This window comes from Pirellulales bacterium, assembly GCA_036499395.1.
Lineage (GTDB): Bacteria > Planctomycetota > Planctomycetia > Pirellulales > JACPPG01 > JACPPG01.
In genome coordinates this window covers 1-115,343 of the sequence record DASYDW010000068.1, presented here as the reverse complement: position 1 = coordinate 115,343, position 115,343 = coordinate 1, and the positions used below count along the sequence as shown (strand labels likewise).

Sequence of the window (115,343 nt, the reverse complement as noted above, 5' to 3'; positions counted from 1 at the left end):
GCGGTCAAAAGCGGCAGACCACCCTCGCCTGGCCGCGCACGACCGGAGGCTATTTCGCCATTGAGGAAAGCCTTCGCGATCAGCCCATGCAGCCGGGCGAGACGCGCGCGATTTCGACGTTGATGCCGATCTTCAATCAAATCGCAAAGACCGAACTGCGCGCCGTACGGCTCGAAGCAACCGAGCTGCTCAAGGAAAAGCGCGAGTTGCTGCGAATCGAAACCAAAACCACGCTCCCGGGTGCCGCGCCGATCGAGGGTATTCAATGGACCGACACCACGGGGCAGACGCTAAAATCATCCACACCGTCGATGAATCAGACGTCCTATCGCACGACCAAAGCAATCGCGTTGCGCGGCACGTCAGCACAGGCTCTCGATCTTGGGAAACAATCCCTCGTAAAGCTCTCGCACCCGCCTGCCGACGCGCACGGCGCCAAGCAGATCCGCTATCGCGTGCACCTGGATGACGCGGATCCTGCCGAAATCTTCGTCAATGATGAGAGTCAGTCGGTCCATCGAATCAACGACCGCGACTCCGAGGTCACGGTCCGCGCGATTCGTCCCGACGACGCGCCGCACAACGCGATCTCAGCCGGCAAACCATCGGACGACGACCGGCGCGCGAGCAGTATTGTCCAAAGTGATGATCCCCGCATCATCGCCATGGCCAAGGAAGCTATGAAAAATGTGCAAGGCGCAGGCCCCAGCGCCGTGGCTCTCGAGCGCTACGTTCACGGACACGTGACTGAAAAGAACTATTCGCAAACGTTCGCCACCGCCTCGGAAGTGGCCAAGACTCTGGAGGGGGATTGCACCGAGCACGCCGTCCTGCTCGCGGCGCTCTTGCGGGCCCAAGGCATACCGGCACGCGTCGCGATCGGCATGGTTTACGTGTCGAGCGTTCAGGCCTTCGCGTTCCACATGTGGACCGAAGCCTTCGTCGACGGCCATTGGATCGGCCTGGATGGCACGCTGGGCCGGGGAGGCGTCAGCGCAGGGCATTTGAAGTTGGCCACCAGCAGCCTGCAGGACGAAACCGCGTTTGCGACGTTCCTGCCCGTCATGCAGGTACTGGGGAAGCTGAAGATCGACGTCGTCGACGAACAACGCTAGCGCAACCGGCTGTGAACCGCCGAGCCCCGGTACGTGCTGCCGAACCTAGGTGTTACTCGGGAAGCTTGAAATCCCCGATGAATAGCTGGCTCGCATGATCGGGCGTTCGATTCGACGTCCACATCAATTGTTTCGCATCCGGCGAAAAGACCGGCAGCACGTCCGCCGTCGGATTGTCGGTCACCCGAGTAATTGGACCGGGCTGAATCTTACCGTCGCGCTTTCCGAAGTGCATCAACCACAGGTCATAGTTCGGTCGGGCCTCGGGATCGCTATGGTCGGCGCCGGTCCAGATGATATACGGCTGCGTCGGGTGCCAATAGGGAGCCCAATTGACGCTGTTCGGATTCGAGGTCAGCGGCGTTTCGTTCGCGCCATCAGCGCCGATCACGTAGATCTGCAAGAAACCTTCCTTGTCGCGGTCGCTGCGAAACACAACCCATTTCCCATCTGGCGAAAAGAACGGCCCACCGTCGTAGCCGGGCGTATTGGGCAACTGGCGGACGTTAGCACCGTCGGCATCCATCACGTAAATATCGGGATCGCCGTCGCGCGTGCTGCAAAACACAATCTGCTTGCCATCCGGTGAGTAAGCCCCCTCGGCATCGTAGCCAGGCGAGTCGGTCGACTGCTGCAAGTGCCCACCGTCAGTGTCGGCAGTAAAGATGTCCATGTACGGGTCGAAATTCCACTCATAACGTCGGCGCCGGCCAGCCTTGGCGTCTTCGGCCTGCTGGCGGCGTTCGTCCTTTTCGGTCTTGTCGAGTTGCGGGTCGAGATGGCTCGACGCGTAAATCAGCTTTTTGCCATCCGGCCGAAAATTGGCGCATGTCGTACGGCCGCGCCCCGTGCTCACACGATGCGGCACGTCGCCAGAGAGCTTTTGCCGGTAGATTTGATAAAAGGGATAGTCCTTCGGCACGGCTTGATAGATGATCTCATTGCCGTCGGGCGAAAAGTATCCCTCGCCCGCCTTCACGAAGCCGTCGGTCACTTGCCGCACGTTGCTCAGGAACTTGCTCTCGATCGATTCCTGTGCCACGGCGCTTCGGGCTGCGGCAAATCCACAAGCGGCGCCAACCACGAGCAAGCACAGGAATTGCAACGAACGGTAAAGATTGCGAATCATCAACTTCGGCTCCTCCAGAAATACAACGAGCGTTCACCGCCCGGGCGCAGCGTGAATTTGGTACGCTTGATTCGAAGATTATAGTCGCAGGTCGTCCCTCTAGCACGCCGACGCCGCCCACGCCAATTTGCCTCCGCAGGTGCCTTTGATGAAGATCTACACAAAGACCGGAGACGCAGGCGAGACCGGACTTTTCGGCGGTCCGCGTGTGCCGAAGGATGCGCCTCGGATCGAAGCCTACGGCACGGTCGACGAGCTCAACGCGCTGTTGGGACTCGTGCGCTGTGAAACGCTGGCCCCAGACATCGACGCGCTGCTGGCCCGCATCCAAAATGAACTCTTTGACGTGGGGGCCGAACTGGCGACGCCAAACCCGCAGGCGAAGAACACCGCGACCCTGGGTCCCAAGAACATCGCGGCGTTGGAAGAGGCCATCGACCAGCACGAGGCTCATCTCGCCCCGTTGCGCCAGTTCATCCTGCCTGGCGGCACCCGTCCCGCGGCATTAATGCACCTGGCACGCACTGTGTGCCGCCGCGCCGAACGCCGCTTAGTCACCCTCGCCACGACCGAGACGATATCACCGACGCTCGTTATTTACTTGAATCGCTTAAGCGACCTCCTTTTTGTCCTGGCGCGGTCGACCAATCAATCGCAAGGGTGCAACGACGTCCCTTGGCAAAAGTCTTCGCCTTAGTACAAACGCAACGACCTACATAATCGGCTCGGCAGAAGGAAGTGTTTGAGCAGCCAGAGTTGGGCCAATGCGCTGAAATCGCAACAAAAGCGAATTGCGACCGATGCAACTGATCCTGATCCCTCTACTCGGCATCGCCGTGACTTATTTCGGCTATGTCCCGCTATCGCGGCACCGGAACCCTGCACAACGTGCCACCGTTGCTCTTTTGGGCTTCCTACTTCGGCTGGCAGGGCCGCTCCTCCTGGTTTGGGCGGCCTCGCTCTGGCTTTTCGTATTCTCAATGACGAGACCGCCGCATTGGCGTTAACGACAGACTTTCTTTTTTAGACATGCTCCGGCTCAGATACCGCTTTACTATTCCGCCAGTCGCCGGGTAACTTGTGTGCCATAGAGATGCGGACTGGGCTGGCCGCGCGGTGTACCCGAGGGAGGGGCGATTTCGAGTATCCCTCCGCGCCGTGCAGGACTTATGCGGATCAATCGCTCGTGGCGGACGCGATCTGTAGCAATTCAACCTGGCAATGCAGAGTTGCTTGGTGACTCAGGGGCATGCTCCGTTCCGGCAACTGTGCCGTGACGTCGGATACGTTCCTTTTCGCGGGGAGGGCTTTGCATGTCGGCGACCAGATACTTCGCGGCATTCGTATGCGCGTGTTGGCTCGTAACGATCGGCATCGCCACAATCCATGCGCAAGAGCCCGAAAACGCCCCGGCCGCCGCCGGCGCTCCCGCGGTAACGAATGAAACGCCCGAAAGCTCGCACGTCGAACCAGGGCCACAGCCGATCGACAAGGGGGATCACGCCTGGATGCTCGTTTCCTCGGCGCTGGTGCTGATGATGACGGCGCCGGGGCTGGCCCTCTTTTACTGCGGCCTGGTGCGAAAAAAGAACGTCCTCAGCGTCATGATGCAGTGCGTCTTTCTGATGGCAATGATGACCGTTATTTGGGCCTTGTGGGGATATTCGCTAGCCTTCGGCGGTTCGCCGGGCGACGCAACGTACAGCCGCTGGATCGGCAACGCTGATTACCTGTTCATGCGAAACGTGCAGCCGTTCGAGAATGCAGACGGCGTCGTCGTCTATCCCATCGAAGGGACGATCCCGCGTCTCACCCACATGCTGTTCCAGGGCATGTTCTTCATCATCACGCCGGCGCTGATCTGCGGCGCCTTTGCCGAGCGCATGAAGTTCAGCACGATGGTCGTCTTCATGATCCTGTGGGGGACGTTGATCTACTGTCCCTTGTGTCATTGGGTCTGGGACGGCGGTCTGCTGGCCTGGGATATCCCCGGCGGCAAAAAGGCTGACGGCGCCTGGGTCGGCGCTTTGGATTTTGCCGGAGGTACCGTCGTACACATCAGCTCCGGCATCTCAGCATTGGTGTGCGCACTGGTTATGGGCCGCCGCCTCGGATTCCGCTCCGAGCCGATGCCACCCCACAATTTGACTTACACCACGACCGGAGCCGCGCTGTTATGGGTCGGCTGGTTCGGTTTCAACGCCGGCAGCGCCCTGGCCGCTACGGAACAGGCTGCCGCCGCTTTCACCGCTACGCACTTTGCCGCCGCAGCCGGAGGGCTGGCCTGGGCTATTATGGAATGGCTCACCCGCGGCAAGCCCAGCGTGCTGGGAACCTGCTCCGGCGTCGTGGCAGGATTGGTTTGCATTACACCCGCCTCGGGCTTCGTACAGCCGATGGCGGCACTGGTGATGGGAGCCACGGCCGGCGTCGTCTGCTTCGTCGCCTGCACAACTTTGAAGACAAAATTGGGCTACGACGATTCGCTCGACGCCTTTGGTGTCCACGGTGTGGGCGGCACGCTGGGCGCGATTCTGACCGGGGTCTTTGCCACGAAAATCGTCGGCGGTGGCGCCGTCCCACTGGGCCTGCTGGAAGAATTGAAAACCGGCGCCGCCACCACGGCTCTCGATCAGCCAGGAATCCTGACCCAAACCGTGGCGGCCCTCATCACCTGGGGCGTGGCGGCCATCGGCACGTTCGTCCTGCTCAAGGTGCTGGACGTCGCGATGGGGCTGCGAGTTTCGCAACGCGAGGAAATCCAGGGCCTGGACCTCAGCCAGCACGGCGAAGAAGGCTACATATTCATTTGATTTCGCGCGACGTAATTCCATACTTTAGGGAGATCGCAAGCGGCTGCTGAAAAAAGCTCCCGGCTTGCGAGCCTTGCAGGAGATATGCGATGAAGAAGATCGAAGCCATCATTCGCCACTTCAAGCTGGAGGACGTCAAAAACGCCCTCGCGGCCGAAGGCATTCAGGGCATGACGATTTCCGAGGTCCGCGGATTCGGCCGCCAGAAGGGGCACACCGAGATGTACCGCGGCCAGGAATACACGGTCGACTTCGTCCCCAAGGTCAAAGTCGAAATCGTGGTCCCCAGCGAAGGGGCTCGCCGCGCGATCGATACCATTATGCGGGCCGCACAGACCGGGCAGATCGGCGATGGAAAAATTTTCGTCGTCAGCCTCGACGAAACGATCCGCATCCGCACCGGAGAAACCGGCGAAGAAGCCGTTTAGCAGCCCGTTGAAGAAGTCCACCGGCTGCGCGATCGCACTGGGCGAGATTGAAGATTGTCACCAGGGCATTCTTCAACAGTGTTCTAGACATCAGCGACGAGCGACACGACATTGCGACCGAATATTCTTGCCAATAAGCAGCGGCTCGCCGACGGCCGCGAAAAGCTGCATCAGCGACATGCGCGGGGCGCCTTCGGATCGCAAATCTGCGCCGCCATGACCGACCTGTTCGACTCGATCGTCCTCGACCTCTACGAGGCGGCGCTCGTTGACATCGGCGAAGCCGGCCCCCATGGGCTGGCCACGCAGGTCGCGCTCGTGCCCCATGGCGGTTACGGCCGCCGGGACGTCGCGCCGTTTTCCGATGTCGACTTGATGATTTTGCACACGCAGTCGGCCACGCGCCGCGTCGCCCCCTTGGCCGAGCGCATGGTGCGCGACCTGTTCGACGTCGGGCTGCACCTGGGGCAAGCCGTTCGCACGGTGCGCGACGCCTGTGCGCTTGCGCGGCAGGATGCCACGATCTGCACCTCGCTGATCGAGTCACGCTACCTGGCAGGCAGCGTCGGGCTGTACACCCATTACGCGCACCGCTTCGAGCGGCAGACTCGCCGCCGTGCCCGCCGCTTGATCGGCGAAATCGACGATGCACGCCGCGAGGAACGTGGGCAATACGGCGAGACGGTCTATCTGCTCGAACCAAACATCAAGCGTTCGCAAGGAGGCCTGCGAGATATTCAGCTTTTACGCTGGGTCGGCTTTGCCGGGCACAGCGTGACCGAGCCCGACGGACTGCGCCTGGCGGGCGCCCTGTCGCGATCGGATCACGACCATATTCGTCGCGCTATCGAATTCCTGCTGCGATTGCGCAACGAGATGCACTTTCAGGCCGGCAAGTCGAGCGATGTACTCGACCGTGCCGAACAGATGCGGTTGGCCAAGGTTTACGGTTACGAGGGCTCGGCCGGCCTGCTCCCCGTCGAGCAGTTCATGCAGGAATATTTCCGCATGACCAATGGCGTCAGCAATATCGTCTCGCGTTTCGTGACGTCGGCGCGCTCGGGGCCCAGTTGGCTGGACATCTTCAGCCCGCTTTACAGTCATCGCTTCGAGCGTGATTTCCGCGTCAGCCGTAATTTTGTCTCCGTCAATCCGCGCAGCCTCGAGCAGATGCGCTCCGATCTGGCGCAAATCCTGCGGTTGGCCGACGTGGCTAATCGTTACGACAAGCAGATTGCGCACGCCACGAGTGAAGCGATCCGCGCCACGATCCCCAACTTGCCCGATGAAGTGACCCCGGACGTGACGCAGCGTTTCCTGTCGCTGATGGACCATCCGGCCCGGCTGGGTGAGCTGCTGCGTAACCTGCACGAAATGGGCGCGCTCGAAATCATTATTCCCGCGTTCACGCACGCGCGATCGTTATTGCAATTCAACGACTATCACAAGTACACGGTTGACGAACATTGCCTGCGCGCGGTCGAAGCGGCCGCAAACTTTGGGCAAGACAAGGGTCCGCTGGGGCGCGTCTATCGCCGGATCAAACGCAAGTGGCTGCTGCACCTGGCCCTGTTGATACACGATCTGGGGAAAGGGTTTCCTGAAGACCACAGCGACGTGGGGCGCGATATCGCCGAAAAGACCGCGCACCGCTTGAACCTCAACGAGGCCGACACCGAAACCCTGAAGTTCCTCGTCCACAAGCATCTGCAAATGGCCCACCTGGCCTTTCGTCGCGACACCAGCGATCAGCAATTGATCGTCCGGTTCGCCGTCGAGGTCGGGTCGCCCGAAACCTTGCAAATGCTGTTCGTCCTCACGGCTGCCGACTTTGTCGCCGTGGGGCCAGGAGTCCTGAACGGCTGGAAGGTGCAAGTGCTGACCGACGTTTATCGGTCCGCCATGGTACACCTGGCTGGCGATGCCCCGGCCCTGCGCAATGAAGACTCACTGCGCCTGCGCCGCGAGGATGTGCTGGGTCGTCTCAAAGACACGGTCGATCGCCCCTGGTGGGAGCGGCAGTTGGCCGCGGCGCCGGCCCCCTATCTCGAAACGACCAGCATCGATGAAATACTCGAAGAATTCGACCGCTTGCACCGGCTCGCTCCTGGCGACGTGGCCGTTCAGGCCCGCTATCTGCAAGACGCGCATACCGTCGAGTTCAAAGTCGGCACGCACGAAGCCGTTACGCCCGGCGTATTTCACAAGCTGTGCGGAGCGTTGGCCAGCCAGGGATTGCAAATCCTCTCGGCCGAAATCAATACCCTGGCCGATGGATTGATCTTCGATCGTTTCTGGGTCACAGATCCCGACTTCCCGCACGAGCCCCCGGCCGGCCGCCTGGCCGACATCGAGCGCGCGATCGAAAGCTCGCTGAAGGGTCCCGCGGACAGCCGCCCCACGTTCCGCCGCGTCTGGCGCTCCGGAGGCCAACGCAGCACTCTTAGCCTTAGCCCGTTGCCTACGCAGGTGCGCTTCGACAACAGCACCTCGGATCGCTATACCGTCGTCGAGTTCTTTGCCGCCGACCGCATGGGCCTGCTGTACACAATCACGCGGGCGTTGTTCGAACTCGGCCTGTCAATTTCCGTGGCCAAGATCGGCACCTATCTCGATCAGGTCGTTGACGTCTTCTATGTCACCGATCAGTCGGGCAAGAAAGTCACCGCCGAGGACCGCATGGACGAGGTGCGGGTCCGAGTGCTCAGTGCCGTCGAAGAGCTCGAAAAAATCGAAGCCGACCACGCCAAGACGGTCTAATCCGCCGGGGCGGGTTCCGGGTCATTTCCGTCGCGCGGTCTTCGGCTGGCACGTCGGACAAAAGAATGTCGAGCGCTGTGCTTGCACGATGCGCACGATCTCGCCACGGCATGTCCGGCACGGCTTACCGGCCCGATCGTACACCCGGTGATGATTCTGATAGCTCCCCTGCTCGTTCAGGGCATTGCGATAGGTCCCGTCTGAAAGCGTGGAACCTTCGTAGCGGATCGCGGTTTCGAGAACGCGGCGCATGCACGTGTGCAAGAGCTGCCAATCCTCGGCCCGCAAGCGATGGCACGGCCTCGCCGGGTGGATCGCCGCCAGGTGTAGCATCTCGGACGCGTACAAGTTTCCGATCCCTGCTACGGCGCGCTGATCCAGTAGCGCTACCTTGATCGGGCGACGGCTTTTGACGAATTGCTCGCGCAGCCCTTCGACCGTAATCGCAAGCGCATCCGGCCCCAATCGCTCGGGACCAAACAGCTTTTCCAACTCGGCCGGATCGACCGCGCGAACCAACCCCAGCCCGCGCTGGTCCCAGTACATGAGTTCGTGGCGGGTTTTACGACCGTTCTCCAGATGGATGCGCAACCGCAAGTGCTCGCGCGTGGGAGGATCTGCCAGCAACACCAACCCCGTCATCCGCGGCTCGAAAACGACCGAGGTCTCATCATCCAACCGCACGATGACCCGTTTGCCCAGCCGGTCGATGGCCGTAACGCGCCGGCCGATCAACCGACCGTCGAAGCGTGCCCCGGCCGGCGTTATTTGAATGGGCCTTGCACGCAGCTTGCAGCGTTCGACCGCCACAATCTGGCTCCCCACAATCGGCACGATGCCGCGACGCATGGTCTCTACTTCGGGTAACTCGGGCATGAATGCTCCTCGATGTCGCAGAATCGCAAATTGTAGCGCTCCCGCCTGCGGCCGAGCAAGGAGCGCGGATGCCAACCGTGTCGCGGCCAGCCCCACCCTTGACCCCCTGCCCTGTGCGGCTGACAATCGCTTTTTCCGCGCTTGCCAACCGTTTGTTTCAGGGCGCCGCGCGATCTAGAGAAGGACCTGGAATGCCCGCCTCCACGCCTGCCACGAATAAATCCGCAACCGGTTCGGTCGCCAGCAGCCACGTCCCCGACGCCGCTGGACGCTTTGGCTCATTCGGTGGTCGGTATGTGCCCGAGACGCTGATGCGGGCCTTGGAAGAACTGGTCGTGGCCTACGAAGAGGCGAAGCGCGACCCGAAGTTCAACGCCGAGCTGGATGACCTGTTCAAGAACTACGTCGGCCGCCCTTCGCCGCTCTATCACGCGGGCCGGCTTAGCCAGCAACTCGGCGGCGCGCAGATTTATCTCAAGCGCGAAGATCTGAATCACACCGGCGCCCACAAGATTAACAACACGCTCGGCCAGACTCTGCTCACGATGCGGATGGGCAAGCGCCGCGTCATTGCCGAAACGGGGGCCGGGCAGCATGGCGTCGCTACGGCCACGGCCTGCGCCCACTTTGGTCTCGACTGCGTCGTCTACATGGGCGAGGAGGACATTCGCCGGCAGAAGCTCAATGTCTTCAACATGCGAATGATGGGGGCCGAGGTCCGCCCCGTCAGCAGTGGCTCGCGCACGCTGCGCGACGCGATCAACGAGGCTATGCGCGACTGGATGAGCTCGGTCGAGACGACCCATTACATCCTGGGTTCGGTCGTGGGCCCCCATCCGTTTCCCGTGATCGTGCGCGACTTTCAATCGGTCATCGGTCGCGAGACGATCGAGCAAGCCAAGGCACAAATCGGCCGTCTGCCCGACGTGGTCGTGGCCTGCGTCGGCGGCGGCAGCAATTCGGCCGGCATGTTCTATCCCTTCGTCGAACACCCGGAAGTCGAACTCCTGGGGGTCGAGGCCGGGGGCCGCTCGGTAAAGCCGGGCGATCATGCCGCGCCCCTGTCGTTCGGCTCGCCCGGCGTCTTGCACGGCAGCTACAGCTACGTGATGCAGGACGAGGACGGCCAGACCAGCGACGTGCATTCGATCTCGGCCGGGCTCGACTATCCCGGCGTCGGACCGGAACACAGCTATTGGAAAGAATCAGGCCGGGTCCGCTACACCTTCGCCCAGGATGACGAAGCGTTGTCCGCATTCGACACTTTGGCACGCAGCGAAGGAATTCTGCCGGCGCTTGAAAGTTCGCACGCCATCGCCAAGGCGATCGCCGAGGCGCGCCGCCGTCCAAAAGATCAAATCGTGGTGGCCTGCCTGTCAGGCCGTGGCGACAAAGATGCGTTTGAAATTGCCCGACTACGTGGCGAATCGATCGCATAACATCACACCATTGCCCGCCGAGCTAAATAGGCCCCGCCGTATTCCGGAGTTTCGATGTCCGCCATTGACGACGTTTTCCGCCAGTTGCGCGCCGAAAAGCGCAAGGCCTTCATGCCTTTCGTGACGGCCGGCGATCCCGATCTGGAATTCACGGCGCTGGCGCTCGCGGAAATGATCGGCCGGGGCGCGAATCTGTGCGAGCTGGGCATCCCTTACAGCGACCCGATTGCCGATGGCCCTGTGATTCAGGCCTCTTACACGCGGGCTTTGGATCGCAAGCTGAAGTTGGCGCAAATCTTCAAGACCATCGAGCAGGCCAAGCCCAAGCTTCCCGCGCCAATTGTCAGCATGGTCAGCTATGCGATCGTCTTACGGCATGGACCCGCGAAGTATGTGCGCGACGCCCGCGCGGCCGGCATGGCCGGCATGATCGTTCCCGACTTGCCCACCGACGAATCGGAAGAGCTTTCGCGCATCTGCCGCGGCGAAGATTTCAGCCTCGTCCAACTGGTCGCGCCGACGACCCCGCGCGAACGCGTGCTGCGTATCGCCCAGACCTCGACCGGCTTTCTCTATTACGTATCGGTGACCGGAATCACGGGCGAGCGCACCGAACTGCCGCAAGAATTGCTCGATAACCTCCGCTGGCTGCGCGGCGAGACCGATCTGCCCGTCTGTGTCGGCTTCGGGATCAGCAAGCCAGAACATGTGCGCACGCTGGCCCCCGTGGCCGATGGCCTGATCGTGGGTTCGGCCGTGGTTCGACGCATGGCCGAGGCCGCCACCCGCCCGCGCGACCAGGTGCTCAAAGAGTTGGGCGATTACGTCGCCAGCCTCGTCGCAGCGCTGAATTAGGCGCATCGTCTCGGCACCCACCGGCCCCTGTCGCGTTCATCGCTTCCCAACGAATCGCATTTTTTGCGCGCATTTTTTGCGTTTTTTGTGGCCAATGATTCCCCTTTTTGGCTCACGCCCGGCCGCGACTTCGTCTTGACGATTCTTTGCCCTCACGCATAAATTCCGGTGGATTCTGGCAGAGCTTGGAGAATAATTGAAATGATGACCGCGCGGCTCGCAACGAGTCGCGCCCGACAAGGTGGCTCGCCAGCGGCGGACAATTCGGCGAGCAGGGAGAGCCGAGGTATGGACCGAAGCCGCTCGAATGCGTCCTTGTATCAGTTCTTCTCGGGCATGACCGAGTATGTCTTTCAGACACGACTCGGGGTGGCCGACCCGCCATTGGTCGAGTACATCTCGGCCATGCTAACCCGCTTTATTCACACCGACGCGATCTACAAAGTTCGCAATCTTTCCGGCCGGCGGCTCGAAGAAGTGGCCTCGATGGTGGCCGAGGCCGAAGCCCGGGCCGGTGACGCCCGTCGCGAGGTCCATCGGCACATCGGCGACTTCGCCCTGTTCTGGACTGGCGTCTATCCCGAATTCCTCCGCCGTATGGAGCGCGAGGGACGCAGCGACCAACTGCTGGACTATCGCCAGCAAGGAAAGCGCGCGTACTACATTGCCAGCACGATCCAGAACGACGAAAACCGCGGCGAAAACGAGCTGCTCGAACGTTTGAGCCACGAGTTCGAGTTGTGCGCCTACGGCCTGGGCGAATTGCGTCGCGAGTGGGAACGGCGCGAGCCGGCCGAAGGGGACGACCACGCCGGTCCCTGGATCATCAATTAACGGCCTTCGCATGGGTCACTTGCGGGGACTAGTTCTCGCAATCGATGGCCCGTGCGTGAGGCCCTCGGCCACCCGCTAGCGACTGCTCTTGGTGAATTCCGCCAGGCTGGGCTAGGATCGCTGATGCTCGCACGCGACCTCTGGGAAGTGGGCGCCCGGCCCAAGCGCTGGGCAGCCGTAACCCCTGCCTCGGTCAGAAATGGATTTCGATCATGAACAATCGCCTGCGCCTCGTTCTGGTGCTGCATCAACATCAACCGGTCGGCAATCTCGATACGGTGAATGAAGAGATCCACCGCACTTGCTACGCACCACTTCTCGAGACGATTGCCGGCAGCCCGATTCTGCCGATTAATCTGCACACCAGCGGGTCGCTGCTCGATTGGCTAGCCGCGCTTCACCCGGAATATGTCCAACGCCTGCGAGAGCTGGCCACGGCCGGACGGATCGAACTGTTGGGGGGCGCCTATCACGACCCAATTCTGCCGATGCTGTCGCATGCGGATCGGCAAGGTCAGATCAATTCCTTCGGTCGGCGTCTGGGACAACTCTTCGGACAGCGGCCGCGCGGTATGTGGATGCCGGAACGCATCTGGGAGCCATCGATCGCCGCCGATATGGCCGCTTGCGATATCGAACACACGGTCCTCGACGATTTTCATTTCCAGGCGGCCGGCCTGACGAGTGACCAACTGCGCGGTTATTACCTTTCCGAGGCCGACGGTCAGTTGATCGCGCTGTTTGCCGGCGACGAGCAACTGCGCTATTTGATTCCCTTTGCCGAACCCGAGGAAACGATCGCTTATCTGCGCGGCATCGCGAAGAAGCATCCCGGCGGCGTGATGGTCTATGCCGACGATGCGGAGAAGTTCGGCGCGTGGCCCGGCATGCACGAGCGCATGCAAGAAGGACAATGGCTACGACGCTTCCTGACCACGCTGGCGGCGAATGCCGATTGGTTGCAGGTCACGACGTTGGGCGAATGCATCGATCACGTGGCGCCGCTGGGCAAGATCTACGTGCCCGAGGGAAGTTATCGCGAGATGGGCTCGTGGTCGACTCTGGCGCGATACCGTCCTTCGACTGACGGTGTGCCGGCGCTCGAAAGCTCTCCGCTCGCCGTTTCCGGTGCCAGCGAATCTCCGGCCGTCCATACAGCAGCATCGCTCGGCACGTGGCGCAATTTCCGCGTGCGCTATCCGGAAGTCGACGAAATGTACTGCCGCATGTTGGCCGTCAGTCGGCGCTGCGCGGCCGCCGCCAACGAGACCGAAGAAGACGACGAGCAACTCCCCGTTATTCAAGAGGCGCAGCAGGCCCTCCATCGGGCGCAATGTGGTTGCGCGTACTGGCACGGCATCTTTGGTGGCGTTTACTTTCCTCATCTACGGCAAGCCGTTTACGGAAATCTCATCGCGGCCGAGAAGCTGCTCGACGAGGCTGCCGGTCGTGACGAGCCGTGGTTAACGGCCACGATCGAGGATTTCAATCTCGACGTTCACAAAGAGCTGCAACTGGCGAATAGCAAGCTGGCGCTTTTTCTGGCGCCCGAGGCCGGTGGCCGTCTGTACGAACTGGACGTGCGCGAGCTGGACGTCAACTTGCTGGCCACCTTGGCTCGCAAGCCCGAGCCTTATCATCGGACGGCTCCCACGCCCGGAACCGGCGCCGACCAAACTCCCGATCGGCCGACGTTCGACAGCTATGCGCGGAAAAGTCTGCTCGATCATTTTTTTGATCCACAAACGACGTTGGAAGACGTCGCTCAGGGGCGCGCCGCCGAGCGTGGGGATTTCGTCAACGGTCGCTACAAGGCCCGCCTGCGTCGCATCGGCGAAGGCGTATGCGCTCGCCTGGCGCGCACCGGCAACGCCTGGGGACGCAGCATCACGGTCACAAAGCAAGTAACGCTGTGGGCCGAGCGCTCGGCGATCGACATCCGCTACGAACTCGACGGCCTTCCGCCAGGCCGGCCGCTCCGCTTCGCTGTCGAATTCAATTTCGCCGGCCTGCCTCCCGATTGCCCCGACCGGTATTTCATCGACGCGAATAACCAGGTGCTGGTCGACTTCGGTCGCAAGCTCGATCTGCCGTCGTCCCCATCGCTGCGCCTGGTCGATCGCTGGCAAGGGCTCGACGTCGCGATCTCGGCCTCCGAGCCGGCCGGCTTTTGGGCCTTTCCCATTACGAGCCTCAGCCGATCGCAACGAGGGCTGGAATCGATTCAACAATCGGTCGCCGTCATGCCCCATTGGCTGGCCGTCGGCGACGCCGCTGGGCGTTTCGCCGTCGAGCTACGGCTTTCGATCGTTACCGCGTCCTCAGGCGTTCACGAAGCCCTCGCGCCGGACGACTGGCTGCCGGCCAGCTCGCAGAAAACGGCCCTGCACGGGATGAACTACGTCGTCGATCCGCCCCACGGCGTGCTTGGCCCCAAATCTCTGGGCGCCTCGAAAGCTCGCCGCGGTCAGGGACGCTAGTGCTTTCGCTATGCAAGGCGCCCCAAAGCCCTGCGGCGGTAACGCCCGCCCCGCTCAATGCCTTATGTGGGAGCAATTTAGAAAAATACCCACTCCCCCGGTGAAACCCTGCCGCCACAGCGGGGTTTAATCCTTGCACCATTCGGCAGATCGTACGTGCCGATGACTGCTCTTCTTGATAAAAACCAGGGCGGCAGGCGAGCTACTCTTACGATTTCGAAAATGCCTTCTCGTCACCTGTCACTGATGCCCTAATCCTTGGGCCTGACTTTCACTATGCCGATTTCGCACGCGCAAAAAAGGAGCCCGTCTATGTCGTCCTCGCGATGGATTGTTGTTGCCGCTTTAGCGGTCGTTGTTGGTGTCAGCTCGATCACGGTTGCATCCGCGCAGCAGCGCGGACGTGGCGGAGCCGGTGGCCGCGGTATGGGCATGGCCCCGGGCGCTGATGTCCTGATGATGCTCACGCTCGAACCCGTTCAAAAAGAGTTGAAACTCACTGATGCCCAAACGACCACCGTGCGCGAGGCGGGGGAACAAATGCAATCCGAGATGCGGGAAACTTTTTCCGGCTTGCAGGACCTGTCGCAGGAAGAACGCCGCGAGAAGATGCAAGAACTGCGCGGCGAAATCGAAAAGAAGGTCAAGGAGCTGCGTGCCAAGGTTGACACGACGCTCGATGCCTCCCAGAAGGATCGCTTGAAGCAGCTCGTCCTGCAGCGTCGCGGTGTGTTGCAATCGCTGCAAGACGCCGAGGTCGCCACGTCGCTGAAGCTGACCGACGAGCAAAAGAAGAAGGTTGAAACCCTGGTCGCAGAATCCCGTCCCGGGCGTGGGCAAGGGGGCGCAGCCGCTGCTGGCGACGGTGATCGTGCCGCCATGCGTGAACGCTTCGCCGCGATGCAAAAAGAGCGCAATGAAAAGGCGCTCGGCATCCTCACGGCAGAGCAGAAAAGTGAGTTCGAGAAGTTGCAGGGGGCCAAGTTCGACTTCCCGGCCGGACGTGGCGGTGGATTCCTGCCCGGCGCCTGAGGCGCACTTAATCTTGGTGAATTTGTCCGGGGTCGGCACAGAGAAGAGGCCCCGGACAATGAAGCAGGCGAAGCCGTGGCGCATCGTTGCCACGGCTTCGCCTTTGTTTTTGAAAAATCGGCTGGCAATTCGACATATCCGATGATCCAATGGGGCACGATCGGCCCCCAACTGTCGCCCACCATAGCGTCCGCCAAACGATCAAGCCGTCTGAATCGAACGTTTCTCTGAATGTCCCCTATCCGAGGTGTTCCATGCGTCGCTTTCCGCTCGCCATGATTTCGAGCCTGACGGTGGCCGTTATTTTTGCGTCTACTGCGGCGCAACGACTCGCGGCCACGGAATCGACAGCAACGCCCCTCGGAAAAACGATCGCATCGTTTTCTCTGCCCGACCATCACGGTCGCGACGTACCGCTCGCCGAGTTCAAAGACAAGAAAGCTGTCGTGCTCGTGTTCCTGGGCACCGAATGCCCACTGGCTAAGATCTACGCCCCGCGTCTGAACGAGTTGGCCAAGGAATACGCGGCGCATGACGTGGCGTTCCTGGGCATCGACGCAAATCTACAAGACTCGCTTTCCGACATCGCCGAATTCGCGAAAAGCCACAACCTCGCCTTCCCGCTGCTGAAGGATCTTGGCAACAAGCTGGCAGATACCGTGGGCGCGCAGCGCACGCCCGAGGCCTTCGTGCTCGATGCCGATCACGTCATCCGCTACTGGGGACGCGTCGACGATCAATACGGTTTCAAGACCGGAGCCGGATACGTGAAGCCGATCCTCAACGATCGCTCGCTCGCCCTGGCGCTCGACGATGTTTTAGCCGGCAAATCGGTCGCCAACCCGATTACCAAGGCCGACGGTTGCTTGATCGGTCGCGTCAAGCACGAGCCTCACGGCGACGTCACTTACTCGAACCAAGTGGCGCGAATCTTCAACGATCGTTGTGTTAGTTGTCATCGGCCAGGTGAGATCGCGCCGTTCGCGATGACTTCCTATGACGAAGTGCAGGGCTGGGCCGAGATGATCGGCGAAGTGATCTCCGATGGTCGCATGCCCCCGTGGTTCGCCGATCCGCGCTTTGGTCATTTCAGCAATGACACCCGCATGACCGAGGACGAGAAGAAGGTCGTCAAAACCTGGATCGCCAACGGCTGCCCCGAGGGAGACAAAAGCCAATTGCCCACGCCGCGACAATTTGCCGAGGGGTGGCAAATCGGTCAGCCCGACCAGGTCGTCTACATGAGCGACAACGCGTTCGACGTGCCAGCCGAAGGAACCGTCGAATACCAGTTCTTCACCGTCGACCCGGGCTGGAACGAGGACAAATGGGTGCAAGCCAGCGAATGCCGACCAAGCAATCGCGGCGTCGTGCATCACATCATCGTCTTCGTCAAGCGCGACAACGAGGACGAGTTCTCCGGCAATCGTGGCGGGCTGGCCGGCTACGCTCCCGGCACGCCGCCGCACGTGAACCCGGCCGGTACCGCCGTATTCGTCCCGGCCGGCTCGAAGCTGGTATTCCAATTGCATTACACACCGAACGGAATCGCGCAAGCGGACCGCAGCTCGGTCGGCTTCAAATTCGCGGATCCGCAGACGGTCAAGAAAACGTTGCGCGACGGTATGGTCGGCGATCTGGCCTTCAAGATTCCCCCCGGCGACAGCAACTTCCAGGTGCAGGCGCGTCATCGCTTTTTGAAGGACACGCTGCTGCTGAGCCTGATGCCGCACATGCACCTGCGGGGCAAGAACTTCAAATTTGAAGCGCAATACCCGGACGGCACCAAGGAAGTTCTGCTAGACGTCCCCAACTACGACTTCAACTGGCAGTTGCGCTATTATCTGGCCGAGCCGAAGTTGATGCCTAAGGGGACGCGGCTGGAATGCACGGCGTACTTCGATAACTCTGCCGAAAACCTGGCCAATCCCGACCCGGCCGCCACGGTAACGTTCGGTGAGCAGACGTGGGAAGAAATGATGTTCGGGTTCTACACCTCGGTCGACCCGAAGGAAGATCGCACAGCGAATAAGGTCGCCACAATCCCCGGCGATGCGAAACCATCAACGAGCGCCCCAGCAACGACAACCGGCACGGACGCCGGGCGCGAGTAGTGCTTGTCGCGAATGTCACGAGTCTTTGTGCGGGCTAGACTTTTCAACTTTGGTCAACCAAAGTTCATAAACAAGGACCGCTTTCGGCGGAATCTTCCCCACGACTCCTTGGTCTCGATAGCCAAGATGTGGGCTGATTTTTACCTTGCGATACCCGCCCACCTTCATTCCGATGAGTGCATATTCGATTCCCGCAATGATGCGTCTGCTGCCGAGCTGGGTTGCGTACGACATTAGCTCCTGGATTCGCTCGCCACGGCTTAAACACCCTTGCGAATCGAACTCGACCAGATCGCCACGTTCGGCGGCCGGGCCGGCTCCTTCGGATTCTGCGATGACTCTTATTCCAGGAACCACGCGATCACGAAACTCCTGAATCGCTGTGCGAACGAACACTGAACCTGCGGCCGTGGATCGGCGATGCGGGCAGGCTAAACGTTGGATTCTACCCGTGTGTCACGCTTTCGCTCATCAAATCTTAATACTCAGCCGCTATCGTGTCGGTTTCCGAAGCGCGGCAGAGTTGTCAGTCGTGTGCGAAACAGCTTGGAAGCCCCGGGCGCACTTCTCGACTGACGAGAATCAAGCATCAAACGGCAAGCTACGGTTTGCCGCAGGCGGATATTTTGGTTTCCGGAGGAAACATGTCTCAGGCGTCTCCCCGAAAAGCCGCGATGCCGGCCCTGTTGCGTACCGGACTGTACCTGCTGCTGGCGGGCACGCTTGGCATGACGGCGCTCGGCACCTTTCACGTGATGCAGGATCGGGCGAATCTGCGTGCCACCGAAGATCGTCTGGTTGCTTGGCACGGGCTGAACAAAACCGTCAACAAGCGGCTAGCTGCCACTTACAAGGACGCCGACGGTGGACTGCTCGCCGATCCACCCAGCGATCCACAACAATGGCTCGATCCTGACACGCTTGTGCTCGCCCATTACATCGACGCCGATGCCGATGCACAGATCGTCGCTTGGGAAGATCTCCAGTCGCACCTGGCCCAGGCCACGGGCAAGACGATCGTCCTGCAAGAATACCGCAACACGGCTGACGACGTGGCCGAGATCAAAGCCGGCACCATCCAATTGGTCGCCCTGCACGCAGCCGATACGCCGTACGTCGTGAACAACGCCGGCTTCGTCCCCGTGGCCGTGCTGGGAACCGCCACGGGCGCGCACGGCAATCGGCTGGATATCGCCGTGCCTACCGACAGCGCGATCAAAACACTCGCCGACTTGCGTACCCGCACGCTGACCTGCACGGCCCCCGATTCGATCACCGGCTATCGGGCCGCGATCGCGGTGCTGGCCCAGGATACCGCCATGCGTCCCGACGTCGACTACTCGCTGAACTTCTCGCATGGACAGAAGCGCTCGATCCAAGGACTGGTCAAAGGCGACTTCGAAGTCGCGGCCCTCTCGGACGACAAAGTGCAGAGCATGCTCAAGAAAGGGACGCTGGAAGAATCGCAATATCGCGTCATCTTTCAGTCCGAGGTGATTCCCCGGCTGACGATTGGCAATGTCTACAACCTGGCGCCCGAGACGGCGGCCAAGGTGACCGCGGCCATCCTGAGCTTCACGAACGAAAAGGGGGCCAGCGAAGACGATTCGCCCGAGCCGATGCGCTTTTACCCGGTCGACTATCCCAAGGACTTCGAGTTCGTTCGCCGCATCGACGATTCGTTCGACCCGCGCTTCAGCAAGAATCTGAAACCGGTGATCTCGGTCCCCGACGAAACAGCCGCGGCAAGCCCACCCGCGGAATCGTCCAATAAACCCGCTGACGCGAGCGCCCCGGACGAACACGCGGGGGCCCAATAGCCGTCTGCGTGATTATCAAACGCTAGTTCGCACGGGTTGCTTGGCCCGCACACCAGCCAGCCAGGCAAGCAAGTCGCGCGTGACCTCGTCGCGGTTAATCTCGTTCAACACTTCGTGCCGCGCTTCGGGGTATACCTTCGAGGTCACGTTGCGCAGGCCGGCCACGCGATAGGCGTCCAGCAGTTGCGGCACGTTCGTCGCCACCGGATCAAGGCTGCCGTAAAAGATGTAGATCGGCAGCGACTTCGGAATTCTCGCTTGCCGGCGTGGGCTCGACATTTCCTTCAGCCCTCGCAGGACGTCGATATACATTTGCACCTGCGACGCGAATCCGCACAGCGGGTCGGCGACGTACTTATCGACTTCGCTCGCATCCCGCGACAGCCAGTCGAACGGCGTCCGCGCCGGCTCGAACGACTTGTTCAATACCTCGAACGTCAGATGATGCAGCAACTTGCTTTTGCCATGCGCCCCCACGCGCAGCCGTTCGAAATACGCCAGCGCAATTCCCAGCGGTGTGATCGCTGGCGGCTTGCCATTGGTGGCCGACAACGCCACGCCAGTCAGCGCTTCGCCATGCTCGCTGATGTACTGCTGCATCATGAACGAGCCGAGCGAGTGCCCCAGCCCGAAAATCGGCGTGTCGGGATGTTCCGCGGCAACGTGCTGCGTGACTCGCCACAGATCGTCGATGCATTTCTGCCAACCGTCGCGATCGGCGAGAAATCCCAATTGCGCGCTGGTACGTGCCGTGTGACCGTGGCCGCGATGGTCATGGGCGTACACGCCGTAACCGTGGCCGCATAACACTTCGGCCAGCCGTGCGTACCGCGCAGCATGCTCGGCCCAGCCATGTGCAATCTGCACAACGCCCTGCGGCGCACCCTCGGGCAGCCAACGATAGACGCGTAGCGGTACTCCGTCAGCGGCATTCAGGGTGAAGGTGGTGGTTTGCATGGTGCGAGAATTCAAATCCCCAGCGTCGCCGCATCGACAAACTGTACTCCCGCGCAGCCGGAGCAAGTCAAACGAAGCATACGAACCAAGCCGGGCCCGGTGGCCATCAGGCTCCCAGCGTTCGAGGGATCGGTCGATCGCATCACGGCGACGATGTCACGTTTCCACGTTCCGCCGCCACACAAGCTGCACTTCGGCACGAGCTTGTGATCCGTAAACCACTTATCGATGGCGTCTTTCTGTTGCACCGAAAGGGACATGACTGTTCATCCCCGAGGTTGGCAGGCCGTGGCGAAACGCCGGACATTCAAGCCTAGCTCAATCGCGCGCCATCAAAACGAACTTCTTGACGACAGTCTTCGCGATTCGTGTCCACTTAATCCTATTCCGGTGCCGCCAGGTGCGTCAGAAAATACTCCGCGATCCGCGTATACAGACTGCGCGTCACCACGGGGTCAGGCACCATGTGGGTCAGCCCCGACAATGGCAAGAAATCGAACTCGCGCCGCGCCCGAAACAGCGCATCCGCCAGCCGCACGCTATGTAAAAAGTAAACATTGTCGTCCGCCGTGCCGTGAATCACGAGCAGTGGGCGGCGCAGATCTTTCGCGTAAGTCAGCACGGAACTGGCTTCGTAGCCTTGTCGGTTTTGTTCGGGCAATCCCAGATAACGTTCGGTGTAATGCGTGTCGTAATCGAGCCAATCTGTTACCGGCGCGCCAGCCACGCCTGCGCGAAACAAGTCCGGCTCGCGCATGACCGCCAACGCCGAAAAATAGCCGCCGAACGACCAGCCGTAGATTCCCGCGCGTTCCAGATCGAGCTGCGGGTATTTCGCTGCCAAGGCTCGCAGCCCCGCAACCTGGTCCGCCAGTGGCACGTCAATCAGGTTTCCCTTGATGGCTCGCTCCCAGTCACGGCCTCGGGCCGGCGTGCCACGTCCGTCGAGTGACACGACGATAAAACATTGTTCAGCCAGCCAAGCATCGAGCAGGTACTTCCCCCGCGCGGCCACCACGGTTTGCGAATGCGGTCCGCCGTAAACGCTGACGATCACCGGATACTTCCGGTCCGCCTGAAAATTGGTCGGCCGGACGACCGCGGCCCGCATCGACGGCGCGTCGCCAACGGTACACAATTCCACGCGCGGCGGCAGCGGCGTCGTCTCGGCGACGCTTTTCAATCGCCCAACCTCTTTTCCGTCGCCGTTAAAGACAGTGAACTGCGGATCGTCGGCCAACGTCTGCGACGTCAACACATACGCGCCGTTGTCGGCCGCGACGATCGCCGTATGCACGCCTGGCACGGACGTCAGCCGCTCAGGCGACGCGATTGTCTCGGGTGCCGATTCCTTGCTCGGCTGCCCGGGAAGAGGAATGCGATACACATGGCTCTCGGTCGGCTCCGCACCGGCGGTAATCAGCACCGCATTTCGCTTCTCGTCGATTCCCAGCACATGGCGATAATTCAACTCCGCGGCCGTAAGCGGCCCCCACCGAGAACCGTCACGCAATCGCAGTTCGAGTTGCCATTGCCCCGAGCGCTCGCTCGACCAGAGAAACCCGTCGCCCGCTGGCAACGCCTCGGGCAAGCCGACATCCAGATTCAACCAAGCCGAGTCTTCTTCGTGCCACAGCTCGCGCGTCGCGCCGGTCGCGATATCGATCGCGAGGAGCCGCTCCTTGGTCTGCTCGCGATTCTGCACCAACATGACTGGCGGCGCATTCTTGTCCCACGCCACCGCCGCGAGATAGGGAAACGCGTCGCGATCCCACTCGATCGGTCGTGGCTCGCCACCAACCGTCGGGACAAGAAACAGCTTCACGCTGGCATTCTTCTTCCCCGGCCGCGGATAGCGCCAGCTTTGCGCCGGGCGCTCGGGATGCGCCGGGTCGGCGATGAACAGCGTCTCGACTTCACTGGTATCGGCCTCCTGATAGATGATCGCTTCGCTGTCTGGCGACCACCAATAGCCGTGCATCCGACCCATTTCTTCTTGCGCCACGAACTCGGCCAGACCGTACGACAGTGTCTCACTCGCGCCGTGCGTCAACTGCCGCTCTTCGCCCGATTCGATATCGAGCACAAACAAATTGCTGCCGCGCACGCAGCAGAGATGACGTCCGTCGGGCGAAAAGCGAGGATCGATCGCCGCACCCGCCGAGCTCGAAAGCTCTTTCGTCTTGCCGGTGGCACGCTCGATCACGAACAAGCGTCCCGACAACGGCACCAGCACCCGCCGGCCATCGCGCGACAATTCGAACGACGCGATACCGCGTGCCGCCAGGCGCATCCGCTCGCGACGCGCTTTCTCTTCTTCGGTAAGTTCTTCTTGTGAGCCGGCCAACAATTGCTCGGCCGACGCCAATACCCGCTCGGCCCCCGTCGCCACGTCATATTCATACAGATCGCGAACGAAACTGCGCGGGCCCGAGCGCAGGAACAACACCGTGTCCCCGGCGCGCGCGATCTGAATGCCGGCCGGTCGTCCAAGGCTGAACCGGTACGTCGCGCCGTATTGCTCGAGGAATTCGGGATGCCGCACGGCAGGCTCGGCGCTTGCTCCCTCCCTCTCAAGCACGCCCATCAACAGTAACGTCGATATCGCGGTAAGCAGGGTTCCGAACGTCTCCGCACTTGGGCTCGCGATCATCCGATTCTTGCCTCGCTTGGGGAACAGTAACCACCGCTACGCCGGGCACGGCACGCCCAGCCGTTCGGCTAGCTTCGCCAGGGCCTGCCAGTTCCCGTCGTCAAAAGGGATGCCGCTCGCCGTCCGCGCCGCGAACATGCGGCGCTCCGGATCACCTGGCAATTGGATCTCGTCGACGTCGGCGACGCGCGGACAGCTACGCACGAATTCGACGAGTCCACCTACCTCGAGAGCGAAAAAGTCGTCACCGCACAGCCGATCCGGAGACATCACCATTATGAATACGCAGTTCCCCAGTTGATTGGCAGGCTTCTCGCGAATCGTCACGCCACCGGACAGGGCACCGGCCAGCACTTCGATCACCAGCGCCAACCCAAAGCCTTTATACGCCTGATCGCCCCCCATCGGCCGAATCGTGCCGGGAGGTTCACCGTACAGCGTGTTGGGATCATTCGTCGGTTGCCCGTTCGAGTCGAGCAGCCATCCATCCGGGCATGTTTGACCGGCGATCTTCTTCACGCGTACTTTGCCTTCGGCCGTGGCGCTGGTGCCGAAATCAAGTACGAGCGGCCCCCCGTCATGCGGCACGCCAAAGGCCAGCGGATTCGTCCCCAACCGCGGCGCCGTTCCGCCGACCGGAGCCACGCGCCGCGCAGCGCCGTGCGTATTGACCATCACCAGCGACACCATGCCGGCCGCGGCGGCCTGCTCGCAATACTCCCCCAGCCGGCCGATGTGCCCACTGTGGATCAACGTTCCAATGCAGACACCGCCGTCGCGCGCTTTGGCAATCAATCGATCTGTTAACTCTCGCGCCAGCACCTGCCCAAATCCCCAATGGCCGTCCGCCATCAGATAAGCAGCGTCCTCCCGGGTAACGGTCATCGCGGCGCCGGGCTTAAGCTCTCCCTTAGCGACCTGATCGAGGTAGTACGGCACGCGCATCACACCGTGCGAATCATGGCCACGTAGATTCGCGCCGACCAGGCTGCGAGCGACGAGACCGGCTTCATCGCGTCCCAGCCCACCAGCGGCCAGCAGTGCAGCGGCAAAATCGGTGAGCTTCTCAGTAGCGATATTGGGCATCGAAATATTTTCCGAAAGAGTTTTCGTGGTGAATCGTATGCCCTTCGCGGCACTAATCGCCGACTTCGCCGGGCAGCGCGCGATCGCCGGATTGCTCCCACTGGCGGCGCGCTTCGAACGTCACGATCGCCACCGAGTTCGACAGGTTCAGGCTGCGGGCCGCCGGCCGAATTGGAATCCGCAAGGCGGTCTCACGGTTCGGTTCCAGAATCGCGGCCGGTAAGCCTTGCGATTCGCTGCCAAAGACCGCCACATCCCCCGGCTGGTAACTCACCGTCGTATAACTGCGAGTGGCCGTCTTCGTAAAGTAGTAGAACCGCTGCGAAGGCAAATTCGCCACCAGCGCGGCCCAATCATCGACCGCCTCCCATTCCAGGTGAGGCCAGTAATCGAGCCCCGCGCGCCGCAGGTAATAGTCATCCAGACGAAAGCCCAGCGGCCGGACCAGCCACAGCTTCGCCCCCGCGGCCACGCACGTGCGACCGACGCTTCCCGTGTTATGGGGAATCTCAGGCTGGAAGAGAACGATATTCAGTAGCGGTTCGTATTTCACGCCACGTGAGATAACACGCACCGCCGAAAGGGTCAAGCCGCCAGCGTTCGCCGCTCGGCAGAACTGCAAAACTGAGAATCTGCGCCTCGTCTTCTGTAGCTGGCCTCTTCGAGGCCGGGACCTCATCGTGGCGGTTCGGGGTCGCCGGCCCCAGCCACAGGCTTTGCAGTTCTCCTGTATGTTCCGCTGCAGATCGCGGGCATGCTTTCGAAACCGTATGATTCGGCCCTCGTCGGAAGTAGCCCTTATGAACTTCCTTGCGCCTCCCCCCGCGTGACTTTCCATGAGTTGACCATAATCTCTTGAAATTGGGCATACGCCTAATAGACTGCTCAAGAGTGGGCAATCGCCGTTCGAAGCTTCTCGAAGGAAACGCCAATGATTCGAACTCGACATTGCACCACCGCGACGCTGCTGTGCGTCTTTCTCTGTGCGCCCTCGATCGCCCGCGCCGACGCGCTGCAGTTCTCAATCGACTCCACGCGAAGTTACCTCACGCTGACCATTCCGAATTTTTCTGTCGAAGGGATCGCGGTATCGATCACTGGCCAGAATCGCACGAACGGCGCGCCGATTAGCACTCTTTGGAGTGCCTCGACGAACACTGGCAACACCGCCTTCGTCTCCGGCACACTCTCTACGACGGTCGGCGGCAGCTTGTCAGGCAAGACCCTGAGCGCCATCCAGTTTATCAGCGGCGCCAACAGCTTAAGCGCGCTCAATTCGGGCAACTATCGTCCGAATCCAGCGGCCTATAACACGGCCACCTCGGCTTACGTCAACAACAGTGCCGCTGCGGCCAACTACGGGATGACCATTCACATCAGCCTGGGCAACCAGGCACTCGTATCGTTCGATAACGTGGCCTACGACATTGGCTCCAATCCGTTGGCTGCCAGCAATACGGTCGGATCAGGTTCCTTCTCCACGGCGGGCATCGATGCAGGAATTCTCAATTCGCAACTTGTCCTGCAGGGCTTGTCCACCATCTTGGAATCGGCATTTCCTAACGCTATATACTCACTCAGCAATACGGGACCAAACTCGGCAGGCTCCGGCTCTTATTCCTATAGTGCTGACGACTCAAAACTGAGCCTCGTCGTGCCACTGAACGTTCCCCTAGAATTCAATTTCGCCGGCGGCTTCGTCTTCGACGGAACATTGTCTGGGCAATTCGTAGCGACGGCCGCCGTCCCTGAGCCCGCGACGTTGATCCTCGCCGGCCTCGGCATGACCTTGCTCGCAGCTGTCGCGCGGCGTCGCCGAGAGTCGCCCACGCTTGGCAGTTGCTAATCGTCTAACGTCGCTATGCCCTTCCACAGACGGGCAACCGCATAGAAAGCGGTCAGGCGTATCATTTTATTCTGTATCCCCGCTCTCTTTCGCGCGCAACCTAACAGCACGGCTGTCGCGCCCAGCCACCGTCTGCATGGTCGCTCAGATGCGGCCGAGGTGCAGAATTGCGCAGAGAATTTCTTGCGTTCACAGTCGACCGGTCTTACGATCTGGCTAACTATTCACAGTTCGTAATAAAGGGCACTTCCTCACCTTCCTTCCAATTTGGAGCGCAGCCAATGGGCAGGGCCGCACGCGCAGTCACCTTAGTTTTCATGGCAATCGTCGCTCGGCCGGCGAGCGGAATCACGTTCACAACCGTTGATAATCCGCTGGCTGCTCACGGCACCCAGATCACCGGAATCTCGGGAAATAACCTGGTCGGGACTTACTTCGACAGCATAGACGGCTATAGCGGTTTCCTCTACGACGGTTCCACTTTCACGTCGATTAATCATCCGCTCGCCTACAACGATCACGATTCCGGCACCTACGTGACGGGCATCTCAGGGAATACCATCCTGGGCACGTACCATAACCTTACGGGCGGATACGGAGACTACGGGTTCACTTACGATGGGTCGACTTTTAGTCCCGTCGGCAATCCGGCGCCTGAAATCTTGGCATACGGAATCGATGGCAACCGCATTGTTGGTTACTACGCCGGCGGACCAGGCTTTCTCTTCAACGGCACGACCTTCACGCAGATTATCGATCCATTTGCGCAAGACGGCACCTTTCCACACGGCGTGTCTGGAAACACCGTGGTCGGCTATTACCTAACAGTGAACACCTCGCACGGCTTCCTTTACAACGGTTCCACGTTCACGAATTTAGACGACCCTCTCGCCACAGCGTCATTCGGAGGGACCAGGGCGATGGGGATTTCGGGAAACAACGTGGTCGGTTACTACTTTGACAACACGCGCACGGCTCACGGATTCTTCTACAATGGTTCAACATTCACGACGATCGACGATCCATTAGCCGCGACGGGCCAAAGCAAAGGCACCTTCGCCCAAGGGATCTCAGGCAACAAGATCGTCGGCTACTACGTGGCCAGCGATGGCTACGACCATGGCTTTGTCGCCACGATCCCCGAACCGAGTACGTTCGTCCTCGCCGCGCTCGGAGGATTGGCGTTACTCGTAATTCGCCGGCGCCATAAATAGGTCGCGTCCCCCCTGCCCTCGCCCGCCGTGACAGGCCGCGGCCTCGCGATAGAATCGGGGCATGAGCAGCCCGATTTCTAGCAACCGTCAGTTCCCTGCCACTGCCCAACGCTTCATCGCCATCTGTGCGCTGGCGTTCTGGCAGGGGGGCCTGACCTTTCACGCCGTCGTCGTGGTGCCCGTCGCCAACAGCATTTTGACCGGCGGAGAACAAGGCTTCGTCACCCAGGAAGTAACCAACTGGATGAACCGCCTGGGCGTGCCCGTCGTTGCCATCCTGGCGATCTATGCGAGACAACTCCGCAGCCGCATCTTCTGGCTGGCATGCGCTGTCCTCGGCCTGACGCTCGCCGCACTATTCGTGATTCACGCCCGCATGGACGCACAGCTTGACCCCGCGTCCTTTGCAATCATCGACCGTGCGAAGTTCTCGCTGCTGCATGACCTGTACCTGGTTGTCATCACCATACAATGGTGCGCGGGCCTCGCTGCCGGATGGTTGCTGTTGAGCCGACAAACAGTTTCCGAAGCCGCCTCCATGACATAGCATTTCGTTAGTGGGCATGAAATAGCTCGCATCAGAACCGCGAACTCTGTAGCCAGGGCCTGCGATCCCGGAACACCATGGTGAAGCTCCGGCCTCGAAGAGGCCAGCTACAGAAGACGAGCCGCAAGTTCTCAACTTTGCTGTTCGCCCAGGAACGCCCGGCGGCGATTTGGCTGACAAGCGTGCCGATGTTAGCATGGGCGTTTGGCCCGCTCGGGCCGGATCCGCTCGTACGCACTGCCCCCAGCCGTCCCGCGCCCGCATGACCGATCGTTCTGCGCTGTTATCGATGCACGGCATCACCAAGAGTTTCGGCGCGACGCGCGCTCTGGCCGGTGTGTCGCTGTCGGTTCGCGCCGGCGAGGTCATGGCGCTGATCGGTGAAAACGGCGCCGGCAAGAGCACGCTGATGAAGGTCCTGGCCGGCGCCCACCGTCCGGACGCCGGGGAGATGTATCTCGACGGTCGCACCTACGCCCCCACCGGCCCGCAGCAGGCGCGCCGGGCAGGCGTCGCCATGATCTATCAAGAGTTGAATCTGGCGCCTGATCTGAGCGTCGAAGACAACATCATGCTCGGCCAGGAAGTCCATCAATTCGGCTGGCTGCGCCGCAGCAGGCAGCGCAGTCGCGTGCGACAGGCGCTCGAAACACTCGGCCACCGTGAGTTGCGCCCCGAGACACCCGTCCGAAATCTGTCCGTCGGCGCACGCCAATTGGTCGAGATCGCCCGGGCCCTGGTGCTTGATCCCAAGGTGATCGTCTTCGACGAGCCAACCAGTTCGCTTACGGCGCACGACGTCGAGCATCTGTTTCGCGTGATCAGTAAACTGCGCGAGTCTGGCCTCGGCATCATCTACATCAGTCATTTTCTCGAAGAGATCCGCCGCGTGGCACAGCGTTATACGGTGCTGCGCGACGGGCAGACCGTGGGCGACGGGCAACTGGCCGGCGCCAGCGAGGCAGATATCGTGGCCTTGATGGTCGGGCGAAACGTCAAGGACCTGTTCCCGACCGTTCCGCATACGCCCGGCGAGCCGATCCTTTCACTCAATAATCTCAGCGGCGTGAAATCGCCGCGCGATGTCGCGCTCGAAGTGCGGCGAGGCGAAATTCTGGGCATTGCTGGCCTGGTGGGCGCAGGACGAACCGAATTACTACGCTGCATCTTTGGGCTCGATCCCGTGCGTCGCGGCACGGTGCGCGTGGCCGCGTATGCGCCGCGAGCGAATCCTCGCGCCCGCATCCGCTCAGGATTGGGCCTGGTTTCCGAAGATCGCAAGGGCGAAGGTCTCGCGCAAGAGCGCTCAATCGCCGACAATCTCACCCTGAGCCGCCTCGCCCCTTACAGCCGCTGGGGCTGGCTCAACCTCGGCCGGCGTGACGTGGCCGTGCAAAATTGGATCGGCCAGTTGGAAATCAAGGCGGCCGGCACCAATCAACTGGTCAAAGAACTCTCGGGCGGTAACCAGCAGAAGGTCGCCATCGCACGCGTCCTGCACCAAGGGGCGGACGTGCTATTGCTTGACGAACCGACGCGCGGCATCGACGTAGGCACCAAAGCCGAAATCTATCGCCGCATGGGCGACCTGGCTGCCCAAGGAAAGTCCGTGATCTTCGTCAGTTCGTACCTGCCCGAGCTATTGGCCGTGTGTGATCGCGTGGGCGTAATGGCGCGCGGCCGACTGCGCGAAGTCCGAGCGGCGAAATCGTGGACCGAAGAGGCCGTGATGGCCTGCGCTATCGGAGGAGACGAATCGTGAGCGACATTTCCTCCACCTCCGAAAAATCCTCCGCCCCCCTCTCGGCGCGGCGCCGTTTGGCTTCGCTGGTCGGTTCGCTCGGTCCGTTATTGGTGCTATTCGTCGTCATTGGCATGTTCGGCGAGGCCGACCGCGTCAAAGAGGGCACGGACGTCTTTTTCACGCACCAAAACGCACGCACGATCGCCGTGCAAGCATCGCCGGTCATCGTCGCCGCGCTCGGTATGACCGTGATCATTATCGGCGGAGGCATCGACCTGGCGGCAGGCACAGCACTGGCGCTCTCGGCCACGGTGCTGGCCTGGTTTCTCAACAAGGGGTATTCCCCCGCGATGTCCGTCGCTGCCGCGATCGGCACCGGCTGCCTGACGGGATTTATCAATGGTGTGCTGGTGAGCGCGCTGCGCGTCGTGCCGTTTATCGTCACGCTCGGGACGATGACGATCTACCTCGGCACGGCCAAATACCTGGCCAATGAAACCACAATCCGCCCGCCCCTCGCGGACATTCCCCACGCGTTCGAATCGATGGTCACGCCCCGGCCCGATCCGGCCTGGCTCGTCGAATCATTGAACATCCCCAATTTCGCCTGGGGAGTCTGGCTGGCCTTGGCGCTGGCTGGCGTCCTGGCCGTGGTCCTCCGCTACACGGTTTTTGGACGCTATGTCTTCGCGCTGGGGTCCAACGAACAAACGGCCCGCCTGTGCGGTATCAATGTCCCGCTGGTGAAAATCGCCGTTTACACACTGGGCGGGCTATTCGTCGGCATCGCTGGCACCTACCAGTTCGCCCGGCTTTCGAGTGGCAACCCCATGTCCGGGATCGGCATGGAGCTGAAATTCATTGCCGCCGTGGTGATCGGCGGCGGCAGCCTGACCGGCGGACGTGGCTCGGTCCTGGGCACGGTGACCGGGGCCGTGATGATGGCCGTCATTGCCAGCGGTTGCACGCTGCTGGGGTGGCGAAACCCGATCCAGGATATCGTCATCGGGGCTATCATTATCGCCGCCGTGACGCTGGATCAGATACGGCAGCGCTTCTGGTCCAATTGATTTTCATCTCTTCCTGGCGAGCGATTCACGATACAATCGGCAGTGGTAATTCGTCTGCCGCGCGAAGAATCTGCACGGAGTAAAAACATGGTCGACAAATCGTCTCCGCACGACGCCAATCCGCTTGCCAGTCTCGACGAATGGGAAGACGACTTGAAGCGTCGCTACCCCGAGCCGGAAGTCGAAGCCGTGCCCGAGGGGGTCGTGCATGCCGAGGGGACGAAAAAGTCGGCCAAGGAGTTTCGCAACCATCGCGAATCGGCCCGCCCCAGCGTGCGCGAGTTTTACCGACTCAACCACCGCTACCAGACCCTCGACTTCGTGCGTCAGAAGCGCGACGAGTATTTCGCCCTCAAAAAGCGCGAGATGAGCATCTGGGAAGCGCTCGAATATCTCAACACGCTCGTTGACGATAGCGATCCCGATACCGACTTCTCGCAAATCGAGCACTGCCTGCAAACCGCCGAGGCCGTGCGTCGTGACGGGCATCCGCGCTGGTTCATCCTGGCGGCACTGATCCATGACCTGGGCAAGATCCTCTGCCTGTACGGCGAGCCGCAATGGGCCGTCGTCGGCGATACGTTCCCCGTCGGCTGCGCCTATTCGGACGAGATCGTGTTTGCCGAATTCTTCGCCGATAATCCCGATCGCGATGTGGCCGAGTACCGGACCAAGACCGGCATCTATAGCGAACGCTGCGGTCTGGACAACGTCATGATGTCGTGGGGGCACGACGAGTACATGTACCATGTCGCCAAGAATTACCTGCCCGAAGAAGGGCTGTACATGCTGCGTTATCACTCGTGCTATCCAATTCATCGCGAGAAGCAGTACGGCCACCTGATGAACGAGCACGACGAAAAGATATTCCGCTGGGTGCGCAAGTTCAGCCCCTACGATCTGTACACCAAGAGCGCCGAACGCCCCGACGTCGAAAAGCTGCGTCCCTTTTACGAAGACCTGGCGGCCGAGTTCTTCCCCGACAAGGTGCGCTGGTAAACAAGATTCGCTGATAGACACCGTGCGCTGGTAATCCACGCGCACGCTCTAACCACGACCGTCGCGTCTTCGCCGGGTTCCTTTGGCGCGCCCCCGCATGCCCCCTCGCTATCGCGAATTACTCGACCGATTGCGGCGCGAATTTCCGCAGCCCGTCTCGGACCCCGTCCACGACGCGTACGTAGCCTTCTCGGTATTGCGTGCGCTGGACCGTGTCGACGCGTTAAAGACGCAGGCGCCGATCCTCGGCTCGCCGGTCGAGCCCGATTTCGAAGCGGCGCTCGCCGCGCGCATGGATCAGCAAGGCGAGCCGCTCGAGCAGGTCATCTCGGACCTCGTTAAGCATCTCGAAGGGATGTTCCTGTGGGGGCATCCGCGCAGCCAGATCAACGTCATCTCGCATCCGTCGATCGCCAGCCTGATCGGCGTGATGCTGGCCTCGACCTACAACCCGAACCTGGTCAGCGACGAAAGTGGCCGCGGCTTTTCGGCGGCCGAGGTTCGCGCCACCGCGATGGCTGCTGAACTGGTTGGCTACGATCCGGCCAAGGCCGGCGGTGTATTCACCTTCGGCGGGACCGGCGGCATGCTCTACGGAGTGAAGGTCGGCCTGGAAAAAGCCGTCCCCGGCTGCCTGCGCACCGGGCTAACGCAACCGGCCGTCGTGCTGGCGAGCGTCCATAGCCATGCCTGCACCAGCAATGTCTCGGCCTGGCTCGGGATCGGGCAAGACAACGTCGTGCTGGTCCCCACCGAGAGCGATCACGCCGTTGATATCCCGCTGCTGGCCGAGGCCGCGCGAAAGGCCCTGCGTGATGGCAAACGCCTGGCCGCCATCGTAGCCACGATGGGCTCGACCGACGCCTTCGGCATCGACGATCTGCACCGCATTCACGCCCTGCGTGAAGAGTTAGTCCGCGAATTCTCCCTCGACTACTCGCCGCACATTCATGCCGATGCCGTCATCGGCTGGGCGTGGAGCGTCTTCAACGACTACGACTTCCTGCAAAACTCGCTCGGCTTTCGCGGTCGTACCGTCCGTGCATTGGCCAAGGCCCATCATCGCATCCAACATCTCGGGCTCGCCGATTCGATCGGCATCGACTTCCACAAAACCGGATTTGCCCCGTACATTTCCTCGCTCGTGATCTTTCGCGACCGGGACGACCTGCGGCACATCCTGCGCCCGCGAGAATCCTTGCCGTACCTCTTCCAGTCCGGCATGCACCATCCCGGCTTGTTCACGCTCGAAACCAGCCGCAGCGCCACCGGCCCGATGGCGGCGCTGGCGAACCTGCTGCTGTTGGGCAAGGAAGGCTACCGCACGCTGCTCGGACATATCGTCGAAATGGCCGAAGTCCTGCGCGAGGCGTTGTTCGCGCACCCGGACCTGACCGTCCTCAACGACGAGAATGTCGGTCCCGTGACGCTCTTCCGCGTGTATCCGCACGGCACTGACACGTTCACGATCAAACAGCGCGAACGCTCGGACCCACGATTCCAACAGCAGCTTGCCGAGTTGAACCAATACAATCGCCGCATCTTCCAACGCGTCCACGCCGAAGCGCTAACCGGCAATGGCATCGTTCTCTCGATGACGGACGCTTACACGCACAGCGATTTCGGCACGCCGATCTCGGCCCTGAAGTCGTACGTCCTCTCGCCATTCACCGACAAAGAGCGGATGCACGAAGTCATCACGCACGTCATCGCCGCCCGCGACGCGGTCGAATCGGCACCACCATCGGCATAAGCGCCACGGGTAAATTTCTTGCTATCGCAAGGTGCGTCCGCGTGTAGGGTGCGCTGGGCGCACCACGAATTGCCAACGGGCGAAATGGTGCCCATAGCATCGAACGTAGAGTGCGCTGCGCGCACCATGAATTGCCACGGCGTGATAAGCCGGAAACGAAATACCTGGTGCCCACAGGGCACCCGACGTAAAACGCTCTGCAACGCAAAAAATCTGCTTGACGCCCGCCGTCGCCTACTGTACTATCACGCTCATACAGTAGGTGACACATGTTTTTTGCTATCGATCCTGCCAATGGCGTGGCCGTTTACGAGCAGATCATTCGCCAGGTCAAATTCGCCGTCGCCCGCGAGGCGGTGAAGCCGGGCGAGATGATCCCCTCGGTGCGTGAACTTGCCCGGGAGTTGGCCGTTAATCCCAACACCGTGGCCCGCGCGTATCGTCAATTGCAGACCGACGGCGTTCTGGCGTCGGTCCGCGGCACAGGGCTCGAAGTGGCCGAGGCAGCGCGTGATCGTTGCCGGCGGGAAACCGTCGAGTTGATCCGCGCCCGCCTACGGCAGGTCCTGCTCGAAGCTCAGCAAAGCCAACTCTCGGCCGACGAGCTTCGTCATCTCGTCGACACGGAACTGCGTGCCATCATTCGCGAAGGAACCTGACCATGCAGCCGGCCCTCCGTCTGGCCAATGTCACGAAGCGTTATGGCAATCACACGGCGCTCGACCGCGTCTCGTTCGAAGTGCCGCCGGGCTGCGTCTTCGCACTGCTCGGCGAGAATGGCGCCGGCAAAACAACCGCCATTCGCCTGCTGCTCGGGCTGGCCGAGCCTGACACCGGCTTTGCCGAGGTCCTGGGACGCGACACGCGCGGCCGACAAATCGAACTCTTACGCCACGTGGGCTACGTGCCCGAGCGTCCCACGCTTTACGACTGGATGACCGTCAGCGAAATCGGCTGGTTCACGGCCGGTTTTTATGGCGGTGACTACATCAAGCATTACGACCAATTGACCTCGGATTTCGGCCTGCCTTCGGACCGCAAGCTGAAAGCCCTCTCGAAGGGAATGCGGGCAAAGGTCGCGCTCTCTTTGGCACTGGCCCATCAGCCTGACGTGTTATTGCTCGACGAGCCGACGTCAGGCCTGGACACGATGGTGCGGCGCGAATTCCTGGAAAGCATGGTCGACCTGGCCGCCGCCGGGCGAACGGTGCTGCTATCGAGCCATCAAATTCACGAAGTCGAACGCGTGGCCGATTACGTGGCGATCATTCACGAAGGACGCCTGGTGCTGGCCGAACGTCTCGACGAACTGAAAGACAGCGTCAAGGCGTTGACCGTCACGCTCGACGACGGCGTCGCCATGCCGCGCGTGGCTGGCGAGATCCTGCGCGAGCGCCGCAAGGCACGGCAATGGCAGATCCTCACCCGTGGGCTGAGCGACGAAGACCTGGTAACCCTGCGCAATCAAACCGCCGTGCGCGACGTCGAATCCCGCCGCCCCACGCTTGAGGAAATCTTCGTCGCCTACATGCGCTCGGGCTCAACCCACGATTCGGATGCCCCACAAACATCAGCCAACGCCCTGACAAATGACTGATTGTCACAGCAACTAGTAGCCAGTAACTAGTTACTAGCTACTTATTACCAATTACTGCCCTCTGCATTCTGCCCACTGCCTACAATGAACAACGCCGCCGTCTTTCGCCGTGTGCTGTGGAAAGAATATCGCGTGCTGCGCGCGTTCTGGATCGCCGTGGCGCTGATCGTGCTGGCGACCCAGGGCATTGCCTGGCTCTCACTATCCGGCACTGAGTTGCAGCGGGCGTTCCACACCATTGTGTCGGTCTTCATCGCCCTCTACGCCTTGGCCGCGGGCGCAATCCTGTTCGCCGTCGAGCGTGAAGAGGGAACCGACGGGTTCTTGCAAGTCATGCCGGTCGACAGTGGACGCCTGTTTGTTGCCAAGTTGACGCTGGCTTTGATAAGCACACTCGCTCTGGCAGCGATGCTATATCTTTTGATCGAAGCATGGCGGGCTTTCGGATTGATCGGGCCGCAGCAAAGGTTTTCGATCTGGGACGAAGGCAGGCCACACGGCGCGCTAGCGTTCACGGCGATCGCATGCGACGTCTTCGTTTGCGGATTGCTGTGCTCCCTGCTGCTGAAGCGGGCGCTGGTTGCCGCCTGCGTCGGCGCAGGCCTGGCCATGATCGTGCTCTATCTGGGCACCCTGTCAATTAGCGCGCTCGAAGGCCGTCATTATGGCACGTCGGCCGACGATTTCGGCCGCCTGTGGTCACTGACGATTTTCGGGCTCTCGGCCTGCATCTTTGCCATCGATCTCTGGATCGGCCAGCGCTGGCTTGACATCAGTTCGCTCCGAGCGAAGCGACGACCATCGCCGGTAAAAGCAGCGGCGCCAAAAATCACGCGCGTCGTTGCCGGCCCAACGCTGCGTGCCGCCTTCGGCCGGCTGATCTGGCAAGAGTTCCGCCAGGCCTGGCGCATGATGGCGATCTTTCTCGGCATCGGCACCTTACTGGCGGCCTGGGCGGCCATCCCCGGCGGCTATGCTGACACTTGCGCGCAACTGGCTACCCTGTTTACCGCCGGCACCGTCGCCATCATGGGCGCCACCACGTTCTATACCGATCAAGAGCGATCGCAGTACCGCTACTTCGCCGAGCGTCCCGTACGCCCGCGGATGGTCTGGCTGAACCGGCTGCTCGTGTGGTGGTCGGTCATCTTCTTCTACCTGATTGTCGCGACCCCGATTTGGGTCGCGTTGGTATATCAACACGTCCGCCAGCTCATCCAGCCTTTGGAATACACGGACGCCAGCGGTCGGCCGATCGCCGTCAGCTTCACGGACTCGGCTCGCCTGCTACCGGGCAGCTTTGCCTTCTTATTCGTCATTTTCTTGGCATACGCGTGTGGGCAGCTTTGTTCGATGCTCTTTCGTAGCGGCGTCATCGCCGCTTTTGCCGCCGTCATCCTGGCGGCAACATTGCTGGGTTGGTCCGCACTCATGGGATACCTGCAAGTTAATTGGCTGATTTCCACGGCGCCACTCCCTTTTATTCTGTTGGCCGTTACCTGGTTGCGAGCGCCGCATTGGATCGCGGATCGTACAGGCTGGTGGCCGTGGACGCGCTTCGCGCTATCACTGGCTATTCCAATTGCGTTGGTCGGCATTGCCACGGCGTCGTTCCGCGTATGGCAAGTTCCGAAGGTTGATCCCGGCTTCTCGCCCGCTCAGTACGCGGCCGAGATTACGCCCGAGGCGCGCGAGACTGCGCAGATGTATATCCACGCCGCAACGCTAATCGACAATCGGTTGTGGCCCAGCGGTCGAAACATTTGGGGCGGTCGGGCCGATCACTTGGCAGGCACCATCGCTCGCTTGATTCCCGAATCGGCCGCCCCGCCCAACAACGCCCAGGCTCGCGATGAATGGCTTGCGGCTCTCGCGATCCCACAGGACCGCAACATGCTCCCCTGGCTCGCGGCCAACCGCGAAGCGCTCGATGTGGCATTGGCCGCAACGCGGCGCCCGTCGTGCGTCTTCACGCCCTCCGAGCTTTGGCATCCCAATCTGTATCATCTGGAATTCTTAATCGGCACCGAGGCCTACCGCTTGGGTCAAGAAGGAAACCTGCCGGGAATGCTCGATTGCGAGATGGCCATATTGAAAATGTCAATTCATTTTCGCCAGCATCAAGTGTATGACCGTGGTCTGTTCGAGCCTAGAACACTTGACGTTCTCGGCTATTACTGGCCGACACTGCCGGGCCAGACGCCCGACCTGTTGCGCCGCACGATCCAGGAAATCGAAAACTGGCAAAAGAGCATGCCAGGTATCGGCGAGTCCGCAAAAGAGGTCTATCTACAAGACGAGCAAATGCTTTCCGGCGATCGGGATGCGCTCGACGAATTTGCCCAACAGAATGATCGCATTGGCGTGAACCTATCTCGCTATGTCTTCATCAAGGCAACCATGCCTTGGGAAACGGCTCGGGCGCAGCGCGTACTGAATCTTCAAACAGCCGAAGCATTACAATTCGTTCCGTCGATCGAATCAGCGTTAGCCCACCATCAACCCACTTCGCGGCTAAGCCTGCAAGCGGCAGCTGTCTCGTGGCACCCACTCGTGCAGTCAACGCCGCTGCTGTCGATGCTCTCGAACTACTATTCGAGTACTAACGCGGAAAGATGGCTCGATGGTCAGGCGCAGCGCAGCGCGACACTGTTGATTCTGGCGATCGAAGCCTACCGCCTTGAACACGGAGCGCTGCCGGGAACGCTCGACGAGCTGGTAGGTCCGTATTTAACTCAGATGCCACGCGATCCGTACTCCGGCGACAATTTCCGCTATTATCCGCAAGGAATTCAGCGCTCGTTCACGAATCGATGGTCGCACGCGATTCTTCCCCAGACACCATTTCTATGGAGTTGCGGACAACTTCTACTCCCCGTCACCTCGGGCCAACAGGGAGACAACGATCAGTACTTACGATTGGGCTGGCAGGGCGTCGTCACAAGCGACAGGTATCGCTTCCCCAACTTCGTCGGCAGCGGGCTAACATTTATCCTCCCTGGCCCAACGCCCCCAGCGAAAGACGTGGACAACGCAGCCCCCGACGATAAGGCCGCGTCCGACGACGCCGAGTCACCGGCTAATGATAATCCCGCAGACACAGAACCTGCGCAAGCCCCGCCAGCGCCGCCCGCCCTACCAGACGACAACTTATTCGCCGAATCGCCCGGCGAATCGCAATAGTCGAACGCTGCCGCGCCCGCTTCTGTAGCTGGCCTCTGCAAGGCCGGTCTTTGCGCTATTCTCGTCGTATCGATACGGGCCTTTCTGCACCGATCGCGATAACTTGTAATCCCGGGGTCACAGACCCCGGCTACAGTTGTAGATGCCGATTTCAGTGCGCGCACACGTTCTCACAAGATCGCACCCATCGCCCGCTGCTTCACCCAAGCTGCACGGGACAGTATCCTAGTCCCCAGCCATCCTGCGGCAGTCGAGCGACTTCGCTCGACGATTCCTCGCATGGTTCGCAACGTCCCCCTGCCCTGCCCCGCCTGCTGCACTCCTGGAACTTTTTGCCGATGCCGCTCGTTTCGCGTTCGCCGATTTTGTCGCCGCTGGGCATTTTCCTTGTGGCTTTGTCGCTGTCGATCGGCTGGGGCATTCGCGGCAACTACGGGCATGAAACGGGGGCCATGTTCCCCGGAGCGATCGCCGCCATCGCGGCCTGTCTGCTATCCGGCCGCGCCGACTGGCGCGAGCGCGTCGTTTACTTCGCCTTCTTCGGCGCGTTCGGTTGGGCGTTTGGCGGTTCGATCAGCTACATGCAAGTGATCGGCTACACGCATTCAGGCCATCTGCCGTCGCAGGCGTACGGCTTTGCCTGTTTGTTCGTGATCGGTTTTCTGTGGGGCTCGCTGGGCGGAGGAGGCACGGCTCTGCCCGCCGCGCTCGATCGCACCCGGCTGACGGCCATGTTCGTACCGCTGTTGGTCGTACTGGCGGCGATGGGTCTGGCTGACTACATCATTCCGCTGGTCAATGAAAAGATGCTGGTCGAAGGCGCGATGAAGCGCCAGGACAGCCCACTTTACTGGTTGGACAGCGACTATCTGCAAGCCTGCACCGCGGTCGTGGCGATGCTGCTGTTTGATCTGTTCGAGCGCCGCTTTGCCAAAGCTTGGGAGCTGCCTATCCTGGGCGCGATCGGTGCCGGTATCGGCTTTTGCGGGCAATGGTTGCTACGCGTCACGGGCGCGAGCGAGTCGCTGTGGAACCTGCTCGTGCGCCCGCAAGGAGATACCAGCCAATTCAACGTCGAGCAACTGGTCACAAATTGGCCCAACTTCCTGCCATCCGTCAGTGACCATCTAGGCTGGGCGATCGGTCTGGTCATCGGCATCGCGTTTTACTTCGCGCGGCGTGGACGTTTTGCGAGTGGATCGCGGTTGTTCTTGTATATGGGGCTAGGCTGGCTCGTCAGCTTCACGCTGTTGCCCGTAATTCTGGCCATTCGCATGACGCCCCCCCGCGGCGACGATTGGGCCGGCATCCTGGGGGTCTTCTTGGGGGCGCTTCTGTGGTGCCGGCGCGAGAAGCTGACCGCCGTGACGATTGCCATGCTCGTGAGCGGCGCCATCGGCGGGCTCGGCTTCTCGGGCATTGCTTTACTGAAGCTGGCGATGGTCGCGCCGGGTAACCCTGGCCTGGTCTCCGATCCCGACCTCGTGGCCACTTGGAACCATTGGCAAAGCGCCAACTGGCACAGCTTCCTCGAACAATCGTACGGCTTCGTCAACGGTATCGGCATCGCCGTGGCGATGGGCTTGTTGGCCACGCGACTGGGTGTGTGCGACAACGCGGCGCCTCGCCGCCGCTGGACCGAGCTGGTCGCGCTGTTGTTCGTCGTGCCGTGGCTCTTGTACGAAAACCTCGTCAAGAACGTGGCCGACTGGACCGCCGCGCACGGTGAGTATCGCTCGCTGCCGCTGCGCATGCAGGCGCCGCTGTTCGACAGCATCGAGTTGTCCGCCGAGAACTGGTTCAATCTGTTCTTCGCAATCGGCGCCGTGACCTTTGCCCTGTTAGCACTCGCGCACATGCGCCGGCCACTGGCGATCCTGCCGAAGAGCTGGCTCGGCCGTGGGCAACTTTTGTACTTCCTGATCCTGTGGCCGTTCGTGCTGGGAAATTTTGCCAAGGCCCTAACCGGATTCACCGACCAGCGTTTGTTGACCGAAGGGGTGATCCTGGTCAACGCCATGATCGTCACCGTTCTGATTCTGGTGCTGCCGCGCGAAACACAGTCCGAGCAAGGCATGACCGCGACGAACCTGCGCCGGCTGGCGTGGGCGTCCGCCGCGCTGCTACTGATCTCGGCAACTGCCGGCCCCGCGCTCGAAACGCTCGCCGTTCGTGAACTGTATGGCGACGCGCGGGCCGGCCACGCCTCGCCCAATTATCGCTTCGGCCCCGACGCGAATTGGAAAGCACGGCCGATCCTGAAAGGCACGCTGCACCGCTGAGATATGTGCCTTACGTAGCGACGTTCTTTGTAGGGTGCCCTGTGGGCACCAATTCGCCTGCTCTAACCCAAGGTGCGCACAGCGCACCCTACGCCAATATGTCGCGCACGACATTGCCATGCACATCGGTCAGGCGGAAATCCCGCCCGGCGTAGCGATAGGTCAGCCGCTCGTGGTCGAGCCCCAACTGGTTCAGGATCGTGGCCTGCATGTCGTGTACGTGCACCTGGTTCTCGACGACGTTGAATCCCAGCTCATCGGTTTTGCCGTAAGAAATACCCGGCTTGATGCCGCCGCCGGCCAGCCACATCGTAAAGGCTTGCGGATGATGGTCCCGCCCCAGGCTGCGCCCCAGCGCCTTGTTGCTTTCGACCATTGGGGTGCGGCCGAACTCGCCTCCCCACACGACCAGCGTCTCGTCCAGCAAACCACGTTGCCGCAGATCCTTCACCAGCGCCGCCGAGCCTTGATCCGTATCACCGCAGTTCTTCGTGTGATTCCCCACCAGGTCGCTGTGGGCATCCCATCCCTCGTTGTAAATGCTGATGAACCGCACGCCGCGTTCGACCATGCGGCGCGCCAGCAAGCAAGCCCGGGCGAACGATGGCTTGGCCGGATCGACGCCGTACATGTCGAGCGTCGCTTGCGATTCGCTCTTCAAGTCCATTAGCTCTGGTGCCGAGGTCTGCAAGCGGAAAGCCATCTCGTACGACGCGATACGCGTGCTGATCTCCGGATCGCCGACTGTGTCCAGCCGCTGCCGATTCAGCGCGCCCACCAGGTCGAGCGTCTCGCGCTGCGTACGGGCATCGACTCCTGGCGGGCTCGATACGTCCAGGATCGGATCTCCCTGGTTGCGAAACCGCACGCCGGCGTAAACGGTCGGCAGGAAACCGCTCGACCAGTTCGCAGCGCCGCCGCTGATGCCGGTGCCGGTCGACATCACGACAAACGCCGGCAGGTCGCGCGTTTCGGCTCCCAATCCGTACGTGACCCACGAACCCATGCTCGGTCGGCCCGGCTGCGAGAAGCCGGTATTGAAGAAGATTTGCGCCGGGGCGTGATTGAACTGATCCGTGCGCATCGACCGCACCAGGCAGATATCGTCGACCACGCCCGCCAGGTGCGGCAGCACGTCGGCAATCTCGGCGCCCGATTTTCCATGCTTGTTGAACTTGAATCGCGGTCCCATCGCAGCCGCGTCGGCGCGAATAAAGGCATACCGCTGCCCGCCGATCACTTCGGGTGGGATTGATTTGCCTTCGAACTCGGCCAGCTTCGGCTTGTAATCGAACAGGTCCAGGTGACTCGGCGCGCCCGTCATGAACAGATGGATCACGGCCTTGGCCCGCGGCGCGAAATGCGCCGGCCGCGCGGCCAGCGCATCGCCGGTCGAAGCCGTGGCAGCGCGCGCCACGGTTCGCCCATCAAGCGAGCCCGATAGCAATGAAGCCAGCGCGATCTTTCCCAACCCCACGCCGCTTGCCTGCAAGAAGGCACGGCGCGTTGCCTGGCAATTCATCTCGGCTGGATCGATCATGGCGTTATTCCTTGGTAATCGTCTCGTCGAGATTCAACACCGCACGGGCCGTCAGGGTCCAGGCTGCCCGCTCGACCGCGTCCCCTTCGCCAGCGCCCGCGATGGCCGTGGCGTCGAGTTCCCCTTTCGCCAGCCGCTCGCGGTGCGTCGTGTAGTACGCGACCAGCAGGTTTAATTCTAATTCCGAAGGAAGCCGGCTGACGCAACGGCGGAATAGCTCGCTTGCCCGGTCCGCGATCGGCGCCGTTTCGCCCGCCAATCGTTTGCCGAGCGCCTGCGACGTCTCGACAAACACGGCGTCGTTCAAAAGCGTTAGTGATTGCAGCGGCGTATTCGAGATTTCGCGCCGCGCCAGGCAGGCTTCGCCACTGGGCGCGTCGAAGGCCGAGAACATGGCGTAAGGCGCCGTGCGCTTGGTAAAGGTGTACATCCCGCGCCGATAGCGGTCTTCTCCTTCGCTCACATTCCAGCTGAGCGCGCCGTATGCTCCTTCCGAGCTAACTCCCGGCGGCTGTGGCGGGAAAACGCTCGGACCGCCGATTTTCTCCGAAAGCAATCCACTCGCCCGCAGCGCAACGTCGCGCACCAATTCGGCATCCAATCGAACCCGCGGAGCACGGCTCAGCCATTTGCCCGTCGGATCTTTCTCCAGCAATCGCGGCGTCGTGCGCGACGATTGGCGATAGGTAGCACTTGTCACGATCAACTTATGCAGACGTTTGACGGACCAGCCGTCGCGGATGAACTCCGTGGCCAGCCAATCGAGCAATTCGGGATGCGTCGCCGGCTCTCCCTGATAACCGAAGTCCTCCGTCGTTCGAACCAGCCCGCGCCCAAACAGCGCCGCCCAATGCCGATTAACCGTGACGCGCCCCACCAGCGGGTTTTGCGAACTTGCGAGCCAGCGGGCCAGCGCCAGCCGATCATGCTTCGCACCTTCCGGTAGCGGCGCGAACAAACTCGGCAGCTCGGCCGCCACCGGCTCGGTCGGTTGCAAGAATTCTCCGCGCTTGTGAATGCTCGTGCGGCGCGGGTTTTCCGCAGGCCGCTCAGTCCACACCAGCGTCGTCGGATAAGCCGGCATCTGCTCGCGCAGCTTGCGAATCGCTTCCCGCTCGGCGGCCAATTCTGGCGCGATCGACAAAAAATGGTCGAGCAAGCGAGACTGTTGCTCCGGCGTTCGTTTTTCTGCCTCGACGAGTAGCAACGCCTCGACGTCGGTCGGTGTCGCGTTTGCGGTCACGGGGCGTTCGTCATCAGTTGCCCAGATCCGAAAGCGCCCTAGATTGGCGGCGTAGTATTTCTCGAATAATAGCTCGACGTCGATCGTCTTCGCAGCCACCAGCGGCGCGGCCAGCGTAAACACAGCCGTATGAGCACGCCCCTGCCCGCCATTGATCGACCAGCCCGTCTGCGGGTCACCGTCGATCGCCATCGCGGCCGTATCTTTGCCGCTGGCGAACGATTGGGTGGCGGCACTCGACTTCGCGATCTCGCCCACCGCGCGAATCGTAAACTCGCTGAGGAAGAAATCGCCGAACGGTCCTTCGTACGCGATGCGTCCCGGTCCACGCTTCGGCAACGAGTCGTCGGGCAACGCCTCGAGCCGTAGCGCCGTCACGCGAGGCAGGTCGTTCGTGACCGAGACACGAAAAACGTCGCGCTTGGTCTGATCGGCACTGGCCAGAATCGAACCGTCGGGCAGAATCTTCAGCGTCGGCACGTCGCTCGCCGCTGCTGTCGGCGTTAATAACTTCCAATGCGTCGCGCGCGGAGATTCCGCGGCTAGCCATTCATTGAACTTCCGATCCAAGTGCTCCTGCCGGCGCACGACCTCGGGACGAGAATCGTTCACAGCCTCGCCCAGCAGCACGCGGAAACGTCCCAGCGTGTGATGACCGCCATAGTTCTGATTCAGGCGAATCGTATAACGTGTCCGGCTCGGACCGCCCAGCGAACGATCAAAGCGAAACGTCGCCGCGCGCGTCACGTTCCACGGCTCAGGCCCATTGATGGCCCAGCCCGTCTTGTCGTTGCCATCAAAAGCTTGCGCGGCCGGAAAACCATCTTGCGAGAAGTCTGCCGTGCCGCTGGCGATGGCAATTGGTGCTGCCGCGGTGTCCGCGCCATCGGCCGGCTTCGTGCTAACTGCCAGCTCGGTCACGACGAAATTGCCGTGCGGAGTGCGCCCAGGCCCATTCTTGGGCAGTTGCGAATCGGCGATGGCTTCCAAACGCAGCGCCGAGATTTCGGCTGCGTCGGCATCGATCTCGATCGTATAGCTGTCCACCTCCGGATCAGCGCCAGTGACGCGCACCGAGCCATCTTCGAGAACCTCGCCCTGCGCGCCGGCAGCCGACGCGAATGACACGATCGAGCCACGATGCCATCGCCACTCTCCCTCGGCAGGAAACTGCTTGGGCAATTCCGCCTCGGCGTCCACGATCTGCTCGACAAGCTTCGCCCGCTGCTCGGCGATGTCCGGCTTCACGACGTCCATTTCCGGCTCATCGGCGTTGTTCAAGAACGCCATCAGCTGGTAATAATCGCGGTGAGGCAACGGATCATATTTGTGCGTATGACACTGCGCACATCCCACAGTCAATCCGAGCCAGACGGTGCCTGTCGTGGCAACCCGATCGACCATCGCATAAAAGCGGAACTCGAGCGGATCGATGCCCCCTTCTTCATTGAGCATCGTGTTGCGATGGAATCCGGTCGCGATGCGATCCGCAAGCGTGGCGTCCGGCAGCATGTCGCCGGCGAGTTGCTTGACGGTGAATTCGTCGAAGGGCATGTCGGCGTTCAGCGCGCCGATGACCCAATCGCGGAAGGGCCAGATCGAACGCATCCGATCCTTCTCATAACCATTCGTATCCGCATAGCGGGCCAGGTCGAGCCAGCGGCGCGCCCAACGTTCGCCATAGTGCGGCGAAGCGAGCAACCGATCGACCAGCTTTTCGTAAGCGTCGGCCGACGAGTCGAACACGAACGCGTCGACTTCCTCCGGCGTCGGCGGCAGCCCAATCAGATCCAGGTACAACCGCCGCGCAAGCGTGTATTTATCGGCCTCGGGCGATGGCCCCAACCCTTCGGCTTCGAGCCGGGCCAGTACGAAACTGTCGACCGGATTGCGCGGCCAAACCGACAGCTTCACGCTCGGCAGCGCCGCCTGTCGCGGCGGCTCGAACGCCCAATGCGATTCGTAGTTCGCACCGGCCGCGATCCAGGCTCGCAGCGTTTCGCGTTGCACGTCCGAGAGAGCCTTGTTGGCCGCAAGCGGTGGCATGATGACATCCGCTTCGGTCGAGCCAATGCGGCGGATCAACTCGCTGTCGTCGGGCTTGCCCGGCACGATCGGCACCGCACCCGATTCAGACGCCTGCACCACAACCTCGCGCCGGTCGAGCCGCAGACCGGCCGCGCGCGTCTCTTCATCCGGCCCGTGACATTTAAAACAATGGTTCGCCAGGATCGGGCGCACATCGCGGTTGTATTGCGGCGCCTCGGCGGCCACCGAGGTCGCGGATGCGGACCACATCATGGCGAGTACGGCATGAAGCAGCCATTGCCATGACCTCACGAGTCTTTGCAAAACACGGGCAAATCGCAGCATCGGCTGGTGCGCTCGAGGGGATCGAGAGTCCTATTGGGAAACAGGAAGGCAGGACTACTGGCAGGAAGTTCGCAGGTCCGCCGCATCGAGCTCATTGACCGCAGCGACCTACCCCCCTATCTGAACACACGCCCGCGCCGCGTTCAAGCTTTTGCGCCGGCATCGCGCTAAAACGGCCCGAGAAATCGCGGCCGCGCCGTCCACGGAGGTAGCCGCGGACAGGCTGTGTCATGGCAAAAAGCGCGGCGTCACGACCGACATCGCGCCTCTTCGTGGCTCTACGCCATTTTCAGGACTGGTCGCCATGCTGGCGCTGAGTCAGACGCGGCGTGATCGTTCTTAATGATAAAGAAACAGCGGAATCGTGCAGTGCCCAAGCAAGGCGCGCGTGACTGAGCCCATCACGCATTCAAGAACCATCGGTCGACCATACGCGCCCATCACAACTAATCCCGCGTCGAGACGATACGCATATTGGATGAGACGTTCCGATGTGCGCGGCTCGCAAGTATCGGCGTGTAGCACGGCATGAATATCGTGATTGGCGAGAAACTCGACGGCCCGATCGCCGCACCGCGCGGCCTCGCCATGATCTTCGTTCAAAGCCACTACATGAACCTTACGATTCGTCGCCAGTCCGCTGGCTTGAAATGCCTGCAGGGCGCGGGCCGCCTGTAAGCTTCCGTCATAGGCCACAACGACGCTTTCTCCTACCGTCGCCTGGTCTGGTACCGCCAGCACGGGGCGCGGAGTCGCACGCACTACCTCCCACAACGCCGTACCCAAACCATTTTCCGTGGATGCATGAAAGTAATGGCCGTGACGTGGCATGACGATCACATCAAATCTTTTCGATTCGAGCAGGATGTCGGCCGTCGGCCTGCCAAAATCTTCGAGCGGCTTAAACGCCACCTGCTGTTCGGCACAGCGTAGCGCCAGAGTTGACAAACTTCCTTCAATTTCGCGACGCCTCCTCACCAACCGGCTCGTATCGAGCTCGCGCTTCGCTTGCCCCGCCCCCAGTGGCACTGCCTCCAGGGGATGAACGCGCGTCTCGTCGACAAGACCTAAAGCCACGAGCAACGCATCGAACTCTTTCGCCCAACGCATCGCGAGCTTTACAGCCGCGTGCTCGGGATCATTCTCGGGAACCACAAGAAGAATTGTCTTAAGCATCGCGTTATTCTCCGGTTAGCAAGAAAGCCTTAGACCGGCGCCAGCCCTTCGCAACCTAGACAATTCGCAACTATTGCGCCTTTCGAGAAAACACGGGCGCAATCGCGGCTTCCGGCCGTAGAAATGGTGCGTTGCACAGATTCGATGTGCGAAGACGCGCGCAGTGAGGCGATTCGTCGCGCTTGCGACCGCCCTGCGCGAACTCGAAACGAAAAATTAAGAGATGCTGAATTAAGAGGAGACTAACGCCATCATCAGGCTTTCAAAGCCAGCACCGCGTCCAGCGGCGATTGCGTAACCTGCCCCGCGACCTCGGCGAAGCCCGCGTGCTTCAGCAGGGCCGTGTATTCGGCGAGGGTGCGTTCGCGTCCCTCGGTGCAGCTGAGCATGTTCAAATCCTGCATGTGAGCCCAACGGGGACCGGTCTTGTCGTCGTTCAACAGCTTCTCGGCGATCAACAAGCCTCCGCCGGCAGGCAGCCGGTCGTAGATGCGTGCGAGGAGCTTGTGAATTTTGTCCTCGCTCCAATCGTGCAGGATGCGCCCCAAGGCGTACAGATCTGCCTCGGGCAATTCGTCGGCGAAGAAATCTCCCGAAGCAATCTCAACGCGGTCGGTCATGCCCGCTTCGGCGATGATCTCGCGCGCCAGCGGCGCTGCATCCGCCAAGTCAAAAACCACACCGCGCATGTGCGGATACTGCCGGCAGGCCGCAATCGGCAGATGTCCCGTCGCGCCTCCCAAGTCGACCAACAGTTTGAAACGCGACAGATCGAAGGCCTTTACGACTTCCGGCGAGCTGAGCACGCCGAAACCGTGCATGCCCATCAGGAATTCGCGTTTGGCCTCCTCGGTACGATAGAAGTGCGAGAAGATCGGACCATCCCAGCCGAACGTCTGCTTCCAGCGATGATCGCCTTCGCGAACCGCATCTTCCAGGTTGGCCCACAGCTTCCACATGATGTCGTTCGAATAGCCGACGTAGCCCGTCATCCGCTGTGGGCTGTCACTGGTCAGGTAGGCGGCAGCCGTCGGCGTGTTTTCGTATTGGTTGTTCTTTCGCGCGAGCAGTCCGAGACTAACGCAGGCATTCAGCAACCGCTCGCAGGAGCTTGGATGACACGCCAGACGCGTGGCGAGGTCACCGCTGCTTGCTGCCCCCCCGCGGAGGGCGTCGAACACGCCCAACGAGACGGCAGCGAACATGACTTTCGAGCGGCGAAAAGCTTCGAGCAATTCCTGAATAGCTGCCGGATTCGGTGCGTCGCTGGTTGGATTCATATCTGCAAATACTCGAAAAGTGGTTCCGCGTTCGCCACGAGCGACACCGCCCGCCGGTCGAACCGCCGTAGTGTAAGACCTTCTTCGCCGCGCTGAAATCCTGGTTGTTTTCGCTTGGCAAATCGTCTACGCTTACCAGCCTCGCCTCGGAATTGGCGCACTCCGCATCGAAGGCCCCAGGTAGCTAATGGACAATCGACACGCTTAGAAGTCGTGCGTTCCGTTTAGCTTTCTTAATCCTGGTATCTGCTTGTCACGCCGCGGAGGCTTTCATGACTCGTGTTCGTCTGGCGATCTCTTTGCATGTTCTAACGGTAGGTTTCGTTTTCACGAGCGCGGCGAGCGCCGCCACGTTGTATCACGATCCCCTCTTCGGCGTATCGGAAACGTCGAACGTCGTCTACGGCAGCGGTCCGACACAAAACGGGGCGAGCAGTGAAAACCTGACGCTCGACGTTTACAAACCGGTGCAGGGATCAACGCCGCTTCCCGCCTCGACGCCGGCCATCGTGCTGGTGCATGGCGGCGGGTTCGTCTCGGGCGACAAGACCGATATGGCGCCGTTGGCCGAGCAATACGCCTCGCTGGGCTACGTCGTGGTATCGATCAATTACCGCATGTACGCCGATTTTCCTCCCAACTCGTCCCCCGGCCCGGCCGATAACTTCACGCCACCGCCGCCGGGTTTCGACAGCTTTCCGGATCTGCAACTCGGTGGCAACGCAATCAACGCCGCCGTGCAGGATTCTGAAACGGCCATGACATGGGTGCGCACCAATGCCGCCTCGCTGGGCGTCAATCCGGACCGCATCGGCATCGGCGGCGCCTCGGCCGGCGGCATCACGGCCGAGTTGGTCGGCTATAACAACGTGCCTGCACACATCGCCCCCACGGTCGTACTCGATTTTCTGGGAAGCATGTATGGCACCGAGTCCGTGATTCAGCCCGGCGGCCCCGCGGCCTTCATGTTCCACGGCGATGCCGATACGCAAGTTCCGTTTTCCGGCGACCTGGCCGTCTCGAATCAACTCACCGCCGTCGGCATCTACCACGAATTCTACCAAGGTGTCGGCATCGGCCACGAACTCGACACGAGCGTATTCAATCTGCAGTTCGGCAACGAGACATTGCTCCAGCACAACATCGACTTCCTGGCCAACCACCTGGTGCCCGAACCGGGCAGCCTTGTCATGTCGGCGATGGCGCTCGCGGCGCTATTGTTTATGAAGCGCCGTCAAATCGGCAAAGCGTTCGCGCGATAGGGTCGTACAGAATCATAGAATCCTGGTGCGATGATCACGAAATGCGTGAGCATGTGAAGCAGTTTGCTGCAATTCGTAAATCTGCGCCGCTCATGACTATGAAGAGGCATAGGGCGCCGGCAATTCGCAGCCTGTTCGACGCCGTAGGCGTGCTCCGACGTCTCAGTTCTTTGGCGCGCTCGCTCGAAACGCGCTCAGCCAATCCGTGACTTGCTTCGCTAGAGCCGCGTTACCTTGCTCGCGCGCAAGTGCCAGAGCGCGTTCGCCGGCCGCGGCGGCATCGGGGCGCCCGGCCGCGCTGAGTGCCATTGCCAGCCCCAAATATCCCTCGGCGTAATCGGGCTTGAGCTGGGTCACGGCCGTGAAATGCGCGACCGCTTCCGCCGCCTTGCCTTCGCCCAGCAGCAGGCTGCCGAGATTATTGTGCGCTTCGACCAGTTCCGGATCGATCCGCAGAGCCTCCTCGTATTGCGCGATGGCCTCCGCCCGCCGGCCCGAACTTAAGAGCGCTAGCGCAAGATTATTGCGATGCGTGGCCCCCTTCTCCGGTTCCAATCGTAGCGCCGCCTCGTAATGCTCAATCGCCTGCTGCGGAAGCCCGGCGTTGATCAGCGCCAACCCCAGGTTCATACGCACCAGCGGGCTGTCAGGCGCACTGCGTAGCGCATCCTGCCAAAGCGATACCTCGTCACGATAGATGTTCAAACGATGCACGCTCGCCACGGCGTAACCGGTCGCAAGTGCGAGAGCAACGAAGAGCGTCGCAGTGAGCGAAAGTGCTTGTGTCGTTAGTGTTGCCGTTTCACCACTGATGATCTGCTGCACACGACGGGCGACCCCATACGCCCCCACGACGGCCAGCGCCATTAGGCCGGCCAGCGGCAGATACATGCGCCGCTCGGCGGCGACCTCGGTTGCGATCGGCACGACGAACGTCGGCGAGAGGATCAGCAGCACGCTCGCCAGAAGAAAGCCAACGGCCGTGCGCTGATACAATAGCCACGCGACAACCACTCCAACGCCCGCCGCGCCGATCATCCAAGGCCACGCGACCGAGAAGGTCTCGATGAGCGGCATCTCGTAATGAATCGACAGCGGCCACGGCCACACCGCAAGCTTCACGTAAAGAAACAGCACTTCGAACTGCGTCAGCCACCACTGGTAGATCGGCACCCCCAGCCCCAAACCGGCAGTCGCCGCGCGCGGACCGGCGAGGTTCAATCCCACGAGCAATAACCAACCTAGCACTAGCCCCACGTACAACGGCCAGGAACGTTCGATCGCGCGACGAAATGATCCGGCAATGAACACACGTTCGAAGAGCAGCACCACGACCGGCGCCGTGACCATTACTTCTTTGCACGCCATGCCTGCCGAACACGCGAGGATTGCGACGCCGAGCCAAATTCTTCGCTGCGGCGTGGCCATCGCGTCCCAGTAGCGCAGGCTAGCGTACAGCGTGACCAGATAGCCGCAGGCCATCATCAACTCGGTGCGCTGCGTCACATATTGCACGGCCTCGGTTTGCATCGGATGCACTGACCAGAGTAGGGCCACGCACAAGGCCAGCCAATCAGCCACGCGATTGCTAAATCGTCCTTCGAAATAGGGTAATCGCAGTGTCCACCGCACGATCGCCCACAATAAGAATGCCGCGATCGCGTGGATCACAACATTCGTCACGTGATAGCCGCGCGGGTTGAATTGTCCAAAGTGGTAATTCACCGCCAGCGACAAATTCACCAGCGGCCGCCCCGAGGTACTAATATCGCGTGGCGGGTTCAGCGGCCCCGGCGCGGCATCGGTTCCGACGAGCGGAAACAACCGCACGATCGACGGGTTATAGAGAACACTCGTCGAATCATCGTAGAAAAATGGCCCGTCGACGGCCGTGGAATAAACGATACCGATCGTCGCGGCCAGAAACAGAAACACGCCGGCACCAATCGCGGCGTCTTTGATGGCAGCGTCCTTGCTCGCAATGCCTGGCCCGGGCGCGGCGCGCGAATTATCGACTCGGGACGAGTTCTTCGGTCGGGCCCTTGACGAGTCGCGTCCACGCAAGCGCGTTCCTCCTGGCGAAATGCGTGGATTATTCGACCACGACCGAGATTTGCTCGATCGCGGCATGACCCGATTTGCGAAATGGCCGCGGCATCGGTTGTCCATTTCCCTTCGCGTCGACAGCCCGGCAGCGCAGCACATACTTGCCCGCCGGCACGGCCGGCAACAGCGTGGCCCAATGCACCTTGGTCAGCCGCATCGGCCACGAGATCGGCCGTCCCGATGATTCGTCAAAGCCTTGCGTCGCGCTCGTCAGTTTTTCATCCGCCAACTCGCCTCCCCACTGTGTAGGCGGCGGCAGAATCTCGACATCGCCCCACGGCGCCGTCGCGAAGTAAGGATCTCCTTTCGGCGATTCCTCTCCCTCGGGCTGCAGCCACACCTGCACCTTCGACAAGCCACCGATCCCCACCTGGGCATAGCCGGTCAGCGGTACGCTTTCACCCGCTTTCCACTGGCGCGGGGCCGAGATCGTAGCCGCGAAACTCTTCAGCGGACTGTCGATATCGTTGTTCTCGTTGGCGTAAGTGTCATTCGCGCCGGCCAGGTTCGTCAGCACAACGTCCGTGATCCATTTCACGCATTTGAATCCATAGGCCTCGGGCACCAGGATGCGCACCGGACCTCCTCGCTCACTGCTCAACCAATGACCGTTCAGCTTGTAGCAAAGGATCACAGGCGGCAGATCGAACGGATCTTCCAACACCCGGCCAATCGGCAATGAGCTGCGAAATATCTGCCGTGGATCGTCGTTGTGATATCCAAAGTAAAAAACGCGCCGTAACGCGTCGCCCGGCTTCGTTAGCCAAATCACGTCGCGCAGCGGAACGCCTTCCCAAATGCCCATGCCCAGCGGACAGCCGAGATTCAGGCAGGTCATTACCTTGGCAAATCGCACGGCACGCGTTTCGGCCAATTGCATCAGCGCCGCAAAGTCGAACGCCGTCCCATCGGCACGCGAGAATGTCTTGCGCAGCGGAACGGGATTGTCCGGGTCAGACGTCACCTGCAATCGCCATGTATCGCGCGTCAGGCCGACTTCGCGCTTTTTCTCTTCCGAGAGCGTGTGCGGGACCGGATCGCCGCGCGAAACATCCTGAAAATTCGCCTGCGGCGTGAAGTAGGGCTCGAGCCTCGCAATCGCCTCGTCCAGCCCCTTTCGCGCCTCGGGCGATTCGATTCCCTCCTCCGCCCGTAGCCGCGCCGGCCATCCGGCCATGACCGCGGCGCTCGTGGCCGTAGCGCGCAAGAAATAGCGGCGCGAGAGCGCGACATGCTCGGCCAGAAATTGTTCGATCTCGCTCATAAGACGATGCCGCCACTCAATAATCGCAGCAATGCGAATCCGCCGCGTCGTCGATCACTCCGCACTTCCATTCGCCAGTTCAGAGCCGTCGACGCTTCCAGTATAAACGTCACCGCGGCCGGGAAGCTACGAAAACCGTTCCCGTCGAGTAGTCGAGCGTTTTTGCTCGTCTCACGTTTGAGTGGTGCGCCGCAGGAATCAGGCCCCAATTCCTTTCCCCACAATTCCGCACAACAGCCACAAAACAATGGCGGGAATCAGCACAATTGCAGTTAACTTATTTGGCCGTAGCGGGAACGCGATCATCCCAGCGCCTAACACCAAAACGAGCACCATACCTGTTATCTGATTCGCAGGACTAGAATCAAATACAAAATATAAAGGTCCCCAAAGTGGGCCCATCGCTTAATCCTTCGTCCCGCATTTCGACTCGATATAACGTCGATGCACTTCCAGGTAGGAATCGCGCACCAGCGAGTCCGCATCAGCGGTCGTGGGAAACTGCGCCGTGAAGCCGGGCACGACTGGATCGATCGTGATCCGCGCCGTCCCGACCAGGTGCGTCAGCAGATCGCGCGGATCTTCATCCCCGACCGCAAAGCGAATCGTGGTCGGCAGGATGCCCGTCCGCTCTAGTTCCGCGGGGGGCAATTCCGAATGCGTGGTCAATGCCGGGCAACTGATGATCGTGTTCGATTGCCCCAGGCTGATCATGTGGCCGAACGTCGGGGACAGGTTATCGAAAAATCGCTGGAATGCCGCGCGAGAGATTTCAGCCCGCTCGAAATCGATCGTAAACAGTGGCGCAGGCAGCCCGAGGAACATCTGCTCCTCGCGCAACTGCGAATTCTCGTCGTCCGGCAGAACGTTGGCATGCACGTTGATCGCCGGATGCGCCGCCAGAAATCGGGCCAGGATGATCGTGTTGATGCACTTGGCCAGCATGCGGTTCTCGAGCGTGCGAATCCCTTGCATCACTTCGAAGGCAGCATCGGCGTTCAGAAACGCCCCTTTGACGTAGTACACATTCCAGAACAACGTGTCCTGCCACGACGCCTCGCCGATCGATTCCCCTTTCGGGATGAACATGTCCTCGTTGCGGCCGATCACCACGCCGGCCACTACGGTGCCTGATCCGGAAAGATCCTTCGTGTAACTGTGAATAACGAAATCGGGCCTCTCCGGGACATCATCGCGCTGCAACGGGCGCACGAGAAACGGCGTGCCGACCGTCGCATCGAGCATGACCCGCAGCCCCTCAGCATGGGCAGCGCGGCAAATGCCCGGCACGTCCAGCACGTAGCCGTGGGGATTGCAGGGGCTTTCCAGGTAGACATACATCCGTCGGCCGACTTGCAGTCGATCGGCGTACTTCTCACGCACTTCGCTCAGGCACTCGAGAAAATCGTCTGCCGTATAACCGTCGAACGTAGCGACCGCAATTCCCAGGTTGCCCGGCTTGGCGAACCAATCGTGAATCAACTGATGGGCGCCGCCGTAAATGTTCCGGCTGGTGATCAGAATGTCGCCCGCCCCCAATAGATGGCTGAGCGCCGCGTCGATGGCCGCCATGCCGCTGTTGAAGTTCCAGGCAAAATACTCCGCGCTGTACGGCCCCGCTTCCAGGTCGACGATGTAATTCGCCAGCGACACCGAAGTCGGGTTCAGCAGCCGCGAATAGATCTCCAGCAGCAGCTCTTTGCCTTGAAAGGCATCGGCGATCCACTCAGCACAGGCATAGATATACGTCGCCGTGCGCGTGATGACCGGATTGGCCGAGAAGATCGCCGTCACATTGTCGAAAACGGCGTACGGCCCCTTGGCATATTGCGTTGTCGACGTGTAATCCAGGCTCTGATAGCTGCGACGCGACGGGGCCTGCAGCATGTCCAATAGCTTGGCGAACTGAAACGACAGGAACTTGGCCGCATTGAAGTACGCGATCCGGTCCGATCGGTCCAGCCGCCCGATCGAAGCAAGCGTCACGCGCCACAAAGCCTCGATATCGCCGTGGCATTCGTACAGCCGGGTGGCGATGCTGGCCAGCGCCTGGCCGAAATCGCTCGCCGCGTCGATGCCGAAGTGCGCCAACTGTTCGTCAACCAGCGCCGGCACGTCGGTGGCCGACGTCGAATTACGCAGCGGCGAAAGTTGCCGGGCCGCCAGCTCGCGCGCTTTCTCAGCCTTCGACATCGCAACATCCTCCCTGCGAACCGGTTCAAAACCCTCGGTTTACATCGCCTCGATGCGCCGCTTCATTTCCTCAGGCGACACATCTTCGACGTGCGTCATCAGACTCCAATGATAACCATCCGGATCCGTCACGGTGCCCGTTCGTTCGCCATAGAACTGCGTTTGCACGGGACGGGTGACCGTCGCGCCACATTTCACGGCGGTGTCGAAGGCCGCATCGACATCGTCGACGTACAGGCACAGCCCGGCCGAATTGCCTCCCAGCGTCCGCGGCGATTTCGACAACCCCATGCCGCATTCATCCGCCAGCATGATGATCGAATCGCCGATCGTGATCTCGGCATGGCCAACTCGGCCATCAGGCCGCGGCAACCGATAACGCTCGACCGCGCCAAAGGCTCGCTTGTAGAAATCGATCGCCTTATCGGCGTCAGCGACAGACAGGTAAACCGTCAGCGTGTGAAAACCTTCAGGAATGGCTCGCGGAGAATGCGACATCGTTGACTCCTCGATGCTCGTGAATTGCGAACGAATGTTCCAACGAAGCGAACGATGGCAAGCCGTGTCGGAAGGCGTCCTCGCAATCTACCGGCTGGCCTCGAACGTGGCTGTGACCGTCGTCGTGATCCCGCCACGCGCCGTGAAGGCGGCCACGAGCTTGATCTCGCGCGGCTCGATCGTAGCGACCAGATCATCGAGGATCCGGTTCGTGACGTGCTCGTAGAAAATACCCTCATTGCGGAACCGCTGCAGATACAGCTTCAGGCTCTTCAGCTCGACGCATTTAACCGCCGGAATATAGGTAATCGTCAGCGTGCCGAAGTCCGGCTGACCCGTCTTCGGGCAGACCGACGTGAACTCCGGGCAGACGATTTCGATCGTGTACCGCCGATCCGGAAACTGGTTGGCGAAAGTCTCTAATGTCTTGCGAAAATCGTCGCTCATTACGGCTCCTTTTCCTGATCGAGCCATTGTGGCATGATGGTTCAAGCGAGGGAAGCGGGCAGCTTCGCAGCCCTGCAACCGAACGCCTTTCGCAGCAGCCGGCCGCTGTGAGGCCGGACGCATCAATTTCAACACAGCACAATCTCAACACACCACCACAGACCCTGCCTACAGAAGCTAGTACTTAAATCACTCATGCCTCGCACCGCGGTATTGCTCCTCTCCGGCGGACTCGATTCGGCGACGGCCGGCGCCATCGCGCGCGCCGAGGGATTCGATCTCGCCGCGCTATCGTTCGATTACGGTCAGCGGCACCGCCACGAACTCTACGCAGCGCGCCGCGTGGCCTCGGCCCTTGGCATAACACGACACGTGATCTTGCCGATCGATCTCGCGCAGTTCGGAGCAAGCGCCCTGACGGCCGACATTCCGGTTCCCAAGCATCGCGCCACCGAGGCGATGTCGACCGGCATCCCCGCGACCTATGTGCCCGCGCGAAATACGGTCTTCTTGTCGCTGGCCCTGGCGTTTGCCGAAACGCTGCCGGCCGCCGATATTTTCCTGGGCGTGAACGCGCTCGACTATTCCGGCTATCCCGATTGCCGGCCGGAATATATCGAGGCGTTCGAGCGTCTGGCAAACCTGGCGACAAAGGCTGGCGTCGAGGGTACGCTGAAGTTCAAGATTCACACACCCCTGATCCGCATGACCAAGGCTCAAATCATTCGCCGAGGGCAGGAGTTAGGCGTGGACTATTGTCTAACCCACAGTTGCTACGACCCCGACTCCGCAGGCCGGCCCTGCGGCAGTTGCGACTCGTGCCAGCTACGGCTCAAAGGATTCGCCGAGGCCGGGCTGACCGATCCGCTGGAGTACCAGGCGTGAGAATTGCCGAAATCTTCCGCTCGCGCCAAGGCGAAGGGCTGTTGACCGGCACCGATAGCGTCTTCGTGCGCACTAGTGGCTGCAATCTGCGCTGCTGGTTTTGCGACACCCCCTACACCAGTTGGGCCCCCGAGGGGGCCGATCTCTCGGTCGACGAAGTGCTGCAACGCGTCGGCGAGCACGACACCCGGCACGTCGTCATCACCGGCGGCGAGCCAATGCTGTTGGCCGAGCTAGTCCCGCTCACCACGGAACTCGCCGCGCAAGGACGGCACATCACGATCGAAACGGCCGGCACTCTCGACCTGTCCGTCCGCTGCGATTTGATGTCGATCAGCCCCAAGCTCTCGAACTCGACGCCATCCCGCCAAGAGCATCCGCGCTGGAGCGTGCGGCACGAACGGACGCGGCACGCGCCGGCCGTGATTCGCCGTTTGCTGCGCGACTATGAATACCAGTTGAAGTTCGTCGTCGACCGCCCGGACGACCTGGCCGAGATCGAACTTTACCTGGCCGAATTCCCAGAGGCCGACCGGCAGCGCGTGCTGTTGATGCCGCAGGGAACCGATACGGCCGAGCTGGCCGACCGCGCCACCTGGCTGACCGACTACTGCGACGCCGCCGGCCTACGCTACTGCCCACGCAAACACATCGAATGGTACGGCGTCGTGCGTGGAACGTAAGGGAAAGGTTAAATGCGAAGCGATGAGCGAAAGAATTTCCTCGAGATCGCAACCCGCATGCACACTTTCTGCCAAAATATTCCGCCCCGTGGGCACGAATGGACTCTGCGCAACGCGAATAAAAATGCAGCTAATCGAGGGACGAAGGAATGATCTCCGGAAATCTTCCGAAGAAAGAAGGCTTCGAAATCGGGTCGCTCTACTACGACTGCGGAATCACGAAAGACCTTAACGGACAAATCGTTCCCTACGTCGATACGTGGGTGTATCTAGGAATCGTGCATATACCTGGATGTCGGTCTATCGACTGCGACAAGCCAGAGCACTATTACCACTTCAGGCGATATTGCAGGTCCATGGCCAACACACCGCGCGAGGAATGGACCACTGACCGAATAAACATCCCGTCTTTAAAGCAGGCTTTGCAAAGCAAATTAACCTGGGACGAGCTGATGCGAGATGGCTTGCCAAACATGCTCGAACAGTAACCTACCGCCTATTGGGTTGGTTAACGATTGACATGACTGCTTTCCTCTACATTCAGCATTCAGCACTCATCATTCATCACTCCCTCAATACCCCACCGCGCAGCCATCCTTCCGCGCCTCGGTGCCGCCGCGTAGTGTGCCGTTTTCCCAGTCGATCATGATGGCCTGGTAGCCGCCGAAATCTCCGCGCGAACGCAGCACGTTGTGGCCGCGTGCCTTGAGGGCCGCGACCGTTTCGTCCGTGATCCCCGATTCGACGGTCACCTTACCGCCGTCGGCATCCCCCGCTTCGCCGGTCGGCTCGGCGCTGCCGTTATGGCGCCCGCGGGCGAAATCGCCCGCCTCTTGAACGTTCATGCCGAAATCGATCATGTTCACCAGCACTTGCACGTGCCCTTGCGGCTGCATGTCCCCCCCCATCACGCCGAAGCTCAGCCACGGCTTGCGGTCCTTGGTGACCATCGCAGGAATGATCGTGTGGAACGGGCGCTTATGCGGTTCGAGCCGATTCAGATGCTGCTCGTCCAGCGCGAACATCTGCCCGCGGTTTTGCAAGACGAAGCCCACGTCTCCCGGCACGACTTGCGAGCCGAACGAATGAAAATTGCTCTGAATCATCGAGCAGCAGTTGCGATCCTTGTCGACAACCGTCAGATAAATCGTGTCGCCAGAAACCAGCTTCGGGTCGCCGGCCGGCACAGCCCGGGCCGCGTGCGCCATGTCGATCAGCTTGCGCCGCTTCTCGGCATACGGTTTCGAAATCAACTCGGCCGTGGGCAAACGATTGAAATCGGGATCGGCATAGAACTTTGCCCGATCGGCGTAGGCCAACTTCTTCGCCTCGATGAACAGATGCAGCCAATCCGGACTGCCGGCCCCCATGGCGCGAACGTCGTACCCCTCGATGAGATTCAAAATCTCGAGCGCCGCGATGCCCTGGCCGTTCGGCGGCAATTCCCACACGTCATAGCCGCGATAGTTGGTCGAGACCGGTTCGATCCAGTCCGACTTGTGATCGGCGAAATCTTGCAGCGTGAAGTACCCGCCGTTCTTGTCGCTGAACTCGACAATCGCCCGCGCGATGTCCCCTTTGTAGAACGCATCGGGACCGTGGCTAGCGATATCGCGATAACTGCGGGCCAGGTTCGGATTGCGAAAGATCTCCCCTTCCTTCGGCGCCTTGCCGCCGGGCAGGTACGTCTTGGCCGAGTCGGGCCAGTGCATCAACGATTGCCGCGAAGAACTCCAGCCGCCGGCAATGATCTCACTGACCGGAAAACCTTCTTCGGCATAGCTGATCGCCGGGGCGAGCAATTCGGCCAGCGGTTTCGTGCCAAACTTCGCCCGCAATTCCTCCCAGCCGGCAACGCAGCCTGGCACGTTCCAACACAGCGGTCCCTCGGACGGGATCTCCTTCAATCCTTTCTGGGCGAACACCTCGCGCGTCAGCTTATAAGGGCTGCGGCCACTGCCGTTCAAACCGTACAGCTTTTGCGTCTTGGCATCCCAGTAAATGACGAAGATGTCTCCGCCAATGCCGCAGCTCATCGGTTCGACCAGGCCCATCATGGCGTTGGTCGCGATTGCGGCATCGGCGGCTGTCCCCCCGCGCTTCAGAATCTCAAGGCCGGCCTGCGCCGCCAGCGGTTGGCTAGTGGCGACGATCCCATGCTCGGCCGCGATCGCCGAGCGGCTTTGATGCGGGTTCTTTGCCGGCCGGTCGTAACCGGTGCGTCGCACCGATTGCGGTCCACCTTCAGCCGCCAAAAGCACCACGGGCACTACTCCCCAAATAATCAAGGCGATGATCGGATGACGACTCGACATGCACGAAATCCTCGCTGGTTGATGCACCGACCCGGCCGGTGGTCGCGGCGTGATGCGTCGATTTCGCATCGCGCAAAACCTCGCCGCGGGCCATCTTGGCGACCGCTTGTTGCAAATCACTCTATCCGCCGCTAGTTACTCCGGCTACTAATGGCTGCTGACCACAAAGTCTGTAGCCGGGGTCTGCGACTCCGGAGCGGCACCGAGAGGTCCCGGCCTCGAAGAGGCCAGCTACAGGAAACTCCGGCGTGCCCGCGACGCACAACGTACGCGACAGATTAGCGAGCGGATTTACTATTCGGCTGCCGGGAAATGCCCTTCCTGCCCGCGTCCTATGACCGACCACCCCGCCCCGTCGAATTCCCGTCCTGCAAGCCGCCCCGCGCCCTGCTAGCAACGCAGGAACCTTGTTTTTTCGCCATGTACGCGCTTGTTACCAATCTTTTACAATCGCTCGACGGCCACGTGACACTAACCGGCCCGAGGCTTCCTAGAATCTGACGAAGAAGCAGGTAGGAACTCCGGGCCAAGACGGCCGTGCCTGCCGCCACCCAGTCCTTTAGGGGGAAACGTCTGTGACACCCGTCGAGATACTCAAGCAAAAGAAGAAGCTGCAAAAAGCCAAGCGCGATCGCAATCGATTGCGCAAGGGTCAACCGGTTCGTTCGAGCGTAGCGCGCGACGCCGCTTCGGCCGAGGCGCGTGCGAATCGCTGGAGCCGTGGCTACGACTGGCCCGTGATCGTTTGGATCACGCTTCTGCACGTCGGCGCCATCGGGGCCCTGTTCTGCTTCACCTGGAAGGGGCTCGCCCTGGGCTTTGCATTGGCTTGGATCACGGGCGTGATCGGCATCACGCTCGGCTACCATCGCTACCTGACGCACGGTAGCTTCACGACTTACCCGTGGGTGCGCCGTACGCTCGCCTTCATCGGCGGGCTCGCGGGCGAAGGTTCGGCCCTGATGTGGGTGGCCGTGCATCGCAAGCATCACGAGTTCAGCGATCACGAGGGGGACCCGCACTCCCCGCGCGAAGGTTTCTGGTGGAGCCACATGATTTGGCTCGTCCCCAATCGCGGCGGCGAGTATCAGAAGCAGCTCTTCCAGCGCTATGCTCCGGACTTGTACAAGGATCCGGTCATGCGGTTCCTCGACAAGACCTTTATCGTCTGGCACATCCTGCTGGGCGTCACGCTGTTCGCCGTCGGCTACTATGGCTGGGACCTGTACACCGCCTGCTCGTTCGTCGCTTACGGCATGTTCCTGCGGCTGGTCTACGTGCTGCACATCACGTGGTTCGTCAACTCGGCCACGCACATGTGGGGCTATCGCAATTACGAAACCACGGACGACAGCCGCAACCTGTGGTGGGTCGGCCTGCTGGCCTACGGCGAAGGGTGGCACAACAACCATCACGCCTTCCAGCGCATGGCCCGGCACGGTCACCGCTGGTGGGAATTCGACATGACCTACGGCGTGATCGTGGCCATGGAAAAGCTGGGGCTGGCCTGGAACCTGGTCCGCGACGTGCCCGAGCGGCAGAAGGCGCTGGCGGCCCGTTCGTCGTAATCGATGCGGCAGGAGTTCGCTTTTCTCAAGAAGCGAGCGAGCCGCAGCCATTGAGCGTCAACCACGCAAAAGCCTCGTCCCAAGGGACGGGGCTTTTCTTTTTGGACGCTGCCTTTATGAAAGGCATGGCCTAACGGACAGGGCAATTGTTCATTGAAAGCCTATCCCTAACGGACAGGGCTTTTGCTATTCGGCTGTGCCGTCTTGGCGGGCGCTTTGTTGGAGGGCACTGTAGCAGGCGTTTTACTAACCGGCGCTGCCGGCTGACTGGCCACCGACGGTGCCGCGACGCTGCCGCGATTCACATTCGCCGAATAGCGGCGATAGCTCGAACCGCGCGAAGTCGTGCCGTAGTTCGACGCGCCCGGTCGGTAGTTCGACACCCACCGCGAATCCTGCGTGCGCGTGGCACGACGAATCGCCGAAGCATCACCAGCCGCATGGGTCACGGATGAAAAGACGAACATGCTCTGGGCGACCAACAACACTGCCATTAATTTTTTCATGGCCATTACCTCGACGATTGGAAAAAGCCGGGCCCTACAAATCTAAAATCGGCAGGCCCATCTCCTTCACTCTAACGCGCCGCCGCCGTAACGGACGTCCCTAACGGATTTGTCAGCCGACCATGCTACCCCGCCAGCCACACGGCCGCATATTCGATTCGTTCGCGCAGCGTCGCCAGGAAGCGGGCCGCCGGCGCACCGTCCACGATCCGATGATCGAACGTCAGGCTGAGGGTCATGAACTCGCGTGCTTCGACGCGATCCCCTTCGCCAAAGACCGGCTCACGTCGGATCGCGCCGACGCCCAGGATCGCCGCCTCGGGCGGATTGATGATCGGCGTAAAGCCATCGATGCCGTACATGCCCAGGTTCGTGATCGTGAACGTCCCCCCTTGCAGGTCGGCCGCCGAAAGCGTGCCGGCGCGCGACTTGGCGACCAGCTCCTTGAACCGCGCCGCGATCTGCCGCACGCCCATCGTGCGCACGTCCCCCAGCACCGGCACCAGCAATCCGGCCTCGGTGTCGACGGCCACACCCACGCGGATCTCAGGCAGCTCGACAACCTGCTCGTCCTCCCAACGCGCGTTCAAACGCGGATGGTCGACAAGCGCCGTCGTTAATAGCTTGGCGAGCAGGTCCGTGATCGTCGGCACCAACTCATCCTTGCCAGCCGCCGCTGCCTGAAACTGCCGGCGAAGATTGATCAGGTTCGTGGCGTCGACCTTGGTCGTCAGCGTCACCGGCGCCGTCGCCTGATGGCTGGCCACCATGCGCCGCGCGATCGTGCGTCGAATCTTATCCGGTCCGGCGGACGCGCTCCCGGTAGAAACCGTCGCAGGTGTACTGCCACTCTTTTCGCGCTGCTGGGCCGCGGCCAGCACATCGCGCTCGCGAACGCGCCCGGTGGCACCACTTCCCACGAGCGTTGTGAAATCGACGCCCAGCTCCCGGGCCGCGCGTCGCGCGCGTGGCGAGGCCGTGACGCGATCATGGTCGTTCGGCGGCGCGCCCTCCCCTGCCCCGTTGCTCTTCTCGACCTGCTGCGCGTTACGTCGTTGCGCTTGCGCGTGAATGTCATCCGCGGTGATCCGCCCACCGCGCCCACTCCCCGCAACATGATCCAACGGGACGTTCAACTGTCGCGCCAACCTGCGCGCCGCGGGTCCCGCGGTACGTGGCGCTTCACTCGGCGCGCCGGCCGAGGGCGCTGCACCATTTCCGCCATTGTTCGCCGCATGGTCGGCGGGCGCCGCCAGAGTTTTGGGGGCCACGGCCTTGGGTATCACGGCCGTGGGCACTTCTCCCTGCGCCGTCAGCGTGGCAATCACCTGCCCCACCAGCACGGTCTCGCCCGGCTGTGGTCCGCCGGGCAGCAGGCGCAAAAATCCTTCGTCGAGCGATTCAATCTCCTGCGTCGCCTTCTCGCTTTCCAGCAAGAAAAGCTGGTCCCCGGCTTTGACCCACTCCCCGTCTTGCTTCAACCAGCGCACGAAGACCCCCTCTTCCATCGACCAACCGAGGCGGGGAATCGTCACTTCAACGGCCATGTTCAGCAAACCTCATTCGTACTTCGTGCAATAGCTACTCGGCCAGCAATGACTCGATCACTCGGCGGATATCGTCCGCTTGCGGCACGACCACTTTTTCCAGCGGCGGACTGTAAGGCGTCGGCGTGAACGCGCCGTTCAAACGGCGAATCGGCGCGTCAAGATCATCAAAGCCCGCGTCCGCGACTTGCGCGGCAATCTCCGCGGCCAGGCTCGATGGACCATACGCTTCGTCGACGATCAGCAATCGCCCGGTCTTCGCGACCGATTTCAAAACGGTCGGCACGTCGAGCGGCGACGCGGTGCGAGGATCGATCACCTCGATCGAAATGCCGCTCGCGGCCAGCTCTTCGGCGACGGACAACGTTTTGTGCAACATCAGCCCCATCGCCACGACCGTAGCGGCTGTCCCCTCACGCGCGATGGCCGCGCGGCCGAACTCGATCTCGTACGCTTCCTCCGGCACTGGCCCCTTGATGCTCATCAGTTCGCGATGTTCCAAGAACAGCACCGGGTCGTTCGAACGCAGCGCGTGCAGAAACAATCCCTTGGCATCGTACGGTGTCGAGGGGATCACGACCCGCAATCCCGGGATGTGTGCGTAAACGCTAGTGAAATTGCTCGAATGATGCGTGGCCGCGGCATGGCCGACGCCAATGCAACCGCGCAACAGCACCGGCATCTTCAATCGGCCGCTGCTCATGTATTGCATCTTGGCGATTTGATTGACGATCTCGCCGTAGGCATCGTTAATGAAATCGACGAACATGAAATCGATCACCGGCCGCGTGCCGGTCATGGCGGCGCCGCAACTGAGCCCCACGAAGCCGCGTTCCGAGATCGGGGTATCGCACAGCCGCTCGGCCCCGAACTTGTCGAACAGGCCGGCGGTCGTACGAAAATTCCCGCCACGCACGCCGATTCCTTCCCCCATCACGAAGATGCCAGGATTGCGCCCCATTTCGTGCTCGAGCGCCTCGACGGTCGCCTGCACGTACGTCGCCTGTCGCGTGCCTTTGGCAGGCTCGGCCGGCACCACCGGTTGCGGCTGTTCGCAATAGACGTGCGTCGTCGCCGTCTTGCCATCCGGCCATTCAGCGGCCTCGGCGGCTTTCGACGCCGCGTCCACTAACTCGGTGATTTGCCGGTCGACCGCGTCGAACTCTTCGCCGAAACGGTCCGCCTCGTCCGCCGTCAGCCCCCATTCGCTGCTGCGCGCCACGCTCTCGTCGCGCAGCCGTCGCAGCGGGCATTTCGTCCGCCACTCGTCGACCTCTTCACGCGTCCGATAGGTGAAATCTCCCATCCCTTCGGCGTGCGCGCGTGTGCGATACGTTTTGCATTCGATCAGCGTGGCCCCTTCACCGCGGCGCGCCCGAGCCACAGCCTCGCGCGCGACGTCGTGAACGGCCAGCACGTCGTTGCCGTCGACCTCGAAGCCAGGCAGACCATAGTTTGCCGCCCGCCGCCCGACATCCGGTATGCCGCTCGAATACTTGAACGGCACTTCAGTGGCGAATTGATTGTTCTCGCAAATGAATAGCACCGGCAGGTTCCAGATCGCGGCCATGTTCAGCCCTTCGTGGAACGCGCCGTTGTTCACAGCGCCATCGCCGAAGAATGCGACGGCCACGCGATCGGTCTTCATCAGCTTAAAGCTGTACCCGGCTCCCACGGCTTGCAAAATGCACGGCCCGACGATGCCGCTGGTTCCCATCATGCCTATCTCGGGAGCGAACAAGTGCATGCTCCCGCCGCGCCCGCGCGAGCAGCCGGTGGCCCTACCAAACAGCTCGGCAATCAATTGCTCAGGAGGCATCCCCTTGGCCAGGGCGTGACCATGTCCGCGATGCGTGCTGAACAGCACGTCGTCCGCGCGCAAGTTTTCGCATACGCCGGTTGCAATCGCCTCTTCGCCGACGTAGGTGTGACACGCGCCGTGAACCAAGCCACGCTGATGCGCCCGGGCCAGGTGCTCTTCGCAGTGGCGGATCAGCCGCATCTTGCGATACAGCGAGAGAACGAGGTTCGATTCGATAGTCTGAGTCGACATGCAGAGCTCGTTGAGTTTTGCTGGCAGCCCTGCGCCCGGGTGGCGACAGCGGCCAACTGTGAAAACCTATTATTTATTGTGGCTTGTCGCGAAGCGAGGCGCCGCCGTTCATCGCCAAATTGCCACCATCCATGGGAATCAGGGCGCCGGTAATCCAGCTCGACGCGTCCGAGGCCAGCAAAACGGCCAGTCCCTGGATATCGTCCGGCTGGCCGAAACGCCCGGCCGGAATGCCGCGCAGCCAGACGTCCTTCATGGCCGGGTTCACGGTCATGCGCTCGGCCAGGCTGGGGTTCATGACCTGGGCCGGCAGGATCGCGTTCACTCGCACGCCCGAACTGGCCCATTCGGTACTCAGTTCGCGTGTCATTTGCACGACCGCGCCCATCGCCATGCTGTAGGCAATGTGACCGCGCCCAAGCGCCGTGGTGCTGGCCAGCGAACCGATATTCACGATGCTTCCACGCCCCGCGCGCAGCATGCGGCGCCCGGCCTGCTGACACATGGCAAAACGTCCGATGACCAGGTTTTCGATCACCCGGCGCAATTGTTCGATCGTGATTTCCTCAGGCGAGGCCAGGATGCCTTCGCCCGCCACATTCGCCAGAAAGTCGATCCGGCCAAACTCTTGATCCAGCCGCGCGAACAATCCGCCGACGGCTTCCGGATCGGCCACGTCGCAAACGACCGTCACGGCGCGCCGTCCCAGGTTCGCGATCTCGCCCGCGGTTTGCGCGAGCCCCTCAGCATTGCGATCCACAAGCAGCAGATCAGCGCCATGCTCGGCCAGCGCCAGTGCCATGGCGCGTCCCATGCCGCGCGCTGCGCCTGAGACCGTGGCCACCCGGCCCGAAAGATCGAATAACGTGCTCGCCATAAAATCCTCTATCTGAATTTCAGCTCGTGGCTGCCGCGCATGTTGCCTCGCTGCGCAAAGCCACCGAGGCCGCGATGACCGATTCCGCCTGACCGTCGGCCGCAAGCGCCAAGGCCAATAACCCCGTCAGCGTGTCTTCCCGATCCGCGCACAAACGGTGCGGGCCCGGCAGCTCGCTCAAGACCAGCGTGCGCAAGATTTCAAAACGATTGGCCAAGCCGCCCGAGAAGGCGATGCGCTGCCACGATTGCTGTGGATCAAGTCGGCGAGCGCACTCCGCATAGTTGCGCGCCATGCTTTCAAAGGCGGCACGGAACAGGTTCCCCACCGTCATATTCTCTAGCCGCATCCCGCTCAGGCTTCCCCGATCACCAAGGGCGCCCGAGAAATACGAAACGTCGGCTGCCAACGTGCTAGGCCCGGCCGCATTAACTTGCTCGTGAACGAACGCCCACACGTCACCACAAGCGGCGCCGGCAGCGCGCGGAATTTCGGTCAGCAACGCCACGAGCCCGTCCAGCGATCGGCCGGCCGGCAGATGCGTGATCGTCTGCAACAGTCGACCGTCGAAATAGTGCCGCACCTGAAACGGTCCTTCGGCGGCGCTATCAATCAGCCGGCTGACTTGCGAACCGGTCGAGACATTGACCGAGATTTCGTCGGGCCCCAATCCCACGCCCAAAAGCGCGCATTGGTGGTCCCCCACGCCGGCATAACAGGGCACGCTCCGCCCGCCGATTCGCGTTTCGCCCACGGCCGCGCGCGAATGCGACACCTCGGGCCATACAAGCCCTTCCAGCCCGAGCGCGCGAAACGCCTCGTGATGCCAACCACCGCGGCGCAGATCGAGCGACCCGATCGCGCACGTCGCGTCCTCGGCCGGAATCTTGCCGATAAGATGCGCAACGACGAAAGCCGGCAATGACAGCGGGCTGGCCCCATCGAGCAAACTGGGCTCATGCTCAGCCAACCAGAACAGCAGGCTCGTACAAGATCCGGGCCGAAGTTCATTGCCCAGCTCGGCGAGGCGCGTTTCGGTCAAACACTGTCGGACCTGCTCGAACGTGTTTGATCCATCGCTGTCATTGGATTCGAGCACGCGCTGATCGCGCCACGACAGGTAATTCGTGCGTGGCTGCGCGTCACGATCGACGAGGATCACGCCTCCCATCTGCCCGCATAAATAAACGCCTTCGCAAACTCCCGCCGCCGAACCAAGCTCCGCGATCAGCGAATCAACCGCGCCAGTCACAGCCGCGGGATCGATTTCGACCCAGGCCGTGGGTAACCCAGTAACAGGCTCGGGAAACGGCACGCGGCGGACGTCCTCGATACGGCGCGCGCCGACATCCAGGATGGCTCCTTTGACGAATGACGTACCGATATCGATCGCCAGGACCTTCATGGCACGATCGCTCCCTGGCTCGAATCGAACAGCCTTATCAGCTCGGGCAATTGCTTCTGCACGAAGACCAATAGCGCCAAGCCGAGATAAAAAACGCCGCAGGCGAGCACGCCCAACCGCTGAAACCAGCGAGGACGAAGCTCGCGCGGCAGCAAGCGCGTGTTAATCCACAACAAATGCAGCGCCGTTACTCCAATCGCCAGGTTATTCAAGTTGGCGATCACGATCGTCATCAGCTTGGGCGTGCCGTAGGTGCTAAAAAGATAAGCACAGACGAGCGACCACAGCACGTACAGCCCCAGAATCGAGTAATAGATCCGCCGGACCTGGTTGCCGGACATGCTCTCGCGCACGCGGCGGCTGCCCGACCAGAAGATATCGGTCCAGCGGCGGCTGATATCGTCAACGACCGACATCTGGCTCGGCAGCATGACCAACATGCCCACCAGCACCGTGACGATCCACAGGGCCTTGGCCGACGCCGCCGCGAATTGCGGTGCGTGGCGGATGCCGTCGGCCGTGATCAGCGATTGCGCCCAGTCCAGCTTTTGCCCGGCCAATGCCGAATGCGGCGCGAATTGCAGAGACAATAGCGCCGGCAGCGCCATCCCCATCACGCAGCCTGGGCCCCACACCAGAGCCTGATCGGTCAGGATATAGCGCCACCAGCCGCGCCACCGTTCGAGGTTTTTTGGCGTGATGGCAAAGACCTTGCCCAAATGGCTAAGCGAGATGCTGTGCCCGCCGACGGCGCTTGGTATGGCGCCCACGGTCGAGCCCATGCCCCACCCTTTGTCGCGCACGAAATTGCTGTAAGTGGCGTTCGACAGTCCGCCCCCGCCGGCATACCCGGCGAAGGCACCCAGCACCGCGATATTTCCCATCGCCACCAGCGGCCAGACTCCCTCCTGATAACGGTGCGTGAAGAGATTGACCGTTGTTTCTTCACCATCGGCGCCGATCGTCGGCACGGTGCCGAACTTCAAGAAGCCACTGAAGATCTTTCCCCAGTTCGCAGAGCTGACGCACAACACTCCCATCAACAGACAAAAACCCAGTACGACGACGACCTTGGTCGTCATGACCCATTGCAGCGTGTTATAGATCTTTCCGCCGATCAGCACCGGCAGCACGGCCACGATCAACAGCACGTAAGCCAAACCGGTCACGAGCGTCGAGTCCAACTCGGACGGCGGCCGATCAAGAATGAGCGAAGCCAGCATCGCCGCCGCATGTGTCGACAGGCCAGGTATAAACGAGCTCGTGTTCAAAAGAAACACGACGCCCATCCAGAACATGGGCCCCGGACGGGTGCGCATGAAACCGGTAAACACCGGTTCGCCGCAATACAACGCATAACGTCCGCACTCGATGTTGTAGAACACCTGGCAGATAATCGCGATCGTGGCAATCCACATCAGCCCGCCGCCATAGCGAGCCGTGATCTCGGGGCCGAACAGCCATTCGCCGCCGCCGATCTGAATGCCCATCATCACGATGCCGGGTCCGATGAATCGGGTCCAATGGCGCCAGGAAAGTGCCGGCGGCTCGGGCAGCTCTGCGACTCCCCATGAGGGAAGGCACGTCTGCGGCAGTTCGCGCGCTAGCGTAGATTCGCCCGCCATTGGTCCGCCTCGGTTTTCCCGCTCGACTCGAATCAGACGTCCAGAATTACGTCGATTTCTTGGCCCCGCCTTAAATAGGCCAAGCACCCGCAGATTTATCCCACGCCATTGACCACATTCGGCAATCGTTCGCCACGGATCGCCTTGGCCACGATCTGGGCCGCCGTCTCGCGCAGCGTCCGCACTGCCTTGACGCTGGCCGAGGCGATGTGGGCCGAAAGAATCACGTTTTGCATTTTCAAAATCGGATGATCGGCCGGAATCGGCTCAGGCGCAAACACATCGAGCGCCGCCACCGAGATCTGTCCACTGGCCAGCGCGCTCGTGAGCGCGGCCGAGTCGACCAAATCACCGCGAGCCACGTTGACCAGAATCACTCCGGGCTTCATCCGCGCGATGGAATCCGCGTTGATCAGCCCTCGCGTCTTGGCGGTCGAGGGGCAATGCAGTGTTACGACATCGGACTGGCTCAGCAGTTCTTCCAACGATCGGGCTTCGCAACCGGCGCTGGCAATCTGTTCCGCCGGCACCATCGGATCATAGACCAGCACCCGACACTTGAAGGCCAACAGCCGCTTCACCACCTCGCGTCCGATCCGACCAAATCCGACAACGCCGACATGCAAATCGCGCAGGGTACGCATCTGTTCGAGCGGCACCGGCAGGCCCCACGTTCCGCCATGCACGGCGTTGGAGTTGGCGGTCACACTGCGCGTGGCGGCCAGAATAAATGCCAGCGTCTGATCGGCCACTTCGTCGATGCAATAGTCGGGGATATTGCAGACGGGAATATTCTTGGCTCGCGCCGCCTCGAGATCGACATTGTCGACCCCGATGCCGTAACGGACGATCACCTTCGCGCGCTCGAGCGTGGCAATCACGTCCGCCGTCAGCGGCGCGAATTGCGTGATGATGTAATCGGCGTCACGCACCAACTGCGGCAGCTCGGCGGCCGGACGTTTTTCCTTCCAGCTCGCGATTTCGACCCCCAGCGGGGCCAGTATCTGTTCTTCAACTTCCAGCGTAGGAAACGAATAATCCGTGACCGCGACCTTGGGCATGAGGGGACCGCCTGACGAGCCGTACGAAAGAGGGAAATTCCGCGAGATCGTCAGATTGTATGATAAAGTTTTGGCCGAATCCAGCAGCCGAATAGGCGATTTCCGAGGGTGTTGTGCCATGCTGCTCCGCCATCGGCGGATAAGCATGCTTCCTTGCCCCGGCCCCACTCCGACCTACTCGGCGATTAGCCGGTACCCCACCCCCGGCTCGGTCAGCAGATATCGCGGCCGGGCCGAGTCTTCTTCGATCTTGTCGCGCAGCTTGGCCATGTAGACCCGCAGCGAATGGGTTTCGTCCAAACTGTCCGGCCCCCACACCTCGTTCAGCAATTGCCGGTGCGTGATGACCTTGCCGGCATGGTGGATGAGTGTCGATAGCAGGCGGAACTCGGTAGGAGTCAGATGCACCTGCTGGCCGCGCGCCGTCACCTGCCGGCTGCCAAGATCGACGCTTAACTCGCCGACCGCGAACAGGGGCGACTCACCGTCCCCGGCGCGCTGTGTGTGGCGCAGCGCCACACGGATGCGCGCCAGAAGCTCGTCCATTCCGAACGGTTTGGTGAGATAGTCGTCGGCCCCCGCGTCGAGTGCCGAGACCTTTTCGCGTTCCTGCCCGCGTGCCGACAGCACAATGATCGGCAGCTTCGACCATTCCCGGATGCGCGGAATCACGTCGATGCCATCCATGTCGGGCAGCCCCAGGTCGAGCACCACCAGGTCAGGCTGTTGACTAGCGGCCAGCATCAGTCCTTGCCGCCCCGTCTCGGCTTCGACAAAACGATAGCCGTGCGCGCCGAGCGAGGCGCGCAGGAAGCGGCGTATCTCCTGCTCGTCCTCGATGATCAAGATTTTCGGCCCGTCGGCGGTCATGACGCGGCAACCGCTTTACTTAAAGAGAGTTCGCCTTGCACGGCATACCCAAGTTTAGCCCAACGGGCGATCACAGGGCTACCGGGCCGTCCGCGCGCACCAGCGGCGGCGTTTCGCCACGCGGCAGCGTAAAGCTAAAACAGGCGCCGCCATCGGGCCGATTGCGCGCCCAGATTTTGCCCCCATGCAATTCGACAATCCCTCGGCAGATCGTCAGTCCCAGACCGACTCCCGTGCCACTTGAGGCACGCACCGAGCGGTAGAATTTGTCGAAGATGTGTTCCTCCTCACCGGGCACCAGTCCGAGCCCGCGATCGGACACGTCGAATTGCACGTCGTGGCCGACCATCTGTGCCGAAAGTGCAATCTCGTTGCCCGCCGGCGTACATTTCATCGCATTTTCCAGCAAGTTCGTCAGCACCTGCTGGATCAATAGCGGATCGAACGGCACCAGCGGCAGGTCCGCCGCCAGGTGCGTCACGACCTTATAATTCTGCAGCCGCCGCGCAAGGCGATTCAGCACGACGCCCACCACCTCCTCGACCACTTGCCATTCCTTGCGAACTTGCAGGGCACCCGCGTCCAGACGCGTCATGTCCAGCAAGTTCACGACCAGCCGATTCAGCCGTTCGGCCTCTTCGAAGATCGACTCGGCCAACTCATGCCGCGTGGTCGTGTCGAGCGCACTATCGTCGACCAATGTGCTGCTGGCCCCGGCGATCGCCGCCAGCGGCGTGCGAAGATCATGCGACACGGCGCTCAGCAGCGAGCTGCGCAGCCGCTCAGCCTCGGCCTGCAGCTTGGCCTGCTGCGCGTCCTGGGCCGAGCGAATCCGCTCAGCCGCCAGCGCGACTTGTCCGGCGAAAGTTTCCAGCAGGCGAATCTGCTCGGACGAAAACAAAGACGTGCGATCCGCTACGCGCGGTCGAAAGCCCAGGATGCCGACGATAGCCCCGCGCGTCTGCAGCGGCACGAAGAGCGACGACGCCGACGGCAGCGTGTCGGTCCCCCGGCCGGCGCGCTCGCCGTTGTCGAACACCCATTGCGCAACCCCCAGGTCGTGGTCGGTGAGCGTCCCCAACGAAAACGACGACGGAGCAGGAATGATCGTCACAGGCCCGCGCCGCGTCGGATCAGGAAAAAGCAGGAACACTTCGCCGTCGAAGACCTCGGTAATGTGCTTCACGGCCAGGTCGACCAGGGCTTGCGTCGTCGTCGCCTCGACCAATCCCCGGCTCATGGCGTACAGCGCCGCGGTGCGCTGCTCGCGCTGCCGCGCCGAGAGCGCCTGAAATTTCACATGCGAGGTGAGCGTGCTGATTACCAGTCCTACGACCAGCATCACGCCGAACGTCACTAGGTATTGCGTATCACTGACGGCAAAGGTCAGCCGCGGCGGCACGAAGAAGAAATCAAACGCCAGCACGCCCAAAACCGACGCCAGGATCGATGGCCCGCGCCCGAATTGCACGGCCACGACAATCACGCCCAGCAGATAAACCATGATCAGGTTCGACAAGGCGAACCGGTCTTGCATCAACCAGCCCGCCCCCGTGCAGGCCGCGACCGTCACCAGCGCTCCCAAATAGGCGAGCGGGTGGAAAGGCGCCGGCGTCGAACGTTGCCGCACCGCCGAAGGCTCTTCGGAGTCCCCGCTGATGACATAAACGTCGATGTCACCGCATTTGCGCGTCAGCTCGTAGACGATCGACCCGCTGAACCATTCCTGCCAGCGTGGGCGTTGCGGCTTGCCGACGACGATCTTCGTGACGTTGCGCCGCCGGGCGAAATCGAGCAGCTCGTCCACCAGATGCGTGCCGCTGATGGTCGACGTCTCGGCCCCTAGCTCTTCGGCCAGGTGCAACGTCTGCGCGACGCGATCCGCATCCTCCTTGGCCAACCGCGCGCTTTGCGCCGTCTCGATGTACACGGCCAGCCACGGCGCGCGCAACGTCGTCGCCATCCGCCGCGTCGCGCGAACCAGTCGCGCCGAATGCGGGCTGGGACTGACCGACACCATCAGTCGCTCGGAAGTCGGCCACGTGCGGGCCACGGCATGCAGCGAACGATAGTCCTGCATCTGCGCGTTGACGCGTTCGGCCACGCGCCGCAATGCCAGCTCGCGCAGGGCGATCAAGTTCCCCTTCTTGAAGAAACTCTCAATCGCGCGGTTGGCCTGATCCGGTAGATAGACCTTCCCCTCGCGCAACCGTTCGATCAGGTCGTCCGGCGGCAGATCGACCAGCTCGACTTCGTCGGCCGAATCGAAGATCACGTCCGGCACCGTCTCGCGTACGATGACGCCTGTGATCTGCGCGACCACGTCGTTCAGACTTTCCAGGTGCTGCACGTTGAGCGTCGTATAGACGTCGATCCCCGCCTGGCGCAACCGCTCGATATCCTGCCAGCGCTTGGTGTGGGTGACGCCCGGCGCGTTGGTATGCGCTAGCTCGTCGACCAGAATCAACGTCGGATGGGCCGCAAGCGCCGCTTCGAGATCGAATTCCTGCAGCTTCGTGCCGCGGTATTCGATCCCCCGCCGCCCCAGCACGTCGAGCCCCATCAGCAAGGCCTGCGTCTCGGGGCGAACGTGAGGTTCGAGATAGCCGACCAGGACGTCGACTCCCTCCTTGGCAACCTTGCGCCCCGCTTCGAGCATGGTGTAGGTCTTGCCTACGCCCGGCGCGGCGCCGAAGAAGATCTTCAGCTTGCCGTGTTTCTCGCGCGCCTCTTCGGCCTGCACGCGAGCCAGCAAGGCATCGGGATCAGGTCGAACTTCGGCCATGCGGATTACCGACCCGTGGGAAAGAACTTCGCTCGGCCGTGTGATGCTTCAGTTACCAGCCTTCGTCGCCAACAACGCGGTGCGACGAGGTATTTGCCGATGACGAAATTGCTCCGGCTATCGTGACTCAATAAATATAGGCCACTCGGAATTAATGCCCAGCATTGTCTGGCGATTGCTTGCCCGGCTGGCCGGGCAGCTTGTCGAGTTCGAGGTTCACGAGCAAAACATTCACGCGAGGCTCCCCCAGCAGGCCGAAAGTGCGCCCCGCGGTGTGCTTTTTGACGATGCCGCGCACTTCATCCGGCGCGATCTGACGCGCCTTGGCCACTCGTGCTATTTGATACTCGGCCGCCGCGGGACTGATGTGCGGATCGAGACCACTTCCCGAGGACGTCACCAGGTCGACCGGCACTTTTTCACCGGCCTCGGGGTCCGCGGCACGCAGCGCCTCGATGCGCGCCTTCACCGCGTCGACAAGCGCCGGGTTCGTCGGCCCCAGGTTCGATCCGCTCGACGCCGCGGCGTTGTACGCCACCGGCCCCGTGGCGGAAATGCGCCCCCAGAAGTATCGCGGTTCGTCGAATTGCTGGCCGATCAATTCCGATCCGAGCACGACACCGTCCGCTTCGACAAGGCTTCCCTGCGCTTGCCTTGGAAACAGCGCCTGTCCGAGCCCAGTCACAACCAGAGGGTAAGCAACGCCCGTCACCAGTGACAGCGCCACAAAAATCACAATCGCGGCACGAAGTTGTTTCAACATCTTTTTCTCGTTGGGCGATTCGCCAAAAGTCTTCTTTGTTTTATCTGTAGCCGGGGTCTATGACCCCGGAAGCATTACTCAAACCTCAAACCGGCGTCACAGACGCCAGCTACAAAACCGTCGGCAACTACGTGGAATACTGAGCCAAGCCCGTCACGACCAACAACATGTCGATCGCCTTGATGCCAATAAACGGAACGATCAAGCCCCCCAGTCCATAAACGAGTAAATTAGCGCGCAGCAGCTTCGAAGCATCGACCGGCCGGTGCCGCACTCCCTTTAGCGCCAGTGGAATCAGCGCCACGATGATCAGCGCGTTGAAAATCACGGCCGACAGAATAGCGCTATCGGGCGTCGCCAAACCCATCACGTTCAGCTTGCCGAGCACCGGATACGTTCCCATGAACGCGGCCGGGATGATCGCAAAGTACTTCGCCACATCGTTGGCGATGCTGAACGTCGTCAGCGACCCGCGCGTCATCAGCAGTTGCTTGCCGATTTCGACAATCTCGAGCAGCTTCGTAGGATTCGAGTCGAGATCCACCATGTTGCCGGCTTCCTTCGCCGCCTGGGTTCCCGAGTTCATCGCCACCGCGACGTCCGCCTGCGCCAGCGCCGGCGAGTCGTTCGTCCCGTCGCCGGTCATTGCCACCAGCCGTCCGCCGGCCTGATATTCGCGAATTAGCTTCAGCTTCGCCTCGGGCGTGGCCTGCGCCAGAAAATCGTCCACCCCCGCCTCGGCCGCGATCGCCGCTGCCGTCAGCGGGTTGTCCCCCGTGATCATCACGGTCTTAATGCCCATTTGCCGTAGCTGCGCGAAGCGATCCTTGATGCCCCCTTTTACGATGTCTTTTAAGTAAACGACGCCGAGCGCTCGGTTGTTTTCAGCCACGACCAGCGGCGTGCCTCCCTGCTTGGCGATCGCATCGACGCGGTTGCGCAGCGACTGCGGCACCGCGCCGCCACGCTGCGCGACATACGAATCGATCGCGTCGGCCGCACCTTTGCGCAACTGTCGACCGTCGAGATTGACGCCACTAATACGCGTTTGGGCCGAAAAGGGAATGAACTCGGCCTGGTTCTTTTCCAACTCCCGGCCGCGCAGTCCGTATTTCTCTTTCGCCAGCACAACGATGCTGCGCCCTTCAGGCGTTTCGTCCGCCAACGACGCCAGCTGCGCCGCGTCCGCAAGTGTCGACAGATCGACCCCTTCGGCCGGCGTGAACTCGACCGCCTGACGATTGCCCAGCGTGATCGTGCCCGTCTTGTCCAACAGCAAAACGTCGACGTCGCCTGCCGCTTCGACGGCACGCCCCGAAGTGGCGATGACATTGGCCTGAATCATGCGGTCCATGCCCGCGATGCCGATCGCCGATAGCAGCCCGCCGATCGTCGTCGGAATCAAGCACACCAACAGCGCCACGAGCACCGTGACCGTGATCGGAACGCCCTGCCCTGCCGCCTTCACGCTGTACAACGAAAACGGCAACAGCGTAACGCAAGCCAGCAAGAAGACGATCGTCAATGCCGCGAGCAGGATATCGAGTGCGATCTCGTTAGGAGTTTTCTGCCGCCGTGCCCCTTCCACCAGCGCGATCATGCGATCGAGAAATGTCTCGCCGGGATTCGCCCCCACGCGCACGATCAGCCAGTCGGACAACACGCGCGTACCGCCGGTGACGCTGCTACGGTCGCCGCCACTTTCGCGGATGACCGGAGCGCTTTCGCCGGTGATGGCGCTTTCGTCCACCGAGGCGATCCCCTCCAGCACTTCGCCGTCAGCAGGGACGGGGTCGCCCGCTTCGACCAGAATCACATCCCCCTTGCGCAATGTCGTGGCCGAGACCACGTCGCGGCGCGCCTCGCGCTGCGGCTCGCGCAGCTTCTTGGCCATCACGTCGCGCCGGGCGCGACGCAACGCGTCGGCCTGGGCCTTGCCGCGCCCTTCGGCCATGGCTTCGGCGAAGTTCGCGAACAACACCGTAAACCACAGCCACATCGAGATGGCAAAGATGAACCCGGCCGGGGCTTCCCCTTCTCCCAGCAACGCCTGCAACCACAGCGCCGTCGTCAGCACGCTCCCCACCAGCACCGTGAACATCACCGGATTGCGCAACTGCCGCCGTGGGTCGAGCTTCTTAACGGACTCCAGCAAGGCACGCCGCACAATCGGCGGATCAAACAGCGGGCGGGCCTCGTGCGTTTTGGACATCGGAAAACTACCTCGTTATCAACCTGATGGTCGAAATCTTTATGCAGTGTTAACTTTCAATATGCTGCCGACTTCAGCCGGCGAACATTTGCAATTGCTCGACGATCGGTCCCAGCGCCAATGCGGGAATGAACGTCAAAGCCCCCACGACGATCACGATGCTCGCGAGCAGAACCACGAAGAGCGGTCCATGCGTGGGCAACGTTCCGGAGCCGGCCGGGGTGACTTTCTTCGTCGCCAACGAACCGGCGATCGCCAGGATCGGCACCGCCAACCAATAGCGCGCGATCAGCATCGCGATCCCGAGCGCCGTGTTGTAGAACGGCACGTTGGCGCTCAGTCCGCCGAAGGCGCTACCGTTGTTGTTGCCCGCCGAGCTGAAGGCATACAGCACCTCGCTGAAACCGTGCGGTCCGGGATTAGGAATCGTCGGCGTGCCGGTCGGTGTTACCAGGCCGCCCGGTGTGACGATAGCGATCGCGGTACCGACCAACACCACGAGCGGCGGAAACAAGATCACGAGCGAAGCCATCTTCATCTCATAGGCTTCGATTTTCTTGCCCAGGTATTCCGGCGTTCGCCCCACCATCAATCCGGCCACAAACACCGTGATGATCGCAAAGGCCAGCATGCCGTACAGGCCGCTCCCGACGCCGCCAAAAATGACTTCGCCGAGTTGCATCAACCACATCGGCACAAACCCGCCCAAAGGTGTCAGCGAATCGTGCATGCAATTGACGCTGCCGTTCGAGGCCGCCGTCGTGGCGCTCGCCCACAGGGTCGACTGCGCGATGCCAAAGCGCGTCTCCTTGCCTTCCATGTTGCCGCCGGCCTGCAGCGCGCCCGGCTGTTGATCGACGTCGAGCGCCGCGAACGCCGGATTGCCCACCTCTTCGACGTAGGCGCACAAGAAAACGAGCGGCACGAAGATCAGCAGCATCGCGGCCAATAGCGCCCAGCCTTGCCGGGTGTCGGCAACCATCTCGCCGAACGTGTAGCACAGCGCGCCCGAGATCACGAGAATCGCCAGTAGCTCAAAGAAGTTCGCCAGCGGCGTCGGGTTCTCGTACGGGTGCGCCGAATTGACGTTAAAGAATCCGCCGCCGTTGGCGCCCAATTGCTTGATCGCGATTTGCGACGCGGCCGGCCCCAGCGGCAATAGTTGTTCGCTAACCTCCTGCCCGGTCGCGTCCTTCGTGTGCTGCGCCAATTGCGCGGCCTGGAACGGCGCAAAACTCTGCACCACTCCCTGGGAAACCAGGAACACCGCCAAAAGGACCGCGAGCGGCAACAAGATATATAGTGTGCTGCGAGTCAGATCGACCCAAAAGTTGCCGATCAATCCTTCGCCGTGCGAACCCGCCTTCTCTTCGCCCGGCTTGGGCTCGGACCGACGGCGAAATCCACGGATCAGGGCGGCCAGCACGGCCAACCCCGCCGCGGCCGACACGAAGTTTTGCACCGATAGGCCCAGCATCTGCGTCAGATCGCTCATCGTCGACTCGCCGCCATACCCCTGCCAGTTGGTGTTCGTGGCAAAGCTGACGGCCGTATTGAACGACGAATCAGGCGTAACGTTTACGAACTTCTGCGGATTCAGCGGCAGCCACTGCTGCGTACGTTGCAGCACGTACACCACCAGGAAGCCGAGGAAGTTGAACAGCAGCATGGCGCCGGCGTACAGCTTCCAGTTCATTTCTTCGGTAGGCCGCACCCCCGCCAGGCGATAAATCAATCGCTCAAGCGGTCCCAGCACCCGGTCCAAACCGCACGGGCGACCGTCGAAGACTCGGGCCATGAACGCACCCAGCGGCTTGGCTAGCGCCACCAGCACCACCAGGAAAATCAAGATCTGCAATATCGTCGAGATACTCATGCGAACCACTCCGGCTTCAACAGCGCTACTGTCAGGTAAATCATCAACAGCGCCGAGATGACCGCGCCGATTATGTACAGCGGATTCATGCTCTTAGCTCCGTACCTTGTCACACAGCACGACCAGGCCCCACGAGAGCGCAAAGAAGATCGTGCCAAGAATCAGAAACGTCGCGTCCATGTCGAATACTCCACGAGATCAAAAGCTAGTGCCTTGTGCCCATGACCCGAGAACATCGGATCACTTGGCAGTTCGTTGCCGTCTATGAGTAAGCGTCGGCGGGCGTGCATCGAGGCGGGCGTTCTCTGCAAGCAATTGTACTGTTTCTTCGGCTATTGCGGCGCAAACGTTGCGCAAATATCGCGTCAACGGGCATCAATAAAGCGCAAACATCGTCATGCACGATGCAAATCAGGCTCGTCGACTGCCGACATTTCTATCGAACGTCGCACGAGACGCAGTCGAGCGCGCGGCAACAAGAAACTCGTCATTTGCGCTTTGTAGGCGCAGCGCACAATTGATTTGACAACTTATCTGCGCTCGAAACGGCAGAGCGACGCGTAGAATTCAATCACGCAAGTCAACACAATCCGCACGACGAATGAGGCGAGCATCGGCGTGCAACACTCTACTGTAAAAAGAAGGCTCGTCGTGCTTCGCACACAATCGTCGCATCGCCCGTCGATCGACGAATCGGATGGCTTTAGTCTGGCTGACTTTTACCCCTTTGCCGGCATCGTGAGCATCGCGACCTATCTGGTCGTCGAATGCTTGCTGGGGTAGATGCCATGAACAATACGCATGTGATTCATAGCGCGGCTTCGTCCCCCTTGCCCGCCAGCGTACACCTCTACCGACTGCAATTTGCCGGGGGTCCGCACGACGGGGGCGAGGCCCAATCCGCGGTCGTGCCCGAGAAATGCCTGCAGTTGCCTTCAGGCGGTGCCGGCTGCGGCACGCGAAGCGGCAACACAGTCATGCCGCGGCTGGCCCAATATCGTTTGCAATCGGTCTGCTTGCACACAACAGGCGGAGAACCGGTCGTCTGGTGCCGTTACGAATACTTCGGCACCTGCCTGGACGACCGCAGCGGATCTCACTGGTGGCATCGCTGCCTCGAAGCGTTCTGGCAATGGCTGGAACCGCGGCCCCGCACACCCACTCTCGCATTCCCAAACAGGAGACCTAGTCATGTATAAGTTGGAAGCCGTGATTCGTTCAGATCGATTAGAAAGCGTTAAAGAAAAGCTCGTCACCCTGGGCTTCTCGGACTTTAACGTTTCCGAGGTACGTACGCACGACGCGCACGCAGCCACGGCCATTTGTTACCGCGGCGCGAACTACGCAATACCTTACCGGCCGCAATTGCGCCTCGAGCTTGTTGTTCCCGACAGTGCTCTCGATGTGACGATCGAGAACATCGTCAAAGGTGCCTTCACGGGCGAACACGGCGACGGCAAAGTTCTCGTCTCGTCACTTTGCGACGCCATTGATATCTCGGCCATTACGCCCAGAACGACGACGGCGGCGGCGGCGCGCCAATTCGCGTCAAGCCGGATCGAACCGGCCGACCTCGGCGTCTATTCCGGACGTTAGGCCATCTCATCGCACACTCTTGGCTGCCGCCTCAGCCAGGAAGGCCGGCTTGGGCGGGTCGCGTCATTGACCGACCTGCTCGAGTCGGCCTCTTTTTGCATACTCGCACGAGGATCCAGATGCCCGACGAATTGCTGCGCTATTGGTCTGTATTTTCGCGATTACGCGTCTCTCGAAGACGTCGCGTCTGCATACAGTGTGCGTTGCGACTGACCCTGCTCATCGTCATTGCGAGCTCGGCCGCGATCCAGGCCACGGCCGCCGGGCGATGTCCGCGCACGATCCATGCTCCGCCGCCGGCTGCTCACTGGCACGTGACGGAAACGGCCAACTTCCGCATTTACGCTTTCGGCACCGCGCCCGTTGCGCCTCAGGTCGCGGCGCAGTGCGAAGCCATGCGGGCACGCATCATGCTTGAATGGTTCAATGAGGACGAAACCAAACATTGGCAGCCCAAATGCACACTCGTGCTACATTGCACGCCGGCCAGTTATCGCGCTGCCGTCGGCCGGCTGGCAGAATGCACGGTTGCCGCATGTACGACGAAGAGCGAGGGAGATCAGGTCGTCGTTCGACGTATCGACGCACGCACCGATCGCGCGAACAGGTGGGAGAATCTGCCGCACGAGTTCGTTCATCTGGCGGTCGAGGGCCGCATTAAACGCGGTGCATTGCCGCGCTGGATCGACGAAGGCATGGCAACAATGGCCGATCCGCGTACAAAGCAAGCCTTGCACCTGCGCGATTTGCAGACGGCGCTTGCCGCGGGCCGGCAGTTCCGCCTGGTCGATCTTCTGACTCTCGACGATTATCCTGCTGGCGATCGAATGGCAGTCTTCTACGGACAAAGCCTGTCGCTGCTGAACTTTCTGGTCGATCGCGCCGGCCAACAAAAAGTCGTCGAGTTCGCCCGGCTGGTCGTGCGCGATGGTTATGACCGTGCGCTGGCCTCGACCTACGATATTAAGAACATCGCGCAGCTCGAAACCGCCTGGAACGAATACGTTCGCCAGCGCGGCCTCGAGCAACAATCTGGGTCGTTTGCCACCGGCACCACAGCCGTTACACTATCGCACTTGCCGCGTTGCCCAACGGTTGGCGACGCCCACACCCGCGCAGGACTCTCGCCGATGCTCATTCAAAAGGGGCCGCTCGAGCGGCTGGTCACCGCCATCTTTCAGGCCGCTGGCTCTAACGCCGACGAGGCCGCCGCCGTCAGCGAGCACCTGGTCGAGGCCAACCTCGTCGGCCACGATTCGCACGGCGTGATCCGCATCGCTCCCTATATCAACTGGGTGCGCGAAAGCAAACTCGTTCCCAATCAAACACCGCGCACCGTGCTCGAAGCCGGGTCGATCGGCGTCTTGGACGGTCAGCTCGGTTATGGCCAGGTGATGGCGCGGCACGCCACGGATCTAGCCATCAAGCTGGCCCGGCAGCATGGCATCGCGGCCGTGGCCCTGTTCAACTCAGGGCATGTGGGACGCGTCGGCGCTTGGGCCACAATGGCGGCCGAGGCGGGACTCGTGTCGCTCTCGTTCGTAAACACCTCGGGCGGAGGAATTCTCGTCGCCCCCACGGGCGGCATTGATCGTCGCTTGTCGGCAAATCCGATCGCGATCGCGGTGCCGGTGCGCGGCGCGAAGCCACTGTTGGTTGATATGTCGACCTGCGCGATTGCCGAAGGCAAAATTCGCGTCGCGTTCAACAAGGGTCAATTCGTTCCCGACAATTCAATCATCGACGCCGACGGCAAGCCGACGAACGACCCGCGCGTGTTTTACGCCGATCCGCCTGGCGCAATCTTGCCCGTCGGTGGGCACAAAGGCTTCGGTCTGGGTGTGATGGTCGAAATGCTGGCCGGAGCGCTGACCGGCGGCGGCTGTTCGCGCACCGGCGTCCCGCGTCTGGAGCAGGCCATGTTCACGATCACGATCGACCCTCTGAAATTCCAGAACGAGGACGTTTTCGCGAACGAAGTCCGCCAATACATCGACTTCGTCAAGAGCTCCCGCACCGTGACGCCCGACGGCGAAATCCTCATGCCTGGCGAACCCGAGGAACTAACCCGCTTCGCCCGCACCGCCCGCGGCATCGAGTTGGACGACATGACCTGGGGTCAGATCACGCAAGTGGCTGAGACGCTGAACGTGCCGTGGAATACGTTCGTCTAGTTACCGGATACGGTCAGTCGGCCAACGGTCTGCCACCGCCGATACTTGGCCTATATTTAATAGGCTGCGCAGACCCTTCGCCCACGAAAAACGAAGTCAGAGCCGCCGGGCCGGTAATTTACCGCCTGTGCGGCTTTTTCCTGCGCAATTCACGACCTACAGTTCTGTGAGTCGCGACAACCAGTCCTCACGCCAGGTCGAATGCCAAAATGCGTACAAAAACATCCGCCACTGCGGACCCTGCCACGGCATTTGCCGAGCACCGCGACAACCCGATCTTCAGGCACACAAAGGCCGACGGCACGTTTATGTTCCGCAGCGTGGTGCGCACTGCGATGAGAACTTACACGTTCAAAGCGGATTCTCTCCGCGAGATGCAAGTGAAGATCGATATCGCGCTGGACACACCGTAGGCCGCCGTGTCGCGAGCACGCACCGCGCGATGAATGCCAACGCCGCTGCGATTGGTTTTCTCTGACGGCCAGCGCTTCCCGCCTGGCTAGTCGCCACGCACTCCAAAAGTCCGCGCCGTTTGCCATCTCCAAAACGTCGACCCGCACGTGTTCTGCGTATACACTTCAGAACTACGTAGACGCGTTGCCGTCTCCCTTTGTCGACAACACCCATAGCATTCCATTGATGCGGCGTACTAATTTATTGTTATGCGTTTGTGCCTTATTAAGCATTCAGGGCAACGCGCTCGCAACAACGCTGCAACTTTACGACGGCACCGACCTAAATGGTTTTACGGTACATGGCCCCGCGACGTGGTCCGGAGCTGGCGGAATTCTGCAGAATACCGACACGGCCGACGCAGAGAGCTATCTAACGTATGACACGCCGCTGTCGTCGGATTCCTTCTTCTTGCAGGTGCAGGTCACCGTACTCGAGGGAATGCGATTTCGCCTTCATGGGGTATTCGATCAGCTGTACATTGGCAACGAGGGTTTCATTCGCCAGTTCGAGATGTACGGCAGCCAACTCACCAATTCTCAACAAGTTTCCGACGATTCGTACCTGACCGATGTCTCGTACACGCTCCGCCTCGAAAAGGACGCGGACGGCGACGTTCGCCTCTATCAGGACGGCGTGTTAACCCACACTGGTGACGTGGGAGCATTACCTGATCTCAACATCACCATCCTCGCCGGTGACGACTTCAGTCCGGGCAAAATCCAAATCACATCATTGACTTACGGATCGCTTGTGCCCGAGCCTTCCGCTGTCGCCCCCGCCGCACTCGGCGGGCTGATATTGCTGGCGGCAGGAATTCAAAAGCGTCGGAGATGCCCTCGCTAAGCGGAACTACCGGATCGGAATTCCGTCGAAGGTTATCTGTCAGCTCAACCGGCCACGCGGCAATCGAACCGCTCATCACGCGCCCCGACTTCGAGGGCCGCGGCACGGCTTCCTTTTGCGCCATTCCAGCGCGCCACTCGCGAACAATGGCTCTGCATGGCACGGGCTTTGCTTCATCTCCGCATGGCTGCCAATCAATCGGAGGATCCAATGCCAACAGCCCGACAAACTATCACCTGGCCTGAAAATCACACGATTGTCGACGTAGCTTGCCCAGACGAAATGGCCTTCTGGACGAAACGCTTCCACGTGAGCGCCGCCGTACTCAAAAAGGTCGTGCAGATGGTGGGGCCACGTTTCAAAGACGTAGCCATGTTCCTGCACCGTTTGCAGCAGACTTGATAGCGATGCAGTTCGTGGATCCCGACGACGTGGCGCAACCGGTGGATGTCTATCGAGGCGTCGAGCTTTATCTGCGGTAGCGTGACAAAACCTGCCCGGAAACAGGTCGCGAGTTCTACTGCACCGCGGTTCGCAAGACTCGTGTATGGAACCTGCGCGCAGCGACGATCAAGGAACTGAAAATGGCCGTCGACGCGGTCCTGGATTTGTAACGTCGAGCGAGATGGCTTGATCCAATTGTTCGGGCCATCGCAAGATGGCAGCGGTCCGTCGGGTTATCTGCCCCGGCTCGACGGATCGCCTTTTTCAGTTCGCCAACGTGCGATGCGCAGCTTGGCAGTTTGCTATTCCCGCTTCCGTCTCGGATAGCAATCGCCTACGATGCCGCTGGTATTGCACGCAAACGGTCCACTCGGGAGTCCAGTCATGCAGCGGCTAGCAACGATCGTCATCTTGATTTTCACGATCGGTTGCGGGCAGGCGGCCAAAAAGATCGAGCCGCCGCGCGAAGAACCAAAGCAGCTCTCGTACGAAGATGCCTTGCAAGCCCTGGACGTCGAGAAGCAATCGTTTGAAAAGGCCGAAAAGGACCTGGCCGAAGTCATGCAGAAATACACCCCCTTGGTCGAGAGCGACGTAGCTCTGCAACGCGAGAAGGCGCACGCCGAATTGCAAGAAGAGGGAACTCCCGGCAGAGACTCGACTCTGGAAAAGTTGAACGGGCAGATCGAAAAATCACGCGCCGAACTCGCACCGCTGGAAGTCCAAGCCAAGGCCGCGGCCGAAAAAATCGCCCGCCAGCGTGATCTCGTCAACGCAGCCGAGATTACCGCCGACCGTGCCAAGAAAGCCCAAGAAGGCGCAGCGAACTAAAGTTCATTCGGCTGCCTCGCGACCTCGCTTCTTCCAACAGGGGACCACTACTGGCTGGTCCAGCAGCGCGGATTTGCAGGACGATAATTCAGTCACATTTATTTCTCAGGAAAAGTACGTTTTCCTTTGACGAGCACGTGCTGCCGCGGCAGAATCTACATTTAACTTCTCGTGAATAACGAAGTCTCGACATTTAATAGGGGGGGTCGCTAATGCGACGCAACATCGCGCGAATTTTTGCCAGCGTCGCCGGCGTGTTGGCCGTTACGACCTGGGAGCAAGTGTCGCAAGGAATGCTGTACACGATCGACCCGACGCAAAGTTACTTGCAGGTTTCGGTCCAATCCTCGGGCGAGCCGCTGTCGCTTCCGCAGTTTTCGGGAAGCGACCTCGAGGCACTCAGCGGAACTTTGAATATCCTCAGCAATACGAGTTACATCACGATCAGTTCTTCGCCAGGATCGATCACGTTCGGCACGCAGTCCGGTATCTATCCGAACGCCACCGGCGGAGACCAGGCGCCGGGCACGACGAGCCCGCTTCCGGATCTCGCGCCCCATGATCCGAACATCGGAAATCCTCAGACGGCCAACTATGGCTTAACTCTCATCATCCCCCGCGACCCCAATAACCCCGGCGATCTTTACAATTTGAACACGGCGTCCGCCGCCGGGTATGCGGCGATCGATTCGGCGCTGGCCAGCTTGCAAGGAACCGCCTTCCTCAACGGCAATTCACTCGACGCCAGCGGCCTCACGATGTCGCTCGATGCTGGTAACTGGGCGTACAACGTCAACTTCGGTAACAGCGACTACAATCCGCCAGCACAGAACTTCCAGACCGGCTCCGCATTGCAGGACGGCACTGCGGGCCTCGCTGGATATAGCAACACGAATATGCCGACGATGAATGGCTCGTTCTCAAACGACTTGAGCGTCACCATTCCGATCAATGTAACCATGCAGGTGAATACGGGCCTGGTCCCGCTCGATGTGATCTTTACGGGACAAATCGTTGCCGTGAACCTCCCCGTGCCTGAACCCTCGACGCTGATCCTCGCCGCACTCGGTGGACTGGCTTTGCTGACGGCGGGAATTCAAAAGCATCGAAGATGCTTGGGCTGAACGGCCCGCCCCGATCAAGATTCCGTCGAGGGATGCCGTCCAGTTCAACCGCCGCGCAGATCGACAAATCGAACGCGATTGAGACTGCGCGCCGCTTCCGGAAAGAATCGATCGACATATTCTGATTCGGCCAATTCAATCAACGATCGTTCATCTGCCGGCGCGCTCTTCAGTAGCACAAGCTCATCCGCGCCGCAAAGTTCTGCAGCCCGGGCGGCGATCGAATCACTCGTCACGTCCCACGACTCCGGCAGCGGCGCTGAGGTGTGGTGCCGATCGTCTTCGCGCATAAAGTGCCACGCGTCGAGAATCCACAGCCGGGACGCACCACGCCCTACCGCCGCGATCCCTGTTAACAGACGCGCCTCGGGCAGGATCGCTAACAGCATCTCGCCTTGAATTGCCATCGTGCGCACGCACAACCAATGGGCCACGCTGTCGCTGAAGCCATGCTGGATTTGCGCCTGGCGAATTGTATCGGCCAGCTTGCCGCCGCCAACTACCAAAACAGTATCGCACGGCGATTGTGCCGCATTCCAAGCCCGCAAGCGCGACGCCAGATCCGGCATATCGAGCAAGCTGCCACCAAGTTTTACGACGCGCACCGGCATCAAGAACATTGCCCTGAGATCGAGAATCAGACCACGGTACCAGCCCCGCCTCAAGCGGTCAGGCCCACCGTATTTCAGAAACGCACCTCGGTACGATAGCCGGCCTCCTGACGCCGACAAGTACCGATTCCACGCCCCCCAGGGTGTCCTCATCTCGGATGGCCACGAACCTCTCGTTTCAAAAATCACTGGCTGATATGCGCCCCTGCGATTCCAATGGTGCAGAATTTGCCGACCATGCTGCCGAAACTCCGGGCCCTAGCTAGCCAGTCGGCGGTAACACGGAACATGTTTCGCGGCCCGGCTGTCTACGATAGAAGCATGAGCCATGCGTACCTGTCGCACAGCACTGAGCACACCGCCGGCACGGCCGACGCCCCCATGATCACGGTCGCCGGCAACGAACTGACGCTGTTTGTCGAATCGGCGCCAATGATCGAGCGCATGGCGGCCGACATTCGCGCTGCGCAATCGCGTGTATGGCTCGAGTCGTACACTTTCGCCAGCGACGCCGCCGGACAACTAATCGCCCAGGCGTTGATCGACCGCGCCCAGGCCGGACTCGACGTGCGACTGATATACGACGCGATCGGCAGCCAGGGCACATCGATCCCGCTGCTTTCGGCCATGCAAGAGGCCGGTGTGAAGATACATGCTTTTCATTCGTTTCTGTACGCGCTGCGCAAACTGTCGTTCTTCGAAATCCTGAATCGCCGCAATCATCGCAAGCTGCTGATCCTGGACGACCGTGTGGCCTTCTTCGGCGGCATGAACATCGTCGATACCATGCCGCCCCCCACGCGCCGTCAGCAGCGGCGCGATCTGGCCGAAGCTGGCGGCTGGCGCGACGTACACGTGCGCATGGTCGGGCAGCAGGTCGCCGACGTTGCCGAAAGCTTCGAGCGTTCCTGGATGCGGGCCCATCACGAACATGTTGACCGCCGCCCACGCGCTTATCGCCGCGTGCGCTTACCGCGAGGCACGCACGATTTCATCCGTTTCTACGATAGCGGCCCCGGCCTGGCATTTTCGCGCGCCGAGCGCGTCTTTACGCGTATTATCGGCCTGGCACGTGCGCAAGTCCTGTTCTCGATGGCCTACTTCCTGCCAACGGGGCGCATACTACGCACAATCTATCGTGCCCGGCACCGCGGCGCCCGAGTCGCCATCGTCGTCCCAGGCACCAGCGACGTTCCCCTGGTGCAGCGCGCCACGCGCTACCTGTATTCACGATTGCTGGCGCACGATATCGAAGTCTTCGAGCGGCAACGTTCGATGCTGCACAGCAAGGCGATGGTCGTCGACGACCGCTGGACCGTGGTCGGCTCGTGCAACCTCGATTCGCGCAGCCTGGAAATCAATCTCGAATTCGTAGCCGTAATCCGCTCGCGCGCCATGGCCCAGGCGATGATCGACATCTGTCAGACCGAAATCGCCGAAAGCCATCCGGTCACGTCCGAAGACTGTGCTCGGCACGGCTTTTGGCAGCGTCTGTTCGACGGTTGCGCGTATTACTTCCGCCGCTGGCTGTAGGTGCCGACCCGCGGCGCAACAATTACGTCCTGCACGTGTTGCCGGACAACAAACGTACGGCCACCTCTTCTTCGTCCGCCGTGTTCTTGGCACCAAAGCCGATGCGATCGCCCGCCCCGGTCGGTGCTCGCCCACGGCGAAAGATGCGCCAAGTGCGCGGCCAATCCCAGCTTTGATGTTCGAGGTAATGCAGCACCAGCAGCTTGCGCAGCTCTTCGAGATCGGCAACGCTCAGCCCGTCGGTGTCTGCAATCACCTCGTCGATATCGATCGCCTCGCAAATATCGCTTTGCCAACGTTCGTCAATGAACTGCGCGCGCAGCGTGGCGTTAGGCTGGGCGAACTCCATCACCACGTCGATACGGCCAGGCCGACGAAACGCGGAATCGAGCTCCGCCAGCGCCGCGTTCGACGTAAACAGGTAAACCGCGCCGCGTCGGCCGACCACGCCGTCCAGCTCGGCCAGAAACGTGCTGTGATCGGCGCTCGCGCCGGTGGTCTGCCGGTCACGAATGCCGAAGTCGAGATCGTCAAACAGTACGATGCCCGGCCGGTCGAGATGAAACAGCGAACTCACTCCATGTTGCTCGCGGGCTAGCTGGTAATCGGCGACCGTAACGTTGCGCCAGCGCAGACCGTGACGCCGACACTCGCCGCGCAGCCAGCGACAGGCCATCGTCTTGCCATTGCCCGGCGCTCCGGAAAGCAGCACACCGCGCTTCTTCGGAATCCGAAAGCGGCGGAACTCCTGCCGGCTGGCAAGCAGAAAGCCGACCGTGTTGCGCCACAGCCGGTCGCGATCGGCCGTCGGCATGACCGGCGCGCAAGCGCGTGCCGAGCGGCGCCCCAGGCGCCGCACGCTGCGCGAGGCACGCTTGTAATCCGCCTCGGCCACGGCCCAGAAATCGGGCACGCAACTAGTCGCCCGCAAATAGGGGAGCACGACATGCACCAGACGAATCGGCTGTTCAGGCGTCGGCAGCTCGTACATTTCCATGCCGACCGAGATCTCCCCTTCTGTGCGATCCTCCGCAATCTGTACCAGCGCGTGCGATGTCCCCAGCCCGCGCCGTGCCAGCAGCCGCATCCGCTTGCGCAGCAATTGCTCCAAGTTCCAGGGGAACAATAGCGCGCAAACCGGCCCACCCAGCCAGTCGCTGGCCTGCTTCAGGCAATAGCCAAAGTCGCGTTGGTACAAAGAAAGTGACATAGTGCCAGGGGACAGACGCGTCGCGGATCAGGTTCGCGTTGCTGCCAACGATTCCTAAGCTACGCAAATTGAGCTTGGGAACGAATCCGGAGCGTGCGGCGTCAAACCCTTTGTGAAAGCCGACGTGCCACTGCTGGCTGGTCCAGCAGCGGAAATCTGTGCGGCGTCCCTAATAAAACGAAACGCCCGGCGTTCTCTAATTAGCAAGCGAGTGAGTCCGCACGAAACGCGGGCCACAGGCCAGCGAGGAATGGCATGAGCGAGCAGCCGGCAGAGCGAACGGAATGGATCCGACGCGTGCTTCGCGATCACGAAGCGCCCCTGCTGCGCTACGCCATCCGGTTGACTGGCGATGCCGAAACGGCCCGCGACATCGTGCAAGAGACGCTGCTACGGCTGTGCCGCGCTGATGCCAAGACAATCGACGGTCACGTCGGCCCCTGGCTTTTCCGCGTCTGCCGGCAGCGCGCGATCGACCAGCAACGCAAGGAGCAACGGATGCCCATCATGGCAAATAACGCCCTGGAAACGTGCCCGGCCCAGGCCCCCAGCCCGGCCGAGCAAAGCGAAAACGACGAGCAAGGTCAGGACATCCTGCGGCTGCTGACCACGCTTTCGGCTCATCAGCAGGAAGTGGTCCGCCTGAAATTCCAAGCAGGCCTCGGCTATCGCCAGATCGCCGAGGTCACCGGCCTGACCGTGACGAACGTCGGCTACTTGCTGCACACAGCCCTGGCGATATTGCGCGAGCGCCTGACCCCGGCCGCAGAGTTACCTGCGCCCAAGGTTGCTCCGCCCAAGATTTCAGGGCTCAAGGCGTCCGGGTCCCACGAAGCAGATCAGCCCACCCACGAGCAATCGGGCAGAAAAGGATAAGCCATGAGTTTCTCATCTTTCGATCCCCGGCTGACCGCCGACGCGCTCGGCGAGCTCGATGCCGCTGACGCCGCGAAACTAGAGGCCGAACTCGGTGAGTCGCCCGACGGGCAGCGGGCGCTTGCCGAGATTCGCCAGACAGCACAGTTGCTGCGCGACGCACTCAGCGCAGAACCGGCCCCCACGCTGCCGTTAGCCGCGCGGGACCAGATCATCGCAGCGGCGACTGAAAGCCCGGCCCCGGCAACAGAACATCAGCCAGCAAGCGTCACGTCATCGCACGGCGTCCCGCGTCCTGCCCCCACGGCCCCTACATCACCGGCTGTTGGCCGAGCAAGGAATCGCAGAAGCCTTCGGCTGAAAGTCGTGGTCACATCGGCCGCGCTCTTGATGGTAGGTGCCGGTCTGCTTTTGCCAGCCGTCTATACCGCCCGCGAAAGCCGCCGTTACCATTTCGCCTCTGACGCTCCCGCCGGCTCCGTCAAGCCTACCTCGGGCACTTTAGGACGAACGGAAAACGCCGGAAGAATTACCGACAGCGACGCACCAAAGCTGCAGAACGAGCCCTCCCTGCTGCACGACCAACTGACCGTCCTCGAAGATGCCCAGGCAGCTCATCCGGCGCCATCTTACATTGCCCGGTCGGCGCCGAACGACTTGAAACGCAAGCAGCTGGGGCGCGGCTATTATGCAACGACTTCGACGAACGGCCAAGGCGGCGGCCAACGTTCCCCCAAGAATCAACCATGGCGGCCCCGACAGACTGAACAAGAGTTCGGGATATCCAACACCACACCGTCCGATGCCGCACAGGGCAAAGCCGAAGCTCAGATTGCCGAGGTCAAAGAACAAGCAAGGATGGCCGGCGGGCAGAATCCTCAGTACTCCGACCAATACCGCTGGTACAGCACCACAAAGCCGGGCAACACCGAAACGTACGACCCGATCGTCGAAAACGCCTTCGCCTCGGTCTGGCAGCAGCCCCTTTCGACTTTCTCGATCGACGTCGATACGGCCTCTTACGCCAATGTGCGCCGCTTCTTGAACCAGCACACGTTGCCGCCCCCGGGCGCGGTGCGCATCGAGGAACTGGTTAACTACTTCCCCTACAACTACGCCCCGCCGCAGCAACCGAACGAACCGTTCGCCGCACACACGGTCGTCGCCGACTGCCCCTGGGCGCCCGGCCATCGATTGGTGCGGATCGCGCTCAAAGGTAAAGAGATCGCGATCGAAGACCGCCCGGCCAGCAACCTGGTGTTTCTGATTGACGTCTCGGGCTCGATGCGCGACGCCAACAAACTGCCGCTGGTGAAAGAAGGGCTTCGGCTCCTGGTGCAAAGACTGTCGGAGAACGATCGAGTCGCGATCGTCGTCTATGCCGGTGCGTCGGGGCTCGCCCTCCCGTCGACGCTTGGCAGCGACAAGCAGCAGATCATGCAGGCCATCGACGGGCTCGACGCCGGCGGATCGACCAACGGCGCCTCGGGCATTCAACTGGCCTATGAAACGGCCGTGGCGAATTTCATCCGCGGCGGCGCCAATCGGGTCATCCTGGCGACCGACGGCGATTTCAATGTTGGCATCACCGACCAAAGCCAACTGGTCGACCTGATCGAGAAGAAAGCCGCGACCGGCGTGTTCCTGAGCGTGCTCGGCTTCGGCATGGGCAACTACAAAGATTCCAATCTCGAAAAGCTCTCCGACAAGGGAAACGGCAACTACGCCTATATCGACTCTCTGGCCGAGGCGCGCAAGGTGCTCGTCGAGCAGCTTAGCGGCACGCTCGTCACGATCGCCAAGGACGTCAAGATTCAGGTCGAGTTCAACCCGGGGCGCGTGCAATCGTACCGCTTGATCGGCTACGAGAATCGGGTGCTGGCCAAAGAGGATTTCAACAACGACAAGAAGGATGCCGGCGAGATCGGCGCCGGCCACACCGTCACGGCCCTCTACGAAGTGGTGCCCACCGGTGCGCCGGGAGTCCAGGGTGACAGCGTCGACAAGCTCGAGTATCAGAGCAATCCGACGCCCAACGTCGCGGCCGCACAGTCGAACGACCTGCTGACGCTTAAGCTCCGCTACAAAGAGCCCGACGGCAGCGAAAGCAAACTGCTGAAGTTCCCCGTCGCGGACCAGAGCCAGACGATCGCCGCGGCCGGTGACGATTTTGAATTCGCCGCCGCCGTGGCCGCCTTCGGCATGCTATTGCGTCACTCGGCCCATGATGGAACTGCCAATTACGGCATGGTACTCGAGCTGGCCGAAGGAGGCCTGGGCGTCGACAAGGAAAACTACCGCCACGAATTCCTCGAACTGGTCAAACAAGCCCAAACCCTGGCCAAATAGCCAGGCACCGAAGGATGGCTAGAAGCCGTTTCAAAACTACCTGCCGACTGAAATTCGGGTGCCACTGCTAGCTCGTCTAGCAGTGTCTTTCCGCAAATCCGCACTGCTGGGCAAGCCAGCAGTGGCACCCAGCCTCGATTTTGAAACAGGCTTTAATAACACACAGGACGTCGTTCACCAGCGATCGACGTCACTAATTCGCGCGGTACGCCGCTTCTTCGCCACGGGTGACTTCAAAACCCATCTCGCGGATCATCCGGTAGTCGGACTCCGGCGCCTGTCCCTTGGTCGTCAGGTAGTCGCCGACGAACAGGCTATTGGCGACGTACAGCCCCAGTGGCTGCAGACAGCCCAGGTGCATTTCGCGGCCCCCGGCGATGCGCAGTTCGCGCTGCGGATTGACGAAGCGGAACATCGCCAGCACCTTTAAGCAGTAGCGCGGCGTCAGGTCGCTGCGTCCGGCCAGCGGGGTGCCGTCGATAGGATTCAGGAAGTTGACAGGGATCGATTCCACTCCCAGCTCGCGCAGGTGCATGGCCATTTGCACGATGTCGGCGTCACGTTCCCCCATGCCGATGATTCCGCCCGAGCACAGTTCCATGCCGGCGTTGCGCACATTGCGCAGCGTCTCGACCCGATCGGCGTAGGTGTGCGTCGTGCAAATCTCGGGGTAATGCTCTTCGCCGGTGTTCAGGTTGTGGTTCACCTTGTCGACGCCACAGTCCTTCAATTGTTGAGCCTGTTCTGACGAGAGCAGGCCCAGGCAGGCGCAGATCTGCAGGTCGTACTTTTCCTTGATCTCGGGCACGATCTTCGTAACCGCGGCCATCTCGCGCTCGTTGGGACCGCGGGCCGAGATCACGATGCAATACGTTTTGGCACCTCGCTCGGCGGCGATCCTGGCGCCGTCCAGCAGCTTGTCGCGCGACAGAATGTTGTAACGCGGAATCTCGGCCTCCGAGACTTTCGACTGCGAGCAGTACGAGCAATCCTCGGGGCACAGGCCGCTCTTGGCATTCATCAAGAAGTACAGTTGCACGGTCTTGCCGAACCAGCGCTGCCGCAACCGGAAGGCCGCCGCGACGCAGTCCAGCAATTCGTCGTCGCTGGCGCGCATGATGGCCAGCGCTTCGTCGGTCGTGACCTGGTGTCCTGCCAGCACCTGATCGGCCAACCGCTGCCAGCGGCTAGCGCCCTCGGCGACCGATTGCGAGGCAAGATCGAGCATGACACGACTCCTGGATTCCGGGGCGGCAATAATTGTCCTATAGGAATGACCTAAGTATCGCCGAGAAGGCGGAATTCACAAGCCTTGCTGGCGCACGCAGCCTTGGCCGGTCGATAACTCGTTTGACTGTTAAACCGGACGCGCGACTTGGCAGGCGCGCGGTTTCGGCCCACAATGAAGCCGTGGCCGTTCGTACAAGGCCGAACGCCCGGCGCCCCCTGCAAACCAGGTACAAGTGGTAACGATGTCGCGATCGCATTTAGTACGCGTCGGTGCGTTGGGAGTCGTAGGCCATTTCGACACCGCCGAGGCCGACCTGTACCCCCGGCATGCGCGCGTCATCGTGCGCACGGGGCGCGGCGTGGAACTCGGCGAAGTCCTCGCGCCCCCTGAGCAGCAGTCTGCGACCGCCACAAGCGACGGCACAATCCTGCGAGCGATGACGATCGAGGACCGGCTGCTCGAATCGCGACTGGCGAAAAACTCGCACGCCGCGTACGACGCCTGTCAGCAGCGATTGAATGCGATGGGGCTGTCGGCCTGCCTGATGGATGTCGAGCATCTGTTCGACGGGCGGACGCTGATCTTCTATTTCCTGGGGGACGTTCCCCCGCAGGTCGAGCATCTGACGGCCGAGCTGACCGAAATCTACGAAGCTGAGGCACACTTCCGCTCGTTCACCGACGTGCTGACGCACGGCTGCGGTCCCGGCTGCGGCACCGAATCGGCCGAAGGGCACGGCTGCGGAAGCTGCTCAACCGGTTGCGCCGTAGCAAGCGCCTGCTCAACACGCCGGCATTAAACGAACCGGCTTCTGCGCCGTGCTTTGCCGAATTCTGTAGCCGGGCGCGCCCCGCGCGATCGCGCTTCTGTAGCCGGGCTCTGTGAGCCCGGTGAGGCGAGCAAACCACGTCCCTCACATCGAACGCTCTCAAAGGTTCGAGCCCCGCAAGGGGCGACAGCATGTAGCCGTGGGCGCGAGCCCACGGAAGACTTCGCAAAGAACATCGTCGTAAGCCCCGCAGGGGCGACAGCGAAGTCCCTGTCGAAGATCGATGTCGCCCCTCCAGGGCTTTTGCCACGCAACGAGACGGTTCACCGTGGGCTCGCGCCCACGGCTACACGGTTCCGCCCCTTCGGGGCTAAGTCAGCGCAGCAATCTCGAATGCGAGGTCAACCGACCTGTTTCCGCGTTTCCAAAGGTCGCTGCTCACACCCGTCGCGCCGCCAAATACTGCTGAGCGTTATGTACATAATGCTCAGCAGCGAATTTGTTGTGCTCGATCTCTAGTTCGCTCAGCGCGCGCTTGATCTTGCCGGGCAGCCCCATCACGAGCGAGCCGGGAGGAATCTCAACCCCTTCGGTGACGACCGCGCCGACGCCGATGATCGAGTTCGCGCCGACCTTGGCGCCGTTCATCACCACCGAGTGCATGCCGATGACGACGTTGTCGCCGATCGTGGCGCCGTGGACGATCGCCGTGTGACCAATCGTGACCCCGTCGCCGATCAAGCAAGGAATGCCGGGATCGGCATGCAGCACGGCGTTGTCCTGAACGTTCGATCGGCGGCCGATGCGAATCTCGGCACAATCGCCGCGAATCACGGCGTTGAACCAGACGCTGGAATCCTCGCCGATCGTGACGTCACCGGCAATGCGCACACCTTCGGCCAGGTAGACGCTGGGGTGGATCTGATTGTGACGAAACGACGCAAAATCGGGCGTATCGGACATCTGTGTCGAGGCTCCTTGTGCGCAAGCTTGCTCCGGGCGAGTCGCGATTTTACACTAGAAAATCGGAGGCTGGCCATCGGTCCGAACCGCGGTCTCTTCCCGCCCTCAATGCCGGTCTGCCCCCAGGCACCGCCAGCCGGCTGCCCTCACCTTGCTGGAACATCTCATGCCGCGCCCCGTTTGCGTTGTTTTGCTTGCGATCTGTCTTCTGTCGCCCATCGCGAATTCCGCGACCCCGGATGACAAACTTTCTGATTCGCCGCAACTGGTAGCGCCGACCGAGGCCATTTCGGCCGCCGAACAGCAAAAGAAGTTTCACCTGCCGCCGGGCTTCTCGATTCAACTCGTGGCCGCCGAGCCCGAGATTCGCAAGCCGATGAACCTGAACTTCGACGTGCATGGCCGGCTGTACGCCACGCAGTCCGAAGAGTATCCGTTCCCGGCTCAGGGGGACGCACCGCGGCGTGACGTCGTAAAACGCTTCGACGATATCGGCCCGGATGGCCGGCCCGCACGGATTTCGACCGTGGTGTCAGGCCTGAACATTCCGATCGGCATTCTGCCGCGCGAAGACGCGCTGATCTATTACGCGATCCCCGAGATTTATCGCGCCGCCGATCCGAAGCAGGACGATCACTATCAGCCGGGGCAACCGCTCTACAGCAGCTTCGGCTTTCGTGACACGCACGGCATGGCCAACAGCTTCACCCGCTGGGTCGACGGCTGGGTTTACGCTTGCCACGGCTTCAACAACGACTCCGACGTAAAAGGGGCCGATGGCAATGCCGTAAAGATGAACTCAGGCAATACGTATCGCTTTCGACCTGACGGCTCGCACATCGAGCAATTCACCCACGGCCAGGTGAACCCATTCGGTCTGGCGATGGATCCGCTGGGGAACCTTTATTCGTCGGACTGCCATACCAAACCGATCTACATGCTGCTACGCGGCGCCTGGTATCCCAGCTTTGGCAAGCCACACGATGGTTTGGGCTACGGACCTGAGATGATCGAACATTTTCACGGCTCGACCGGCATCGCGGGCGTGGTCTACTACGCGGCCGATCAGTTTCCGGCGGAATATCGCGAGACGGTGTTCATCGGCAACCCGGTCACGGGGCGCGTGAATCACGACCGCTTCGAACCGCACGGCTCGACCTACAAGGCAATCGAGCAGCCTGATTTTATTTCGTGTGACGATCCCTGGTTCCGGCCCGTCGATATCAAGATGGGCCCCGACGGCGCGCTGTACATCGCCGACTTTTACAACTGCATCATCGGACACTACGAAGTGCCGCTGACGCACCCGCGCCGCGATCGCAGCCTGGGACGTATCTGGCGCGTCGTGTACACCGGCACTGAGCAAGCGCCCGCTCCGTCGCCGCGCCGCATGCCAGACCTGGCGAGATTGCGCGCCGCGTGGCTGGTCGATTTACTCGATGATCCGAATCTGACGGTCCGCGTGCTGGCCAGCGAACGCCTGACCACCGTCCTGGGATCAGGCGAAAGCGTGGCGGCCAGCCATATCGATCTACTCAAGGGAGCACTGTCATCGCAGGCGACCGATGATGCCGCCACGACGCGCAAGACGCATGCGTTGTGGCTGGTCGAACGATCGCTAACGGGCGGATTGCCGCGCGACACGGTCGATCGGCTGGCCAATGATCCCGCACGGATGGTGCGAGTCCATTTGGTAAAAGCGTTGGCCGAGCGCGCGGAGTGGAACGGCTCGTCCGATGTTTATGGTTTGGTCCGCGGCAAGCTGCATGACGCTGATCCCTTTGTGCGCCGAGCCGCAGCGGACGCGCTCGCGCGTCATCCGCAGGTCGAAAACGTCGAGCCACTGCTGAATCTGTGGGCCGAGACGCCTGCCGACGATACGCACATGGTTCACGTCGTGCGAATGGCGGTGCGCGATCAATTGTTGAAGCCAGGCACGTACGGTGCCCTGGCGGCGCTCGCCGGGGCGAAGCCTGACTTTGCCGCGCGGCTGGCCGACGTCAGCCTGGGCGTGCGTAACGCGGAATCGAGCGCCTATCTGCTGAGCTATGCCGAGACGCACGCCGTGGACGACGGACCGCTGGCCGAATACTTGCACGATGCCGTGCGATATGCGACCGACGAGCAATTCACCGAAGCGATGCGGCGTGCCCAGGCCGTGGCGGCCGGTTCGTACACACGGCAGCAGACCGCGCTGTTGGCACTCGCCAAGGCAGCCCAAGAACGTGGCAAACCGGTACCGGCGTTCACCGGTGACTGGGCGGGGCGCGTAGCAACGATCCTGTTGGCGCAGCCGGATCGGCCGTCGGTCGATCGAGGCATTGAACTCGCCAAGCAGTTGCACGTAACGGCCGCCTTCGACGCGCTGGCAGCGCTCGCAGCCCGCGATTCAAAACTGCCTGACGTGCGCAACGCCGCGCTCGATGCGTGTGTGGCCAACGATGCGGGTCGAGCCATTGCGACCGCGCGAAACATTCTCAGCGACGCAGCCGAAGCGATTCCGATGCGGCAAAAGGCGGCGACCGTGATGGCGGCCATGAATCTGCCCGATGCTCGCGCGGCACTGGCCGAACAGTTAAAGGCCGCGCCGGACCGATTGGCCGTGGAGATTGCGCGCGGATTGGCCGCGACGGCCGAAGGGGGCGAAACGCTGTTGACCGAGGTCACGGCCGGCCGTTGCTCGCCGCGCCTGCTCAAGGATGCGACCGTCGAACAAAAGCTGAACGCCGCCAAGTTGCCGGAACTGGCTGACCGGCTAGCGAAACTCACCGCCGACCTACCGGCCGCCGATGAACGACTCGCACAGTTGGTGGACGCACGTCGCGGCGGCTTTGCTCAAGCCAAGGCCGATCCGGCCGCCGGGCAACAAGTGTTCCAGAAAGTTTGCGCGGCTTGCCACACACTGGCCGGCCAAGGAGCCAAGATCGGACCGGGCCTCGACGGTGTAGGACTGCGCGGGCTCGACCGACTGCTCGAAGATACGCTCGACCCCAGCCGCAACGTTGATCAGGCGTTTCGCACGACGTTGATCAATACCACGGGCGGAAACGTGGTCACCGGATTGCTGCTGCGTGAAGAGGGAGAAGTGCTGGTGCTTGCTGACGCCCAAGGGAAGGAAGTCCGCCTGCCGCGCAGCGAGGTCGAAGAACGAACGATGAGCAAGCTGTCGCCGATGCCGGCTAATGTCGCAGACCTGATCCCCGAGGCCGACTATTACAACCTGTTGGCCTATTTGCTCGAGCAGAAGCAAAAAACCGAAGCCACGGCCGCGGTTAGCAGCAACAAGTAGGCAGGTAGTAGGCAATAAAGAAAACAAACGGGCGGTAACGCATCCATTCGAGCTGGCAGGGAGGTGTAGTTGTGACGGTGCCCTATTTCGTTGACAAGTCGCAGTGCTCGCAGCATCAGATCTTTCCCGGCGTGCAAATCTTCACCACGCACGGCGATCATGTGATGTTGTCGCTGGTGGAGTTCGAGCCGCACGCCGTGGTCGAGGATCACAGCCATCCGCACGAGCAGATGGGATTCATGCTCGAAGGAGAAGCCGAATTCGTCGTCGGCGGCGAGCGAAAAATCGTACGCGCCGGCGAAATGTGGCGCATCCCCGGCGGCGTCGTCCACAAAGTGATCGCCGGCGACAAGCCAGTCAAAGCGCTCGACGTCTTCTACCCGATCCGAGATGATTATCGGTAACAAACGCAACCGGCCGGCACGTAGGGTAGGGTGCTCTGTGAACACCAAGAAATCGCGCGCGATGCAGCGGTGCCCAAAGGGCACCCTACCGGACGCCGCGGAGAAGGTGGTGCGTCATGGACGCACCCTACAAATTCATGCATCGCTAACACTAGCTCGCCACCGCCGCGTCTCGTAGGGTAAGGCGATCGTCGTTGAAAGAAACCTCTTGGCAGGACATGCGCCATGAAACTCGCCACGTCATCTTTGCTTTCGAAAACAAGCTTCGCCTGCCTGGCCGTGCTCGCGATCACGGCGCACGCGCAAGCTGCAGACGAGCCTGCCCCGCTGCCGCCGACACATGCCGATGTTTCCTACGGCGCGCCGGCCAGCGACGTGCTCGACTTTTGGCAAGCCAAGGGCGATGGCCCTCGTCCGCTCTTGGTCCATATTCATGGTGGCGGTTGGGTCGGCGGCGACAAGAAAGTAGACGCCAAAACGGTTCAACATTTCCTCGATCGCGGCATCTCGTACGCTTCGATCAATTATCGCCTGACCGGGACGGATCCCCTGCCGGCACCGGTTCATGATGCGGCCCGGGCGATTCAGTTCCTGCGTTCGAAGGCTGCGGAATGGAATATCGACAAGTCGAGGATCGCGCTGACCGGCGGCAGCGCCGGGGCTTGCACGTCGATGTGGCTTTTGCTGCACGACGATCTGGCTAACCCGCAATCGGCCGACCCGGTCGAGCGGGAAAGCACCCGCGTCTGCGCCGCCGCGGTCAATGCCGGCCAGACGTCGATCGATCCGCCTGTGATCGAAGCGTGGCTCGGCCCGAACGTCCTCAAGCACCGCATGATCTGGATGGCGGTGGGCGAGCCCGACATGGCCGCGGCACAAGCGAACTACGAAAAGCACAAGGCGCTCTATCACGAGTTCTCGCCCATCAATCATCTCGACGGCCGTGACCCACCCTTGTTGATGACCTACGGCAACAACATGACGCTGCCATCGGAAGATGCCGGCCACGGAATTCACCATCCCGTCTACGGCGTGAAGATGAAAGAAAAAGCAGACTCCGTTGGCCAGGAATGCCATCTGCTGATCAAAGGCAAATCGAAGTCGGACCAGTACGCGACGGCCGACGAATTTCTCATCGCCAAGCTGCTGGCCCCGCACGACGGCGACAAGAAATAGTCGCGAGTACTCTCACTGCTGAGAGCAAACCTTGCGAGTTCTTCATCCTCGCGCGGCGAAGTAACGCGCGAACAGTTCACAAACACCTGTGTAGAAGAACTCGATCCTGCCCATCTTGTGCGGACTGCCGTCGCGGCGTGATTGCCGTTGCCTCTCGTTAAAGGCAACGTTACTTTGCTGGCCGTTTCCGGGGGCGGCCATCGGCCCGTTTCGAACCGTGGCCGACCAACGTCCGAGCGCCCATGTGTACGCGTCGCACACTCTTGCTGTTGGCGATCATGTTTTTCGCCGCCGAGGTGCGCGCCGATAACGGCGTTCCTCCTCCCCCCGAGCCTGGCGGGCCGATCCTCAGCCCGATTTCGTCTCCGTCGTCAGCCGCGCCGCCGGACGTCTCGGTCTGGCCTCCCCGGCCCCCTGCCGCCGCGGTGCCACGTCAACCGACCCCGGCCGAGGCGATCTATACGGCCAACAACTGGCAGCCGCCGCCAGCGATGAACACGTCGCCCATGACATCCCCACCGATCATTACCCAGCAGTCACCGATGACAGGCCCGGGAATCGTCTCGGTCGCGCCGTCGTTTGCCTTCGCGCCGCGCCTGGTCGAATCCACGTGGTATACGCGCATTGAATATTACCACTGGGGGGAATCGCTCAACGGCGCCAACTTCGTCAGCGAGAATGGCCCGCTCTATACGCTGGGCTATCAGCGGCGCATCGGTTCCGAGCGGTTTCGCGCCGAGATCTTCGGCAGCCAGGTGCGCTACAACTCGACACTGCAATTCAACGACGGCACGACCGAACCACTTGTATCCCAGACCGATCTGTTGGGCGTGCGGGCCGAATACGATTTTTTGTTTCAGCCCGACTGGCCGCCGCCGATCAATTTCTTCGCCGGCATCGGCACGCGTGCCTGGATCCGCAATTTGCCCGACTTTACGACCGACGGCGGCGACTTCATCCGCGGTTATCAAGAAACGTGGTGGACGACCTATCCGTACATCGGCATCGAGTCACGTCACGACGAAAGCGCCGACGTCGAGTTCTACGGCCGTGGCCGTGTCGGACTGGTGGCCATCACGTATGAGCATCTGACGTTGCACGAAGCCACGCTGTTTCCCGGGCCAGGCGTCACGGCACAGGTCGAACTTGGCTTTCGCGGCGAGAATCTGTTTCTGGCTGGCTACGCCGAAGTCTTCACCTGGCGGCAATCGGGCGAGGCCCGCAATCTGGTGCAGCCCTCCTCACTGCTGCTGACCGTGGGCCTGCGGACAGGACTGAGCTTCTAGCGTTCCACCATGCGCCGGTCGCTCGTGAATTCGCGACAGCGTGGTGACAGTTCACTTGCTTCTCTGTTACCTCGAACAACCGCCAGCATTGCCAGCTTGGCTGATTCTCGGCGATTTGCCATCCGGGGCACCCATTAAATCGCGTCTCGCGCGAGTCGCATGGACCTCTCGCAGGCAACTCGTCTACAATCCGCCTCCGCAACATGCCTTCAAAAAGATTGCGTCGCCACACGATAGCAGCTGCAGTGCCGCTGCGATCCGCTGGACGCGCACCCACCGTAGTTCGGGATAGACCCTCATGATGAAATCTCTCATCGCCTACACGTTGATCGTGATCACCTTGTGCGCTCCGTCGATCGCCCAGGCTCAACATGGTGGACGCGGGGGCGGTGGCCGCGGCGGTGGAGGTTTTGGCGGCGGTGGTGGCGGTCGCGGATTCGGTGGCGGCGGAGGAGGAGGTTTCTCCGGCGGTGGCGGCGGCGCCGGTGGTTCGTCACGTGGCAGTGGCGGCGGATTCTCAGGCGGCGGTGGTGGTCATGGTGGCGGAGGTGGTGGTGGCGGCCGTGGTCCCAGCGCCCCGGCCTATCATGCTGCGGGACACTCCGCACCGCATGGCATGGCTCACGGTGGACCGGCCCATTCGTTTGCTTACGGTCATCGTCCCGCTTATCAGGCCGGCGGTTGGTATCACGGCGATTGGAATGGTCATTGGTCGCATCCCTGGGGCTATCGCCCGGCCGGTTGGTATTGGGGCGGCGGCTGGGGTTGGGGTTGGGGACTGGGCTTTGGTTTTGGACTCGGATCCGGGCTGGCAATCGGCGCTTCGTTCGGTTCGCCCTGGGGATGGGGTTATTACCCCTATTACAATCCGTACTGGGTGCAACCGGTCGGCGGCGTAACGTATATCAACTACTCGCAGCCCATCGTCGTGGCTCCGCCGGCCGCGCAAGGCATGCCGGCACCGTCGCTTCCTCCAGCGCCGGGCGGATCGACATATCCTGGACTCGCGCCGACGCCTGGCCTGACGTCCGGCATTGCCACACCTCCAGCGCCGCAACCGCCCGGTAGTAGTGCCCCGGACGCGCCGGCGCCAAACAGTACGCAAACCCAGGCACTGGCGATGTTCGATCAAGCGCGCGCGTTATTCGAACGCGGCGACTATCAACTGGCATTGGCCGAAGCGAATCGCGCCATCGCGATCGTCCCCAATGACACGCTGATGCACGAATTCCGCGCCCTGTGCCTGTTCGCAACGAAGGACTACCAGCAATCGGCCGCCGGCGTATACGCCGTGCTGTCGATCGGTCCCGGCTGGGATTGGGCCACGGTCAGCGGTCTGTACCCTGACGCCAACGCCTACACGCAGCAGTTGCGCAGTCTCGAAGCCTACTGCAACGAGAATCCTCAAGCACCGCATGCGCGCTTCCTGCTCGCCTATCATTACCTGCTCGAAGGTCATGACCAGGAGGCAGCAACCGAGCTCGAAGCCGTCATCGAGCTGCAGCCGAAGGATCAACTGGCCGTGCAGCTACTCAAGGGCTTGAAGGACTCGCCCGACGACGACACTCCGGCCGGACCTTCGCTCGCAACGCCCGCGACTACGGCCCCCCCTGCCCCGCCTGTGCAGCCCGCGATGGTGATCGGCAACTGGAAGGCAGATCGTTCCGACGGCTCGGCGTTCGAGCTGAACTTGTCGCAAGACAACAAGTTCTTGTGGAAATTCAACCAGGATGGCAAGCAACAACAGTTGCAAGGCACCTACACCCTGGCGAATAATTTCCTCATCCTGGCGGCCAACGAACAAAACACGTTGGTCGGTCAAGTCGCCATGGCGCCGGGCGACAAGCTGAAGTTCAAGCTAGCCGGCGGCGCCCCGAACGACCCAGGCCTGACGTTCACACGCTGATGAAGGTTCTCTTCCTCCACGGCTGGCAGTCGAAGCAAGGTGGGTTGAAACCTTCGTACCTGGTCGAGCATGGCCTTACGGTCATCAATCCCGCCCTGCCGGACGAGGATTTTGCCGAATCGGTGCGCATCGCCGAGTGTGCCTGCCGCGACGAGCGCGTGCAAGTGATCGTCGGATCGAGCCGCGGCGGCGCCGTGGCCATGAACGTCGATAGCGCGGCAGCCATGCATCTCGCGGCGCCACTGCCGATGGTGCTGCTGTGCCCCGCTTGGAAGCGTTGGGGTACCGCACGCACAGTCCCGGCCGGCACGGTGATCCTTCACAGCCGCGCCGACGACATAATTCCCTTCGCCGACAGCCAAGAGCTCGTCGAGCGCAGCGGACTGTCAGCCGGATCATTGATCGAAGTCGGCCGCGATCATCGCCTGGCCGATCCCGAACCACTGGCCGCCATGCTCGCGGCCATCAAACGGCTGGCTACTCACGCAGGCTGATCGGCAAATACGCCTCGTCCCACTTTCCTGACAATGCGCGATACCTTTCCTGTCAACGCACTGCCAAAAGCATCGCAATTCTTGATTATCGCTTGTTACACAGCCAGCGGCGACGAATCGATTCTGGTGCAGATTCCCGGCTTTCGCTATCTTCGATGGGCAACGACCGCGCCTTTGTCTGTTGGGGGTAGCGGCCGGTCTTAAGCAATTGCATGCGAGCCCGCGACAAGCGTGGAGTCTAACCACTCCCTGCCGAACGCCGCGGCCGTGATGCAATGCGCCGGCCGGCGCGGTCAGGGCGTCGCCTGGAAAATAGCCCAGTCATGCTGCCACGTCATTCGTCACCGGTCAGTGCGGCGCAACTGCGCAGCGCCATGATTGCCACGGTGCGCGAGGGGCTTGGTTACGCAACGCTGGCGATGGGCGTGGCGTTCGTCATTCTTGCGATCGCGTCGTTCTTCTTGGGCTTCGGAGCGGTGGCTCCCTGGCTCGCGGCCATCGAAATCGCTTCCGCGGCGTCGGTCTTGGCTGTTCGCTGGTTGCTCTGGCGCATTCACGTCCCGGACCGTTTTGTTTATCCGCTCGTGATCGTGGTCGGCGGCGTGGCGCTCGCGCGCTGTCTCACACAGTTGTACGTTTGGCATAATCCTCAGGACACGATGAACCTGGTCCTCCTGCTCGGAGGCTTGAGCCTGCTCTCGTTGTCGTTCGCCTGGTCAGCCCTGCTGGTCGGCGCAACGTGGATAGGCTGGTTCGCGATTGCTCTGTGGGTCGATCCGCGGGAAGCATGGACCCCCTACGGTTTCTTCTTGATGTGGGCCACGGTTCTCGGCGCTGCCGTGCAATACGCGCGGCAAAAGCTGCGCACCCGCCTGGTGCAAGCCGAGGCTCGATACCAGGTCATGGTCGAGCATCTGCCGGTAATCAGCTACCTGGACGACCTGCACCCCAACGGCAAGCCGATCTATATCAGCCCGCAGGTGCAATCCGTGCTGGGCTATTCGGCAGACGACTGGTTGGCGAGCCATTCGTTCTGGCGCGATTGCCTGTATCCGGCCGATCGAGAAATCACCGTGGCCCGGATGCGTGAGCACATCGTACAGAAATCAGGTTGGGACCTCGAATACCGAATGATCGCCAAGGATGGCCGTATCGTTTGGATCCAGGATCGCACGACGCATATTGAAACCTCTCATGGCGAGTTCTTATCGTACGGCGTCATAGTCGACGTCACGCCGCGCAAACGAGCCGAGCTGATCGCCTGGGGGGGCAACCGCGTGCTGCAGCACATGGCCGCCGGGGAACCGTTGGTGGACGTTCTCGAGGCGCTGTTGCACGTCTGCGAAGATGCGACGGTCGAGTCGCGCGGCATGCTGCTGCTGTTCGATTCGAACAAGGTGCTGCGGAACGCGGTCATCCCTCGCTTGCCCTCCGAATTCGTCGACGCGGTCCTGCGCAGTAAAGATCCGCAGGCCTTGGGGCCTTATTATGCAGCCGTCGAGCGTGGCGAGTCGATCATCGTCAATGACATCGCTACCGATTCTCCTTGGCCCGCGCACAATTTCGCGGCGCTCGAGGCCGGTCTGAACGCCTGGTGGGTCGAGCCGATCATTTCGCACGAAGGTCAGGCCCTGGGCGTCCTGGCGCTCTACTCCCAGCAGCAGCGCATCTCACGGTTAATCGACGCCCGCTGGATCGAATCGACGGCCCGCCTGGCGACATTGGCCATCGAGCGTTCGCGCGCCGCGGACCATTTAACCAGGCACCGCGAGCAACTCGAACAGTTGGTCGACGAACGTACCCGCCAACTAGAAGCCTCGCTCGGTCAGCTACGGCACGCCGAACGATTGGCTTCGGTCGGCACCCTGGCCGCAGGCATCGCGCACGAGATCAATAATCCGGTCGGCATGATCCTGCTCTCAGCCGAGCAGGCGCTCATGGTCACGGCCGACACACCGCAGGCGGGCAAGGTTGGCGAGCTGCTGCGCGATATCGTGGCCAACGCCAAACGCTGCGGGCGCATCGTGAAGAATGTCTTGCGATTCGCCCGCCAAGAGCCGGCCGAGCGCTGGCCGGACGACGTCAATGCCGTCGTGCAGCATGCTGTCGAGTTGACCAAAACCTATGTTGCGCGGTGCGGGGGCGAACTCAAGACTCGTCTGGCAAATCCGTTATCGAAGGTAATGCTCAACCCCATCGAGCTGGAACAGGTTTTCGTCAACCTGATTTGCAACGCCCTCGAGGCCGCCGACAAGGCCCCCAGCATTAGCATCAGCAGCGAGCAGGCCGATGGCGTGGTTCGCGTCTCGGTTTGCGATAACGGTCGCGGCATCTCGCGCGATGACCGCAGCCGCATCTTCGACCCGTTCTACACCACGCGGCAGGCCGACGGAGGAACCGGCCTGGGTTTGAGCCTGGCCTACGGCATCGTCACGGACCACGGCGGCACGATTCGCGTCGACGGCATCGAAGCCGGCGGCACGCGAATGGTCGTCGAACTTCCTTCCTATTTGGAGGAATCTTCGGCCGCGTCGAGATGAAACTGGGCCAGCACGTGGTGTACGACCGGTGCCAGCATCACGCCGGCCAGGACCAGGAAGACCACGCCAGCAAACAGGGCGTACAGTCCGGCCAGCCATTTGCCGGCCTGCGTATGAAGCGGATCGACCGGCCCCATCCCTCCCAACAACATCGCCGCGTTCAGAAAAGCGTCAGGCCACGCCAACCCCTCAACCCAGTGATAGATCGCCATCCCCAATCCCAGGGTCGCCAGCCCCAGCGGCAATAGCGCCAAAGAACGCCACATCATGCGGCCGGCCAGATGCCACGGACGATGCCGAAACGGAAGGTGAAAGCCCTTCACGTCCATACGCGGGCGTTCCGGCACATTCGACATGGTCGTCACTTCTGTTCGAGGGTGCGTAGGAAGAAGTCGTTCACGACGGGTTTCAGCCACGGAACCCGAACTAACGAATGCGGGCAATGCCCTACTTTGGCCAGACGAATATAGCTCACATCCTGGTGCCCGGCTTTGACGAGCGCCGCGACAAATTCGTCCGCCGTGCGCACATCGACTTGTTCATCGTCCGCGCCGTAAATCAGCAACAGCGGCGCTTTCACACTTGGATGCGCGGCGGGCGATGCTCGGCGATAAGCGTCGACAAGTTTGCCCTGCGGAGGGCCTCCCAGGAAGGTTTCGATCACTCCGCGCAGTTGATTCTGCTGGTGCTGCCGCGTTAGATCGAGCGGACCACTGTCGCTCGCGGAGGCCTGCACGCCACTCGAAAACCGTTGGGCGGGATCCTGTGTGTCATCGGCACTCGGCTCTTCGTTCATACTCAGCAACAAGGCCAAATGCCCTCCGGCCGAGTTTCCATAGGCCCCCACGTGTTCGGGATCGATCCGAAATTCCTCGGCATGCGCGCGTAAGTAGCGCACCGCCGCGCGACAGTCGTCAAGCGCCGCCGGAAACGGCGCTTCGCGCGATAATCGATAATTGATCGTGGCCGCCACGAACCCCAGCCGGGCGAACTCTTCGATATTCCCCGGCACACCGTGCAAGGCCGAGGCAAAGCTCGACTTGTCCCCTTCGATCCAGCCGCCGCCATGAATAACGACCACCGCCGGACGCCGGCCTGCAGGCATGCGCGGAATCGCCAGATCGAGCATGCAACTGGGACCCGCTTCACTGTAGCGCAGATTGCTTCGAAACTTGATCGGCGCATCCGCATCATCAGCGGCCTGGGCGAAAGTCGCGCTGCAAACAATTAGCGGCGCTAGAGCCATCAACTGAAACACGGCACGCATGGAGATGCCACGCCACGGATCAGCCATCGGCCCTCCCGAAAAAAGGTGTCAGGTACCTTTTTCTTCTCCCCCACCGCTCCGAGCGGCTCGCCGCGAACGAGCTAGCCGCGGCGTTCCAACGCCGCGACTTTTGCTAGACGCCGCTCATGGCGCTCGGCCCCCGTGAATTTCGCCTTGAGAAAAAACCGAATCAACTCTTCGGCCAGCATCGGACCGATGATCCGCCCTCCCAGGCAGAGGATATTCATGTTGTCATCTTCAACGCCCTGGTGCGCCGAGAAGCTATCGTGAATCAGACACGCCCGGGCGCCCGGAATCTTATTTGCCGCGATCGATGCCCCCACGCCGCTGCCACAAACCGCGATGCCACGTTCGACCGCCCCTTTGGCGACGGCCTCGGCCAGTGGCACGACGTAATCGGGATAATCGTCCCCCTTATCCATGCTCGTCGCGCCAAAGTCGACCAGATCGTACCCGCTCGCGCGCAGCGACGCAGCCAACTGCTCTTTCAATTCAAAGCCGCCATGATCGGCCGCGATGCCGACGCGCATAGTCGTATCTCCTAGAAAGAATATTTTCGATCGCCCCCTAACGGCCCGACTTCACCGGCGGCGAACGTGTCCCTTGCTTCTTCGGCAACCAGGATTGTCGCGGACTTAAGATAGGGAACTCCACATCGATCGGCGCCCGAACATTCCGACCGGGAACGTTCACAATTAACATCAAATCTGCGTTTATCTGCGAAATCTTCAGCTCATATCCTTAAGGCGTTGCCAGCGCCATCAACGATAAGCTTCGAATTCACCCAGTAACCAGCGGCAGGTCCGATTTACATCTGCTGCCCAACGCCTTACACTTTAATGGTGGTGGCTGGCAGGGAACAGGGCCATGCCGCCAGGGGGATTTTGGCATCCCCTCGTCGCCTGTTCGGCAATTCATTTCTGGCACGGGCTGTCTGCGCTGCGACGATCTTTCGCGTGGCCGTCAAACCATCGCGCGAAAAGTACGGCGAAGCGCAGTGGCCATTCGCAATTCTAAGGGAAGTCGGCTCCTGCATCGTCACTGACCAACCACAGCGTGAAACATGTCGCAAGCCATCGTCGACCCGGAACAACTTCGCCGGTTTGCCCACAGCCTGAAGCGCTTCAATAGCGATCTGCAAACGCAGATGATGACCATGAGCGGTCAGATGAAGAACCTCAGCCAGAGTTGGCGCGACAAGGAACAGCAGAAGTTCAACGAAGAGTTCGAGCAGACCATTCTGACGCTGTCGAAGTTCATCGAGACGGTCGACGCCCACGTCCCCTTCCTGATGCGAAAAGCGGATCGCGCCGAGGAATACTTGCGGCAACGCTGAGGCAACCATGCGGCCAGGCGTACACGTCAAATCGATCGAGGCGCTCGAAGCGTTTCGCGCGGCTCTCTACATCTTTGGCGAAGAGGCCGAGCAGTCGCTGTCGTCGATCCAGTTGGAAGCCGACAAATTCCTCAGTTGGCTCGAAGAAGATCAAATCAAGTTCTGGCGCGACGAAGTACGCTTGCGCGAGGAGATCGTGAACGAGGCCAAGACCGAATTGCACCGCTGCCTGCAAGCCACGGTCGATGCCTATCGCACCCCCTCCTGCCATCACGAGAAAAAGGTGCTCGACGCCGCCAAGAAGAAGTTGCACCTGGCCGAAGACAAGCTAACGCTGGTCCGGCGATGGATTCCCAAAGTCAAGCAAGCCGTCAACGAATATCGCATGAAGGCCGAGCCGCTCCGCAATTCGGCAGTCTCCGACGTCCCCCGCGCCGCGGCATTCCTGCAGGCCAGCGTGAATCGCCTGCTCGAATATATCAGCATCTCCGCGCCCAACACCGAAGGGATCATGGAACGTGTGACCCAGTCGCGCGCAGCGGGCGAGGCGCCGGAAGCTACTGAGTCGCAGCCGGCGGGCGAGGCTCAGGAAGCAGCCGAGCCGAACATAGCGGGCGAGGCCCAAGAAAGCGACCTGCAACTCACCGCCACCGAAAATTCGCAAACGCCACCACCAACGGTCGACGACCCTACAATCCCACTGTCGGCAACCACCGGCGATATCGCAAGCGGTCAGCTTACTGACAACAACACTGTCGACGAGAAGTAAGCCATGATCTTCGACGACAATAAAGCCCGCCTGATCCATGCCGCCCGCACGATGAAGCTGCGTTGGGACCAGACTCAGGGAGAATGGAACGACCAGGTCATGCGCGAATTCGAACGTAAACATTTAGAGCATTACGAACCGAAACTGGCGACAACCATCCGCGCCCTGGAGCGCTTGGCCGAAATACTCAAGAAATGCGAATTCGAATGCAAATAGCCCTTCGCTCCACATCACATCCGCAACAAAATCATTGCTGAATACTAATCCTCTCTTCCTTTCGCGCGTCCTGAATCCTTCATGAGCCCCATACGCGTCGTCGAGCGTGAAAAACGCGTGCTAGAGACGCTGGTGCGGCTCGTGGACGATCGCGTCCAGGCCGAGCAGGTTGCCGACGCGTCCTATCGCGCCGGCGAAAAGGAAATCACCGCCGACTTTCAGCGCGCCTCGGCCGAGATCACGGCCCGCTATCAGGCCGAGGCCGGCGCGGCCGAACGCGCCGAACGCACCGCCCGCGAGACCCTTATCGGTCAGTGGAAGGCGCACTCGCGTAAAATCGAAGAGTCCAGCCAGGACGCCGCGCAGCGGATGGTCAACGATATCAATCGGGCCGAGCGCAAGGCCCACAAAGCCGTCGACGAGGCGCGCTGGCTGGCGCGGACGGTGTTCGAGGCCAGCCGTAAGCGCATGTCCGAAAACATCGCCGAGTTGCAGCAGCAATTGCGCAGCCGGTTGCGCACGACCCGAGGGATTGAAACCGACGCAATCTACGAACTCCAGCGGCTCGGCCATCGCAGCATCATCGACCAAACCGTCGTACCTCCGCCGGACGACGACGTGGCTCTCGACCATGCCGACCTGCTCGGCCAGTCGCTGGAAACGGCCAAGGCCGAACTGCAGGCACTCCGCGCACTGAAATTGCCCGACGCGGTGCGCAGCGCGAACGCCGCCTGGATCTTCATGGTCGTGGCGGCGCTGACCGCGCCGGCCGTGGCCTGGCTCAGCAACGGCAGCTTGCCGATCACAGCCGGCGTCACGCTGGTTCTGACGGCCGGCGCCGGCGTCGGACTGACGATCTGGTTGCGTGGCGTGGCGCGCCGGCAAACCGCGGCCCGCTTTCGCCCCCTACTCGCGTCGGTTAAGCAGGCCGAAACTTCGGCGCGCCGCTACCTCGAAAAATCGGCGGCCAACTACAAGCGCAAGCGAGCCGAAATCCGCCGCCAGCGCGATACTGAGTACGCACGCGCCACCGAGCAACACGCGCCCGTCCTGGCAACATGTAAACAACGCCGCGAAGTCGAACTGCCAAAACTGACCGAAGAAGCCGATCAGCATTTGGTCACCCTGCAACGCCGCCTCGACGAAGAGCTCGCCAAATCGCAAAACGTCGAAGCCCAGCAAAAGGCCGACGCGCGCCAGCGCTACGAGCAAGCAATGTCCGAGGCGCAAGCCGTCAAAGAGCGCCGCTTGGCCTCGAACCAGGCGGAATTCGAGCGGGCCCGCACGACCATCGCGCTCGACTGGCAAGCCGGCTATACCGCCGCGCAGGGCGAATTGGCAGCGATCAACCAAGAGATCGACCACAGCTGCCCCCCATGGGACATCGTCACCGGCGGCGATTGGCGTCCGCAGCGCGACGTGCCAAAGGCCATCCGTTTCGGCGACCTGACGCTCGACCTGCGGGCTCGTGCCGCGCCGGTCGACGCCGAGAATCAGGATTTGGTTTTCAAGCTGCCCGCGCTATTGGACTTCCCGGGCGGCACGTCGATTTTCATCAAGACGCAAGGTGAAGGCCGGCGTCGCGCGATCGCGCTGTTTCAAGTCGTGTTATTACGCCTGCTCACCGCTGTGCCGCCAGGCAAAGTGCGACTAACGATCGTCGATCCCGTCGGGCTGGGCCAGAACTTCGCGGCCTTTATGCACCTGGCCGACCACGACGAGGCGTTGGTGAATCATCGCATCTGGACCGAGCCGGTTCAGATCGAGCAGCGGCTCGCCGATCTGACCGAACATATAGAGACCGTTATCCAGAAATACCTGCGCAACGAATTCCCCACGATCGAAGCGTACAACGAAGCCGCTGGCGAAGTGGCCGAGGCGTTTCGCGTTCTGGTCGTGGCCAACTTTCCGGCCGGCTTCACCGAAGCCTCGGCCCGCCGACTACTGAGCATCGCCGCCAGTGGTCCGCGCTGCGGCGTGCAAGTCTTGGTCAGCGTCGATACCAAGCAGCCGGCACTCCCCGGCATCAGCCTGGCCGATCTGCAAAAACACGCCACGGTATTCACGATCTCGGGCAACGACCTCGCTTGGCAAGAACCTGACTTCAAAGAGTTGCCGCTCGTCGTCGACAATCCGCCCACCGAGGAATGCAAGGCGGTGTTGAACACAGTCGGGGCCGCGGCGCACACGGCCAAGCGCGTCGAAGTTCCCTTCGAAGCCATCGCCCCGCCAGACGACGCTTATTGGAAAGGGGACAGCCGCCGAGGCATCGACGTCCCGCTGGGGCGCGCAGGCGCCACGCGCTTGCAACACCTTCGGCTGGGTCACGGAACTTCGCAGCATGTGCTGATCGCCGGCAAAACGGGCTCGGGCAAGTCGACCCTGTTGCACGCGCTGATCACCAATGCCGCGCTGCGCTACAGCCCTGACGAAATCGAGCTGTACCTCATCGACTTCAAAAAAGGGGTCGAATTCAAGACCTACGTCACGCACGAGTTGCCGCACGCGCGCGTCATCGCGATCGAAAGCGAACGCGAGTTCGGCCTGAGCGTGATGCAACGGCTGGACGCCGAGATGCGCGAGCGCGGCGAACGCTTTCGCGAGGCGGGCGTGCAGGATATTGCCGGCTTTCGTGACTCCGGCGAAATTTTGCCGCGCATCCTGTTCATCGTCGACGAGTTCCAGGAATTCTTCGTCGAAGATGACAAGGTGGCGCAAGAAGCCTCGCTGCTGCTGGACCGCCTGGTACGGCAAGGACGCGCTTTCGGTATCCACGTACACCTCGGCTCGCAAACCCTGGGCGGAGCGTACTCGCTGGCCCGCACCACGCTCGGCCAGATGGCGGTGCGCATCGCCTTGCAATGCGCCGAATCCGACGCGCACCTGATTCTCAGTGAAGAGAACTCGGCGGCCCGACTTCTGTCGCGTCCCGGCGAGGCGATCTACAACGACGCTAATGGCATGGTCGAAGGAAACCATCCCTTCCAGGTTGTCTGGCTGCCGGACGAGCGGCGCGACGTGTTCCTGGACGAAGTCACCAAGCTCAATGCCCAGCGCCCGCCACGCACGCGTCGGCAGCAGATCGTCTTCGAAGGAACCCGTCCCGCCGACATGGAGAAGAGCGAAACCCTCGCCGCGCTGATCGCCACGGCCAGTTCCACGCCGCCGGCTGTGCTAACTCAACCAAGCGTTGTGGAATCGTCCGACGCACTTTCCGAGGAAACAATCGAAGCGACGGGCGGCCCATCCACCGCTGCCGTTGCCCCGCTGGTTTGGCTGGGCGAGCCGCTGGCCATTCAATCGGCAACTTCAGTCACGTTCACCCGTCGTGGCGGGTCCAACTTGTTGATGATCGGCCAGAATGACGATGCCGCGGCCGGCATGTTCATCAGCTCGATCATCAGCCTGGCCTCGCAATTCCCAATCGCCGGCGGCAACGGCCAGCCCGCGAGCGCTTCGTTCACGATTCTCAACGGCGCCTTGCCGGACCGCGATTATGTGCCGCTGTTTGCGAAACTGCCACGACTGTTGCCTGGCCAGGTGCGGTTGGTGCCGGCCAACGATACGTCCGCGGCGCTCGCCGAGCTAGCAGCCGAAGTCGAGAGCCGGCACTCCGGAGCCGTCGACACAGGCCCACGCTTCCTGTTCGTGTTCGACCTGCCGCGCATGCGCGAGCTGCGCAAGCAGGAAGAGGATTTCAGCTTTTCGCGCAGTGCCGAAGAAACACCCAAACGTCCCGATCAGCATTTCGCCGACATCCTGCGCGACGGGGCTCCGGTAGGCATCCACACGATCGTCTGGTGCGACTCGCTGACAAACTTCCAGCGCATGCTCGAACGGCAAGGATTGAAGGAATTCGACACCCGGTTGCTACTGCAAATGAGTGCCGCGGATTCGAGCCTGCTGATGGACACCCCCGCCGCCAGCTTCCTGGGCAAGTACCGCGCCTTGCTGCACCGTGAAGACGAGGGCCGCCTGGAAAAATTCCGCCCCTACTCACCCCCCTCCGAAAACTGGCTCGCCACCACCTGCGACCAAATCACCGCACAAGCCGCGCCCACCGCCGCTCCACTGACCAGCGACGAGTAGCCAGTAACTAGTTGCTAGTAGCCAGAGGGCGGCAGGCAGCCAGCATTGACGAAAAGGCAGAATGATGAGTGCAGAATGATGGATGGGTTAAACACACCATCATCACGAAACCGATCGCGACAAACACTAGCCCGAAACGCCAGCGATGGTTCTTTCTTCGCCAACTCGCGGCGTACGCATTTCGTGCGTGCGTCTTTCGTAGGGTGCGTCCGCGACGCACCGAATTGTTTTCTTAGCGCATCAACAGCCATCGAAGACATTTCGATCCGCAGATGACGCAGGTTTTCGCGGATGAAATACGAAGAATGAAAGACGGTGCGTCACGGACGCACCCTACCTCGGAGCAGTAGCTAGTAACTGGTAGTCGGTGGTCAGCAACTCTTTCGCGCCGCCCGCGCCGCTCTTCGTTCCGACTACTAGCTAACGACTACTGATTACCAACTTCCTTTTTTCCTCTAGAAATTAGGCCAGCGTTTGTGGCATAGTCGTGCTTAGCCGATT

Annotated in this window: 89 protein-coding genes (1 of these 89 running past the window's edge); 51 read left to right on the top strand and 38 right to left on the bottom strand. The window is 61.4% G+C overall.

Annotation, left to right across the window (positions count from 1 at the left end):
- Positions 1-1,115, top strand: the 3' portion of a protein-coding gene (locus tag VGN12_13110; GenBank protein ID HEY4310384.1) for a transglutaminase family protein. It extends 295 nt beyond the left edge of the window; the window shows 1,115 of its 1,410 coding nt (coding positions 296-1,410); its start codon lies beyond the left edge, outside the window; it ends in the stop codon at positions 1,113-1,115.
- Between the two features lie 52 nt (positions 1,116-1,167).
- On the opposite strand, the gene VGN12_13105 is transcribed toward VGN12_13110, so the two are convergent.
- Positions 1,168-2,244 carry a biopolymer transporter Tol gene (locus VGN12_13105; protein HEY4310383.1) on the bottom strand — a complete coding sequence of 359 codons (1,077 nt, stop codon included), beginning with the start codon at positions 2,242-2,244 and terminating at the stop codon, positions 1,168-1,170.
- Positions 2,245-2,392: 148 nt separating this feature from the next.
- Here VGN12_13105 and VGN12_13100 point away from each other — a divergent pair, with 148 nt between their 5' ends.
- The 4 genes from VGN12_13100 to glnD all read left to right on the top strand — a co-directional run bounded on the left by VGN12_13100 (position 2,393) and on the right by glnD (position 8,245).
- Positions 2,393-2,941: a cob(I)yrinic acid a,c-diamide adenosyltransferase gene (locus VGN12_13100; protein HEY4310382.1), complete on the top strand. Its 549-nt coding sequence runs from the start codon at positions 2,393-2,395 to the stop codon at positions 2,939-2,941.
- A gap of 616 nt (positions 2,942-3,557) precedes the next feature.
- Positions 3,558-5,057, top strand: a complete 1,500-nt coding sequence (locus VGN12_13095; GenBank protein ID HEY4310381.1) for an ammonium transporter — start codon at positions 3,558-3,560, stop codon at positions 5,055-5,057.
- Positions 5,058-5,146: 89 nt separating this feature from the next.
- Positions 5,147-5,485, top strand: coding sequence for a P-II family nitrogen regulator (locus VGN12_13090; protein ID HEY4310380.1), 339 nt, complete (start codon positions 5,147-5,149; stop codon positions 5,483-5,485).
- Between the two features lie 111 nt (positions 5,486-5,596).
- Positions 5,597-8,245: a [protein-PII] uridylyltransferase gene (gene glnD / locus VGN12_13085; protein ID HEY4310379.1), complete on the top strand. Its 2,649-nt coding sequence runs from the start codon at positions 5,597-5,599 to the stop codon at positions 8,243-8,245.
- A gap of 21 nt (positions 8,246-8,266) precedes the next feature.
- On the opposite strand, the gene mutM is transcribed toward glnD, so the two are convergent.
- Positions 8,267-9,121: a bifunctional DNA-formamidopyrimidine glycosylase/DNA-(apurinic or apyrimidinic site) lyase gene (mutM, locus tag VGN12_13080; GenBank protein HEY4310378.1), complete on the bottom strand. Its 855-nt coding sequence runs from the start codon at positions 9,119-9,121 to the stop codon at positions 8,267-8,269.
- Positions 9,122-9,312: 191 nt separating this feature from the next.
- Between mutM and trpB the strand changes: the two genes are divergently transcribed.
- The 6 genes from trpB to VGN12_13050 all read left to right on the top strand — a co-directional run bounded on the left by trpB (position 9,313) and on the right by VGN12_13050 (position 17,875).
- On the top strand, positions 9,313-10,560 hold the full coding sequence (gene trpB / locus VGN12_13075) for a tryptophan synthase subunit beta (GenBank protein HEY4310377.1): 1,248 nt from the start codon (positions 9,313-9,315) through the stop codon (positions 10,558-10,560).
- A gap of 54 nt (positions 10,561-10,614) precedes the next feature.
- Positions 10,615-11,415: a tryptophan synthase subunit alpha gene (gene trpA / locus VGN12_13070; GenBank protein ID HEY4310376.1), complete on the top strand. Its 801-nt coding sequence runs from the start codon at positions 10,615-10,617 to the stop codon at positions 11,413-11,415.
- Between the two features lie 288 nt (positions 11,416-11,703).
- The gene (locus tag VGN12_13065; protein ID HEY4310375.1) at positions 11,704-12,249 is read left to right on the top strand and encodes a hypothetical protein; all 546 of its coding nucleotides are present in this window, start codon (positions 11,704-11,706) and stop codon (positions 12,247-12,249) included.
- 212 nt (positions 12,250-12,461) lie between these two features.
- Complete coding sequence (locus VGN12_13060; GenBank protein ID HEY4310374.1) at positions 12,462-14,729, top strand: alpha-amylase/4-alpha-glucanotransferase domain-containing protein; 2,268 nt, start codon at positions 12,462-12,464, stop codon at positions 14,727-14,729.
- Positions 14,730-15,041: 312 nt separating this feature from the next.
- Positions 15,042-15,761 (top strand): hypothetical protein, encoded by a 720-nt coding sequence (locus tag VGN12_13055; protein ID HEY4310373.1) that lies wholly within the window; start codon positions 15,042-15,044, stop codon positions 15,759-15,761.
- Positions 15,762-16,015: 254 nt separating this feature from the next.
- Entirely contained in the window at positions 16,016-17,875 is a 1,860-nt protein-coding gene (locus VGN12_13050; protein HEY4310372.1) for a redoxin domain-containing protein, read from the top strand.
- 15 nt (positions 17,876-17,890) lie between these two features.
- Here VGN12_13050 and VGN12_13045 read toward each other — a convergent pair whose 3' ends face one another.
- Entirely contained in the window at positions 17,891-18,271 is a 381-nt protein-coding gene (locus VGN12_13045; GenBank protein HEY4310371.1) for an FKBP-type peptidyl-prolyl cis-trans isomerase, read from the bottom strand.
- Between the two features lie 248 nt (positions 18,272-18,519).
- Here VGN12_13045 and VGN12_13040 point away from each other — a divergent pair, with 248 nt between their 5' ends.
- The gene (locus tag VGN12_13040; protein HEY4310370.1) at positions 18,520-19,695 is read left to right on the top strand and encodes a PhnD/SsuA/transferrin family substrate-binding protein; all 1,176 of its coding nucleotides are present in this window, start codon (positions 18,520-18,522) and stop codon (positions 19,693-19,695) included.
- A gap of 15 nt (positions 19,696-19,710) precedes the next feature.
- Here VGN12_13040 and VGN12_13035 read toward each other — a convergent pair whose 3' ends face one another.
- The 5 genes from VGN12_13035 to VGN12_13015 form a co-directional block, all read right to left on the bottom strand.
- Positions 19,711-20,652, bottom strand: a complete 942-nt coding sequence (locus VGN12_13035; GenBank protein ID HEY4310369.1) for an alpha/beta hydrolase — start codon at positions 20,650-20,652, stop codon at positions 19,711-19,713.
- 11 nt (positions 20,653-20,663) lie between these two features.
- Entirely contained in the window at positions 20,664-20,912 is a 249-nt protein-coding gene (locus VGN12_13030; protein ID HEY4310368.1) for a hypothetical protein, read from the bottom strand.
- Positions 20,913-21,034: 122 nt separating this feature from the next.
- Positions 21,035-23,305 carry a DPP IV N-terminal domain-containing protein gene (locus tag VGN12_13025; GenBank protein ID HEY4310367.1) on the bottom strand — a complete coding sequence of 757 codons (2,271 nt, stop codon included), beginning with the start codon at positions 23,303-23,305 and terminating at the stop codon, positions 21,035-21,037.
- A 36-nt stretch (positions 23,306-23,341) separates the two neighbouring features.
- Positions 23,342-24,391: an Ldh family oxidoreductase gene (locus VGN12_13020; GenBank protein ID HEY4310366.1), complete on the bottom strand. Its 1,050-nt coding sequence runs from the start codon at positions 24,389-24,391 to the stop codon at positions 23,342-23,344.
- 52 nt (positions 24,392-24,443) lie between these two features.
- The gene (locus tag VGN12_13015; GenBank protein ID HEY4310365.1) at positions 24,444-24,980 is read right to left on the bottom strand and encodes a tRNA (cytidine(34)-2'-O)-methyltransferase; all 537 of its coding nucleotides are present in this window, start codon (positions 24,978-24,980) and stop codon (positions 24,444-24,446) included.
- A gap of 342 nt (positions 24,981-25,322) precedes the next feature.
- Here VGN12_13015 and VGN12_13010 point away from each other — a divergent pair, with 342 nt between their 5' ends.
- The 11 genes from VGN12_13010 (at position 25,323) to VGN12_12960 (ending at position 40,626) form a co-directional block, all read left to right on the top strand.
- Positions 25,323-26,237, top strand: a complete 915-nt coding sequence (locus VGN12_13010; protein ID HEY4310364.1) for a PEP-CTERM sorting domain-containing protein — start codon at positions 25,323-25,325, stop codon at positions 26,235-26,237.
- Positions 26,238-26,554: 317 nt separating this feature from the next.
- Positions 26,555-27,451, top strand: a complete 897-nt coding sequence (locus tag VGN12_13005; GenBank protein HEY4310363.1) for a PEP-CTERM sorting domain-containing protein — start codon at positions 26,555-26,557, stop codon at positions 27,449-27,451.
- Between the two features lie 61 nt (positions 27,452-27,512).
- Positions 27,513-27,998 carry a hypothetical protein gene (locus tag VGN12_13000; GenBank protein HEY4310362.1) on the top strand — a complete coding sequence of 162 codons (486 nt, stop codon included), beginning with the start codon at positions 27,513-27,515 and terminating at the stop codon, positions 27,996-27,998.
- A gap of 262 nt (positions 27,999-28,260) precedes the next feature.
- On the top strand, positions 28,261-29,760 hold the full coding sequence (locus VGN12_12995; GenBank protein HEY4310361.1) for a sugar ABC transporter ATP-binding protein: 1,500 nt from the start codon (positions 28,261-28,263) through the stop codon (positions 29,758-29,760).
- Complete coding sequence (locus VGN12_12990; GenBank protein HEY4310360.1) at positions 29,757-30,812, top strand: ABC transporter permease; 1,056 nt, start codon at positions 29,757-29,759, stop codon at positions 30,810-30,812. Before VGN12_12995 ends, VGN12_12990 begins: the two co-directional genes overlap by 4 nt.
- An 87-nt stretch (positions 30,813-30,899) precedes the next feature.
- Complete coding sequence (locus VGN12_12985; protein HEY4310359.1) at positions 30,900-31,811, top strand: inositol oxygenase family protein; 912 nt, start codon at positions 30,900-30,902, stop codon at positions 31,809-31,811.
- Between the two features lie 97 nt (positions 31,812-31,908).
- Entirely contained in the window at positions 31,909-33,564 is a 1,656-nt protein-coding gene (locus tag VGN12_12980) for a pyridoxal-dependent decarboxylase (protein HEY4310358.1), read from the top strand.
- A 269-nt stretch (positions 33,565-33,833) separates the two neighbouring features.
- Entirely contained in the window at positions 33,834-34,223 is a 390-nt protein-coding gene (locus VGN12_12975; GenBank protein ID HEY4310357.1) for a GntR family transcriptional regulator, read from the top strand.
- A gap of 2 nt (positions 34,224-34,225) precedes the next feature.
- A complete protein-coding gene (locus VGN12_12970) occupies positions 34,226-35,161 on the top strand; it encodes an ABC transporter ATP-binding protein (protein ID HEY4310356.1) in 936 nt (311 codons plus the stop codon).
- Positions 35,162-35,245: 84 nt separating this feature from the next.
- On the top strand, positions 35,246-38,344 hold the full coding sequence (locus tag VGN12_12965; GenBank protein HEY4310355.1) for a hypothetical protein: 3,099 nt from the start codon (positions 35,246-35,248) through the stop codon (positions 38,342-38,344).
- Positions 38,345-38,682: 338 nt separating this feature from the next.
- Positions 38,683-40,626 carry a hypothetical protein gene (locus VGN12_12960; GenBank protein ID HEY4310354.1) on the top strand — a complete coding sequence of 648 codons (1,944 nt, stop codon included), beginning with the start codon at positions 38,683-38,685 and terminating at the stop codon, positions 40,624-40,626.
- Between the two features lie 88 nt (positions 40,627-40,714).
- Here VGN12_12960 and VGN12_12955 read toward each other — a convergent pair whose 3' ends face one another.
- From VGN12_12955 to VGN12_12940, 4 genes are all read right to left on the bottom strand, one after another.
- Positions 40,715-42,166, bottom strand: coding sequence for a DUF1501 domain-containing protein (locus VGN12_12955; GenBank protein ID HEY4310353.1), 1,452 nt, complete (start codon positions 42,164-42,166; stop codon positions 40,715-40,717).
- A gap of 4 nt (positions 42,167-42,170) precedes the next feature.
- A complete protein-coding gene (locus VGN12_12950; GenBank protein ID HEY4310352.1) occupies positions 42,171-45,710 on the bottom strand; it encodes a PSD1 and planctomycete cytochrome C domain-containing protein in 3,540 nt (1,179 codons plus the stop codon).
- A gap of 411 nt (positions 45,711-46,121) precedes the next feature.
- Positions 46,122-46,958: a universal stress protein gene (locus VGN12_12945; protein ID HEY4310351.1), complete on the bottom strand. Its 837-nt coding sequence runs from the start codon at positions 46,956-46,958 to the stop codon at positions 46,122-46,124.
- A 254-nt stretch (positions 46,959-47,212) separates the two neighbouring features.
- Positions 47,213-48,238 (bottom strand): class I SAM-dependent methyltransferase, encoded by a 1,026-nt coding sequence (locus tag VGN12_12940; GenBank protein HEY4310350.1) that lies wholly within the window; start codon positions 48,236-48,238, stop codon positions 47,213-47,215.
- A 272-nt stretch (positions 48,239-48,510) separates the two neighbouring features.
- Between VGN12_12940 and VGN12_12935 the strand changes: the two genes are divergently transcribed.
- A complete protein-coding gene (locus VGN12_12935) occupies positions 48,511-49,500 on the top strand; it encodes a carboxylesterase family protein (protein ID HEY4310349.1) in 990 nt (329 codons plus the stop codon).
- A 162-nt stretch (positions 49,501-49,662) separates the two neighbouring features.
- On the opposite strand, the gene VGN12_12930 is transcribed toward VGN12_12935, so the two are convergent.
- The 5 genes from VGN12_12930 to queF form a co-directional block, all read right to left on the bottom strand.
- On the bottom strand, positions 49,663-51,564 hold the full coding sequence (locus VGN12_12930; protein HEY4310348.1) for a tetratricopeptide repeat protein: 1,902 nt from the start codon (positions 51,562-51,564) through the stop codon (positions 49,663-49,665).
- A gap of 28 nt (positions 51,565-51,592) precedes the next feature.
- The gene (locus tag VGN12_12925) at positions 51,593-52,870 is read right to left on the bottom strand and encodes a molybdopterin-dependent oxidoreductase (protein HEY4310347.1); all 1,278 of its coding nucleotides are present in this window, start codon (positions 52,868-52,870) and stop codon (positions 51,593-51,595) included.
- Positions 52,871-53,275: 405 nt separating this feature from the next.
- A complete protein-coding gene (locus VGN12_12920) occupies positions 53,276-55,063 on the bottom strand; it encodes a PLP-dependent transferase (protein ID HEY4310346.1) in 1,788 nt (595 codons plus the stop codon).
- A 39-nt stretch (positions 55,064-55,102) separates the two neighbouring features.
- A complete protein-coding gene (locus tag VGN12_12915; GenBank protein HEY4310345.1) occupies positions 55,103-55,561 on the bottom strand; it encodes a VOC family protein in 459 nt (152 codons plus the stop codon).
- Between the two features lie 87 nt (positions 55,562-55,648).
- On the bottom strand, positions 55,649-56,008 hold the full coding sequence (queF, locus tag VGN12_12910) for a preQ(1) synthase (protein ID HEY4310344.1): 360 nt from the start codon (positions 56,006-56,008) through the stop codon (positions 55,649-55,651).
- 195 nt (positions 56,009-56,203) lie between these two features.
- Here queF and queC point away from each other — a divergent pair, with 195 nt between their 5' ends.
- Together queC and VGN12_12900 are read left to right on the top strand one after the other, a co-directional pair.
- Positions 56,204-56,893, top strand: coding sequence for a 7-cyano-7-deazaguanine synthase QueC (gene queC, locus VGN12_12905; GenBank protein ID HEY4310343.1), 690 nt, complete (start codon positions 56,204-56,206; stop codon positions 56,891-56,893).
- Entirely contained in the window at positions 56,890-57,576 is a 687-nt protein-coding gene (locus tag VGN12_12900) for a 7-carboxy-7-deazaguanine synthase QueE (GenBank protein HEY4310342.1), read from the top strand. Before queC ends, VGN12_12900 begins: the two co-directional genes overlap by 4 nt.
- A 572-nt stretch (positions 57,577-58,148) precedes the next feature.
- On the opposite strand, the gene ggt is transcribed toward VGN12_12900, so the two are convergent.
- Positions 58,149-59,891, bottom strand: a complete 1,743-nt coding sequence (gene ggt, locus VGN12_12895) for a gamma-glutamyltransferase (protein ID HEY4310341.1) — start codon at positions 59,889-59,891, stop codon at positions 58,149-58,151.
- A 575-nt stretch (positions 59,892-60,466) separates the two neighbouring features.
- Here ggt and VGN12_12890 point away from each other — a divergent pair.
- Complete coding sequence (locus tag VGN12_12890; protein HEY4310340.1) at positions 60,467-61,459, top strand: acyl-CoA desaturase; 993 nt, start codon at positions 60,467-60,469, stop codon at positions 61,457-61,459.
- 167 nt (positions 61,460-61,626) lie between these two features.
- Here the strand turns inward: VGN12_12890 and VGN12_12885 are convergent, their stop codons facing one another.
- The 13 genes from VGN12_12885 to kdpF all read right to left on the bottom strand — a co-directional run bounded on the left by VGN12_12885 (position 61,627) and on the right by kdpF (position 79,128).
- Positions 61,627-61,965 (bottom strand): hypothetical protein, encoded by a 339-nt coding sequence (locus VGN12_12885; GenBank protein ID HEY4310339.1) that lies wholly within the window; start codon positions 61,963-61,965, stop codon positions 61,627-61,629.
- Between the two features lie 125 nt (positions 61,966-62,090).
- A complete protein-coding gene (locus VGN12_12880; GenBank protein HEY4310338.1) occupies positions 62,091-63,512 on the bottom strand; it encodes a 2-oxo acid dehydrogenase subunit E2 in 1,422 nt (473 codons plus the stop codon).
- A gap of 34 nt (positions 63,513-63,546) precedes the next feature.
- Complete coding sequence (locus VGN12_12875) at positions 63,547-65,565, bottom strand: dehydrogenase E1 component subunit alpha/beta (protein ID HEY4310337.1); 2,019 nt, start codon at positions 65,563-65,565, stop codon at positions 63,547-63,549.
- Positions 65,566-65,638: 73 nt separating this feature from the next.
- Complete coding sequence (locus tag VGN12_12870) at positions 65,639-66,442, bottom strand: SDR family oxidoreductase (protein HEY4310336.1); 804 nt, start codon at positions 66,440-66,442, stop codon at positions 65,639-65,641.
- 19 nt (positions 66,443-66,461) lie between these two features.
- Positions 66,462-67,847, bottom strand: coding sequence for an FGGY family carbohydrate kinase (locus VGN12_12865; GenBank protein HEY4310335.1), 1,386 nt, complete (start codon positions 67,845-67,847; stop codon positions 66,462-66,464).
- Positions 67,844-69,472, bottom strand: coding sequence for an Nramp family divalent metal transporter (locus VGN12_12860; protein HEY4310334.1), 1,629 nt, complete (start codon positions 69,470-69,472; stop codon positions 67,844-67,846). Before VGN12_12860 ends, VGN12_12865 begins: the two co-directional genes overlap by 4 nt.
- A 95-nt stretch (positions 69,473-69,567) precedes the next feature.
- Positions 69,568-70,533: a C-terminal binding protein gene (locus VGN12_12855; GenBank protein ID HEY4310333.1), complete on the bottom strand. Its 966-nt coding sequence runs from the start codon at positions 70,531-70,533 to the stop codon at positions 69,568-69,570.
- A 174-nt stretch (positions 70,534-70,707) separates the two neighbouring features.
- Positions 70,708-71,403, bottom strand: a complete 696-nt coding sequence (locus tag VGN12_12850; protein ID HEY4310332.1) for a response regulator — start codon at positions 71,401-71,403, stop codon at positions 70,708-70,710.
- Between the two features lie 70 nt (positions 71,404-71,473).
- Positions 71,474-74,188: a sensor histidine kinase KdpD gene (locus tag VGN12_12845; protein ID HEY4310331.1), complete on the bottom strand. Its 2,715-nt coding sequence runs from the start codon at positions 74,186-74,188 to the stop codon at positions 71,474-71,476.
- A 151-nt stretch (positions 74,189-74,339) separates the two neighbouring features.
- Positions 74,340-74,951 (bottom strand): potassium-transporting ATPase subunit KdpC, encoded by a 612-nt coding sequence (gene kdpC / locus VGN12_12840; protein HEY4310330.1) that lies wholly within the window; start codon positions 74,949-74,951, stop codon positions 74,340-74,342.
- 127 nt (positions 74,952-75,078) lie between these two features.
- Positions 75,079-77,163, bottom strand: a complete 2,085-nt coding sequence (gene kdpB, locus VGN12_12835; GenBank protein HEY4310329.1) for a potassium-transporting ATPase subunit KdpB — start codon at positions 77,161-77,163, stop codon at positions 75,079-75,081.
- Positions 77,164-77,236: 73 nt separating this feature from the next.
- Entirely contained in the window at positions 77,237-79,039 is a 1,803-nt protein-coding gene (kdpA, locus tag VGN12_12830; GenBank protein ID HEY4310328.1) for a potassium-transporting ATPase subunit KdpA, read from the bottom strand.
- Positions 79,036-79,128 (bottom strand): K(+)-transporting ATPase subunit F, encoded by a 93-nt coding sequence (gene kdpF / locus VGN12_12825; protein HEY4310327.1) that lies wholly within the window; start codon positions 79,126-79,128, stop codon positions 79,036-79,038. Before kdpF ends, kdpA begins: the two co-directional genes overlap by 4 nt.
- 562 nt (positions 79,129-79,690) lie before the next feature.
- Between kdpF and VGN12_12820 the strand changes: the two genes are divergently transcribed.
- From VGN12_12820 to VGN12_12780, 9 genes are all read left to right on the top strand, one after another.
- A complete protein-coding gene (locus tag VGN12_12820) occupies positions 79,691-79,822 on the top strand; it encodes a hypothetical protein (GenBank protein ID HEY4310326.1) in 132 nt (43 codons plus the stop codon).
- A 5-nt stretch (positions 79,823-79,827) separates the two neighbouring features.
- Positions 79,828-80,238, top strand: coding sequence for a hypothetical protein (locus VGN12_12815; protein ID HEY4310325.1), 411 nt, complete (start codon positions 79,828-79,830; stop codon positions 80,236-80,238).
- On the top strand, positions 80,231-80,635 hold the full coding sequence (locus tag VGN12_12810) for a P-II family nitrogen regulator (protein ID HEY4310324.1): 405 nt from the start codon (positions 80,231-80,233) through the stop codon (positions 80,633-80,635). The genes VGN12_12815 and VGN12_12810 overlap by 8 nt, the downstream gene beginning before the upstream one ends.
- Before the next feature lie 119 nt (positions 80,636-80,754).
- Positions 80,755-82,809 carry a malate/lactate/ureidoglycolate dehydrogenase gene (locus tag VGN12_12805; GenBank protein ID HEY4310323.1) on the top strand — a complete coding sequence of 685 codons (2,055 nt, stop codon included), beginning with the start codon at positions 80,755-80,757 and terminating at the stop codon, positions 82,807-82,809.
- Positions 82,810-83,018: 209 nt separating this feature from the next.
- Positions 83,019-83,222 carry a hypothetical protein gene (locus tag VGN12_12800; protein HEY4310322.1) on the top strand — a complete coding sequence of 68 codons (204 nt, stop codon included), beginning with the start codon at positions 83,019-83,021 and terminating at the stop codon, positions 83,220-83,222.
- Between the two features lie 226 nt (positions 83,223-83,448).
- Entirely contained in the window at positions 83,449-84,108 is a 660-nt protein-coding gene (locus tag VGN12_12795; protein HEY4310321.1) for a hypothetical protein, read from the top strand.
- A gap of 210 nt (positions 84,109-84,318) precedes the next feature.
- Positions 84,319-84,510 (top strand): DUF3606 domain-containing protein, encoded by a 192-nt coding sequence (locus VGN12_12790; protein HEY4310320.1) that lies wholly within the window; start codon positions 84,319-84,321, stop codon positions 84,508-84,510.
- Positions 84,511-84,936: 426 nt separating this feature from the next.
- Positions 84,937-85,383, top strand: a complete 447-nt coding sequence (locus VGN12_12785; protein ID HEY4310319.1) for a hypothetical protein — start codon at positions 84,937-84,939, stop codon at positions 85,381-85,383.
- Positions 85,384-85,595: 212 nt separating this feature from the next.
- Positions 85,596-86,507, top strand: coding sequence for a PEP-CTERM sorting domain-containing protein (locus VGN12_12780; protein HEY4310318.1), 912 nt, complete (start codon positions 85,596-85,598; stop codon positions 86,505-86,507).
- Between the two features lie 44 nt (positions 86,508-86,551).
- On the opposite strand, the gene VGN12_12775 is transcribed toward VGN12_12780, so the two are convergent.
- The gene (locus tag VGN12_12775) at positions 86,552-87,238 is read right to left on the bottom strand and encodes a hypothetical protein (GenBank protein ID HEY4310317.1); all 687 of its coding nucleotides are present in this window, start codon (positions 87,236-87,238) and stop codon (positions 86,552-86,554) included.
- Positions 87,239-87,439: 201 nt separating this feature from the next.
- Between VGN12_12775 and VGN12_12770 the strand changes: the two genes are divergently transcribed.
- Entirely contained in the window at positions 87,440-88,651 is a 1,212-nt protein-coding gene (locus VGN12_12770) for a phosphatidylserine/phosphatidylglycerophosphate/cardiolipin synthase family protein (GenBank protein ID HEY4310316.1), read from the top strand.
- Positions 88,652-88,673: 22 nt separating this feature from the next.
- Here the strand turns inward: VGN12_12770 and VGN12_12765 are convergent, their stop codons facing one another.
- Positions 88,674-89,861: an ATP-binding protein gene (locus tag VGN12_12765; GenBank protein HEY4310315.1), complete on the bottom strand. Its 1,188-nt coding sequence runs from the start codon at positions 89,859-89,861 to the stop codon at positions 88,674-88,676.
- A 255-nt stretch (positions 89,862-90,116) separates the two neighbouring features.
- On the opposite strand from VGN12_12765, the gene VGN12_12760 reads away from it, so the two are divergent.
- Together VGN12_12760 and VGN12_12755 are read left to right on the top strand one after the other, a co-directional pair.
- The gene (locus tag VGN12_12760; protein ID HEY4310314.1) at positions 90,117-90,737 is read left to right on the top strand and encodes a sigma-70 family RNA polymerase sigma factor; all 621 of its coding nucleotides are present in this window, start codon (positions 90,117-90,119) and stop codon (positions 90,735-90,737) included.
- 3 nt (positions 90,738-90,740) lie between these two features.
- Positions 90,741-93,086: a von Willebrand factor type A domain-containing protein gene (locus VGN12_12755; GenBank protein ID HEY4310313.1), complete on the top strand. Its 2,346-nt coding sequence runs from the start codon at positions 90,741-90,743 to the stop codon at positions 93,084-93,086.
- A 193-nt stretch (positions 93,087-93,279) separates the two neighbouring features.
- Here VGN12_12755 and bioB read toward each other — a convergent pair whose 3' ends face one another.
- Complete coding sequence (bioB, locus tag VGN12_12750) at positions 93,280-94,314, bottom strand: biotin synthase BioB (protein HEY4310312.1); 1,035 nt, start codon at positions 94,312-94,314, stop codon at positions 93,280-93,282.
- Between the two features lie 244 nt (positions 94,315-94,558).
- On the opposite strand from bioB, the gene VGN12_12745 reads away from it, so the two are divergent.
- Positions 94,559-95,116 (top strand): PSP1 C-terminal domain-containing protein, encoded by a 558-nt coding sequence (locus tag VGN12_12745; protein ID HEY4310311.1) that lies wholly within the window; start codon positions 94,559-94,561, stop codon positions 95,114-95,116.
- Positions 95,117-95,524: 408 nt separating this feature from the next.
- Here VGN12_12745 and VGN12_12740 read toward each other — a convergent pair whose 3' ends face one another.
- Positions 95,525-96,049 (bottom strand): gamma carbonic anhydrase family protein, encoded by a 525-nt coding sequence (locus VGN12_12740; GenBank protein HEY4310310.1) that lies wholly within the window; start codon positions 96,047-96,049, stop codon positions 95,525-95,527.
- A gap of 166 nt (positions 96,050-96,215) precedes the next feature.
- Between VGN12_12740 and VGN12_12735 the strand changes: the two genes are divergently transcribed.
- The 7 genes from VGN12_12735 (at position 96,216) to VGN12_12705 (ending at position 107,144) form a co-directional block, all read left to right on the top strand.
- On the top strand, positions 96,216-99,338 hold the full coding sequence (locus VGN12_12735; protein ID HEY4310309.1) for a HEAT repeat domain-containing protein: 3,123 nt from the start codon (positions 96,216-96,218) through the stop codon (positions 99,336-99,338).
- Positions 99,339-99,409: 71 nt separating this feature from the next.
- Entirely contained in the window at positions 99,410-99,742 is a 333-nt protein-coding gene (locus VGN12_12730) for a cupin domain-containing protein (GenBank protein ID HEY4310308.1), read from the top strand.
- Positions 99,743-99,967: 225 nt separating this feature from the next.
- Complete coding sequence (locus VGN12_12725) at positions 99,968-100,918, top strand: alpha/beta hydrolase (GenBank protein HEY4310307.1); 951 nt, start codon at positions 99,968-99,970, stop codon at positions 100,916-100,918.
- Positions 100,919-101,160: 242 nt separating this feature from the next.
- The gene (locus VGN12_12720) at positions 101,161-102,204 is read left to right on the top strand and encodes a hypothetical protein (protein ID HEY4310306.1); all 1,044 of its coding nucleotides are present in this window, start codon (positions 101,161-101,163) and stop codon (positions 102,202-102,204) included.
- A gap of 298 nt (positions 102,205-102,502) precedes the next feature.
- Positions 102,503-104,110 carry a tetratricopeptide repeat protein gene (locus VGN12_12715; protein HEY4310305.1) on the top strand — a complete coding sequence of 536 codons (1,608 nt, stop codon included), beginning with the start codon at positions 102,503-102,505 and terminating at the stop codon, positions 104,108-104,110.
- Positions 104,110-104,604, top strand: coding sequence for an alpha/beta fold hydrolase (locus VGN12_12710; GenBank protein ID HEY4310304.1), 495 nt, complete (start codon positions 104,110-104,112; stop codon positions 104,602-104,604). The genes VGN12_12715 and VGN12_12710 overlap by 1 nt, the downstream gene beginning before the upstream one ends.
- A 323-nt stretch (positions 104,605-104,927) precedes the next feature.
- Complete coding sequence (locus VGN12_12705; GenBank protein ID HEY4310303.1) at positions 104,928-107,144, top strand: ATP-binding protein; 2,217 nt, start codon at positions 104,928-104,930, stop codon at positions 107,142-107,144.
- On the opposite strand, the gene VGN12_12700 is transcribed toward VGN12_12705, so the two are convergent.
- From VGN12_12700 to VGN12_12690, 3 genes are all read right to left on the bottom strand, one after another.
- The gene (locus VGN12_12700) at positions 107,111-107,500 is read right to left on the bottom strand and encodes a hypothetical protein (protein HEY4310302.1); all 390 of its coding nucleotides are present in this window, start codon (positions 107,498-107,500) and stop codon (positions 107,111-107,113) included. The two genes, VGN12_12705 and VGN12_12700, sit on opposite strands and share 34 nt — an antisense overlap.
- A gap of 5 nt (positions 107,501-107,505) precedes the next feature.
- On the bottom strand, positions 107,506-108,438 hold the full coding sequence (locus VGN12_12695) for an alpha/beta hydrolase (GenBank protein HEY4310301.1): 933 nt from the start codon (positions 108,436-108,438) through the stop codon (positions 107,506-107,508).
- Positions 108,439-108,512: 74 nt separating this feature from the next.
- A complete protein-coding gene (locus VGN12_12690; GenBank protein ID HEY4310300.1) occupies positions 108,513-108,962 on the bottom strand; it encodes an RpiB/LacA/LacB family sugar-phosphate isomerase in 450 nt (149 codons plus the stop codon).
- 533 nt (positions 108,963-109,495) lie between these two features.
- On the opposite strand from VGN12_12690, the gene VGN12_12685 reads away from it, so the two are divergent.
- The 4 genes from VGN12_12685 to VGN12_12670 all read left to right on the top strand — a co-directional run bounded on the left by VGN12_12685 (position 109,496) and on the right by VGN12_12670 (position 114,842).
- Positions 109,496-109,768 (top strand): WXG100 family type VII secretion target, encoded by a 273-nt coding sequence (locus VGN12_12685; protein HEY4310299.1) that lies wholly within the window; start codon positions 109,496-109,498, stop codon positions 109,766-109,768.
- Between the two features lie 7 nt (positions 109,769-109,775).
- The gene (locus VGN12_12680) at positions 109,776-110,537 is read left to right on the top strand and encodes a hypothetical protein (protein HEY4310298.1); all 762 of its coding nucleotides are present in this window, start codon (positions 109,776-109,778) and stop codon (positions 110,535-110,537) included.
- Positions 110,538-110,540: 3 nt separating this feature from the next.
- A complete protein-coding gene (locus tag VGN12_12675) occupies positions 110,541-110,753 on the top strand; it encodes a hypothetical protein (protein HEY4310297.1) in 213 nt (70 codons plus the stop codon).
- 81 nt (positions 110,754-110,834) lie between these two features.
- Positions 110,835-114,842, top strand: coding sequence for an FtsK/SpoIIIE domain-containing protein (locus tag VGN12_12670; protein HEY4310296.1), 4,008 nt, complete (start codon positions 110,835-110,837; stop codon positions 114,840-114,842).
- The last annotated feature ends 501 nt before the right edge of the window (positions 114,843-115,343 follow it).

Excerpts from the sequence above, each read along its gene's own strand:
- VGN12_13105 (HEY4310383.1), bottom strand. The coding sequence starts at position 2,244 with ATGATTCGCAATCTTTACCGTTCGTTGCAATTCCTGTGCTTGCTCGTG.
- VGN12_13100 (HEY4310382.1), top strand. The coding sequence starts at position 2,393 with ATGAAGATCTACACAAAGACCGGAGACGCAGGCGAGACCGGACTTTTC.
- VGN12_13095 (HEY4310381.1), top strand. The coding sequence starts at position 3,558 with ATGTCGGCGACCAGATACTTCGCGGCATTCGTATGCGCGTGTTGGCTC.
- VGN12_13090 (HEY4310380.1), top strand. The coding sequence starts at position 5,147 with ATGAAGAAGATCGAAGCCATCATTCGCCACTTCAAGCTGGAGGACGTC.
- mutM (HEY4310378.1), bottom strand. The coding sequence starts at position 9,121 with ATGCCCGAGTTACCCGAAGTAGAGACCATGCGTCGCGGCATCGTGCCG.
- trpB (HEY4310377.1), top strand. The coding sequence starts at position 9,313 with ATGCCCGCCTCCACGCCTGCCACGAATAAATCCGCAACCGGTTCGGTC.
- trpA (HEY4310376.1), top strand. The coding sequence starts at position 10,615 with ATGTCCGCCATTGACGACGTTTTCCGCCAGTTGCGCGCCGAAAAGCGC.
- VGN12_13065 (HEY4310375.1), top strand. The coding sequence starts at position 11,704 with ATGGACCGAAGCCGCTCGAATGCGTCCTTGTATCAGTTCTTCTCGGGC.
- VGN12_13060 (HEY4310374.1), top strand. The coding sequence starts at position 12,462 with ATGAACAATCGCCTGCGCCTCGTTCTGGTGCTGCATCAACATCAACCG.
- VGN12_13055 (HEY4310373.1), top strand. The coding sequence starts at position 15,042 with ATGTCGTCCTCGCGATGGATTGTTGTTGCCGCTTTAGCGGTCGTTGTT.
- VGN12_13050 (HEY4310372.1), top strand. The coding sequence starts at position 16,016 with ATGCGTCGCTTTCCGCTCGCCATGATTTCGAGCCTGACGGTGGCCGTT.
- VGN12_13040 (HEY4310370.1), top strand. The coding sequence starts at position 18,520 with ATGTCTCAGGCGTCTCCCCGAAAAGCCGCGATGCCGGCCCTGTTGCGT.
- VGN12_13035 (HEY4310369.1), bottom strand. The coding sequence starts at position 20,652 with ATGCAAACCACCACCTTCACCCTGAATGCCGCTGACGGAGTACCGCTA.
- VGN12_13030 (HEY4310368.1), bottom strand. The coding sequence starts at position 20,912 with ATGTCCCTTTCGGTGCAACAGAAAGACGCCATCGATAAGTGGTTTACG.
- VGN12_13025 (HEY4310367.1), bottom strand. The coding sequence starts at position 23,305 with ATGATCGCGAGCCCAAGTGCGGAGACGTTCGGAACCCTGCTTACCGCG.
- VGN12_13020 (HEY4310366.1), bottom strand. The coding sequence starts at position 24,391 with ATGCCCAATATCGCTACTGAGAAGCTCACCGATTTTGCCGCTGCACTG.
- VGN12_13010 (HEY4310364.1), top strand. The coding sequence starts at position 25,323 with ATGATTCGAACTCGACATTGCACCACCGCGACGCTGCTGTGCGTCTTT.
- VGN12_13005 (HEY4310363.1), top strand. The coding sequence starts at position 26,555 with ATGGCAATCGTCGCTCGGCCGGCGAGCGGAATCACGTTCACAACCGTT.
- VGN12_13000 (HEY4310362.1), top strand. The coding sequence starts at position 27,513 with ATGAGCAGCCCGATTTCTAGCAACCGTCAGTTCCCTGCCACTGCCCAA.
- VGN12_12995 (HEY4310361.1), top strand. The coding sequence starts at position 28,261 with ATGACCGATCGTTCTGCGCTGTTATCGATGCACGGCATCACCAAGAGT.
- VGN12_12985 (HEY4310359.1), top strand. The coding sequence starts at position 30,900 with ATGGTCGACAAATCGTCTCCGCACGACGCCAATCCGCTTGCCAGTCTC.
- VGN12_12980 (HEY4310358.1), top strand. The coding sequence starts at position 31,909 with ATGCCCCCTCGCTATCGCGAATTACTCGACCGATTGCGGCGCGAATTT.
- VGN12_12975 (HEY4310357.1), top strand. The coding sequence starts at position 33,834 with ATGTTTTTTGCTATCGATCCTGCCAATGGCGTGGCCGTTTACGAGCAG.
- VGN12_12970 (HEY4310356.1), top strand. The coding sequence starts at position 34,226 with ATGCAGCCGGCCCTCCGTCTGGCCAATGTCACGAAGCGTTATGGCAAT.
- VGN12_12965 (HEY4310355.1), top strand. The coding sequence starts at position 35,246 with ATGAACAACGCCGCCGTCTTTCGCCGTGTGCTGTGGAAAGAATATCGC.
- VGN12_12960 (HEY4310354.1), top strand. The coding sequence starts at position 38,683 with ATGCCGCTCGTTTCGCGTTCGCCGATTTTGTCGCCGCTGGGCATTTTC.
- VGN12_12955 (HEY4310353.1), bottom strand. The coding sequence starts at position 42,166 with ATGATCGATCCAGCCGAGATGAATTGCCAGGCAACGCGCCGTGCCTTC.
- VGN12_12950 (HEY4310352.1), bottom strand. The coding sequence starts at position 45,710 with ATGATGTGGTCCGCATCCGCGACCTCGGTGGCCGCCGAGGCGCCGCAA.
- VGN12_12945 (HEY4310351.1), bottom strand. The coding sequence starts at position 46,958 with ATGCTTAAGACAATTCTTCTTGTGGTTCCCGAGAATGATCCCGAGCAC.
- VGN12_12940 (HEY4310350.1), bottom strand. The coding sequence starts at position 48,238 with ATGAATCCAACCAGCGACGCACCGAATCCGGCAGCTATTCAGGAATTG.
- VGN12_12935 (HEY4310349.1), top strand. The coding sequence starts at position 48,511 with ATGACTCGTGTTCGTCTGGCGATCTCTTTGCATGTTCTAACGGTAGGT.
- VGN12_12925 (HEY4310347.1), bottom strand. The coding sequence starts at position 52,870 with ATGAGCGAGATCGAACAATTTCTGGCCGAGCATGTCGCGCTCTCGCGC.
- VGN12_12920 (HEY4310346.1), bottom strand. The coding sequence starts at position 55,063 with ATGTCGAAGGCTGAGAAAGCGCGCGAGCTGGCGGCCCGGCAACTTTCG.
- VGN12_12915 (HEY4310345.1), bottom strand. The coding sequence starts at position 55,561 with ATGTCGCATTCTCCGCGAGCCATTCCTGAAGGTTTTCACACGCTGACG.
- queF (HEY4310344.1), bottom strand. The coding sequence starts at position 56,008 with ATGAGCGACGATTTTCGCAAGACATTAGAGACTTTCGCCAACCAGTTT.
- queC (HEY4310343.1), top strand. The coding sequence starts at position 56,204 with ATGCCTCGCACCGCGGTATTGCTCCTCTCCGGCGGACTCGATTCGGCG.
- ggt (HEY4310341.1), bottom strand. The coding sequence starts at position 59,891 with ATGTCGAGTCGTCATCCGATCATCGCCTTGATTATTTGGGGAGTAGTG.
- VGN12_12885 (HEY4310339.1), bottom strand. The coding sequence starts at position 61,965 with ATGAAAAAATTAATGGCAGTGTTGTTGGTCGCCCAGAGCATGTTCGTC.
- VGN12_12880 (HEY4310338.1), bottom strand. The coding sequence starts at position 63,512 with ATGGCCGTTGAAGTGACGATTCCCCGCCTCGGTTGGTCGATGGAAGAG.
- VGN12_12875 (HEY4310337.1), bottom strand. The coding sequence starts at position 65,565 with ATGTCGACTCAGACTATCGAATCGAACCTCGTTCTCTCGCTGTATCGC.
- VGN12_12870 (HEY4310336.1), bottom strand. The coding sequence starts at position 66,442 with ATGGCGAGCACGTTATTCGATCTTTCGGGCCGGGTGGCCACGGTCTCA.
- VGN12_12865 (HEY4310335.1), bottom strand. The coding sequence starts at position 67,847 with ATGAAGGTCCTGGCGATCGATATCGGTACGTCATTCGTCAAAGGAGCC.
- VGN12_12860 (HEY4310334.1), bottom strand. The coding sequence starts at position 69,472 with ATGGCGGGCGAATCTACGCTAGCGCGCGAACTGCCGCAGACGTGCCTT.
- VGN12_12855 (HEY4310333.1), bottom strand. The coding sequence starts at position 70,533 with ATGCCCAAGGTCGCGGTCACGGATTATTCGTTTCCTACGCTGGAAGTT.
- VGN12_12850 (HEY4310332.1), bottom strand. The coding sequence starts at position 71,403 with ATGACCGCCGACGGGCCGAAAATCTTGATCATCGAGGACGAGCAGGAG.
- VGN12_12845 (HEY4310331.1), bottom strand. The coding sequence starts at position 74,188 with ATGGCCGAAGTTCGACCTGATCCCGATGCCTTGCTGGCTCGCGTGCAG.
- kdpC (HEY4310330.1), bottom strand. The coding sequence starts at position 74,951 with ATGTTGAAACAACTTCGTGCCGCGATTGTGATTTTTGTGGCGCTGTCA.
- kdpB (HEY4310329.1), bottom strand. The coding sequence starts at position 77,163 with ATGTCCAAAACGCACGAGGCCCGCCCGCTGTTTGATCCGCCGATTGTG.
- kdpA (HEY4310328.1), bottom strand. The coding sequence starts at position 79,039 with ATGAGTATCTCGACGATATTGCAGATCTTGATTTTCCTGGTGGTGCTG.
- kdpF (HEY4310327.1), bottom strand. The coding sequence starts at position 79,128 with ATGAATCCGCTGTACATAATCGGCGCGGTCATCTCGGCGCTGTTGATG.
- VGN12_12815 (HEY4310325.1), top strand. The coding sequence starts at position 79,828 with ATGAACAATACGCATGTGATTCATAGCGCGGCTTCGTCCCCCTTGCCC.
- VGN12_12810 (HEY4310324.1), top strand. The coding sequence starts at position 80,231 with ATGTATAAGTTGGAAGCCGTGATTCGTTCAGATCGATTAGAAAGCGTT.
- VGN12_12805 (HEY4310323.1), top strand. The coding sequence starts at position 80,755 with ATGCCCGACGAATTGCTGCGCTATTGGTCTGTATTTTCGCGATTACGC.
- VGN12_12800 (HEY4310322.1), top strand. The coding sequence starts at position 83,019 with ATGCGTACAAAAACATCCGCCACTGCGGACCCTGCCACGGCATTTGCC.
- VGN12_12795 (HEY4310321.1), top strand. The coding sequence starts at position 83,449 with ATGCGGCGTACTAATTTATTGTTATGCGTTTGTGCCTTATTAAGCATT.
- VGN12_12790 (HEY4310320.1), top strand. The coding sequence starts at position 84,319 with ATGCCAACAGCCCGACAAACTATCACCTGGCCTGAAAATCACACGATT.
- VGN12_12785 (HEY4310319.1), top strand. The coding sequence starts at position 84,937 with ATGCAGCGGCTAGCAACGATCGTCATCTTGATTTTCACGATCGGTTGC.
- VGN12_12780 (HEY4310318.1), top strand. The coding sequence starts at position 85,596 with ATGCGACGCAACATCGCGCGAATTTTTGCCAGCGTCGCCGGCGTGTTG.
- VGN12_12770 (HEY4310316.1), top strand. The coding sequence starts at position 87,440 with ATGAGCCATGCGTACCTGTCGCACAGCACTGAGCACACCGCCGGCACG.
- VGN12_12765 (HEY4310315.1), bottom strand. The coding sequence starts at position 89,861 with ATGTCACTTTCTTTGTACCAACGCGACTTTGGCTATTGCCTGAAGCAG.
- VGN12_12760 (HEY4310314.1), top strand. The coding sequence starts at position 90,117 with ATGAGCGAGCAGCCGGCAGAGCGAACGGAATGGATCCGACGCGTGCTT.
- VGN12_12755 (HEY4310313.1), top strand. The coding sequence starts at position 90,741 with ATGAGTTTCTCATCTTTCGATCCCCGGCTGACCGCCGACGCGCTCGGC.
- bioB (HEY4310312.1), bottom strand. The coding sequence starts at position 94,314 with ATGCTCGATCTTGCCTCGCAATCGGTCGCCGAGGGCGCTAGCCGCTGG.
- VGN12_12745 (HEY4310311.1), top strand. The coding sequence starts at position 94,559 with ATGTCGCGATCGCATTTAGTACGCGTCGGTGCGTTGGGAGTCGTAGGC.
- VGN12_12740 (HEY4310310.1), bottom strand. The coding sequence starts at position 96,049 with ATGTCCGATACGCCCGATTTTGCGTCGTTTCGTCACAATCAGATCCAC.
- VGN12_12735 (HEY4310309.1), top strand. The coding sequence starts at position 96,216 with ATGCCGCGCCCCGTTTGCGTTGTTTTGCTTGCGATCTGTCTTCTGTCG.
- VGN12_12725 (HEY4310307.1), top strand. The coding sequence starts at position 99,968 with ATGAAACTCGCCACGTCATCTTTGCTTTCGAAAACAAGCTTCGCCTGC.
- VGN12_12720 (HEY4310306.1), top strand. The coding sequence starts at position 101,161 with ATGTGTACGCGTCGCACACTCTTGCTGTTGGCGATCATGTTTTTCGCC.
- VGN12_12715 (HEY4310305.1), top strand. The coding sequence starts at position 102,503 with ATGATGAAATCTCTCATCGCCTACACGTTGATCGTGATCACCTTGTGC.
- VGN12_12710 (HEY4310304.1), top strand. The coding sequence starts at position 104,110 with ATGAAGGTTCTCTTCCTCCACGGCTGGCAGTCGAAGCAAGGTGGGTTG.
- VGN12_12705 (HEY4310303.1), top strand. The coding sequence starts at position 104,928 with ATGCTGCCACGTCATTCGTCACCGGTCAGTGCGGCGCAACTGCGCAGC.
- VGN12_12700 (HEY4310302.1), bottom strand. The coding sequence starts at position 107,500 with ATGTCGAATGTGCCGGAACGCCCGCGTATGGACGTGAAGGGCTTTCAC.
- VGN12_12695 (HEY4310301.1), bottom strand. The coding sequence starts at position 108,438 with ATGGCTGATCCGTGGCGTGGCATCTCCATGCGTGCCGTGTTTCAGTTG.
- VGN12_12690 (HEY4310300.1), bottom strand. The coding sequence starts at position 108,962 with ATGCGCGTCGGCATCGCGGCCGATCATGGCGGCTTTGAATTGAAAGAG.
- VGN12_12685 (HEY4310299.1), top strand. The coding sequence starts at position 109,496 with ATGTCGCAAGCCATCGTCGACCCGGAACAACTTCGCCGGTTTGCCCAC.
- VGN12_12680 (HEY4310298.1), top strand. The coding sequence starts at position 109,776 with ATGCGGCCAGGCGTACACGTCAAATCGATCGAGGCGCTCGAAGCGTTT.
- VGN12_12675 (HEY4310297.1), top strand. The coding sequence starts at position 110,541 with ATGATCTTCGACGACAATAAAGCCCGCCTGATCCATGCCGCCCGCACG.
- VGN12_12670 (HEY4310296.1), top strand. The coding sequence starts at position 110,835 with ATGAGCCCCATACGCGTCGTCGAGCGTGAAAAACGCGTGCTAGAGACG.